At 64.3% G+C, this 112,074-nt stretch carries 110 protein-coding genes, 2 pseudogenes and 1 riboswitch (2 of these 113 only partly in view); of the genes and pseudogenes, 58 read left to right on the top strand and 54 right to left on the bottom strand.

From position 1 onward, the window contains the following. Window positions 1-147: the 5' portion of a hypothetical protein gene (locus AB7G19_RS15705; RefSeq protein WP_166342481.1), read on the bottom strand. 12 nt of this gene lie to the left of the window's left edge; only the first 147 of its 159 coding nucleotides appear in the window; its start codon is at window positions 145-147; the stop codon falls past the left edge of the window. A gap of 289 nt (window positions 148-436) precedes the next feature. Between AB7G19_RS15705 and AB7G19_RS15700 the strand changes: the two genes are divergently transcribed. The 5 genes from AB7G19_RS15700 (at window position 437) to AB7G19_RS15680 (ending at window position 5,546) form a co-directional block, all read left to right on the top strand. Next, window positions 437-1,354, top strand: coding sequence for an ABC transporter permease subunit (locus AB7G19_RS15700; RefSeq protein ID WP_028147449.1), 918 nt, complete (start codon window positions 437-439; stop codon window positions 1,352-1,354). A 10-nt stretch (window positions 1,355-1,364) separates the two neighbouring features. After that, the gene (gene livM, locus AB7G19_RS15695; RefSeq protein WP_085404375.1) at window positions 1,365-2,684 is read left to right on the top strand and encodes a high-affinity branched-chain amino acid ABC transporter permease LivM; all 1,320 of its coding nucleotides are present in this window, start codon (window positions 1,365-1,367) and stop codon (window positions 2,682-2,684) included. Continuing rightward, on the top strand, window positions 2,681-3,526 hold the full coding sequence (locus tag AB7G19_RS15690) for an ABC transporter ATP-binding protein (RefSeq protein ID WP_208072043.1): 846 nt from the start codon (window positions 2,681-2,683) through the stop codon (window positions 3,524-3,526). The genes livM and AB7G19_RS15690 overlap by 4 nt, the downstream gene beginning before the upstream one ends. Next, the gene (locus AB7G19_RS15685) at window positions 3,523-4,266 is read left to right on the top strand and encodes an ABC transporter ATP-binding protein (protein ID WP_166342483.1); all 744 of its coding nucleotides are present in this window, start codon (window positions 3,523-3,525) and stop codon (window positions 4,264-4,266) included. Before AB7G19_RS15690 ends, AB7G19_RS15685 begins: the two co-directional genes overlap by 4 nt. Window positions 4,267-4,427: 161 nt before the next feature. Next, window positions 4,428-5,546, top strand: a complete 1,119-nt coding sequence (locus AB7G19_RS15680; protein WP_028147453.1) for a branched-chain amino acid ABC transporter substrate-binding protein — start codon at window positions 4,428-4,430, stop codon at window positions 5,544-5,546. Between the two features lie 74 nt (window positions 5,547-5,620). On the opposite strand, the gene AB7G19_RS15675 is transcribed toward AB7G19_RS15680, so the two are convergent. Next, on the bottom strand, window positions 5,621-6,007 hold the full coding sequence (locus tag AB7G19_RS15675) for a response regulator (RefSeq protein WP_071912455.1): 387 nt from the start codon (window positions 6,005-6,007) through the stop codon (window positions 5,621-5,623). Window positions 6,008-6,202: 195 nt separating this feature from the next. On the opposite strand from AB7G19_RS15675, the gene AB7G19_RS15670 reads away from it, so the two are divergent. Both AB7G19_RS15670 and AB7G19_RS15665 read left to right on the top strand, forming a co-directional pair. Continuing rightward, entirely contained in the window at window positions 6,203-9,055 is a 2,853-nt protein-coding gene (locus tag AB7G19_RS15670; protein ID WP_135215444.1) for a PAS domain S-box protein, read from the top strand. A gap of 54 nt (window positions 9,056-9,109) precedes the next feature. After that, window positions 9,110-10,108 carry a P1 family peptidase gene (locus AB7G19_RS15665; RefSeq protein ID WP_354097483.1) on the top strand — a complete coding sequence of 333 codons (999 nt, stop codon included), beginning with the start codon at window positions 9,110-9,112 and terminating at the stop codon, window positions 10,106-10,108. A 212-nt stretch (window positions 10,109-10,320) separates the two neighbouring features. Here the strand turns inward: AB7G19_RS15665 and AB7G19_RS15660 are convergent, their stop codons facing one another. Then, window positions 10,321-11,106, bottom strand: a complete 786-nt coding sequence (locus AB7G19_RS15660) for an EF-hand domain-containing protein (protein WP_166342486.1) — start codon at window positions 11,104-11,106, stop codon at window positions 10,321-10,323. 252 nt (window positions 11,107-11,358) lie between these two features. Here AB7G19_RS15660 and rpe point away from each other — a divergent pair, with 252 nt between their 5' ends. The 3 genes from rpe to AB7G19_RS15645 all read left to right on the top strand — a co-directional run bounded on the left by rpe (window position 11,359) and on the right by AB7G19_RS15645 (window position 12,752). Continuing rightward, window positions 11,359-12,060 carry a ribulose-phosphate 3-epimerase gene (gene rpe, locus AB7G19_RS15655; RefSeq protein ID WP_354130323.1) on the top strand — a complete coding sequence of 234 codons (702 nt, stop codon included), beginning with the start codon at window positions 11,359-11,361 and terminating at the stop codon, window positions 12,058-12,060. 298 nt (window positions 12,061-12,358) lie between these two features. Continuing rightward, window positions 12,359-12,538, top strand: coding sequence for a hypothetical protein (locus tag AB7G19_RS15650; RefSeq protein ID WP_028147458.1), 180 nt, complete (start codon window positions 12,359-12,361; stop codon window positions 12,536-12,538). 22 nt (window positions 12,539-12,560) lie between these two features. After that, window positions 12,561-12,752: a hypothetical protein gene (locus AB7G19_RS15645; RefSeq protein ID WP_014494175.1), complete on the top strand. Its 192-nt coding sequence runs from the start codon at window positions 12,561-12,563 to the stop codon at window positions 12,750-12,752. Window positions 12,753-12,758: 6 nt separating this feature from the next. On the opposite strand, the gene AB7G19_RS15640 is transcribed toward AB7G19_RS15645, so the two are convergent. The 5 genes from AB7G19_RS15640 to AB7G19_RS15620 form a co-directional block, all read right to left on the bottom strand. Further along, the gene (locus tag AB7G19_RS15640; protein WP_354130324.1) at window positions 12,759-14,192 is read right to left on the bottom strand and encodes a serine/threonine protein kinase; all 1,434 of its coding nucleotides are present in this window, start codon (window positions 14,190-14,192) and stop codon (window positions 12,759-12,761) included. 5 nt (window positions 14,193-14,197) lie between these two features. After that, on the bottom strand, window positions 14,198-14,938 hold the full coding sequence (locus AB7G19_RS15635; protein ID WP_063982396.1) for a metallophosphoesterase family protein: 741 nt from the start codon (window positions 14,936-14,938) through the stop codon (window positions 14,198-14,200). Between the two features lie 117 nt (window positions 14,939-15,055). Further along, entirely contained in the window at window positions 15,056-15,661 is a 606-nt protein-coding gene (locus AB7G19_RS15630; RefSeq protein WP_028147461.1) for a hypothetical protein, read from the bottom strand. Continuing rightward, on the bottom strand, window positions 15,654-16,340 hold the full coding sequence (locus AB7G19_RS15625; RefSeq protein WP_028147462.1) for a hypothetical protein: 687 nt from the start codon (window positions 16,338-16,340) through the stop codon (window positions 15,654-15,656). The genes AB7G19_RS15630 and AB7G19_RS15625 overlap by 8 nt, the downstream gene beginning before the upstream one ends. Then, window positions 16,337-17,107, bottom strand: coding sequence for a MotA/TolQ/ExbB proton channel family protein (locus tag AB7G19_RS15620; RefSeq protein ID WP_166342492.1), 771 nt, complete (start codon window positions 17,105-17,107; stop codon window positions 16,337-16,339). Before AB7G19_RS15620 ends, AB7G19_RS15625 begins: the two co-directional genes overlap by 4 nt. A gap of 200 nt (window positions 17,108-17,307) precedes the next feature. Between AB7G19_RS15620 and AB7G19_RS15615 the strand changes: the two genes are divergently transcribed. The 4 genes from AB7G19_RS15615 to AB7G19_RS15600 all read left to right on the top strand — a co-directional run bounded on the left by AB7G19_RS15615 (window position 17,308) and on the right by AB7G19_RS15600 (window position 20,978). Continuing rightward, window positions 17,308-18,678 carry a sensor histidine kinase gene (locus AB7G19_RS15615; RefSeq protein ID WP_166342493.1) on the top strand — a complete coding sequence of 457 codons (1,371 nt, stop codon included), beginning with the start codon at window positions 17,308-17,310 and terminating at the stop codon, window positions 18,676-18,678. Between the two features lie 7 nt (window positions 18,679-18,685). Continuing rightward, complete coding sequence (locus AB7G19_RS15610) at window positions 18,686-19,336, top strand: response regulator (RefSeq protein ID WP_014494168.1); 651 nt, start codon at window positions 18,686-18,688, stop codon at window positions 19,334-19,336. A gap of 217 nt (window positions 19,337-19,553) precedes the next feature. Continuing rightward, window positions 19,554-20,585: an MBL fold metallo-hydrolase gene (locus AB7G19_RS15605; RefSeq protein ID WP_354125875.1), complete on the top strand. Its 1,032-nt coding sequence runs from the start codon at window positions 19,554-19,556 to the stop codon at window positions 20,583-20,585. Window positions 20,586-20,687: 102 nt separating this feature from the next. Then, window positions 20,688-20,978 (top strand): hypothetical protein, encoded by a 291-nt coding sequence (locus AB7G19_RS15600; RefSeq protein WP_166342494.1) that lies wholly within the window; start codon window positions 20,688-20,690, stop codon window positions 20,976-20,978. A gap of 36 nt (window positions 20,979-21,014) precedes the next feature. Here AB7G19_RS15600 and AB7G19_RS15595 read toward each other — a convergent pair whose 3' ends face one another. Further along, the gene (locus AB7G19_RS15595) at window positions 21,015-21,602 is read right to left on the bottom strand and encodes a TetR family transcriptional regulator (RefSeq protein WP_028158450.1); all 588 of its coding nucleotides are present in this window, start codon (window positions 21,600-21,602) and stop codon (window positions 21,015-21,017) included. 565 nt (window positions 21,603-22,167) lie between these two features. On the opposite strand from AB7G19_RS15595, the gene purB reads away from it, so the two are divergent. Both purB and AB7G19_RS15585 read left to right on the top strand, forming a co-directional pair. Next, the gene (gene purB, locus AB7G19_RS15590) at window positions 22,168-23,475 is read left to right on the top strand and encodes an adenylosuccinate lyase (protein ID WP_014494164.1); all 1,308 of its coding nucleotides are present in this window, start codon (window positions 22,168-22,170) and stop codon (window positions 23,473-23,475) included. Window positions 23,476-23,593: 118 nt separating this feature from the next. Then, window positions 23,594-24,766, top strand: coding sequence for a M20 aminoacylase family protein (locus AB7G19_RS15585; RefSeq protein WP_085404318.1), 1,173 nt, complete (start codon window positions 23,594-23,596; stop codon window positions 24,764-24,766). 66 nt (window positions 24,767-24,832) lie between these two features. Here AB7G19_RS15585 and AB7G19_RS15580 read toward each other — a convergent pair whose 3' ends face one another. Then, window positions 24,833-26,686: an ATP-binding protein gene (locus AB7G19_RS15580; RefSeq protein WP_166353247.1), complete on the bottom strand. Its 1,854-nt coding sequence runs from the start codon at window positions 26,684-26,686 to the stop codon at window positions 24,833-24,835. 201 nt (window positions 26,687-26,887) lie between these two features. Between AB7G19_RS15580 and AB7G19_RS15575 the strand changes: the two genes are divergently transcribed. Next, on the top strand, window positions 26,888-28,249 hold the full coding sequence (locus AB7G19_RS15575) for an ABC transporter substrate-binding protein (protein WP_071912426.1): 1,362 nt from the start codon (window positions 26,888-26,890) through the stop codon (window positions 28,247-28,249). A 69-nt stretch (window positions 28,250-28,318) separates the two neighbouring features. Here the strand turns inward: AB7G19_RS15575 and AB7G19_RS15570 are convergent, their stop codons facing one another. Together AB7G19_RS15570 and AB7G19_RS15565 are read right to left on the bottom strand one after the other, a co-directional pair. Next, window positions 28,319-29,644 (bottom strand): LVIVD repeat-containing protein, encoded by a 1,326-nt coding sequence (locus AB7G19_RS15570; RefSeq protein WP_166342495.1) that lies wholly within the window; start codon window positions 29,642-29,644, stop codon window positions 28,319-28,321. A gap of 71 nt (window positions 29,645-29,715) precedes the next feature. Continuing rightward, on the bottom strand, window positions 29,716-31,623 hold the full coding sequence (locus tag AB7G19_RS15565; RefSeq protein WP_354130325.1) for an acyl-CoA synthetase: 1,908 nt from the start codon (window positions 31,621-31,623) through the stop codon (window positions 29,716-29,718). Between the two features lie 247 nt (window positions 31,624-31,870). Between AB7G19_RS15565 and AB7G19_RS15560 the strand changes: the two genes are divergently transcribed. Both AB7G19_RS15560 and AB7G19_RS15555 read left to right on the top strand, forming a co-directional pair. Then, window positions 31,871-32,983, top strand: coding sequence for a SecDF P1 head subdomain-containing protein (locus AB7G19_RS15560; RefSeq protein ID WP_354130326.1), 1,113 nt, complete (start codon window positions 31,871-31,873; stop codon window positions 32,981-32,983). A 259-nt stretch (window positions 32,984-33,242) separates the two neighbouring features. Next, window positions 33,243-34,049, top strand: coding sequence for a Crp/Fnr family transcriptional regulator (locus tag AB7G19_RS15555; protein WP_071912420.1), 807 nt, complete (start codon window positions 33,243-33,245; stop codon window positions 34,047-34,049). A gap of 14 nt (window positions 34,050-34,063) precedes the next feature. Here AB7G19_RS15555 and AB7G19_RS15550 read toward each other — a convergent pair whose 3' ends face one another. Further along, complete coding sequence (locus AB7G19_RS15550; RefSeq protein WP_354130327.1) at window positions 34,064-34,705, bottom strand: glutathione S-transferase family protein; 642 nt, start codon at window positions 34,703-34,705, stop codon at window positions 34,064-34,066. Window positions 34,706-35,002: 297 nt separating this feature from the next. Continuing rightward, window positions 35,003-35,554, bottom strand: coding sequence for a cytochrome b (locus AB7G19_RS15545; protein WP_354130328.1), 552 nt, complete (start codon window positions 35,552-35,554; stop codon window positions 35,003-35,005). 169 nt (window positions 35,555-35,723) lie between these two features. On the opposite strand from AB7G19_RS15545, the gene murI reads away from it, so the two are divergent. The 8 genes from murI (at window position 35,724) to AB7G19_RS15505 (ending at window position 41,222) form a co-directional block, all read left to right on the top strand. Continuing rightward, the gene (gene murI / locus AB7G19_RS15540; RefSeq protein ID WP_354130329.1) at window positions 35,724-36,521 is read left to right on the top strand and encodes a glutamate racemase; all 798 of its coding nucleotides are present in this window, start codon (window positions 35,724-35,726) and stop codon (window positions 36,519-36,521) included. Between the two features lie 61 nt (window positions 36,522-36,582). Continuing rightward, the gene (locus AB7G19_RS15535) at window positions 36,583-37,356 is read left to right on the top strand and encodes an HpcH/HpaI aldolase family protein (protein WP_028147477.1); all 774 of its coding nucleotides are present in this window, start codon (window positions 36,583-36,585) and stop codon (window positions 37,354-37,356) included. 69 nt (window positions 37,357-37,425) lie between these two features. Further along, entirely contained in the window at window positions 37,426-37,809 is a 384-nt protein-coding gene (locus tag AB7G19_RS15530; RefSeq protein ID WP_354130330.1) for a cupin domain-containing protein, read from the top strand. Between the two features lie 106 nt (window positions 37,810-37,915). Next, window positions 37,916-38,683 carry an acyltransferase gene (locus tag AB7G19_RS15525; protein ID WP_208087607.1) on the top strand — a complete coding sequence of 256 codons (768 nt, stop codon included), beginning with the start codon at window positions 37,916-37,918 and terminating at the stop codon, window positions 38,681-38,683. A 199-nt stretch (window positions 38,684-38,882) separates the two neighbouring features. Continuing rightward, a complete protein-coding gene (gene rpsD / locus AB7G19_RS15520) occupies window positions 38,883-39,500 on the top strand; it encodes a 30S ribosomal protein S4 (protein ID WP_071912408.1) in 618 nt (205 codons plus the stop codon). Between the two features lie 109 nt (window positions 39,501-39,609). After that, window positions 39,610-39,837: a hypothetical protein gene (locus tag AB7G19_RS15515; protein ID WP_135215423.1), complete on the top strand. Its 228-nt coding sequence runs from the start codon at window positions 39,610-39,612 to the stop codon at window positions 39,835-39,837. Between the two features lie 85 nt (window positions 39,838-39,922). Beyond that, complete coding sequence (locus AB7G19_RS15510; RefSeq protein WP_244623240.1) at window positions 39,923-40,117, top strand: type II toxin-antitoxin system RelE/ParE family toxin; 195 nt, start codon at window positions 39,923-39,925, stop codon at window positions 40,115-40,117. A 37-nt stretch (window positions 40,118-40,154) separates the two neighbouring features. Next, complete coding sequence (locus AB7G19_RS15505) at window positions 40,155-41,222, top strand: threonine aldolase family protein (RefSeq protein ID WP_354130331.1); 1,068 nt, start codon at window positions 40,155-40,157, stop codon at window positions 41,220-41,222. Between the two features lie 138 nt (window positions 41,223-41,360). Here AB7G19_RS15505 and AB7G19_RS15500 read toward each other — a convergent pair whose 3' ends face one another. The 4 genes from AB7G19_RS15500 to grxD are packed head-to-tail and all read right to left on the bottom strand — an operon-like array spanning window position 41,361 to window position 44,839. Beyond that, a complete protein-coding gene (locus AB7G19_RS15500) occupies window positions 41,361-42,623 on the bottom strand; it encodes a serine hydrolase domain-containing protein (RefSeq protein WP_354130332.1) in 1,263 nt (420 codons plus the stop codon). A 1-nt stretch (window position 42,624) separates the two neighbouring features. Next, window positions 42,625-43,911 carry a serine hydrolase domain-containing protein gene (locus AB7G19_RS15495; RefSeq protein WP_354130333.1) on the bottom strand — a complete coding sequence of 429 codons (1,287 nt, stop codon included), beginning with the start codon at window positions 43,909-43,911 and terminating at the stop codon, window positions 42,625-42,627. Between the two features lie 46 nt (window positions 43,912-43,957). Further along, window positions 43,958-44,509 (bottom strand): O-acetyl-ADP-ribose deacetylase, encoded by a 552-nt coding sequence (locus tag AB7G19_RS15490; protein ID WP_208072079.1) that lies wholly within the window; start codon window positions 44,507-44,509, stop codon window positions 43,958-43,960. A 3-nt stretch (window positions 44,510-44,512) separates the two neighbouring features. After that, window positions 44,513-44,839 (bottom strand): Grx4 family monothiol glutaredoxin, encoded by a 327-nt coding sequence (gene grxD, locus AB7G19_RS15485; protein ID WP_354130334.1) that lies wholly within the window; start codon window positions 44,837-44,839, stop codon window positions 44,513-44,515. A 238-nt stretch (window positions 44,840-45,077) separates the two neighbouring features. Here grxD and egtB point away from each other — a divergent pair, with 238 nt between their 5' ends. After that, a complete protein-coding gene (gene egtB / locus AB7G19_RS15480) occupies window positions 45,078-46,376 on the top strand; it encodes an ergothioneine biosynthesis protein EgtB (protein WP_354130335.1) in 1,299 nt (432 codons plus the stop codon). Window positions 46,377-46,426: 50 nt separating this feature from the next. Next, a complete protein-coding gene (egtD, locus tag AB7G19_RS15475) occupies window positions 46,427-47,398 on the top strand; it encodes an L-histidine N(alpha)-methyltransferase (RefSeq protein WP_354218234.1) in 972 nt (323 codons plus the stop codon). 226 nt (window positions 47,399-47,624) lie between these two features. Here the strand turns inward: egtD and AB7G19_RS15470 are convergent, their stop codons facing one another. Next, window positions 47,625-48,818 carry a low temperature requirement protein A gene (locus AB7G19_RS15470; protein ID WP_354130337.1) on the bottom strand — a complete coding sequence of 398 codons (1,194 nt, stop codon included), beginning with the start codon at window positions 48,816-48,818 and terminating at the stop codon, window positions 47,625-47,627. A 26-nt stretch (window positions 48,819-48,844) separates the two neighbouring features. Continuing rightward, window positions 48,845-49,081 carry a BolA/IbaG family iron-sulfur metabolism protein gene (locus tag AB7G19_RS15465; protein ID WP_028147489.1) on the bottom strand — a complete coding sequence of 79 codons (237 nt, stop codon included), beginning with the start codon at window positions 49,079-49,081 and terminating at the stop codon, window positions 48,845-48,847. A 179-nt stretch (window positions 49,082-49,260) separates the two neighbouring features. Here AB7G19_RS15465 and AB7G19_RS15460 point away from each other — a divergent pair, with 179 nt between their 5' ends. After that, a complete protein-coding gene (locus tag AB7G19_RS15460; RefSeq protein ID WP_085404300.1) occupies window positions 49,261-49,620 on the top strand; it encodes a DUF427 domain-containing protein in 360 nt (119 codons plus the stop codon). A gap of 58 nt (window positions 49,621-49,678) precedes the next feature. Beyond that, a complete protein-coding gene (locus AB7G19_RS15455; RefSeq protein WP_354130338.1) occupies window positions 49,679-50,782 on the top strand; it encodes an alpha/beta fold hydrolase in 1,104 nt (367 codons plus the stop codon). 38 nt (window positions 50,783-50,820) lie between these two features. Here AB7G19_RS15455 and AB7G19_RS15450 read toward each other — a convergent pair whose 3' ends face one another. After that, entirely contained in the window at window positions 50,821-50,994 is a 174-nt protein-coding gene (locus tag AB7G19_RS15450) for a DUF1328 domain-containing protein (RefSeq protein ID WP_028158427.1), read from the bottom strand. A gap of 185 nt (window positions 50,995-51,179) precedes the next feature. On the opposite strand from AB7G19_RS15450, the gene AB7G19_RS15445 reads away from it, so the two are divergent. Further along, on the top strand, window positions 51,180-52,367 hold the full coding sequence (locus tag AB7G19_RS15445; RefSeq protein WP_166342512.1) for an acyltransferase family protein: 1,188 nt from the start codon (window positions 51,180-51,182) through the stop codon (window positions 52,365-52,367). Between the two features lie 121 nt (window positions 52,368-52,488). Here the strand turns inward: AB7G19_RS15445 and purL are convergent, their stop codons facing one another. Further along, on the bottom strand, window positions 52,489-54,699 hold the full coding sequence (purL, locus tag AB7G19_RS15440) for a phosphoribosylformylglycinamidine synthase subunit PurL (RefSeq protein WP_166342513.1): 2,211 nt from the start codon (window positions 54,697-54,699) through the stop codon (window positions 52,489-52,491). Between the two features lie 185 nt (window positions 54,700-54,884). On the opposite strand from purL, the gene AB7G19_RS15435 reads away from it, so the two are divergent. After that, window positions 54,885-55,364, top strand: a complete 480-nt coding sequence (locus tag AB7G19_RS15435; RefSeq protein ID WP_028147494.1) for a PaaI family thioesterase — start codon at window positions 54,885-54,887, stop codon at window positions 55,362-55,364. A 75-nt stretch (window positions 55,365-55,439) separates the two neighbouring features. Continuing rightward, entirely contained in the window at window positions 55,440-56,411 is a 972-nt protein-coding gene (locus AB7G19_RS15430) for a DMT family transporter (RefSeq protein ID WP_166091178.1), read from the top strand. A 55-nt stretch (window positions 56,412-56,466) separates the two neighbouring features. Here the strand turns inward: AB7G19_RS15430 and AB7G19_RS15425 are convergent. From AB7G19_RS15425 to purQ, 3 genes and pseudogenes are all read right to left on the bottom strand, one after another. Then, window positions 56,467-57,205 (bottom strand): annotated as a pseudogene (locus tag AB7G19_RS15425) (tetratricopeptide repeat protein). 211 nt (window positions 57,206-57,416) lie between these two features. Continuing rightward, a complete protein-coding gene (locus tag AB7G19_RS15420) occupies window positions 57,417-58,403 on the bottom strand; it encodes a tripartite tricarboxylate transporter substrate binding protein BugD (RefSeq protein WP_354130339.1) in 987 nt (328 codons plus the stop codon). Continuing rightward, complete coding sequence (gene purQ / locus AB7G19_RS15415) at window positions 58,400-59,101, bottom strand: phosphoribosylformylglycinamidine synthase subunit PurQ (protein WP_166342514.1); 702 nt, start codon at window positions 59,099-59,101, stop codon at window positions 58,400-58,402. The genes AB7G19_RS15420 and purQ overlap by 4 nt, the downstream gene beginning before the upstream one ends. A 167-nt stretch (window positions 59,102-59,268) precedes the next feature. Here purQ and AB7G19_RS15410 point away from each other — a divergent pair, with 167 nt between their 5' ends. Then, window positions 59,269-60,285, top strand: a complete 1,017-nt coding sequence (locus AB7G19_RS15410; protein ID WP_071912382.1) for a magnesium and cobalt transport protein CorA — start codon at window positions 59,269-59,271, stop codon at window positions 60,283-60,285. Between the two features lie 13 nt (window positions 60,286-60,298). On the opposite strand, the gene purS is transcribed toward AB7G19_RS15410, so the two are convergent. Both purS and purC read right to left on the bottom strand, forming a co-directional pair. Beyond that, window positions 60,299-60,538, bottom strand: coding sequence for a phosphoribosylformylglycinamidine synthase subunit PurS (gene purS, locus AB7G19_RS15405; RefSeq protein WP_014494125.1), 240 nt, complete (start codon window positions 60,536-60,538; stop codon window positions 60,299-60,301). Between the two features lie 12 nt (window positions 60,539-60,550). Beyond that, complete coding sequence (gene purC / locus AB7G19_RS15400; protein WP_172782948.1) at window positions 60,551-61,318, bottom strand: phosphoribosylaminoimidazolesuccinocarboxamide synthase; 768 nt, start codon at window positions 61,316-61,318, stop codon at window positions 60,551-60,553. A 320-nt stretch (window positions 61,319-61,638) separates the two neighbouring features. Between purC and AB7G19_RS15395 the strand changes: the two genes are divergently transcribed. Next, the gene (locus AB7G19_RS15395; protein WP_014494124.1) at window positions 61,639-61,962 is read left to right on the top strand and encodes a DUF1476 domain-containing protein; all 324 of its coding nucleotides are present in this window, start codon (window positions 61,639-61,641) and stop codon (window positions 61,960-61,962) included. Window positions 61,963-62,028: 66 nt separating this feature from the next. Here AB7G19_RS15395 and cynS read toward each other — a convergent pair whose 3' ends face one another. Both cynS and AB7G19_RS15385 read right to left on the bottom strand, forming a co-directional pair. Then, the gene (gene cynS, locus AB7G19_RS15390) at window positions 62,029-62,517 is read right to left on the bottom strand and encodes a cyanase (RefSeq protein ID WP_014494123.1); all 489 of its coding nucleotides are present in this window, start codon (window positions 62,515-62,517) and stop codon (window positions 62,029-62,031) included. Between the two features lie 89 nt (window positions 62,518-62,606). Beyond that, window positions 62,607-64,175 (bottom strand): alpha/beta fold hydrolase, encoded by a 1,569-nt coding sequence (locus AB7G19_RS15385; protein WP_441267916.1) that lies wholly within the window; start codon window positions 64,173-64,175, stop codon window positions 62,607-62,609. 148 nt (window positions 64,176-64,323) lie between these two features. Between AB7G19_RS15385 and mddA the strand changes: the two genes are divergently transcribed. The 4 genes and pseudogenes from mddA to AB7G19_RS15365 all read left to right on the top strand — a co-directional run bounded on the left by mddA (window position 64,324) and on the right by AB7G19_RS15365 (window position 68,350). Further along, a complete protein-coding gene (mddA, locus tag AB7G19_RS15380) occupies window positions 64,324-65,073 on the top strand; it encodes a methanethiol S-methyltransferase (RefSeq protein ID WP_166342516.1) in 750 nt (249 codons plus the stop codon). Further along, window positions 65,070-66,047, top strand: coding sequence for an NADPH:quinone oxidoreductase family protein (locus AB7G19_RS15375; RefSeq protein WP_354130340.1), 978 nt, complete (start codon window positions 65,070-65,072; stop codon window positions 66,045-66,047). Before mddA ends, AB7G19_RS15375 begins: the two co-directional genes overlap by 4 nt. Before the next feature lie 33 nt (window positions 66,048-66,080). After that, the gene (locus tag AB7G19_RS15370) at window positions 66,081-66,830 is read left to right on the top strand and encodes a hypothetical protein (protein WP_085404287.1); all 750 of its coding nucleotides are present in this window, start codon (window positions 66,081-66,083) and stop codon (window positions 66,828-66,830) included. 312 nt (window positions 66,831-67,142) lie between these two features. Further along, window positions 67,143-68,350, top strand: a pseudogene (locus tag AB7G19_RS15365) (diguanylate cyclase domain-containing protein). 134 nt (window positions 68,351-68,484) lie between these two features. On the opposite strand, the gene AB7G19_RS15360 reads toward AB7G19_RS15365, so the two are convergent. Further along, the gene (locus AB7G19_RS15360; protein WP_085404285.1) at window positions 68,485-69,684 is read right to left on the bottom strand and encodes a TrmJ/YjtD family RNA methyltransferase; all 1,200 of its coding nucleotides are present in this window, start codon (window positions 69,682-69,684) and stop codon (window positions 68,485-68,487) included. Window positions 69,685-70,021: 337 nt separating this feature from the next. On the opposite strand from AB7G19_RS15360, the gene AB7G19_RS15355 reads away from it, so the two are divergent. Both AB7G19_RS15355 and AB7G19_RS15350 read left to right on the top strand, forming a co-directional pair. Further along, window positions 70,022-71,233 (top strand): NADP-dependent isocitrate dehydrogenase, encoded by a 1,212-nt coding sequence (locus AB7G19_RS15355; RefSeq protein ID WP_071912356.1) that lies wholly within the window; start codon window positions 70,022-70,024, stop codon window positions 71,231-71,233. A 98-nt stretch (window positions 71,234-71,331) separates the two neighbouring features. Further along, window positions 71,332-71,838, top strand: coding sequence for a DUF3455 domain-containing protein (locus tag AB7G19_RS15350; RefSeq protein ID WP_085404283.1), 507 nt, complete (start codon window positions 71,332-71,334; stop codon window positions 71,836-71,838). A 4-nt stretch (window positions 71,839-71,842) separates the two neighbouring features. On the opposite strand, the gene AB7G19_RS15345 is transcribed toward AB7G19_RS15350, so the two are convergent. After that, window positions 71,843-73,069 (bottom strand): cyclic nucleotide-gated ion channel, encoded by a 1,227-nt coding sequence (locus AB7G19_RS15345; protein WP_085404282.1) that lies wholly within the window; start codon window positions 73,067-73,069, stop codon window positions 71,843-71,845. Between the two features lie 6 nt (window positions 73,070-73,075). Beyond that, window positions 73,076-75,754, bottom strand: coding sequence for an alanine--tRNA ligase (gene alaS / locus AB7G19_RS15340; RefSeq protein WP_085404372.1), 2,679 nt, complete (start codon window positions 75,752-75,754; stop codon window positions 73,076-73,078). Window positions 75,755-75,987: 233 nt separating this feature from the next. Further along, a riboswitch (glycine riboswitch) is annotated at window positions 75,988-76,076 on the top strand. A gap of 162 nt (window positions 76,077-76,238) precedes the next feature. Here alaS and gcvT point away from each other — a divergent pair. From gcvT to gcvP, 3 genes are all read left to right on the top strand, one after another. After that, window positions 76,239-77,387, top strand: a complete 1,149-nt coding sequence (gene gcvT, locus AB7G19_RS15335; protein ID WP_085404281.1) for a glycine cleavage system aminomethyltransferase GcvT — start codon at window positions 76,239-76,241, stop codon at window positions 77,385-77,387. A 10-nt stretch (window positions 77,388-77,397) separates the two neighbouring features. Then, complete coding sequence (gcvH, locus tag AB7G19_RS15330) at window positions 77,398-77,766, top strand: glycine cleavage system protein GcvH (RefSeq protein WP_085404280.1); 369 nt, start codon at window positions 77,398-77,400, stop codon at window positions 77,764-77,766. A 180-nt stretch (window positions 77,767-77,946) separates the two neighbouring features. Continuing rightward, window positions 77,947-80,814: an aminomethyl-transferring glycine dehydrogenase gene (gene gcvP / locus AB7G19_RS15325; protein ID WP_085404371.1), complete on the top strand. Its 2,868-nt coding sequence runs from the start codon at window positions 77,947-77,949 to the stop codon at window positions 80,812-80,814. On the opposite strand, the gene AB7G19_RS15320 is transcribed toward gcvP, so the two are convergent. From AB7G19_RS15320 to AB7G19_RS15310, 3 genes are all read right to left on the bottom strand, one after another. Next, window positions 80,793-81,962, bottom strand: a complete 1,170-nt coding sequence (locus AB7G19_RS15320) for a hypothetical protein (RefSeq protein WP_354130341.1) — start codon at window positions 81,960-81,962, stop codon at window positions 80,793-80,795. The two genes, gcvP and AB7G19_RS15320, sit on opposite strands and share 22 nt — an antisense overlap. A 94-nt stretch (window positions 81,963-82,056) precedes the next feature. Continuing rightward, a complete protein-coding gene (recA, locus tag AB7G19_RS15315) occupies window positions 82,057-83,145 on the bottom strand; it encodes a recombinase RecA (RefSeq protein ID WP_085404279.1) in 1,089 nt (362 codons plus the stop codon). A 631-nt stretch (window positions 83,146-83,776) separates the two neighbouring features. Continuing rightward, window positions 83,777-83,950: a hypothetical protein gene (locus AB7G19_RS15310; protein ID WP_166091088.1), complete on the bottom strand. Its 174-nt coding sequence runs from the start codon at window positions 83,948-83,950 to the stop codon at window positions 83,777-83,779. A 292-nt stretch (window positions 83,951-84,242) separates the two neighbouring features. Between AB7G19_RS15310 and AB7G19_RS15305 the strand changes: the two genes are divergently transcribed. The 6 genes from AB7G19_RS15305 to AB7G19_RS15280 all read left to right on the top strand — a co-directional run bounded on the left by AB7G19_RS15305 (window position 84,243) and on the right by AB7G19_RS15280 (window position 91,271). Continuing rightward, complete coding sequence (locus tag AB7G19_RS15305) at window positions 84,243-84,440, top strand: hypothetical protein (RefSeq protein WP_063982347.1); 198 nt, start codon at window positions 84,243-84,245, stop codon at window positions 84,438-84,440. Between the two features lie 1,650 nt (window positions 84,441-86,090). Continuing rightward, window positions 86,091-86,333: a DUF6894 family protein gene (locus AB7G19_RS15300; RefSeq protein ID WP_085404277.1), complete on the top strand. Its 243-nt coding sequence runs from the start codon at window positions 86,091-86,093 to the stop codon at window positions 86,331-86,333. A 1,632-nt stretch (window positions 86,334-87,965) separates the two neighbouring features. After that, window positions 87,966-88,979: a glycosyltransferase family 2 protein gene (locus AB7G19_RS15295; RefSeq protein ID WP_085404276.1), complete on the top strand. Its 1,014-nt coding sequence runs from the start codon at window positions 87,966-87,968 to the stop codon at window positions 88,977-88,979. Between the two features lie 1,187 nt (window positions 88,980-90,166). After that, window positions 90,167-90,403 (top strand): DUF6894 family protein, encoded by a 237-nt coding sequence (locus tag AB7G19_RS15290; protein WP_063986255.1) that lies wholly within the window; start codon window positions 90,167-90,169, stop codon window positions 90,401-90,403. A 246-nt stretch (window positions 90,404-90,649) separates the two neighbouring features. After that, window positions 90,650-90,841, top strand: coding sequence for a hypothetical protein (locus AB7G19_RS15285; protein WP_085404274.1), 192 nt, complete (start codon window positions 90,650-90,652; stop codon window positions 90,839-90,841). A 262-nt stretch (window positions 90,842-91,103) separates the two neighbouring features. Next, on the top strand, window positions 91,104-91,271 hold the full coding sequence (locus AB7G19_RS15280; RefSeq protein ID WP_094184405.1) for a hypothetical protein: 168 nt from the start codon (window positions 91,104-91,106) through the stop codon (window positions 91,269-91,271). A gap of 889 nt (window positions 91,272-92,160) precedes the next feature. Here the strand turns inward: AB7G19_RS15280 and AB7G19_RS15275 are convergent. Together AB7G19_RS15275 and AB7G19_RS15270 are read right to left on the bottom strand one after the other, a co-directional pair. Continuing rightward, window positions 92,161-92,400: a DUF2798 domain-containing protein gene (locus tag AB7G19_RS15275; RefSeq protein WP_441267915.1), complete on the bottom strand. Its 240-nt coding sequence runs from the start codon at window positions 92,398-92,400 to the stop codon at window positions 92,161-92,163. 93 nt (window positions 92,401-92,493) lie between these two features. Then, window positions 92,494-92,745, bottom strand: coding sequence for a hypothetical protein (locus tag AB7G19_RS15270; RefSeq protein WP_148312138.1), 252 nt, complete (start codon window positions 92,743-92,745; stop codon window positions 92,494-92,496). Between the two features lie 453 nt (window positions 92,746-93,198). Here AB7G19_RS15270 and AB7G19_RS15265 point away from each other — a divergent pair, with 453 nt between their 5' ends. Continuing rightward, complete coding sequence (locus AB7G19_RS15265) at window positions 93,199-93,387, top strand: hypothetical protein (protein ID WP_085404370.1); 189 nt, start codon at window positions 93,199-93,201, stop codon at window positions 93,385-93,387. Between the two features lie 147 nt (window positions 93,388-93,534). Continuing rightward, a complete protein-coding gene (locus tag AB7G19_RS15260) occupies window positions 93,535-93,774 on the top strand; it encodes a DUF6894 family protein (RefSeq protein ID WP_028152656.1) in 240 nt (79 codons plus the stop codon). A 3-nt stretch (window positions 93,775-93,777) separates the two neighbouring features. Here the strand turns inward: AB7G19_RS15260 and AB7G19_RS15255 are convergent, their stop codons facing one another. Together AB7G19_RS15255 and AB7G19_RS15250 are read right to left on the bottom strand one after the other, a co-directional pair. Beyond that, window positions 93,778-94,032, bottom strand: a complete 255-nt coding sequence (locus AB7G19_RS15255) for a hypothetical protein (RefSeq protein WP_085404272.1) — start codon at window positions 94,030-94,032, stop codon at window positions 93,778-93,780. A 103-nt stretch (window positions 94,033-94,135) separates the two neighbouring features. After that, a complete protein-coding gene (locus AB7G19_RS15250) occupies window positions 94,136-94,432 on the bottom strand; it encodes a hypothetical protein (RefSeq protein ID WP_081369444.1) in 297 nt (98 codons plus the stop codon). Between the two features lie 364 nt (window positions 94,433-94,796). Between AB7G19_RS15250 and AB7G19_RS15245 the strand changes: the two genes are divergently transcribed. Continuing rightward, window positions 94,797-95,261, top strand: a complete 465-nt coding sequence (locus tag AB7G19_RS15245; RefSeq protein WP_085404271.1) for a PaaI family thioesterase — start codon at window positions 94,797-94,799, stop codon at window positions 95,259-95,261. Between the two features lie 123 nt (window positions 95,262-95,384). Here AB7G19_RS15245 and AB7G19_RS15240 read toward each other — a convergent pair whose 3' ends face one another. Continuing rightward, window positions 95,385-95,678: an HdeA family protein gene (locus AB7G19_RS15240; RefSeq protein WP_014494092.1), complete on the bottom strand. Its 294-nt coding sequence runs from the start codon at window positions 95,676-95,678 to the stop codon at window positions 95,385-95,387. A 184-nt stretch (window positions 95,679-95,862) separates the two neighbouring features. Between AB7G19_RS15240 and AB7G19_RS15235 the strand changes: the two genes are divergently transcribed. Beyond that, window positions 95,863-96,105 carry a PilZ domain-containing protein gene (locus AB7G19_RS15235; RefSeq protein WP_071917354.1) on the top strand — a complete coding sequence of 81 codons (243 nt, stop codon included), beginning with the start codon at window positions 95,863-95,865 and terminating at the stop codon, window positions 96,103-96,105. Window positions 96,106-96,151: 46 nt separating this feature from the next. Here AB7G19_RS15235 and AB7G19_RS15230 read toward each other — a convergent pair whose 3' ends face one another. Continuing rightward, complete coding sequence (locus tag AB7G19_RS15230; protein ID WP_085404270.1) at window positions 96,152-98,200, bottom strand: pyrroloquinoline quinone-dependent dehydrogenase; 2,049 nt, start codon at window positions 98,198-98,200, stop codon at window positions 96,152-96,154. Continuing rightward, a complete protein-coding gene (locus AB7G19_RS15225; protein ID WP_085404269.1) occupies window positions 98,201-98,425 on the bottom strand; it encodes a hypothetical protein in 225 nt (74 codons plus the stop codon). Between the two features lie 151 nt (window positions 98,426-98,576). Here AB7G19_RS15225 and AB7G19_RS15220 point away from each other — a divergent pair, with 151 nt between their 5' ends. Together AB7G19_RS15220 and AB7G19_RS15215 are read left to right on the top strand one after the other, a co-directional pair. Next, window positions 98,577-98,981: a hypothetical protein gene (locus tag AB7G19_RS15220; protein ID WP_085404268.1), complete on the top strand. Its 405-nt coding sequence runs from the start codon at window positions 98,577-98,579 to the stop codon at window positions 98,979-98,981. A 114-nt stretch (window positions 98,982-99,095) separates the two neighbouring features. Further along, the gene (locus AB7G19_RS15215; RefSeq protein ID WP_028152664.1) at window positions 99,096-99,425 is read left to right on the top strand and encodes a hypothetical protein; all 330 of its coding nucleotides are present in this window, start codon (window positions 99,096-99,098) and stop codon (window positions 99,423-99,425) included. A 59-nt stretch (window positions 99,426-99,484) separates the two neighbouring features. Here AB7G19_RS15215 and AB7G19_RS15210 read toward each other — a convergent pair whose 3' ends face one another. Together AB7G19_RS15210 and AB7G19_RS15205 are read right to left on the bottom strand one after the other, a co-directional pair. Further along, window positions 99,485-99,952: a DUF6691 family protein gene (locus AB7G19_RS15210; RefSeq protein WP_085404267.1), complete on the bottom strand. Its 468-nt coding sequence runs from the start codon at window positions 99,950-99,952 to the stop codon at window positions 99,485-99,487. 5 nt (window positions 99,953-99,957) lie between these two features. Further along, window positions 99,958-100,386, bottom strand: coding sequence for a YeeE/YedE family protein (locus AB7G19_RS15205; protein WP_085404266.1), 429 nt, complete (start codon window positions 100,384-100,386; stop codon window positions 99,958-99,960). A 157-nt stretch (window positions 100,387-100,543) separates the two neighbouring features. On the opposite strand from AB7G19_RS15205, the gene AB7G19_RS15200 reads away from it, so the two are divergent. Then, complete coding sequence (locus AB7G19_RS15200) at window positions 100,544-101,713, top strand: GNAT family N-acetyltransferase (RefSeq protein WP_354130343.1); 1,170 nt, start codon at window positions 100,544-100,546, stop codon at window positions 101,711-101,713. 7 nt (window positions 101,714-101,720) lie between these two features. On the opposite strand, the gene AB7G19_RS15195 is transcribed toward AB7G19_RS15200, so the two are convergent. From AB7G19_RS15195 to deoC, 10 genes are all read right to left on the bottom strand, one after another. Beyond that, window positions 101,721-102,386, bottom strand: coding sequence for a DsbA family oxidoreductase (locus AB7G19_RS15195; protein ID WP_039152160.1), 666 nt, complete (start codon window positions 102,384-102,386; stop codon window positions 101,721-101,723). Window positions 102,387-102,462: 76 nt separating this feature from the next. Then, window positions 102,463-103,284 (bottom strand): helix-turn-helix domain-containing protein, encoded by an 822-nt coding sequence (locus AB7G19_RS15190; RefSeq protein WP_085404264.1) that lies wholly within the window; start codon window positions 103,282-103,284, stop codon window positions 102,463-102,465. A gap of 260 nt (window positions 103,285-103,544) precedes the next feature. Further along, window positions 103,545-104,636, bottom strand: a complete 1,092-nt coding sequence (locus AB7G19_RS15185) for an ABC transporter ATP-binding protein (protein WP_085404263.1) — start codon at window positions 104,634-104,636, stop codon at window positions 103,545-103,547. A gap of 83 nt (window positions 104,637-104,719) precedes the next feature. Next, on the bottom strand, window positions 104,720-106,159 hold the full coding sequence (locus tag AB7G19_RS15180) for an extracellular solute-binding protein (protein WP_306326732.1): 1,440 nt from the start codon (window positions 106,157-106,159) through the stop codon (window positions 104,720-104,722). Window positions 106,160-106,208: 49 nt separating this feature from the next. Beyond that, a complete protein-coding gene (locus AB7G19_RS15175; protein WP_085404262.1) occupies window positions 106,209-107,246 on the bottom strand; it encodes a carbohydrate ABC transporter permease in 1,038 nt (345 codons plus the stop codon). Further along, window positions 107,243-108,118 (bottom strand): carbohydrate ABC transporter permease, encoded by an 876-nt coding sequence (locus AB7G19_RS15170; protein WP_063982329.1) that lies wholly within the window; start codon window positions 108,116-108,118, stop codon window positions 107,243-107,245. Before AB7G19_RS15170 ends, AB7G19_RS15175 begins: the two co-directional genes overlap by 4 nt. 7 nt (window positions 108,119-108,125) lie before the next feature. Beyond that, a complete protein-coding gene (gene rbsK / locus AB7G19_RS15165) occupies window positions 108,126-109,049 on the bottom strand; it encodes a ribokinase (protein ID WP_085404261.1) in 924 nt (307 codons plus the stop codon). A gap of 5 nt (window positions 109,050-109,054) precedes the next feature. After that, a complete protein-coding gene (locus AB7G19_RS15160; RefSeq protein ID WP_014494077.1) occupies window positions 109,055-109,510 on the bottom strand; it encodes an RbsD/FucU family protein in 456 nt (151 codons plus the stop codon). Window positions 109,511-109,593: 83 nt separating this feature from the next. Continuing rightward, a complete protein-coding gene (locus AB7G19_RS15155; RefSeq protein WP_085404260.1) occupies window positions 109,594-111,984 on the bottom strand; it encodes an aldehyde dehydrogenase family protein in 2,391 nt (796 codons plus the stop codon). A 2-nt stretch (window positions 111,985-111,986) separates the two neighbouring features. Further along, window positions 111,987-112,074 carry the 3' end of a deoxyribose-phosphate aldolase gene (gene deoC, locus AB7G19_RS15150; RefSeq protein WP_245344240.1) on the bottom strand. 830 nt of this gene lie beyond the right edge of the window, so only the last 88 of its 918 coding nucleotides appear in the window; its start codon lies off the right edge, out of view — the gene reads right to left on this strand; the stop codon is at window positions 111,987-111,989.

The raw sequence follows: 112,074 nt of genomic DNA, 5'->3' as shown, positions 1-112,074 counted from the left end.
ACCGTGCTGGCCGCCCTGTTGCTGGCCGGGCTTCTCGCCCTGGCGCTGCGGATGCTGCTGCTGCTGTCCGGGTTTCTGCCCGCCACCCTGCTGCTGCCCGGGTTTCTGAGTCTGCTGGCCCGGATTCTGATCTTGCTGCTTCGACATTTGGGGGAACTCCCTAGTTGGACCTCAGAGGAGAGACAACGGCCGGGATTCAGTTTGGTTGCTTTGCGGAACCCGGTTCCTCGCACCTGCGGAACCGAAATGACATCCGTAGCGAAATGACCTCTGTACAAGCCTTTGTGTCGAGGCATGGCCAGTTGCAGCCACCAGTTCCCTCCTGTTACAAAACGAGAAGAATGCTTAGGGGCTGCCGGGGCCCGAGAAGAAACTCAATCACACTTTCTCTCGAAGAGCTCCCTTTGAGCCGCGTCAGGTTTGGTAACGGCAGCCCATGGATTATTTCGCCCAGCAGCTCATCAACGGTCTCGTTCTGGGCTCGATCTACGGCCTGATCGCCATCGGCTATACGATGGTCTACGGCATCGTCGGCATGATCAATTTCGCCCATGGCGATGTCTTCATGATCGGCGGCTTCATCGCCCTGATCACCTTCCTGATCCTGATCTCGCTCGGCCTGACCGCGATCCCGGTGATCCTGCTGGTGGTGCTGCTGGTGTCGATGGCGATCACCGCGCTCTACGGCTGGACCATCGAACGCATCGCCTACCGGCCCCTGCGTCATTCCTTCCGCCTCGCCCCGATGCTGTCGGCGATCGGCATGTCCTTCGTGCTGACCAATTACTCGCAGGTGGCGCAGGGCGCCCGCGTCAAGCCGATCCCGCCCTTCATCACCGGCGGCTATACGCTGCACGAAAGTGCGGACGGCTTTGTGATCCAGCTCTCCAACATCCAGATCATGGTGGTTCTCACCACCATCGTGCTGCTTGGGATCTTCACCTGGCTGGTGTCGCGCACCCGGCTCGGCCGCGACATGCGCGCCTGCGAGCAGGACCAGACCATGGCGGCGCTGCTCGGCGTCAACGTCGACCGCACCATCTCCATGACCTTCGTGATCGGCGCAGCGCTCGCCGCGGTCGCGGGCCTGATGTACCTGCTCTATTACGGCCTGGTGGATTTCTTCATGGGCTTCGTCGCCGGCATCAAGGCGTTCACCGCGGCTGTGCTCGGCGGCATTGGCTCGCTGCCTGGCGCCATGCTGGGCGGTCTCGCGATCGGCCTCATCGAGACGTTCTGGTCGGCCTATTTCTCGGTCGAGTACAAGGACGTCGCGGCGTTCTCGATCCTGATCGTCGTGCTGATCTTCATGCCGACCGGCCTGCTCGGCCGTCCCGAAGTCGAAAAAGTCTGACGGTCGCCGCGTGACAATTCTCTCGAGCAATACGGCCAAACCTGCAACGGACATCCCCGCTCTGCTGAAGACGGCCTTCGTCAACGCCCTGATCGCGCTGGTGCTGTTCTCGCTGATGGTCGGCGTCCGCACCGAAGCGGGTTCCGACGGCCAGCTCACCTATTGGACCCGCTTCGGCGAGGTCGCCTCCCTCGTTGCCGCCGTGTTCGGCGGCTCGATCGTGCTCGGGCTGTTGCGACAGTGGATCGGGTCCAGCGGCACCGACAAGCTGGTGCCGCCGGCTGTACGCAGCGGCATGTCGTTTCTGGGCCGCTACCTGGCGCCCGCACTTCTGATCTTCACGGTGCTTGTGCCGGTGATCTTCTATGACCAGCGCTATATCCTCGATCTCGCGATCCTCGTGCTCACCTATGTGATGCTGGGCTGGGGGCTGAATGTCGTGGTCGGGCTCGCCGGCCTGCTCGACCTCGGCTACGTCGCCTTCTATGCGGTCGGCGCCTATTCCTACGCGCTGCTCGCCACCAATTTCGGCTGGTCGTTCTGGGTCTGCCTGCCGCTTGCCGGCATCCTCGCCGCGTTCTGGGGCGTGCTGCTCGGCTTCCCCGTACTGCGCCTGCGCGGCGACTATCTCGCCATCGTGACGCTCGCCTTCGGCGAGATCATCCGCCTCGTCATCATCAACTGGCAGAGCCTCACCGGCGGCCCCAACGGCGTCTCCAGCATTCCCCGCCCCTCGTTCTTCGGCATCCCGCTGGACAACAGCGACAACGGGCTCGCCGCCAGGCTCGGCATCGAATATTCGCCGACCCAGCGCATCGTCTTCCTGTTCTACCTGATCCTGGCGCTTGCGCTGCTCACCAACTGGGTGACGATCCGGCTGCGCCGCCTGCCGATCGGCCGCGCCTGGGAGGCCTTGCGCGAGGACGAGGTCGCCTGCCGCGCGCTCGGCATCAACACCACGACCACCAAGCTCACGGCGTTCGCGACCGGCGCCATGTTCGGCGGCTTTGCCGGTGCGTTCTTCGCGACGCGCCAGGGCTTCATCAGTCCGGAATCCTTCACCTTCCAGGAATCGGCGCTGGTGCTCGCCATCGTCGTGCTCGGCGGCATGGGCTCGCAGCTCGGCGTCGCGCTCGCCGCGCTCGCCATGATCGGCGGCTTCGAGCTGTTCCGCAGCCTCGAGACCTACCGCATGCTGGTGTTCGGCATGGCCATGGTGCTGATCATGATCTGGCGGCCGCGCGGCCTGATCGGCCATCGCGCGCCGACCGTGTATCTGACCAAGGCGCAGGCGATCTCTTCCGACCTCGTGAAGGAAGGGCACGGATGAGCGCCGACAAGATTAGCGACAAGATTCTTGGCGTCGACCGGCTGACCATGCGCTTCGGTGGCATCGTCGCCGTGCAGGACCTGTCGTTTGCGGCCGAACGGAAGAAGATTACCGCGCTGATCGGACCGAACGGCGCCGGCAAGACCACCGTGTTCAACTGCATCACCGGCTTCTACAAGCCGAGCGGCGGCGCCATTCGCCTCACCCATGACGACGGCAAGGTGATTGCGCTGGAGCGGCTGAACGATTTCCGCATCGCCAAGCAGGCCAAGGTGGCGCGCACCTTCCAGAACATCCGCCTGTTTCCCGGCATGACCGCGCTGGAAAACCTGATGGTGGCACAGCACAACGCGTTGATGCGCGCCTCCGGCTTCACTTTTCTCGGCCTCATCGGCGCGCCCGGCTACCGCGACGCCGAAAAGCGCGCGATCGACCTCGCCACCGACTGGCTGAAGCGGGTCAATCTGCTCGACCGCGCCGACGATGCCGCCGGCAATTTCGCCTATGGCGACCAGCGCCGGCTCGAGATCGCGCGCGCGATGTGCACCGAGCCCGCGCTTTTATGCCTGGACGAGCCCGCCGCGGGTCTCAACGCGCGCGAGAGCGCCGCCTTGAGCGAGCTCCTGCTCTCGATCCGCAACGAGCTCGGCACCTCGATCCTGCTGATCGAGCACGACATGTCGGTCGTGATGGAGATCTCCGACCACATCGTGGTGATGGACCATGGCGTCAAGATCGCGGAAGGCTCTCCGCGCGAGATCCGCGACGATCCCAAGGTGATCGCCGCCTATCTCGGCACCGACGAGGAAGAGGCCGTGGCGGTGATGGAGAGCGGGTCGTGACGTCGGCGTCCACTCCCCTGCTCTCGATCCGGGGCCTGCGCGCCGCCTACGGCAAGATCGAGGCGCTAAAGGGCGTCGATGTCGAGATCAGCGCCGGCGAGATCGTCGCGCTGATCGGCGCCAACGGCGCCGGCAAGTCCACGCTGATGATGACGATCTTCGGCAAGCCGCGCGCCCGCGCCGGCCATATCCTGTACGAAGGCCGCGACATCACCGACGTTCCCACGCATGAGATCGCCCATTTGCGCATCGCGCAATCGCCGGAAGGCCGCCGCATCTTCCCGCGCATGAGCGTCGCGGAAAACCTCCAGATGGGGGCGGATGCCACCGGATGCACCGACGCCGAACGCGAGGCCACGCTGCAACGCGTCTTCACGCTGTTCCCGCGGCTGAAGGAGCGCTACGCCCAGCGCGGTGGAACGCTGTCCGGCGGCGAGCAGCAGATGCTGGCAATCGGCCGCGCCCTGATGAGCCGCCCCCGCCTGCTTCTGCTCGACGAGCCCTCGCTCGGGCTGGCGCCGCTGATCGCGCGCCAGATTTTCGATGCGATCCGCACCCTGAACCGCCAGGACGGCCTGACGGTCCTGATCGTCGAGCAGAACGCCAACCATGCGCTGAAGCTCGCCCATCGCGGTTACGTCATGGTCAACGGCCTGATCACGCTGGCCGGGACCGGCGCCGAGTTGTTGCAGCGCCCCGAGATTCGCGCCGCCTACCTGGAAGGCGGCCGGCACGGCTGAGGTTGCCCGACGGCGGAGCCCGTGCGGCCGAATGTGGCGAGATATCTCCGCCAATGCCCGTATTTTGCCGGTGACTTCTCCCGAGATTCATTCGAGAATGGCGCCGGTTTGGACCGGGCGTATCCGGCAACTTCCACAGGCGACCACCCGCGAGGTATCTCATGAAATCACTGAAGCTCATCGGTCTGGCATTCGGCGCGTCGATCGCGCTATCGAGCGCGGCGTTCGCGCAGGATGTCACCGTCGCAGTCGCAGGCCCGATGACCGGCGGAGAGTCCGCCTTCGGCCGCCAGATGAAGAACGGCGCCGAGATGGCCGTGGCTGACATCAACGCCGCCGGCGGCGTCAACGGCAAGAAGCTCGCGCTCAACGTCGAGGACGATGCCTGCGATCCGAAGCAGGCGCGCTCGATCGCCGAGAAGATCGCCGGCGCGAAAATCCCGTTCGTGGCCGGGCACTATTGCTCGTCGTCGTCGATCCCCGCCTCCGAAGCCTATGCCGACGGCAACGTGCTCCAGATTACCCCCGCCTCGACCAATCCGAAGTTCACCGATAGCGGACTCTGGAACGTGGCGCGCGTCTGCGGCCGTGACGACCAGCAGGGCCTGGTCGCGGCGCAGTACATCGCCAAGAACTACAAGGGCAAGAACATCGCGATCCTCAACGACAAGACCACCTACGGCAAGGGTCTCGCCGACGAGACCAAGAAGGCGCTCAACAAGGCCGGCATCACCGAGAAGATGTACGAGTCCTACAACAAGGGCGACAAGGACTTCAACGCGATCGTCTCGCGCCTGAAGCGCGACAACATCGACCTCGTCTATGTCGGCGGTTATCATCAGGAGAGCGGCCTGATCCTGCGCCAGATGCGTGACCAGGGCCTCAAGACGATCCTGATGGCCGGCGATGCGCTCGCCGACAAGGAGTACGCCTCCATCACTGGTCCGGCCGGCGAAGGCACGCTGTTCACCTTCGGCCCCGATCCGCGCAACAAGCCGACCGCGAAGAAGATCGTCGACGCCTTCAAGGCCAAGAACATCGACCCCGAGGGCTATACGCTCTACACCTACGCGGCGATGCAGGTCTGGTCGCAGGCGGCAAAGAAGGCCGGCACCACGGACGCCAAGAAGGTCATGGCGGCGATCAAGGCCGGCAAGTGGGACACCGTGATCGGCCCGATCGAGTATGACGCCAAGGGCGACATCAAGCAGCTCGACTATGTCGTCTACAAATGGGACGCCAAGGGCGGCTACGCCGAGATCAAGGGCAACGGCACCTAAGACAGGATGCCTGACCTTTTAACCGGATCAATCCAACGCCCCGGTTCGCCGGGGCGTTTTCTTTCGCCGTGCGGTCACACGGCTGCGGAGAGTTCGCCGCCCGCCGCAGCCTGGGCCTTGTGGAGCGCTTGCAGGAGATCGTTCGGCCGAAATGGCTTTTGCAGGCATACCACGTCGGCCAGACCAGGCGCCTCGCCCATGAAATCCAGCGCGGTCATGCCGGAGACCGCGACGATCGGGAACCCGGGAACTCGCTCGCGAATGGCCGCCATGACGTCAACGCCGCTGGTGTCGGCCAGGAAAATATCGACGATCGCGGCATCGAAAGCGCCCTCGCTGAAGGCTTTCAGGCCCGCTGCGCCGCTCTCGGCTTCGACGACGTCAAAGCGGTTGACCCGAAGCACGATCGCGACCATGGCGCGGACCTCCTTCTGGTCGTCGACAACGAGAACACGGCGCATGGGAACAACTCCCGGATACGTATCATTATTTGGTTCAATTCACCGCAAGTGCCCGGCAAGGCAGTATGGGTCTGTCCCGGTAAATCACCTCTTACCAGCTACCTGTTCCAAGTCCCACCCCAAGTTAAATAAGCTGTAACCTTCGGTTGAGTCGCATGCGCTTTCTGTCAGGATGCGCGCCCGGAGCGGGCTACCATGCGGGTAGCGGCTTCCCGGCCGGAAGAGATTGACGTAGGAGGTCATCATGCCGGCTTACGAGAGATCGACGTGCTAGCGCCTAACGACCGAAGCACATTCCTGTCGACCTTGCCGGCTACGCGAAGCGATCGCAGGGCTGCGTTGGCGATCGTCGGCATCTCCGCGATCCTGTTCGCACTGGCGGTACCGTTTGCGGGCTTGCCGCTCGCGCAGGTGCCGGCCTTCGTGGCGAGCTACCAGTCGGCGCTCGCGGTCAGCGACATCATCACCGCCGTTTTGCTGCTGTCGCAGTTCGCCGTGCTGCGCAGCCGCGCGCTGCTGCTGCTGTCGATCGGCTATATGTTCACGGCGGGCGCCGCGGTGACCCACGCCCTCACCTTCCCCGGGCTGTTCGCCCCGGCCGGATTGTTCGGTGCAGGCCCGCAGACCACCGTCTGGCTCTACATGATCTGGCACGCCGGTTTCCCGCTGTTCGTGCTGGCCTATGCCTGGCTCAAGGACGGCAACGGCGGCAACAGGGTTGCGGGCGCGACGGCTCCCGCGATCGCACTTTCCGTCGCCGGCGTGTTCGTCGCGTTGACCGTCTTCGCCTGGCTGGTGACTGCGCAGCACGGCCTGCTACCGGTCCTGCTCAAGGACGGCCACTACACCCCCACCATGATCGGCGTGGTGTCGTTCGTGTGGTCCCTGAGCTTCGCGGCGCTGGTCACGCTGTGGTTTCGCAAGCCGCACACGGTGATCGACGTCTGGCTCATGGTCACGATGTGCGCCTGGCTGTTCGACATCGCGCTGTCGGCGATCGTCAACGTCGCGCGTTTCGACCTCGGTTTCTATGCCGGCCGTCTCTACGGCCTCTTTGCGTCGAGTTTCGTGCTCGCGGTGCTGCTCATCGAGAACGTGCGGCTCCAGGCCAACACGGCAGGCATGGTCGGCGCGCTGCAGCGGCAGTCGAGCTCGGAGCGGAACTATTATGCCGAGCGCGAGCGGCTGTTCAGCGCCGTCGTCGAGTCCTCCAACGACGCCATCATCACGAAGTCGCTCGACGGCACCATCACGTCCTGGAACAAGGCGGCAGAGCACGTCTTCGGCTACTCCGCCAGCGAGGCGATCGGCCGCCAGGTCGATATCATCATGCCCGAGGGGCAGCGCGAGGAAGTCGCCGAAATGCTGGCCCGCACCCGCAACGGCGAGGTCATCGACCAGCACGAGACCGTGCGGCTGCACAAGAGTGGCCAGCCGATCGACGTCCTGCTGAGCCAGGTCCCGCTGCGATCGACCGACGGCAAGATCATCGGCGCCTCCAAGGTCGCTCGCGACATCACCGAGCGGAAGCGGGCGGAATCCGCCCTCAACCGCGAGATCGAGGAGCGCCAGCGCATCTTCGAGACCTCGCAGGACCTGATCCTCGTGACGGACGGTTACGGCAATTTCATCCAGATCAGCCCGAGCGTGAAGGACATCCTCGGGTACAAGCCGGAGGACATGATCGGGCACAGCGCCATCGAGTTCATTCACCCCGATGACCTCGACAACACCCGCAGCGAGATGCGCGCGGCGCGGCGTGGCGCGGTCAAGCGCAGCTTCGAGGCGCGCTACTACCACTACGACGGTCACGAGGTGACGCTGAACTGGATGGGCACCTGGTCGGAGCCTGTGAAGCGCCATTTCTTCATCGGCCGCGACCTCACCGAGAAGCAGGCCGCGGAGGCCCAGCTCAGGCAGGTCCAGAAAATGGACTCCATCGGCCAGCTGACCGGCGGCGTCGCCCACGATTTCAACAACGTGCTGACCGTCATCACCGGCACGATCGGCATCCTCGCGGATGCGGTGGCCGACCGTCCTGAGCTCGCCGCCATCACCAAGCTGATCGACGACGCCGCCGAGCGCGGCGCGCAACTGACCAAGCACCTGCTCGCCTTTGCCCGCAAGCAGCCGCTCCAGCCGCGCGAGATCGACGTCAATGCGCTGGCGCTCGAGGCCGCCAAGCTGCTGCACCCGACCCTCGGCGAGCAGATCACCATCATGCCGCAGCTCACCGAGGATGCCTGGCCGGCGCTGGTCGACCCGGGCCAGCTTTCCACCGCGATCCTCAATCTCGCGCTGAACGCGCGCGACGCCATGCCGGACGGCGGCACGCTGGTGCTGGAGACCCGCAACATCTTCCTCGACGACGGCTATGCCAGCATGAATCCCGACGTCGTCGCCGGCAGCTATGTGATGATCGCGGTCAGCGACACCGGCACCGGCATTCCACCGGACCTGATGGAGCGGGTGTTCGACCCGTTCTTCACCACCAAGGAGGTCGGCAAGGGCACCGGGCTCGGGCTCAGCATGGTGTTCGGCTTCGTCAAGCAGTCCGGCGGCCACATCAAGATCTACAGCGAGGAAGGCCACGGCACGAGCGTGAAGATCTACCTGCCGCGCTCGAGCGGCGTGCAGGAGAGCGAGTACGAGTCGCTCCAGAACGTGCCCATCGCCGGCGGCGACGAGAAGATCCTGATCGTCGAGGACGACGCGCTGGTACGGCAATATGTCGTGACCCAGATCAAGAGCCTCGGCTATGCCGCGCTCGAGGCCGCCAACGCGGCCGAAGCCCTCACCATCATCGATGCCGACAAGGGCATCGACCTGCTCTTCACCGACATCATCATGCCGGGCCACATGAACGGCCGCCAGCTCGCGGACGAGGCGGTGCGGCGGCGTCCCGACCTGAAGACGCTGTTCACCTCGGGCTACACCGAGAACGCCATCGTCCATCACGGCCGGCTCGATTCCGGCGTGCTGCTGCTGGCCAAGCCCTACCGCAAATCCGAGCTCGCCAAGATGCTCAGGACGGCGCTGGCGAGTTGAGCGCGCGGCATCGGTGCGCTATCGCTGATGCCTGAAGCGCATGGAGTGCCGGCCTTGAATAATCTGCTTACCGATATCGCCGGCGTCCGCGTCGGCCATGCCGAGGATGCGAAAGTCGCCTCCGGCACGACAGCGATCATCTTCGATGCCCCGGCGGTCGCGGCGATCGACGTGCGCGGCGGCGGGCCCGGCACGCGCGAGGATGCGCTGCTCGACCTTGCCAGCACAGTCGAGCGCGTCGATGCGATTGCGCTGTCCGGCGGCTCCGCCTTCGGCATCGAGGCCGGCGGCGGCGTCCAGGCCTGGCTTGCCGAACAGGGCCGCGGCTTCCGGATTCGCGAGGCGGTGATCCCGATCGTGCCGGGCGCCATCGTGTTCGACCTGCTCAACGGCGGTGACAAGGCCTGGGGTCGCTTCGCGCCCTATCGCGATCTCGGTTACGCGGCAGCTGTGGCCGCGGGCCACGATTTCGCGCTGGGCAGCGTCGGCGCGGGCCTCGGCTGCACCACTGCGACCTTCAAGGGCGGGCTCGGCTCGGCTTCAGCGGTCTTGCCCAACGGCATCAAGGTCGCCGCCATCGTGGTCGTCAACGCGGTCGGCAGCGCAACCGTCGGCGAGGGACCGTGGTTCTGGGCGGCGCCGTTCGAGGAGAACGGCGAGTTCGGCGGGCGCGGCCTGCCAGCCAAGTTCACGCCTGACATGCTGGCGATGCGCATCAAGGGCGGCCCCGCCGCGAGCGCGCGCGAGAACACCACGATCGGCGCCGTCGTCACCGATGCGACGCTGACCAAGGCCCAGGCCAAGCGGCTTGCGATGATCGCGCACACCGGATTTGCCCGCGCCATCTATCCGGTGCATGCCCCGACCGACGGCGACGTGCTGTTTGCGGCTGCGACCTGCGAGAAGCCGATCGAGCCGCTGGTCGGCCTCACCGAGCTCGGCACTGTCGCCGCCAACGTGGTCGCGCGCGCGATCGCGCGCGGCGTGTACAGCGCAACGGCGCTGCCGTTTGCGGGAGCATTACCGGCGTGGAAGGACCGCTTCGGCGCGTAAGGGGCACGCGCCTCTCGCCACATATCGCGCGTCATCGCCCGGCGAAGACCGGGCGATCCAGTATTCCAGAGGCAGTTGTGATTGAACCGAGAAGCCGCGGCGTACTGGATGCCCCGGTCCCGGCTCCGCCAAGGCTACGCCGGGGCCACAAGGGTGCTCGGCCGCCGAAGCTTTAGCGAAGGCGGCAAGCCGGGCATGACAGCGAGTGGGCGTCAGACGCTCATCGACATCGACGAGCCGGCGGTCGCTGAGGCGCCTTGCCCCTGCCCGCCTTGCCGCTGCATCAACTGCGCGAACAGATCGTAGGCCGAATTGCGAGAGGAGCTGGAGGCGCCCGGGACCGTCGTCGACATCTTGAAGCCGTCGGCATAGGTGACGGTGGTGGTGGTCGAGCCGTCGGCCGCGGTCGTCGTGGTCGAGGTCGATCCGCCGCTCGGCTTCGAGGCGGAATCCGATCCATCGCCGGAGCCGCTGGCACCGTGGGCATGGCCGTGATGGCCGCTCTTCAGCGCCTTCGACATCTCATCCAGGCTGACGCTGCCGTCGGAATTCGTATCCATCTTCGAGAACACGTCGTCGGCCTGCGCTAGGTTGGTGCCGCCAGCGCCGAGCGCGTTCTCGAATTCGGACTTGGTGATCTTGCCGTCGCCGTCCCCGTCGATCTGAGAGAACAGGTCCTTCAGCGCAGCGTCGCGGCTCGTCGAGGTCGAAGACGTCGAGCTCGACGAGGTCGAGCTGGCCGCGCTGCCGGTGCTGTCCGTCGACTGGCTTTGCGCGGCGAACAGCGCGTTCATGGTCTCCGGCGAGATCTGCGGAGTTTTGCCCGCGTTGACCGGCGAGGTCGCGTTGCTCGTCGTGCTGCTGCTGTCGATCGCGAACGGATTGGTCGGCGCGCTCTGCGAAGACCCCGTCTTCTGGGTCGACGAGGACGATTTCGAGTTCGTCAGCGACTGGATCGCGTCGAGCGCGCTCGATACGGCACCAAGGGCAAACAACATTGCACAACTCCAACCGATGCGGCACGCCGCAGCCAATGTTCTGGCGGTGATGCCAGCAAGCGTCGTGCCAGCGCAAAAAGCTCAATGAAATCCGCCTTCGCGACGCATGGCGCGGCTCGGGAACACCGGCAATTCATGCCGGTCGCGGCAGAAATTTCCGCCCACAGGAAGCACACCACCCCTGCATTGCCCGGCTGAGAGGCCCATGTTAGGCGAGCATCATCTTTCACGGCCGCCACGGGACACCGCGCCATGACCCAAGCCTTCACTCCCCGCCCCCTGGCCATCGCGCCCTCGATCCTGGCCTCGGACTTCTCCAGGCTCGGCGAAGAGGTGCGCGCGGTGGACGCGGCCGGCGCCGACTGGATCCATCTCGACGTGATGGACGGTCATTTCGTGCCCAACATCTCCTACGGCCCCGACGTCATCAAGGCGATGCGCCCGCACACCAAGAAGATCTTCGACGCGCATCTGATGATCTCGCCCTGCGACCCCTATCTCGAGGCCTTCGCCAAAGCCGGCTGTGACCACATCACCGTGCATGCGGAAGCAGGTCCCCATCTGCACCGCTCGCTCCAGGCGATCCGCGCGCTCGGCAAGAAGGCCGGCGTCTCGCTCAACCCGGGCACGCCGATCAGCGTGCTCGAATACGTCATCGACCTCGTCGACCTCGTGCTGGTGATGTCGGTCAATCCCGGCTTCGGCGGCCAGGCCTTCATCCCGTCTGCGATCGGCAAGATCCGCGACATCCGCGCGATGACGGCGGGACGTTCGATCGACATCGAGGTCGATGGCGGCGTCGGTCCCGATGTCGCGGGTCCCCTGGCCGCGGCGGGCGCCAACGCCTTCGTCGCCGGCACCTCCGTGTTCAAGGGCGGCACGCAGGAAGCGTACAAGACCAACATCGCCGCGATCCGTAACGCCGCCGCAGGCGCACGCGGCGAAGCGATCTGAAGCACAAGCAACATATTTGCTGAAAAGCTGCGGGTCTTACGGGCGTTGCGACGCGCAATGCCTAAATTGCACCTTGATCCGTACTCCTCCGGGCTTCCCTGATTCGTGCAAATCACCGCTAGTGATTCTTGCCTGTTTTCGCGGGAGCACATCATGACGACGACCCTGGTTTGGACTGGCGTGGCGTTGTGGCTTGGTTTCAGTGCGTTTGTTGTGTTTGGCCCATCGGCCGGACCGGCGAGGGTGCCGGCACGTTCGGCCCGCATCGTCCGTCGCGACTGGTATCGGGCCTGAGCCCATGCAGATCGCGCTCGTGAAGCGTCAAGCGAAGCGCAGGTGCCGCATCCCGCGGCGCCCGCATCCTGACCTCGACTATTTCTTCGGTCGGCTCGAACGCACCGAAGGCGAGAGGCGCGACGACACCGGGCCCGAGATGGCGGACCCGGATCACCCGCTCCGGTCACCGCGCCGGCATTGAATTCTGTTCTGGACCACGCCCGATGAAACCGCACTGCCCGAACTGCCTGAAGGAAATGACCAAGGCATCCGCGTCGCGTAACCTCTTCAATTGCGAGCCCTGCCGCGAGATCATCCAGTATTTCGGCGGCGGCGCGGATCACGGCGAGCCCGGCCCGCAATTCTGCTGGCCGATCCGCCGCAAGCGCTCCGTCCACGCCGCCCACGCGGCGTGATCTTTCCTAGCCCCACACGACGCCGGCGTCTGGTTTCGCCGCAGCCATCCGCGGCGGCCGCACCACGGTGACGGTGCAGGCCGCCTCCGAGGCCACCTTGGCCGAGACGCTGCCGAGCAGCGTGCGGCGGAACGAGCTCTGCCGCGCGCCGATGATGACGTGGTCGACCTGATTGATCTCGGCGAATTCCAACAGCGCCGCGGCGGGGTCGACGGCCTCCAGCACGTGAACCGACAGCCGGCTCTCATCCAGCTTGAGCGGCGTCGCCCAATGCCGGAGCGCGACCAGGCGGTCGATATGCTTGTTGGAGCCCTGCTCGTCGAGCGTCCGGTCGATCGCGATGCGGTTGAGCTTGAGCACGTTGACGCAGGCAAGCCGCGCCGACGGCAGCGTCGCGAGAATGCGCTCGGTCGTCACGCGCAGCGCCTCGTTCAGCTCGCCCGCGCCTTCCACCGTGTCGAGCGCGACCGCGAGGATCGGGCTGGAGGCGATTTGCGCGGCGACGTCCGATTTCGCGCGCGGCGCCATGACACCCAGGTTGAAGCGCCGCCGCCAGGCGACGCTCAAGGGGTCGCGCTTCAGCCGTTCCGAACGCGCGGTGAGCCTGACCTGGTCCGGATGAGCGAGATCGAAGGCGAGCTGGGACGCGGTCGGATAGCGCCGCACCGGCTCGATCTCGAGACAGCGCAGCACCACCTCCTGAAGCCAGGGCGGATAGTCCGCGCGCAATTCGCGCGGCGGATGCGGATCGCGCCACAGCCGGCGACGCATCGCGCGCAGCGTCTCGCCCTCGCCGAAGGGACGCTCGCCGGTGGTGAAGAAATAGAGCAGCACACCCAGCGAAAACAGATCGCTGCGCGGATCGTCGCGTACCCCCAACAGCCGCTCGGGCGCCATGTAGGGCGCGGTGCCGTAAGGCAGGCGGAATTCTTCCTGCAACAGGTCCGGCAGATGGTTGTGGTGCGACAGGCCGTAATCGATCAGGACCGCCTCGCCGCTATCGCGGAACATGATGCTGCTCGGCTTGATGTCGTGATGAATCACGTTCTGCCGGTGCAGATCGGCCAGCGCGGCGGCGATCTTCGCGACGAGCTGCCGCGCCTCCTCATATGGGAGCGGCAGGTCGGGCAGCCGCTTGTAGAGCGTGGTCCCGGGAATGCGCTCGATCACGGCGTAGGCCTGGTGCGCGAAGTCACCGGTGCCGAAACACGAGGGCACGTGCGGGCCGGCGAGCCGCGGCAAGATCATCATCTCCATCTCGAACGAGACGATTGCGGCGGGGTCCTCGCCCTCCGACACCCGCGGAATCTTCATCAGCAGCGGCACGTCAATGCCGGGATGGGTGACGGTCCACAGCGTCGCCATGCCGCCGGCATGGACGCATTCACCGATGGTGTAGCCGTCGATCTCGGCGCCTGATTTGACCAGGGGTTGCGGCATCGCCGTCAGCGTCCCTGCGACAGCCGGTCGGCGAGCCAGGGCGGCAGGCCGTTTTCGCGAATCTTGTTCGCCGCGCTCGCGATATCATAGGGCGCGCGGCAATAGGTGATCTGGCACGACACGGTGTCGAACAGCACGAAGGCTGCGGATGGATCGCCATCGCGAGGCTGGCCCACCGAGCCGAGCACGGCCAGCCATTGCCGCCCGCGCAGCAGCGGCACGGAAACGTCGGTCTTGGGCACGAGGCCCGTCATCTTCGCCGTCACCGACATCGAATAGAGCGCCGGGCGATGGATGTGGCCGCAGAAGGTGACATGGGCGGGCGTCGATATCAGGCTCTTGGCGGCATCCGCCGTCGAACGGACATAGTGCCAGCGCTGCGGGCTCGAGGCCTCCGAGTGGACGTAAAGGCGCTCCTTCTCATCCACCAGCATCGGCAGCTCGGCGAGGAACCGCCGCTGCGCGACGTCGAGCCGCCCGCGCGTCCATTCGATCGCGATCTGCGCCTCCGCATTCATGGCTTCGGTCGTGGTGTTGACCGCCTCGTCATGATTGCCGCGGACGGCGATGGCGCCCTCCCGGACCAGACCCATCACGGTATCCACGACCCATTCCGGATCGGCGCCATAGCCGACGAAATCGCCGAGCAGGACGAACCGCTCCGCGCCCTTCGCGCGGGCAACCTTCAGGCAGGCCTCGAACGCCTGCCGGTTGCCGTGGATATCCGAGAAGACAGCGAGAAGCACGCACCCTCCACCCCAAAGGCCTTATCGGAAGCCGATAAGGCCAAATTGAGGGACGTCAAGAAGATGCGCCAGTGCGGGTCCGTTTTCCAGCGTGCCCCTGTCGCGATGGTGAAGAGCCTATTGCTCGTCCTTCGGCGGCATCCGGGGCGGCGGAATCGGGGTGAACACCGCGCCTTGCGCGCCGGCGGGTGGTGCCAGGAATTCGCCGGTCGAGGAATCACCGCCGCTGGTCTCCAGAATGGTCTTGGGCGTCACATATTCCCGGACCATGTCGATCAGACTGCCATCGCCGCCGCCGAAATCGGCGGCGCGGCCGCCTTGCGGATGTCCCAGCGCGATCTCGTTCTCCGCCGCATGGGTCTTGTCGGCCAGCCTGTCATTGTAGGGCACACGAAAGGCGCGCGGGATGCCGCTCGGGCGATTGTCGTCATCCAGCTGCTCGACCCAGAGATAGATCGAGCCGGGATCGCCTTCCAGCGAATGCGGCTCGACGATGCGGGCCTTCAGCAGCTTGAAGGTCGCCGGCAGCCGTTCGGAACTGGCCCAGCCCAGCAGCCCGCGCATCTCGGTGAAGCTGACGACATAGAAGGCGCTGGTCACGACCACCGCGACGGCCTTCAACGACCAGTGCAGCCGCGCATAGACCAGCACGACAAGCAACAACGCGCCGATGACGGCGTAGGCGACCGACAGCGTGAGGATGACCGTCTGCAGGCTAGTCACGGCGCACCCTCACAGCGTTCTTGCTCACACCGGTCCTCGGGTCGAGATCGGCGCCGTTGCGCCAACTGCTGCGGAACGTCTCCAGCAGCGATTTCGGCCGCTGGTCCACATTGACGACCTTTCCCTCCGCATCGAGCCGGAACCGCACCGCGGTCTTCTCGTCGCCGGTGTGATCGAGCGTGAATTTGTTGTCGAAGACCACCTGCGCGGTCGGATTGAGCTTCTGCACCTTCACATTGGCCTGGACCGGTTCGCCGGTCGTCGCCACGAAATGTGAGACATTGACGGTGTATTCGCCGGCGAGGATGCCGCGCACCGTGACGATCTCCTCGCGGATCGGCGAGGCGATCTTCTTGCCGTTGACCATGATGAAGTCGTTGGCCCCGCCGCGGTCGTCGCGATCGAGCGTGAGGAAGCCGGCTTCGCGGTGGCGATACCAGGCGATGTTGCCGGCGGGATCCTGCACGAACAGGTCGAGATCGTCTGGATGGCTGTCCGGCCAGTCCAGCGTGATCATGAACTCGGCCTTGGAATCGATCTTGCCGTCCTTGGCATCGGGCGACACCGCGAGGAGCGCGAGGAAGAACAGGAAAGCGATCACCTGGAGCGCCTTGAACAGCATCACGCCCAGCGGATCGAACGGCTCCTCGCGTGGATAGAGACCAAAGTCATCCATCATGACGCGGTTCCAGCGCCTTTGCGCTCCAGCACCGGCGTCACATAGGTCTCGGTCAGCACCACCGCGTCCGAGAACACGCGCTGGGTCGCGGCATCCAGCATGTAATACTGGATGCGCACCAGGATCGAGCCGACGAGGCCCGCCAGCGTCGTGTACATCGCGACCGCCATGCCGTCGCTCATCAGCCCCATCGAGGAACGCATCGCGACCTTGTCGGCGGCGTCCAGCCCCGCGATCGGCGCCAGCATGATGATGAAGCCGATGATGGTGCCGAGCAGGCCGAGCTTCATCAGCGTGTCCGAGACGAAGGCACCGAACCCGTTGGAGCCGCGCAGCCGGTCGGCCAGCGTCCGCAGCAGCAGCGTCTGGTCGACCGCCCGGTAGTCCTGCGCGGACGCTTTCGTCACGAGGCTCTCGATATGGTCCCGCACCAGCCCGCGTGGCAGCGCGGCCGCGCTGCCGTCGAGCACCTTGCTGCCCCCGGGCGCCGCGAGCACCGCCCGGCAGCGCCGCGCCGCCGCGCCTTCACGGGCGATCGCCCGCGTCCGCAGGAAGCAGTGGCCGCAGGTGACGACATAGAGCAGCGCGATCACGCTGGAAATGTAAGTGCGGTCCGAGCTCAGCATCAGACGGATCAGGCCGAAGCGCCACAGCAGCACGACGGCGAAGATCGACAGCCCGGTGAAGATCATCCAGAACAGCAGCGCACTGCGCTCGGATGGGTCGGCAGCAGACCCCGCGATCGGTCCAATCGTCATCGAACTCATGCTGCACTGCTCCTGGCTTGCAGGGATTGGCCTGCAACGATTCCACCCCGATTAGATCAAAGCCGCCGCGCGCGGTCCAAAGAGCCATGCCCAATCCGGCTTGGGAAATTTGCCCGAGCTGCAATCCGGCCCAAACCCCGCAATTGGCAAGGCGCGGCGGCGTTGTTAGGCTGACCTTACCAAACGTTGAGGGTGATCGCATGCGCCTCGTGCTTCAGCTTGTCGCCCGTCTGCTTCTCATTGTCGCGCTCTGCCTTGGCGCGGCGACCGTCTGGGCCACGTTCGACGCCTATCGCAGCGTCGACCGGGCGACCGCGGCCTCGGCGCAGCGGGTCGCGCAGGCACTTCAGGCGCTGTACTGGCACGAGTTCTTGTTGCGCAGCAGCAGAACGCGCGAGCAGCTCTTGCCGGTTCCGGAGTGGCGCACCCTGGAGACGATGAAGCTGATCTCGCCCGGCGTCTGCGTCGAGTTCCAGCCGGCCATCGCATTCGAACGGCCGCTCTGCGGCCAGAGCGTGGGGCTAGGCAAGACGCCGCCGCACTGGTTCACCGCGATCGTACCCATCTTCCTCGGCAGCCACGCCGAAGTGATAAGGCCCGTCAGTCCCCGCGCGGCAGCCGCCGGAACGGTCGTCGCGACGCCGGATGCCGCAGCGGCCATCTCGCTTGCCTGGGAGTATCTCCTCAACGTGGTCGACGTCGCGCTTCTGATGGCGGCGGCGATCGCGCTCTTGGCGTCGCTCGCCATCGCGCACGCGCTGGCGCCGGCGCGCACCATCGTCGCCGCGCTCCAGCGCATGGCGCGGGGCCAGTATCGCACGAAACTGCCGCGCTTCCGCTCCATGGAGCTGGCGATGATCGGCAGCGCCGTCGGCGAGCTCGGCGGCCGGCTCGAGGAAGCCACCGAACAGCGCGCGGCGCTGACAAGGCGGCTGATCGAGATCCGTGACGACGAACGCCGCGCGCTCGCCCGCGAGCTGCACGACGAGTTCGGCCAAAATCTCTCCGCCATCCTCGCCTTCGCCAACACGATCGAGACCGCAAGCGCGAAGGAGAGCAAGGATAACGCAATCGCGCAGGACGCGCGCATGATCTCGCAGGCCACCCATCATCTGATGGCCTCGTTGCGCGATGCGCTCAAACGCCTGCGCAATCCCCTGCCCGAGGAGCTTGGGCTCGAGGCCAGCTTGGTCAATTTGGTGGACAGCTGGCGCTCGCAAAGCGCTGCCCAGCCGACCATCCGGCTCGACCTCAGGGGCGACCTCACCGACATCAGCGGCCCGGCCGCCACCACCGCCTATCGCGTGGCGCAGGAATGCCTGACCAACGCACTGCGCCACAGCTCGGCGCGCGAAATCTCCTTGCGCATCGAGCGGCGCGCCGGTGACGACGACGCGTTGCTGATCCGTGTCGAGGACGACGGCGGCGGCGACGCCGCGCGCGTGGCGCAGTCGGCCGGCTTCGGCCTCACCGGCATCCGCGAGCGGGTCGCGGCGGCCGGCGGATCGCTCTCGATCCTGCCTGCGCGAGGAGGCCTCAGCGTCGCCGCCACCATCCCGCTCGCCGCATGAGGCCGACATGAGCGATGTTGCGGCAACAGGCATCTCCGTGCTGCTGGTCGACGATCATCCGATCGTGCGGCAAGGCTACCGGCGCGTGCTGGAGAGCCAGGGCGATCTCCATGTCGTGGCGGAAGCCGACAACGCGGCCGACGCCTACGGCGCCTTCAAGGCGCACGACCCTGATGTCGTCCTGCTGGATATCTCGATGCCCGGCGCGAGCGGGCTGGAGGCGATCCGCAACATCCGCGCGCGCAGCCCGCGGGCGCGCATCCTCGTCTTCACGATGCACAACGAGGCCGTGCTGGTGAAAGCCGCCTTCAGCGCCGGAGCCAGCGGATTCGTCACCAAGAGCAGCGAACCCTCCGCGGTCGTCACCGCGATCCGCAGCGTTGCGCGCGGCGAGCGCGCCATGAGCGACGACATCGCGCACATTTTGGCCGAGGACAGCCTGTCGGCGGGCTCGGCGCTGGACCAACTGGGTGAGCGCGAGATCGAGATCCTGCGCCAATTCGCCGGCGGCGCTACGACCGAGCAGATTGCTGCGCATCTCAATCTCAGTGTCAAGACGGTGCAGAACTATCACTATTTGATTAAGACCAAGACCGGCGCGCGCACCGACGCGCAACTGGTGCGGCTGGCAGCGAGCTGCGGGCTGACGAGGATCTAGGGCTTCGCGGCTGGACGCCTATCCGGTTCCGGCCGGCCGCCCCAACGAAGGTCTCCAGTCGCTCTCGGATTGTGCTAGGCTCGATCGCAGCCACGGCATCCGCGCGAGACCGCCGGTGGGTGTCTGTTGGGCTCCGATCTTGACGCGAGCCTCCCGGCTCTTTCGAAGCCGCGCTCGTTCCCGTTGTATGTTTTGCATGACAACAGGAGACGCTTCCATGAACATCAGGGACAGTCTTCTTGCCGCACTGATCGCCTTCAACGTTGTCGCGACCGGAACCACCGAGAGCACAGCAGCCGAGGCGAAAGACCAGATCACCATTCTTTATGACGCCTTCGGCACAAATGACGCGATGACAAAGGACTGGGGTTTTTCCGCCCTTGTCGAAGTCGCGGGAAAACGCATCCTGTTCGACACGGGTAACGACCCCGAGATCTTCGCGGCAAACGTGAAGGCCAGGGGCGTCAACCTCTCGGACCTCGACTTTGTCGTTCTTTCGCACCGCCACTCCGATCATATGGCGGGCTTGTCCTACGTCCTGAGCGTCAATCCGACCGTCAAGATCTACGCGCCGAAGGAAGGATTTGGCATCTACGGCTCTTCGCTGCCTTCCGGCTTCTTCCGGAAAGACGAGGCCCTGCCACCGGAGATGCGGTACTACGGAGGCAAGCCCCCAGCGGTGATGAAGTTCGGCTCGGCATGGGCCAACGCAAACTTCGAACTGATCGATCAAACGACCGAGATTGCTCCTGGGATCACACTGATTTCGCTGATCTCCGACGCGCCCGGGACACGAGAACTCAAGGAGCTGTCTCTGGCCGTCAACACCGCAGAAGGCGTAGTCCTTCTGGTCGGTTGTTCGCACCCCGGGATCGAGCGCATTGTCGAAGCGGCGACCGGTATCAATCCCAGGATTCATCTCATCGCCGGCGGATTTCATCTGGTCGTGGCGCCTGACGAGGCAATCGCGAAAGTCGTTACCGCTCTGAAGGACAGGTTCAAGGTCGACGCCGTAGCACCGGGACATTGCACCGGTGAGCCGACTTTTGCCGCGCTCAAGAAGGCGTTCGGCGACAGCTATCTCTATGCCGGCCTCGGCACGTCGATTCCGGTTGGAACGAGTGGGAATGTCCGACGGGGAGAAGGTCCGACGCTCGACGACCTTGCGACATATCGGAAACTGGCCGGGCGTGAAGACCCGTTCGGCATCTTACGGTCGCGCGGCCTGCGGTCGGGATCCGCGCTCTAGCGCGGCGGCGCACAGTTCGCGCCTTTATCCAGCGCTTGAGGCGAGCGGAATGGAACCGACACCGTCGCGCTTTGGTTAGCAGCAGAGTGAAGGAGTTGCGCCATGAGTAAGGCCATGCACCGAACGGTCGTCGATCCTCCGCTCCTCACCGTGGGCGAGCTCATCGACGAACTCTGCCGCTTGCCGGATACGGCCGTCGTCCACTTCCGCTGCCCCGCACTCGATCAGGAGCTTACATTCTACCGCATTCGGAAGCGGTCGAAGGACGCCGTCGAAATCGCGGTGAACACATATCCGGAGAGCCCGCCGGTTGTCCCATCCTCCAACGGAAGGCAATCGACCCACTCGCCTGCCCTTCGCGAGGAGGCCCTTTTGCACAAGGCGAAAGGCTGAATCGACAGTTACACGCTTTGGCGGGACCGTGTCGGTCTAGGCCGCCTTCAACCCGCGCAGCACCAGCGCCAGGGTCGCATCGACACGAGCGGGCAGATCGGCGTCCTTCCACTCGTCGGCATGTGCCGGGTGGTGGAAGCGGACGGTGGCATCGAAGATGGCGCGGGCGGTGGCCTTGACGTCGCCCACCTCGAACACGCCCTGCTTCACGCCGTCGGTCAGGATCGACGCGATCTGGTCGATCATGGTGTCCTTGTGGCACTTGACGGCGGCGCAAGCCTCGCGCGCCAGCGTCAGATAGGTGTCGAACATCTCGGGATCGTCGAGCACGCGCGAGCGCTTGGCGGCGAACAGCGTGCGCAGCCAGCGGTCGAGTCGGGCCGGCGCCGGCCCCTGCTCCTCGGCGATCGCCAGCAACGGCGCGTCGATGCGATCCAGCCAGCGTTTGGCGACGGCCTCGCGCAGCGAGGCCTTGCTCGGGAAATGGCGATAGACGCTGCCGTGGCTCACATCGAGCGCACGGGCAACGTCAACCACGGTGGCCTTGGCAAGTCCGTAGCGCCGCAGAACGTCCTCGGTGACTTCGAGGATCCGCTCCGGCGTCAAGATCACGGCTTCATTCATGCCAGCACCATGTTCCCGTTGAGGGCTCAGTTACCCGGCGATGGAGCTGCTTCCGAAGCGCCCGTGCCGGTCGTTTCGGAAAGCTCTCGCCTTAATGAGGCAGTTTTGCAGCCTGCGCCGCGATCTGGCGCGCAACCAGTAAATTGAGCCAATGCCCAATCGTTCCGGTGAAGTTGATGATTTCGGTCGTCATTCTCTTAAGTCTCCATTCGTCCGCGGTCCCAACCTCCTTATGTCCCGCGATCCGCAACTGTTTCGGACCTCGGGCTCCCCGGGCGGGTCGCCGCGGGACGCCCAATCGGAGCGTCCGAGAACGGATATACACGTCCCGATGACAGATTTCAATATCTGTCAGTCAATGATCCGTGATTGACAGTTAACTTTTGTGGGCGGCGTCTCCTCAGCTTGGGCTGGTCCAGGGGCGGTGGATAGCTCGCCGATCCCCCTCGCCTGGGGTCCAGATCGTTTGTTTCGCCCTGCCCGCTCTGCTAAATCACGGCGTAAAAAGCATTTTGGCCGGTCGCCGCCCCCTTGGGCCGCCCGCCCACCTTCCTGGAGCAGTCTGATGATCCCCCGCTATACCCGCCCGGAAATGGCCTCGATCTGGGAGCCGCAGACCCGGTTCAAGATCTGGTTCGAGATCGAGGCGCACGCGGCGGACGCTCTCGCCGAGCTCGGAACGATCCCCAAGGAGGCCGCGAAGACGGTCTGGGCCAAGGCCAAGGACGCCACTTTCGACGTCGCCCGCATCGATGAGATCGAGCGCGAGACCAAGCACGACGTCATCGCCTTCCTGACCCACCTTGCCGAAATCGTCGGCCCCGAAGCGCGCTTCGTGCACCAGGGCATGACCTCCTCCGACGTGCTCGACACCTGCCTCAACGTCCAGCTCACCCGCGCCGCCGACCTCCTGCTCGCCGATCTCGACAAGGTGCTGGCCGCGCTGAAGAAGCGTGCCTTCGAGCACAAGATGACGCCGACTATCGGCCGCAGCCACGGCATCCACGCCGAGCCTGTGACCTTCGGCCTCAAGCTCGCTTATGCCTATGCCGAATTCTCGCGCGCCAAGGAGCGCCTGATCGCGGCGCGCAAGGAAGTCGCGACCTGCGCCATCTCCGGCGCCGTCGGCACCTTCGCCCAGATCGACCCGCGCGTCGAAGAGCACGTCGCCAAGGCGATGGGCCTCGTCCCCGAGCCGATCTCCACTCAGGTCATCCCGCGCGACCGCCATGCGATGTATTTCTCGACGCTTGGCGTGATCGCCTCCTCGGTCGAGCGCATTGCCGTGGAGATCCGCCACATGCAGCGCACCGAGGTGCTGGAGGCCGAAGAGTTCTTCTCCGAAGGGCAGAAGGGCTCGTCCGCGATGCCGCACAAGCGCAACCCGGTGCTGTCGGAAAACCTCACCGGCCTCTCCCGCATGGTCCGCGCCTATGTGACGCCGGCCCTGGAAAACGTCGTGCTCTGGCACGAGCGCGACATCTCGCACTCCTCCGCAGAGCGCATGATGGGCCCGGATGCCACCGTGACGCTCGACTTTGCGCTGGTGCGCCTCGCCGGCCTGATCGACAAGCTGCTGGTGTATCCCGCCAACATGCAGAAGAACCTCGACCGCCTCGGCGGCCTCGTGCATTCGCAGCGCGTGCTGCTGGCGCTGACCCAGAAGGGCGCAAGCCGCGAGGATGCCTACAAGCTGGTGCAGCGCAACGCGATGCCGGTCTGGCGCGGCGAAGGCGACTTCCTCCAGCTCCTGAAGAAGGACACTGAAGTGAAGAAGTATCTCACCGACGCCGAGATCGAGGAGCAGTTCGACCTCGGCTATCACCTCAAGCATGTCGACACGATCTTCAAGCGCGTGTTCGGCGAGAGCTGAGCGCGCGTCCGTAGAAACTGCCGGGTGGTTAGCCGCAGGCATCACCCACCATTCCTCGTGACACGGCGGTGGGTTACGCTACGCTAACCTACCCCACGAACAAGAAACGGATCCCCTCATGCCCATCGTCAACCGCGTTGCCGCCCTCTCCGACGAAATGGCCGCCTGGCGCCATGACTTCCATGAGAACCCGGAGCTGCTCTACGAGGTCCATCGCACCGCCGGCATCGTCGCCGATCGCTTGCGCGAATTCGGCTGCGACGAGGTGGTGACGGGCATCGGCCGGACCGGTGTCGTCGGCGTGATCCGCGGCCGCAAGTCGGCCTCCGGCAAGACCATCGGGCTGCGTGCCGACATGGACGCGCTGCCGATCATGGAGACGTCGGGCGTCGCCTACGCCTCCAAGGTTCCCGGCAAGATGCACGCCTGCGGCCATGACGGCCACACCGCCATGCTGCTCGGTGCCGCCAAATATCTCGCCGAGACGCGCAATTTCGACGGCACCGCGATCATGATCTTCCAGCCTGCGGAGGAAGGCGGCGGCGGCGGCAAGGCGATGGTCGAGGACGGCTTGATGACGCGCTGGAACATCCAGGAGGTCTACGGCATGCACAACATGCCGGGCCTGCCCGAGGGCCATTTCGCGACCACGCCCGGCGCGATGCTGGCCTCCTCCGACAACATCCAGATCACCGTCCACGGCAAGGGCGGCCACGCCGGCGCCGGTCCGCACAAATCCGTCGACAGCGTGCTGATCGGCTCGCAGATCGTCAACGCGCTGCAGTCGATCGTCGCGCGCAACGTCGATCCGCTGAAGTCCGCCGTCATTTCGATCACGCAATTCCACTCCGGCACGGCCTTCAACATCATCCCTGAAGTCGCCGAGCTCGGCGGCACCGTCCGCACGCTCGATCCTGAAGTGCGCGATCTCGTCGAGCGCCGCATCGGCGAGGTCGCCGAAAGCGTCGCCCGCGCCTATGGCGGCTCGGCCGAGACCAAGTACACGCGGATGTATCCGGTGACGATGAACCATGCGCGCGAGGCCGGCCTTGCCGCCGACGTCGCCCGCGACATCGTCGGTGCCGAGCGCGTCAACGACAAGTTCATCCCGATGATGGGCGCCGAGGACTTCTCGTTCATGCTGGAAGCGCGTCCCGGCGCGATGATCCTGGTCGGCATGGGCGACGGCAACGAGTGCCACCACCCGGCCTATGTCTTCAACGACAACATCCTCGGCCACGGCGCCTCCTACTGGGCGCGCCTGGTGGAGACGCGGATGCCGGCGGGCTAGCGTCGCTTCGCGGCAGCCGTGGCCCGGGCGACATTGCCGCCAAAGGGCCACGCAACGCGGAGCCCGTCATCGAGCCGCAGAGCGTTGCCCCGTTGGCTCTTCCGTCTCCAGCGGGCTGGATGCGGTCTCGTCTGAGGCGAGAGGCAGGGTGAACTGAAAGAAGGCGCCCCGCGGCTCGTTTGCGCCGGCCCACATCCGCCCGCCATGCGCCTCGATGATCGAGCGGCAGATGGCGAGACCCATCCCCATGCCTGTGGGCTTGGTGGTGTAGAAGGCTTCGAACAGGCGATCCACGTTCTTCGGATCCAGCCCCGGACCGGAATCCCGCAAGGTGACGTGGACGCCGTCGGATGCATCCCGACCGGTGCTGATCAGCAACTCCCGTCCCCCCTCGCCGACCGCGGCCATCGCCTCGATCGCGTTGACGATCAGGTTGAGCACCACTTGCTGAACTTGAACCCGGTCGGCCTGAATCGGCGGCAAGCCCTCCGCAAATTGCATTCGCACCGAGACGCCGTTCTTGAACGCTTCGCTGCGTGTCAGCGCGATGACCTCAAGCACCGCCGGGTTGATCTCCAGGGTCTCTTTTTGCGGGGGCGCGTTCCTGATGAGCGCCCGGATCCGGCCGATGATGTCGCCGGCTCGCATACCATCACCGGTGATCCAGTCGAGGGTCTGTCGAACCCGCTCCAGGTTTGGCGGTCGCGCCTCCAGCCAATTCAGCCCGGCCTCGGCGTTCGCCACGATCGCGGCGATCGGCTGATTGACTTCATGGGCGATCGAAGCGGTTAGCTGTCCCATCGTGGTGACGCGATTGGCGTGCGCGAGCTCCATCAGCGCTTCACGGTAGCGCCGCTCGTGTTCGCGGCCTTCGGCTTCCGCCCGCTTGAGAGCCGTCAGATCGAGGACGAAGCCGACGCCATGATCCGTACCTTCTCCGAACATGGTCCCACCGATCAGCACCGGAACGCGGCTTCCGTCCTTCCGCACATACTCCTTCTCGAATGGCTGGGCCGTCCCGACCCGCTTCAGTTCCGTCACGGTCTGCAAGTCGCGGTCGCGCCATTCCGGCGGCGTGAGGTCGGTCCGATGCAGGCGCCCTGCGGCGAGATCTTCCCGGTCGTATCCCACGATGCGCAGGAAGGCATCGTTGGCCTCGAGAATGCGCCCCTCGACTTCCCAGATGATGATGCCGATGATGTTGGCATCGAACAGGCGCCTGATCTTGATATCCCGTGCTGCAAGATCACTCTGGAGCTGGATGTTCTCCTCGGTCGCCTCCCGCCGCCGTTTCGCTTCGAGCCGCGCGAGCGCCAGCGCCGCTGCGGCCAGCGCGACGACGAGGACAACGGCGCCGGCGATCAGCCAGGTCCAGCGTTGCTCGAATGCTTCTGCGCGCGCCTCCCGGCCGGCGAGCCGAAAGCGCTCGTGATCCACCATCTGGTCGATTTGCGAGCGGATCTCGTCCATGCTGCGGATCATTGCCAGCGCGGCCAGCCCGGACGTGCCGGCCGTCTTCAGCAGCTCGTCGATCTCGCGCAGCGTGGCTGTAACGGTCAGCGCCAGATGTCCGGCCCGAAGGCCCTGCAACGGATCATCCGCCACCAACATCTGCAGCGCCTGAGCCTCGCGCCGTACGCTTTCGTCAGAGACGCCGTAGGCCTTGAGATAGGCGGGGTCGAGGGTCATGAGATACCCGCGCCTTTCAGTCTCCAGTTCCGCGACGATCGCCCGCAGCCGATCAAGCGTTTCGAGGACCTGGCGGCTATGCTCGATGAAGTGATGAGCTGCTTGCCGCTCCTGCCAATATTGCAGGCCGAGGAAGCTGGTCGCGGCAAACAGGGTCACAAGCACTGCGACCGCAAGGATCAGCGGACGAGCAAACCATCGCAGAGGCAGGGCCCGAACAGGAACGGACATTGGCCGTGGGTCTTCGATGCTCGTGTGACCGCGCGTGTTCTGGTGCCGACGCCAGAGCATGATGGGACAATAGCACGGATAAGGAGGTCGGGAACCCGACATTCATCGGATACGCCAGAGGTCGGGCCGTGATGTCGCAGGACTGCGGCACCGTGCGTGTGCTATGGATGAATGCCCTTGGTTGATTCAAGGAGCATCATCATGGCACAGGGTGAAAACTCATTGAGCCATCCGGCGAGCCGCCGCAGTTTCATCAAGGGACTGGGGGCGGCTGGCGCGGGCCTGACCGCGCTGCCGCGATGGGGCTTTGCCGAGGATTCCGCTGCGGCTAACGCCAACGCCGCGATCGACTGGAAGCAATTTGCGGGACAGACGATCGCACTTTCGGGTGCGATCCATCCGTGGTCGAACGCGATCGCGCCGCTGTTGCCGGAGTTCACCATCCTCACCGGCATCAACGTCACCATCGATTTCCAGCTGGAAACCACCTACCTCGGCGCGCTGCCGATCAGGCTCGCTCGCGGCAGTAGCACGCCCGACGTCTTCATGTTCACGACCTATGGCCAGGGCATCACGAACGGATGGGTGGAGCCACTGAACGGCTATTATTCCATGAAGTCGCTGACCGACCCCGCCTGGTATGACGAGAGCGACCTGCTCAAGACGGCCCGCGCCTTCCCGCTGTGGTCGGACGGCGAACGGTACGCGGTCCCGATTACCTCAGAGGCGACGACCCTGTTCATCAACAGCGATGCGCTGGCAGCCAAGGACCAGCCGGTACCCCAGACTTTCGACGAGCTGCTTGTCACCGCCAAGGCGGTCAAGAGCAACGGGATGTCGGGGATCGCGATGCGGGCCCAGGCGAGCGGCAATTCCTCCCCGCCAGCCATGGGCTTCCTGTTCTCCTACGGTGGAGCCATGGTCGAGCACAACAGGGTCGTTTTCGCGAGCCCTGAGGGGATCGCGGCCGTCGAGATGTACGGACAGTTGCTCGGTCAGGCCGGGCCTGCCGGCGTCGGCAGCTACGAATGGTACCACGTGCTGGACGACTTCCTGCAGGGGCGGACGGCCATGGCGATCGACAGCAGCAACTTCGCGACCGACATTTCCAATCCAGCGAAAAGCCGTGTCGCGAAGCAGGCCGGGTTTGCAACCTTTCCGCATCTCGCCGGTCGCGGCCCCGTCCCCTTCATGTCGCACTGGCAGGCGTGCATCAATTCCAAATCGCGAAACAAGCGCGCGGCTTTCCTGTTCCTGCTCTGGGCGACGAGCAAGGCGACCTCGCTGCAGACTGCTGCAGCAGGGCTGGCGACGACACGCGTGTCGGCCTGGTCGAGCGAGGGCTTCAGGAAGGCGTTCGGTTCGCAGGCCGCCGAGGCGGCGCTGATCAATTTGCAGAATGCCGACGTCGACCGCGCCAAGGCGATTCTTTTCCATCCGCAATCAAGACTGATCCTGGACGCCTTCATGATCGGCGTGAATGAAGTGGTCAACGGTGCGAAATCGGCCAAGGATGCGATGACGGGCGCGGCCGAAAGGGCCAATGCAGCGATCCGCGGGTAGCGGCGAGGCATCACCCGATCGGAAGAGGTGGCCACGGCGGACAAGTCGCCGACTCCCGCTGCGCGGCGATTACCCCTGATATTGCAGCACGTGCATTCCGGCATTCCAGTCCGACACGAACATCAGCCCGTCGGGCCGGACATAGGAATCGCAGGTCTTGGCTGCGAGCGCGACGTTCGGCCGGGGATCGATCAGCTTCTTCGGTACCGGCGGCACCCAATACGCGATCTCCTTCGGCGCAAACTGATCCGTGACGTCAAACACCCTGACGCCGGCATTGTTGTAGGTCGCGAAAATCGTCTCCTCGCTCTGGAAGGAGCCGGGGCGGTTCTCATGCAGATTATGCGGACCGAAGGTGCCCTTCGCACAGAAGTCGCGATCGCGTGGCGTCGGCAGCGTCGCGATCGGCACCGGATTTTGCGGCGCGCGCACGTCAAGCACGAATGTATGAAACAGGCCCTTGGCGCATTGATCCGCATTGGCTTCATCCGCGACGATGGCGAGCTGACGCTTGGGCAGCGGCAGCGGCGTATGCGTGCCGCCGGCGAAGGGCGGCGACCAGTTGATGTGCGAGAGCAGCTTCGGATTGGCGGGATCGCCGATGTCGTGGATGGTGAAGCCGCCGTCGCGCCAGGCGGCATAGCCGCGATCGCCCGCCGTGATCATGTGATGCAGCGCAAAGCGCTTGCCCTTGGGCGTCGCCAGCTCGCCGGCCGCGCGGTTCATGCCCGGCAGCCACCATTTCGCGACGATCTCCGGCTTGGTGATGGCCTTGAGATCGACCACGCAAAGGATGTGGTCGGTGAAGCCGTCGAAATGCGCCGACACATAGGCATAGCGGCCGCCGGGCCACCACAGCCGGTTGATGCCGAAGCCCGGCATTTCGAGGAACGCGACCTCGCGCATCTCGCCCGGTTTCGAGATGTCGTGGATCGACAGGCCGGAGCGGAATTTCTTGGCCTTGGTGATGCTGTCGGCGAGCGAATTCTCGAAATAGCCGCGCATGCTGTCGTAGGACTGCATCGCGACGATGTTGGCGCCGTTCGCAAGCAGCAGCAGGTCTTCCGCCACCTGCAGATGGTGGGTGCGGGTGTATTGCCCGGCAGTGAAGAAATTGACCGGTTTCAGTGCGCGCGGATCGGATGCGTCCAGGATCGTCACGCCGTCGCTGAACATGTGTCCGACATAGACGTGCTGCCGGTTGAACATCACCTGCACGGTGTCGGGCCGGCCGCCGACATCGCTGTACGAGATATGCTTGATGCCCTTGCCGATGCCCTCCGGCGGAATGTCCGGCTCTGACGCCCATGCCGGCCGTGACAATCCGGACAGCGCAGCGGATCCGAACACGGCCGACAATTGTTGAAGGTAATGGCGGCGAGAGAGTTCAGGCATCGGCTTCCCCCCATTTTTTGAGAGGATGATGCGCGCTCGCGGCGAGGCGCGCAAGCCTCGCGTGCCCTTACCTACGCCTGCACCACCTCGTGCCGCATCACGAACGGATCGAGCAGCGTGTGCACCTCACCAGCGACGAGTTCGCGCTGGTCTGCCGGCAGGCCCGCGAGCGTCACAGTGGCGATCGAGCCGTGACTGCCGTGGGCGCCGACCTTCACCCTGCAATCGATGCCGCGCTCAGTGAGCGGCGACAGCACCTTGGCGAACACGCGCTGCGCGGCGTCCCAGCGCAGCTGCGGCTTGAACACCTTGCCGACGCCCGTCACCGGCATCGGGTCGATCGGAATGACCTGTACCGGAACGGCGGCGCGCTCCGGCGTCCGCTCGCGCACCCAGGACTCGAGCTCGCCCGGCTGAATGGTCGCGCCCGGCTTCAGTTGCACGTAACCGACCGGCAGCTCACCCGCATAGGCGTCGGGCTGGCCAACCACGGCGGCGAAGCCGACGGCGGGATGGCGAAACATGATCTCTTCGATCGGCGCCGGATCGATATTGTGGCCGCCGCGGATCACGAGATCCTTGGCGCGGCCGGTGATCCAGAGGTAGCCGTCGGCATCGAGACGTCCGAGGTCGCCGGAGTTGACCCAGACATCGTCGACGAACGCGCCCTTGTTGTGCTCGTCGTTGAGATAGCCGCCGAACACGCCGGGCCCGGCCATGATGACGACGCCAATCTCGTCGGCTGCGCAGTCGCGGATCAGGCGGCCGTCAGCATCGAGCTGCACGATGCGCACGCGCGCGTAAGGCATGGGAAGGCCGACCGAGCCGAGCCGGATCGGCCGGCTGGGATAAGCAAGCGTGTGCACGCTCGAGGTCTCGGTCATGCCGTAGACCTCGACCACCGGCAGCTTCAGCTTCTCCTGGATCGCCGAGCCGACGGCGACGGGAATCGCCGAGCCGCCGCCGGCGGCATATTTCAGGCTGGAGATGTCCGCATTGCCTGGCGGCACCGCAAGCGTGGCCGCCAGCACCGTCGGCACGCTCGACAGCGCCTCCGGCTTGAAGCGCTCCACCAGCCCCCAGATGTTCTTCACCGAATTCGGGTTGCGCCAGCCGCTCGGCGACAGCACGACCAATGAGCCGCCGGCGGACAGCGTCAGCAACACCTGCGTCAGCGATCCCCCGACGTGGAATAGCGGCATGCCGAACAGCATGTTGGCGCCGGGCTTCGACTTCAGCAGCAGATTGAGCGCCCAGGCCTGATAGACCTGATTGGCGTGGGTGTGCCGCACAAGCTTCGGCGTGCCGGTGGTGCCGCCGGTGTGGAAATAGGCGGCGATGTCGCCACCCAGAATCTTGCGCCCGCTGATAAGCCGGTCGGACGGCTGCTGCTTGATCAGGTCGTTGAAGGCGAAGATGCCCTTGTCCGGATCGCCTCCCCCGAACACCTGCACGACCGCCTTGAGGTGTTTGAGCTGCGGACGGATCTGCTCGACCTTTTGCCAGATGTCGGTGCCCGGCATCGGCCCGAGCGCAACCAGAACCTTGGTATTCGCGGCCTCAAGGATCTCCGCGATCTGGTGCGGCTCGAGCAGCGGATTGGCGGGATTGGCGATGCCCGCGGCCTCGGCGCCGAACAGCGTCACGAAGGCGTCGGGCACCAGCGGCAGCATGAAGCTGACGACATCGCCCTTCTCGACGCCGAGCGCGTGAAACATGTTGGCGGCCTGCGTGACGCGCGCGACGAAATCGCGATAGGTGACCATCACAGGCGTATCGGCCGGATCGGCGTTTTGCAGGAACTGGATCGCCGCACCGTCGGGGTTGCGCGCCGCACCGAGCCTGATGGCGTCATAGGTGCTCTCGGCCGCGACGCGATCGGCGTAAGGGACCTGCTCGAAGGCCCGGACCTCTGCGTCCGTCGCGAAGTCCGGATAGTCGTTGCCGATGAACCGATCGAGCGCGTGGATGCCCGCCATGGAATTCCGTCCTCCCTCAGATGCATTTCCCCGCCCCCTGTCTTTTGACATTTTGGTCGGCGAGGCCTCGGCCGATAGCCGGTCGAGCGCCGACAGAATGATGGATGATTGAGCGTTCGTCCATGGCCGAACGGCTACGGCCGTAGCACGCGTCTTCGAGGCCATTGAACCTCCCCGCCCGATCCGGGGACCAAGAACATGCATCGGACTCCCCTGCCAGCGTCCTGCCGCAAGACTTGAGGAAATCATGACCACGCCCCCGCGGCACCGCATCACACGGCTGATTGTCGCGCTCGCCGTGACCTCGGCGATCATGACTTCAGCGATCATGACTTCGGCGATCGTCCTGCCGCGCGCGGCGCGCGCCGAGGACGGCCAGTTCGACAAGATGCGTGCCAGGATCGCCGCCTTCGTCGCCGACAAGATGGAGAAGCTGGGCGGCTCGCGCGTCGTCTACAGGGTCGATACCGACGGCTTGCGCGAGAGCGTCGTCACGGATTTGCGCGACGATGTCTACAAGACCCTGCGCGAGGGCAAGATCGCCTTCTCCGGTCTTGCGATCCGCGACGCCGGCGTGGAGGTGAAGATCGCGGATGCCAAGGGCCGCGAGCAGCTCGCACGCAAGCTCGCGTCGGCCGCGGAGGGATTGCCATCGCACGCGCTCACGGTGACCGATGGCGGCGACGGACTGGTCAGGCTCGCGCCGACCGATGCCGCATCCGCGGCCCGGCTGCGCGATCTCGTTGAAGATTCCATCGCCATGATCGAGCAGCGCCTCAAGGATGCCGGCATCAACCTCGCCAGTGTCCTGCCGGATGGTACGGATCGCATCCGCATTTTCATCCCGGGCATGATGGAGCCCGCCCGCGTGACCGCGGTCTTCGCCAGGAAGGTCAAGGTCAGCTTCCGCCTGATCGACGTCTCGATGCCGGCGGAGCAGGCGCAATCCGGCACGCCGCCCACGGGCACCGAAGTCCTGCCCGGCTTCAAGGACGAGCGCCATTACCTGGTCGCCAAGGACAGCGCGCTCGACGGCGACGACATCAGCTATGCCGGCCCGGGATTTGCCAGCGGCACGAAAGACCCGATCGCCTCGTTCCGCTTCAACGGCCGCGGCACGCGGCGCTTTGCCCACGTCACCGAGGAGAACATCGGAAGGCCCTTCGCCATCGTGCTCGACGGCAAGGTGATCTCCGCCCCCGTGATCCGCGAGCCCATCACCGGCGGCTCCGGCCAGATCTCCGGCAATTTCACCCTGGAGGAAGCCAATAGCGTCGCGATGCTGCTGCGCGCCGGTTCGCTGCCGGGGCACCTCGACCTCGTCGAGCAGCAGGTCGTGCAGCCCGCCGCCAAGCCGTAAGGCTGGTCGCCCTGCGCCCCGCCCCGTCGGGGCGCCACGGTCCACGACGCCGAAGCCCGCGCCCCGGGGGCCCCGAATCACGGGCGCGCGACGGCCATGCGCACAACCAACGGGCAATTGCCGAAACGCCCGATCAGGCTAAAATTTGCCTCTTGCGGCATGGCGGCCGAAGGCTTCATTTCAAGCGGTCGTCATTCGATTTCGGCTATACGTGTCGAGCATACCGACCAGGACTGAAGGCCTTACGCGGGGTTAGTACATGCCGTCCGGCAGCGCAGACATTTCCTCGATCCTCGACCGCATTCTCGATGCGGCGACGGACAACCTCAGGATCGCAAAGATCCTGGTCCAGATGGGCCTCGATCCCAACAACGTCACCTACGACGCGATCTTCAACCGGTTGCTGGAGATCTTTGTCCAAAACATTACGCTGGCCAATCTGTTCGCCGCGGTCGGCGCCGGCTTCTTCGTCGCCACCCTCCTGATGCGGACGATGGTGCCGCTGCGCGTCGCCAACATGGTCGGCTGTGCGTTCTTCGCCGTTTTCGGCGCGCTCTCGGCCAACGTCTCGACCTTCCTCCTCTATCTGCTGCTGCTTCCGATCAACGCCCTGCGCCTGCGGCAGATGCTCAAGCTCGTCAAGAAGGCGCGTCATGCGGCCGAAGGCGACATGTCGATCGAGTGGCTCAAGCCGTTCATGACCGAGCGCAGATATCGCAGTGGCGATACGCTCTTCAAACTGGGCGATCCCGCCAAGGAGATGCTCCTCACGGTCACCGGCAAGTTCCTGGTCAAGGAGATCAATGTCGAGATCGGGCCCGGAGCTCTCATGGGAGAGCTCGGCTTCCTCACGCCGGACAACCGGCGCACCGGAACGATCGAATGCGTCGAGGACGGACAGGTGCTGACGATCACCTATGACCGCTTGCTCGAGATCTATTTTCAGGACCCGCAGTTCGGCTATTACTTCCTGGTGCTGACCAGCCAGCGCCTGCTGCAAAACATCGACCGCTTGCAGAAGCAGCTGGCGAGCGAGCGGTCAACGACCACGAACCGGATCGCGTGAACCGGCGCCGCGGCTCAGCTCAGCAGCAGCGCCATTCCCGGATCGCCCTTCTCCATCGCGCGCCGGTAGGCCGGGCGGGCACCGACGTGGCCGAGATATTTGATCACATTCGGGCAGCGCGACAGGTCATAGGGCTGGAAGTGGCGCATCGTGGTGAGCGAGAAGCCCATCATGATGTCGGCGGTGGTGAAGGTGTCGCCCGCCAGATATTCGGCGTCGCGAACACGCGCATCGACCAGGTCGAAGGCGCGGTCGGTACGCCCTCTGCTCGCGACCAGCATCGGATTGTCCTCGGCGAGCTTGAGCCGGTTCAGGATCATCAGCCGGCCCATGCCGGCCTGCAGCGTACCGTTGGCGAAGTGAAACCAGTACAGGAACTGCGCGAAATCAGGATGATCAGGGCGGAGCGCAAGGCGTCCATCGCCGTATTTGGCCATGATGTAATCGACGATGGCGCCGGACTCGGCGAGCACGAGGTCGCCGTCGGTGATCACGGGCGCACTCCCGATCGGATGCAGCGCCTTGTAGTCGGGCGGCGCCAGCATGGTGACGGAATCGCGCGCGTAGCGCTTCAGTTCGTAGGGAATTCCCAGTTCCTCGCAGAGCCAGACGATGCGCTCGGATTGCGACTTGCCGAGATGGTGAACGGTGAGCATGGCGTCTCCTGCGACCGTGAGTTGGACCTGCCGTGACGCCGCATCTTAACCCGTCGTTGCGAGCGCAGCGAAGCAATCCAGACTGCCACGCGAAAGACTCTGGATTGCTTCGCTGCGCTCGCAATGACGAGGTGGAGAGAGCATGCCCTGACACTTTGCTCTCGTGCCCCGGACGCAGCGCAGCACGAAGTGATGCGCTGCAGAGCCGGGGCCCATGTTGCGGTCGGTACCGTGGCCTCCTGGGTCCCGGCTCTGCGCAGCAGCGTTGCACGCTGCAGCGCGTCCGGGACACGAGACCTACCCCGCCTCGTCCGTCACCATCCGCGCCACGACGCGGTCGCGGCGGATGAAGTGGTGCCAGAGGGCAGCGATCACGTGAATCGCGATCAGCGCCAGCAGCACATAGGCAAAGAGGATGTGGCGGTCCTCATAGGCGCCCGCCGCCGCACGGTCGGGAGAGGTGAATTGCGGCACGTGAAACAGGCCGAAGAAATCGGAATAATCCGGCGTACGCGCGCCGGAATGCGCCCAGCCCAGCATCGCGACCAGGATGACCACGAGATAGAGCGCGCCGTGGCTGACATGGGCCGCGATCTTCTGCCAGCGCGAGGTTTCAGGCGGCATCGCGGGCGTCGGGTTGACGGCGCGCCAGACCAGGCGCAGCACGGTCAGCAGCAGGATCACATAGCCGATATCGGCGTGGATCGAGCGGTAAAAGAAGCGGTCGGGACGCGCCGGGATGTGGTTCATCCACCAGCCGAAGCCGATCATGGCGAGGATGGCCAGCGCCAAAATCCAGTGCAGCCACCGGGAAACGCTGCCCCAGCCGTTACTGGTATTTCTGATCATATCGGCTCTCCGGAGTTTTGCGGATATGTCCCCGTCCGCAGCGCAGCTGCTGATAGCGGGAACTTGCGGCAACCGTGAAATTGAATCGTTCCAAATTGGTCCCAAGCGGCCCCGCCGCAAAACCGCCCCAAAAACCGAATGGTAACCATGGTGCCCTTAAGGTAGCGACGTGACCTATTCCCCGACGATCCTGGTGTTCGATTCCGGCCTTGGCGGACTCACGGTGCTCCGCGAGGTCGTGGCCGCGCGCACGGACGCGCATTTTGTCTATGTCGCCGACGATGCCTTCTTCCCCTATGGCCACCACAGCGAGGACGAGATCATCGCCCGTGTCGTGCCGCTGATGGGCGAACTGATTGGCACGCACGATCCTGACCTCGTCGTCATCGCCTGCAACACGGCGTCCACCCTGGTCCTATCTCACTTGCGCGCCGCTTATTCCCTGCCCTTCGTCGGCACCGTGCCGGCGATCAAGCCCGCCTGCGCGCAGTCGAAGAGCCGCCGCGTCTCGGTGCTCGGCACCAAGGGCACGGTGAAGCGCGAATACACCAAGGCGCTGATCCGCGATTTCGCGCTGGGTTGCGAGGTGACATTGGTCGGCTCGCCCGAGCTCGCCTCGCTGGCAGAAGCCGCGCTCAGCGGCCATCCGATCAGCGACGGCGACATCCTCGCCGAACTCGCCCCCTGCTTCGTCGGTGATCCCGCGGACGCGACATCGCGCACCGACACCGTGGTGCTCGCCTGCACGCACTATCCGCTGCTGCTCGACCGGATGAAGACGCTCGCGCCCTGGCCGGTCGAATGGATTGACCCCGCGCCCGCCATCGCCCGCCGCGTCTCCGACCTGCTCGGCGCGCAAATCGGCGGCATCGCGCAGTCCGGCGCCGAGATGATCTTCACCTCGAACCGCGTGCATGGGCTTTCGGCCACGCTGACGCCGTTCTTCGGCGGACGCGCACTGGTCTGACCTTGCGCCTCGACGGCGCGCTGCTAGGTTTCGCCGTCGCCATCTTCGCAGGTTCATCCCCATGCCGGTCCCCGCAACGCCGCTCAATCGCCTCCGCCAATTGTGGAGCGAAGGGCGCCCCGCCTTCGGCGCAATCGCGACAATCCCGAGCGTGCAGACCGTACAGATCATGGCGCGCTCGCTCGACTGGATCATCGTCGATCTCGAGCATGGCCCGATTGGCTTGACCGAAGCGCATGCGATGATTGCGGCCACGACAGGCACGCCATGCACGCCCCTGGTGCGGATCGCGGCTAACGAGCCGTGGCTTGCGAAAGCGCCGATGGACATCGGCGCCTTCGGCATCAATTTCCCGATGATCACCAATCGCGCCGAAGCCGAGAAGGCGGTGCGCAGCGTGCGCTATCCGCCGCGCGGCGATCGTCTCTGGGGTCCGTTCCACGCGCCGTTCCGCTGGGGCCAGTCGATGCCGGACTACATGGCCGGTGCCGACGACGAGATGATCTGCATGATCACCATCGAGCATGTCGAGGCCGTCAATCGCATCGACGAGATCATGGCGACGCCGGGCATCGACGTCGCGGTGATCGGCCCCGGCGATCTCGCGACGTCCATCAACAAGCGCGGGCAGATGGACGATCCGGAATTGCTGGAGCTGGTCGCCCGCGCCGAGGCCGGCATCCTCAAAAGCGGCGTGCCGATCGGCGGCGTCGCCCGCACCGCAGACCAGGCCAACGCCCTGGTCGACCGCGGTTATCGCGCGATCGCGCTGGGTTTCGACTGGTCGCTGTTCCAGCGCGGCATCATGGCGGCGTTCGAGGGAATCAAGCGCTGAACGAGCCGATCGCGGCCTTGCCGGGAACTGCGACGCTGCTAGGGTCGGCGGTTCCAGGGAGGAAGAACCATGCTCAAAAAGACTTTGCTCGCTCTCGCCTTCACCAGCCTCGCCGTTGCGGCCTTCGCCCAGCAGACCGGCATCAAGCGGACCCCACTGCAGAAGGTCGAATTTCCCGACGGCTACAACACCGTCACCGCCATCGCAGAGGTCCCGGCGGGCGGCGCGGCCGGACGCCATACCCATCCTGGGGTCGAAACCGGCTACGTGCTCGAAGGCGAGCTGAATCTCCTCATCGACGGCCAGCCGGAGAAAACCCTGAAAGCCGGGGATTCCTACCAGATCCCGGCAGGCGTCGTGCACGACGCCAAGGCTCATGGCGACAAGACCATGAAAGTGCTTGGAGTTTATATCGTCGACAAGACCAAGCCGCTGGCCTCGCCGGCGCCCTGATGCGGCAAACCGACCGGCCCCAGGCGGGTTGGTTCGTGCTAGAGCACGCGGCGAGCGGGCCACCCGCTCACTGCACATATTTTAGTCCGCAGGAACCGAAAGACCCATGCGCGGGACGCCCAAGACCATTTCGCTGCCGCGCCGCCTGATTTGCGACCTCATGCGGGCGTCGATGGACGTGCCATTCGTCTCGCTCTCCCGCCCCCTCAATATCCGCCCCCTGCTGGAGGCGCGTGCCGGAGCGATGGCGCCCTCCGGCTGGGCCGCAATGTTCGTCAAGGCCTTTGCCCTGGTCGCCAGGGACGAGCCGGTCCTGCGCACCGTCTACGCCAAATGGCCCTGGCCGATGCTCTACGAGCTGCCCAATAGCGTGGCGTCGGTGGCGATCGCCCGGGTCCAAGACGGCGAGGAATGCGTGATGCCGCAGCGAATCGCGGCTCCCGAAGCCATGGCGCTGGCCGCGGTGGACGCCGAAATCCGGCGTGCCAAGACGGCCCCGGTCGAAGAGGTTCCCATGTTCCGCAAGGTCATGCGGGCCACCCGCCTGCCGCTGCCGCTGCGGCGGCTGTGCTGGGCGGTCGGGCTGAATTTCGGCCGGCAGCGCGGCAACTGGTTCGGCAGTTTTGCCGTGAGCTCGGTGGCTGCCTATGGCGGCGGCGAGCTCCATCCCATCACGCCGGGCCCGTTCATCGTCAGCTATGGGGTGGTCGAGGGCGACCAGACCATCCATGTCGTGATCCGCTGGGACCACCGGGTCACCGACGCCGCCCCCATTGCCCGGGTCCTGACCCGGCTGGAACAGGTCCTTAACACTGAAATCGCTGCCGAATTGCGCGCGGCCGGGCCGAAGCCGATCCGGGCGGTCCGGACATGATTTCGGGGCTATTCGCATTGACAGAACGGCCCAAACTCACCTAAAAGCCGCCTGCTCGCGGGCCGATTTCGGCCCGCGAAGCGTTTCGCGACCCGTGGTCCTCTCCCTTAAGCTTTGGGGATCGGACCTGTCAGTGCCGGGCCCAGCCCGTCACACAGGAGGGCGCGTTTCCTCAAACCATGTACCTGAAGAGGACGCGATGACTAAGCGCAGTGAGGCGAAGTACAAACTCGATCGCCGTATGGGCCAGAACATCTGGGGCCGCCCGAAGAGCCCCGTCAACCGCCGCGAGTACGGCCCCGGCCAGCACGGCCAGCGCCGCAAGGGCAAGCTCTCCGACTTCGGCGTGCAGCTGCGCGCCAAGCAGAAGCTGAAGGGCTACTACGCCAACATTTCCGAGCGTCAGTTCCACGGCATCTATGTCGAGGCGAGCCGCCTCAAGGGTGACACCGGCGAGAACCTGATCGGTCTCCTGGAGCGTCGTCTCGACGCGGTCGTGTACCGCGCCAAGTTCGTCTCCACGATCTTCGCCGCGCGCCAGTTCATCAACCACGGCCACGTCAAGGTGAACGGCCGCAAGGTGAACATCTCGAGCTACCAGCTCAAGATCGGCGACGTGATCGAGGTCAAGGAAGCCTCCAAGCAGCTCGCCCACGTGCTCGAAGCCAGCCAGCTCCCCGAGCGCGACACCCCCGACTATCTCGAAGTCGACCACGGCAAGATGACCGCCAAGTATGTGCGCATCCCCGGCCTCTCCGACGTGCCGTTCCCGGTGCAGATGGAGCCGCATCTGGTCGTCGAATTCTATTCGCGCTGATAGTTCGGCAGAACGACATTCAAAGGCCCCGGTTCACCGGGGCCTTTTTGTTTGAGCCGGCGATTCCCACAGGCCATCTGTGCTATGATTGCACATCGCGGAGTTGAGCATGACTCGTCTTCTGGAAGAGGCCTTCAGCAAAGTTTCCGGGCTGCCCGATTCAGAGCAGGACGAACTGGCGCGGACCCTGCTTGAGCTTGCCGGGGTCGATCAGCCACCAATCGAGCTGACGGCGGCGGAAGAGGCAGATCTCGCCGAGGCCGAAGCCGAAATCGCCCGCGGCGAGCTGGCCAGCGCCGACGAAGTCCGCGCGATGTGGGCTAAGCACGGGCTGTAAAGGTCCGCTATACGAAGCGGGCGCTCGCCCAAATCGACCAAATTCTGACCTACATCAGGCGCACTCGCCCCAAGGCGCGGGCCACGTGCGCGGCCGCATTGTCGCTCTCATAGCATTGCTAGAGACCTACCCCCACGCAGGGCGAACGACTACGCGTGCATACGTCCGTCGCTTGCCGGTCAACCCTTATCCCTATCTGATCGATTATCGTGTGACCGAGACAGAAATCGTTATTATGCGGTTTCGTCACGCCGCCCGGCGTCCACCCAGAGCTCGCTGACCGCGAGCGAGTGCCATTCCCCTCAGGGAGCAAGTTGATGCTCTATACCCCTCCCCCGATCGATCCCAAGGCGCCGCCGGTGCGCATCAATCTGCTTTCGGACACGCAGACCAAGCCGACGGCTGCGATGCGCGAGGCGATGGCGCGAGCGGAGGTCGGCGACGAGCAGCTCGGCGACGATCCGACCGTGAACGCACTGTGCGAGCGCGTCGCCGCGCTGCTCGGCAAGGAAGCCGCGGTCTACATGCCCTCAGGCACGATGTGCAACGTCACCGCGACGCTGGTGCATTGCCGTCCCGGCGACGAGATCCTCGCCCACGAGAGCGCGCACATCATCGCCCGCGAGGGCGGCGCGCATGCCGCGATCGGCGGCTTCCAGGTGACCCAGCTCAAGGGACCCGACGGCCAGTTCACGCCGGAGACCTTTCGCAAGGCACTGCATCCGCGGACGCGCTACCAGCCGCCGCAGACCGTCGTCAGCGTCGAGCAGACCGCCAATATCGGCGGCGGCACGATCTGGAAGAAGGCAGCGCTCGACGAGATCGTCGCGATCGCCAAGCAGCACGGCCTCGTCACCCACATGGACGGTGCGCGCCTGCTCAACGCCACCGTCGCAAGCGGCATCTCCCCGCGCGACATGACGGCGGGGTGGGATTCGGCGTGGATCGATTTCTCCAAAGGCCTGGGCGCGCCGATCGGCGGCGTGCTGGCGGGCTCGCGCGCCTTCATCGACGCGGTCTGGCAGTGGAAACAGCGCCTCGGCGGCTCAATGCGGCAAGCCGGCGTCTGCGCGGCCGCCTGCATCTACGCGCTCGACCATCACGTCGACCGTCTCGCCGACGACCACGCCAACGCGCGCGCGCTCGCCCGCGGCCTGTCGCAGATCGCAGGCGTCGAGGTGCAGGAGCCCGAGACCAATCTCGTGTTCTTCAAGCCTGATGGCGCCGGAATTGCCGGCGACAAGATGGTCGCCGCACTGCGCCAGCGCGGCGTGACGCTCGCGATGATGGACGGCCGCATCCGCGCCTGCACCCATCTCGACGTCAATGCGGCCCAGGTCGAGGAAACGATCGGGTACGTGCGCGAGATCGTGCGCGGGGCGTAAGTCCGTAGCCCGGATGGAGCGCAGCGAAATCCGGGGTCCTCGCCTCGCGGAAAGATGTTCCCGGATTGCGCGGAGCCTGTCATCGGGCGGCGCTTCGCGCCGACCCGTTGGCTCCATCCGGGCTACGAAGGCGGCTAGCTACCGCCCCATCGCCTGATAGATCAGCGTCTTCAACGCGAGCTGAATCCGGCCGCGCTGCGACGGGGTCTGCACCATGAAGATCCCGAACAGATCGTCTTCGGGATCGATGAAGAAGAAGGTGCCGCCGACGCCGTCCCAGCGATATTCGCCAAGCGGCCACGATGTCCCTGATGGCACCGAGGTGCGCACCGCGAAACCGAGGCCGAAGCCGGAGCTTCCGCCCGGATAGTAATTCTGATCGCGCGCGATCTTCGTCGCGGGGCCGATATGATCCGACGCCATCAGCGCGATGGTCTCCGGCTTGAGATAGCGCCGGCCTTCATAGCTGCCGCCGTTGAGCAGCATCTGCGAGAAGCGCGCGTAGTCACCGACCGTACCGACAAGGCCGCCGCCGCCCGACTCCCACCTCAGCGGTTTCCGGGGATCGCGGACCTGCGTCATCGGACTGATCGCGCGATCCTGCGGCATCGGCTCGGCGATGCGCGGCCACTTGGCAGGATCGGCGACATAGTATGCGGTGTCCGTCATCCCGAGCGGATCGAGCAGCCGCTCCTTCTCGAACGCGAACAGCGATTTCCCCGATATGACCTCGACGATGCGGCCGAGCACGTCCGTGGAGTGGCCATAGTCCCAGTTCGTGCCGGGCTGTTCGGCGAGCGGAAGCGTGGTGATCTTCGCGACGAGTTCGGCGTTGGTCAAAGCTTTGTTGTCGAAGAGACCGGCGTCGGCATAGAGCTTGTTCACCAAGCCCCCGCCATAATAGCCGTAGGGCAGCCCGGCAGTGTGGCGCATCAAATCCTCGATCGTCACGGGGCGACTGAGCGGCTCCAGCGCCAGCGCAGCCTTGCCGTCCTCGGCCTTCGTCTCGACACCGACCTTCATCGCGCCAAAGGCCGGAATGTACTTTGCGACGGGATCATCGAGCGAGAGCTTGCCCTGCTCGACCAGCATCATCGCCATGACTGTCGTGACCGGCTTCGACATCGAATAGAGCCGGAAGATCGTGTCCGCGCTCATCGAGATCTCGGTGGCGACATCGCGGACGCCGAAATTCTCGTAATAGACCGGCTTGCCGTGCTGCTGGAGCAGCAGGATCGCGCCCGGAAAGGTGCCGGCTGCGACCTCGCTCCTGATGTAGTCGGAAACCTTTGCCAGACCTTCTGGCGAGAAAGTGTGGGCGCGCCCCTCGGAGCCCGCCTGCGCACCACCTGCACCGAACAAAAGAACGAGCGCCGCGATCAGCGCGCGGCGCCCGAACATGTCACTTCTCCATTGCTTCATAAACCAACTGCTTCAATGTCCGCTGCACGCGCTGGCGCTCGGTCGGGGTCTGCTCCAGCAGCACGAAGAACATGTCCTGCTTGGGGTCGATGACGAAATAGCAACCGGAGGCGCCGTCCCACTTCAATTCCCCGAGATCGCCGGGCGGCGGCGGCTTGGCGTTGCCGGGATCGGTGCGGACCGCAAGGCCGAGGCCGAAGCCGAACCCGTCGCCGGGGAAATAGAAATAGTCGCGACTGACCCCCGAGGTCGGGCCGACCTGGTCGGTCACCATCAGCTTGAACGTCTCGGGCTTGAGGATGGTCTTGCCGTCGAGGCTGCCGCCATTGAGCAGCATCTGCGCAAAGCGCTCATAGTCCGCCATGGTCGTAACCATGCCGCCGCTGGCGAATTGAATCTTTTTGACAACCGTCGGATCATTGATCCGGCCGACACGAAAATCGGCGTCATTCGGCACCGGCTGCGCCAGAAGCTTCTGCTTCTCGGGCCCGGTGACGAAGAAGCCGGTGTCGACCATGCCGAGCGGATCGAGCAGCTTCTCCCGCTCGATCTCGAGCAGCGGCTTGCCGGTTGCGACCTCCATGACTCGCGCCAGAATGTCGGTGGAATGGCCGTATTGCCACAGCGCGCCCGGCTGGTTGTGCAACGGCAGTTTTGCGATGCGCTCGGCGAACTCGGCGAGATCGAAATCGCCGTCATAGATCTTGGCGTCGCGATAGGCCTTGCGGACCAGGCTGTCGCCGTAGAAGCCATAGGTGACGCCAGACGTGTGCGTCATCAGATCCTTCACCGTCATCGGCCGGCTCAGCGGCGCGAGTTCGAGCGACTTGGTGCCGTCGTCGGCCTTCTTCTCGACGCCGACCTTCACATTGGCGAAGGACGGAATGTATTTCGAGACGGGATCGTCGAGCTTGATCTTGCCGTCCTCGATCAACTGCACCGCAACGACGGAGGTGATCGCCTTGCTCATCGAGAACAGGCGGAAGATGGTCTGGTCCGTGATCGGCGCCTTGCTCACCACGTCCTGCACGCCGAAGGCTTCGCGGAAGACCGGCTTGCCGTGCTGCTTGATCAGCACTGTCGCGCCGGCGATCTTGCCGGTCGCGACCTCGTTGTTGAAGAACTCGCTGACCTTGGCGAGCTTGTCCTGATTGAAATGCGCGCCGGCCGGAATCTCGTAGGTGCCTTCGGCGCGCGCGAGCGACATCGCACCCAGCGACACCAGTGCGCCGCAAATCAACGCACGCAGTCCGAAATGTGAATTCATATCCCCTCCCCGGAAGGTGGCCGAGCGGAGTGTACTGACCACGTCATCAGGCACAAGGGCTGCTGTACCGCGCCAGAACGTCCGTGTGGAGCGCGGCGCTTGTCTCCGAGAAACAACAGAATATGACGTGGGTGACCAGCGGCGTAGCCGGCAGGGCTTCAATGGTCGTGTGGACCGCAATCTTCGCGGCCTGGTCGGCCGGAAAGCGATATACCCCGGTCGAGATCGCGGAGAAGGCTAGAGAGTTCAGTCTATTGGCCTGGGAGAGCTCAAGCGCACGGCGATAACAGGAACGCAGCGAATCCGCCTCGCCGCGGCTGCCGCCGTGCCAGACGGGGCCGACTGCGTGGATCACATGTCGCGCGCGCAGACGGTAGCCCTTCGTGATCTTGGCATCGCCGGTCGGACATCCCCCGAGCGTCCGGCACTCGGCCAGAAGCTCGGGACCGGCAGCGTCGTGGATTGCGCCATCAACGCCGCCTCCGCCAAGGAGAGACGAATTTGCGGCGTTGACGATGGCGTCAACGCCGAGTGTCGTGATGTCAGCGACGATAACCTCGAGCTCGGCGCCGCCAATGCGGCGCGTCAGCTGGGTCACGTGTCAGGCCGCGACGGCGACGCCCTTCTCGGAGAGCAGCTGCTGCAGTTCGCCGGCCTGGAACATCTCACGGATGATGTCGCAGCCGCCGACGAACTCGCCCTTCACATAGAGCTGCGGAATGGTCGGCCAGTTCGAATATTCCTTGATGCCGTTACGCAGTTCGGCGGATTCGAGGACGTTGAGGCCCTTATAACCAACGCCGATGTGGTCGAGGATCTGGACGACCTGGCCGGAGAAACCGCACTGCGGAAACTGCGGCGTTCCCTTCATGAACAGAACCACGTCGTTCGACTTGACTTCGTTGGCGATGAATTCCGCGATGCTCATATCCGTGTCCTTCTGGGGCGGAGCCCTCAACAATCACTCCGGGCCGGCTCAGCCGATTTAACCCGATACCTGCCTATATATGTAGCCCAAACCGTTGTGCATCCAAAGTAAAATGGCGGCGAACAGCCCTTGGGGCCGGTCCAGGCCACGCCGGCCCCATTACATGATGCCACGAATATCATCGCCGGGGAGGACTTTCATACCGTAACGGAGCCCCTATCTAGGACGAACCCAGGTTTTGGAACCGGGCAACGCCAACAACGTTCTCTTGTCCTGTCTGGAGAAAAACGTGACGAAATCAGCCTCCGCTACGGCCACCCCGCCGCTTTCGTCACCGTCGGCCGACCCGCGCGGCCTCGCCCAGGGGCTGGAAGAGGCATTTCTCGCCGTCCGCAACGAGACCGAGCGCCGGGCCGAGCCGCTGTCGCCCGAAGACCAACAGATTCAATCCATGCCGGATGCGAGCCCCACGAAATGGCATCGGGCCCATACCACCTGGTTCTGGGAGCAATTTCTGCTCGGCGAGCACGCCCCTGGCTACCGGCCCTTCCACCCTGATTTCGCTTTCCTGTTCAATTCCTATTACGTCAGCGCCGGCCCGCGTCATTCCCGCAATCACCGCGGCGACATCACCCGTCCCAGCGCCGATCAGGTCGGCGCTTATCGAACATATGTCGATGCGGCTGTCGTCAAATTCTTCCGCGAGGTCGGCCCGGACAAGCTTCGCGAGATCGCGCCGCTCGTCGAGGTCGGGCTCAATCACGAGCAGCAGCATCAGGAATTGATGTTCACCGACATCCTGCATGCTTTCGCGCAGAACCCGATCCCGCCGGCCTATGATCCGGACTGGCGCTTCCCGGCTTCGACACGCGCGGGTGAGGATTGGCTGACGCTGAACGAGGGTATCCACACCGTCGGTCATGTCGACGACAGTTTTCATTTCGACAATGAGAAGCCGGCGCATCGCGCCCTCGTCGGTCCGGTCAGGGTCGCACGCAATCTCGTCACCAACGCCGAGTGGCTCGCCTTCATGCGCGACGGTGGCTACCGGACCGCAACGCTGTGGCTGATGGACGGCTTTGCCACCGCCAACAACGAAGGCTGGGACGCCCCCGGCCATTGGCGCGAGATCGACGGCCAGTGGCACATGATGACGCTCGCCAGCCTCAAGCCGGTCGATCCGGACGCGCCGGTCTGCCACGTCAGCTATTACGAGGCCGATGCGTTTGCGCGCTGGGCTGGGAAGCATCTGCCGACCGAGATGGAATGGGAGGTTGCTGCGCGTGCCGGCCAGCTCAACGACGCCTTCGGCATTGTCTGGCAGTGGACGCGGTCTTCATATTCGCCCTACCCCGGCTACCGCGCCATCGAAGGCGCGCTCGGGGAGTACAACGGCAAGTTCATGATCAACCAACTGGTGCTGCGCGGCTCCTCGCTTGCAACTCCCGAGGGCCACAGCCGTATTACCTATCGCAATTTCTTCTATCCGCACCATCGCTGGCAGTTCACCGGACTGCGGCTCGCCGATTACGTCTAGTTTTCATCCGACGATAAATGCGCGCCGGACAGCGCGTTCAGGAGAGTATCATGAATGTGCACGCCAGCGCTTTGGCCGAAGCCCATCTCCCCGACGAGCAGACCACCGCTTTCGCCCGCGAGGCCATCGAGGACCTCTCGCAGCAGCCGAAAAAGCTGTCGCCGAAATATTTCTACGACGCGACCGGCTCGGAGCTGTTCGAGGCAATCACGCGCCTGCCGGAATATTACCCGACGCGCACCGAGCTTGCGATCCTGAAGGAGCGCGGCAGCGAGATCGCGAAGATCATTCCGCAGCATGCGGCACTGGTCGAGTTCGGCGCTGGAGCAACCACGAAAGTCCGCCTGCTGCTCGATCACTGCAAGTTCGCAGCCTATGTACCCGTCGACATCTCCGGCGACTTCCTGAAGGCGCAGGCGAACGGCCTGAAGCGGGACTTCCCGACGCTCGCCATCTATCCGGTGGCGGCCGACTTCACCACGCCGTTCGAGTTGCCCAAGGCCGTCGCATCGATGCCCAAGGTCGGCTTCTTCCCCGGCTCGACCATCGGAAATTTCGAGCCGCATGAGGCGCAGGCCTTCCTGAAGAGCGCCCGCAAGATCCTGGGCAAGGGCGCGCAGATGATCATCGGCGCCGACCTCGAGAAAGAAGAGCGCGTCCTCCACGACGCCTACAACGATGCCGCCGGCGTCACCGCCCGCTTCAACCTCAATGTGCTCGTGCGCATCAACCGCGAGCTCGGCGGCAATTTCGACCTGTCCGCCTTCACCCATCGCGCGATCTACAACCGCGAGCGGCACCGGATCGAGATGCATCTGATCAGCAAGAAGAGCCAGACCGTGCGCCTGCTCGGCACCAGCTTCTCGTTCCGCCCCGGCGAGAGCATCCACACCGAGAACAGCTACAAGTACAGCCTCGAGCGTTTTGCTGCGCTGGCGCAGGGCGCGGGCTGGCAGGTGCGCGAAAGCTGGACGGACGCGGCGAAGATGTTTTCGGTGCACGCGCTGGAGGCGGCGGAGTAGAGGCTCCGGCGCTTCCCGCTCGACTGGCCGTCCGGGGAGCTATGTATTTCAAAGCGTTTTCCTGCGGCGCATCCTTCGAGACGCCCGCCTTCGGCGGGCTTCTCAGGATGAGGACGGCGCGCGCGGCAGCAGTTTCAGCGGGCGCCTATGCCGATTAGCCTCATCCTGAGGAGACCGCGCAGCGGTCGTCTCGAAGGACGAGGCGCTCGCTCAGACCGCTCCAAATTCAATGCTGCTCTGCCTCCTCCGGCTTCGACCCCAGCGACATCGACTCCCACACAGCGACCACGATCATGATCACGGTCGACGCGACCGACAGCCAGAGCGGCGAGAGATCGGCGGCGAACCACCACAGCACCAGTAGCAGGATGATGCCGATGCCGTGGGAGAGCTGGAGGAAGCCGCGGATCGCGTGCTTGAACAGGATGGTGCCGACCAGGAACACCAGGGGACCACCGACCGTGCTCACGATGGTCCTGATATCGGAATGGCCGGTCGGATGCTTCAGCACCAGCTCGTCCGACACCGCGGTCAGGATGATGCCGGCGACGATCGGCATGTGCAGATAGGTATAGGCCATCCGTGCCAGCCGGCCGGATTCGGTGGATTTCGAGAGCCGCTCGGAGCCGGCCTCCGCGCCCTTGTGGAAATAGACCCACCACATCGCGATGGCCCCGGCCAGCGCCGAGACGAAGGCGAGGATGTTGTCCGCGGTCCAGTCCAGTTCGGCAAAGGTGGCGCCGTTGACGACGACGGCTTCTCCGAGTGCGATGATGATGAAGCCGGCGCAGCGCTCGGCCATGTGGCCGCCCTCGACGGCCCAGGCCTCCACCGACGAGAAGCCGAGCTTCGGGACCCAGAAGCGCACCGCGGGCGAGACGTATTCGATCGCGAGCGCCGCGATCCAGAACCACAGCCGCGCCTCGTCATGGGCGAGACCGCCGAGGATCCAGAAGATCGCGGAGCCAGAGAGCCAGACCAGAATGCGGATCGCGTTGTGCCGGACGGCCGTTCGATGGCGCGGGGTCGCGAACAGCCAGAAGGCGGTGCGTCCGACCTGCATGGTCGCGTAGGCGATCGCGAACCACAGGCCCCGCCCCTCGAACGCGGTCGGGATCGTGGTCGACAGCACGAGGCCGCCCAGCATCATCAGGAAGATCAGGATGCGGACCGGGGTCAGCTCGGGATTGAGCCAGTTGGTGACCCAGGCTGTGTAGACCCATACCCACCACACCGCGAGGAACAGCACCGTGACGTGCACCGCGCCGAGCGGGGTGAAATGGTGCAGCAGCGTATGCGAGACCTGCGTGACGGCGAAGACGAAGACGAGGTCGAAGAACAGCTCGGCATTGGTGACACGGCTGTGCTGGTTCGGAGCGATGACGCGAAACATCGCGCCGCGAGGATTGTCCGCAGCCATCGTCATCCCCCCGTCACGCGATCAGATCAGGCCCCCGGTACCCCGGTTTGCAGCGCCAGCGCATGCAGCACGCCGCCCATCTGGCCTTGCAAGGACTGATAGACGATCTGGTGCTGCTGGACGCGGGACTTGCCGCGGAAGGATTCCGAGATCACGGTCGCGGCATAGTGGTCGCCATCGCCGGCGAGGTCACGGATCGTCACCTCGGCATCGGGGATCGCTGCCTTGATCATCGCCTCGATATCGTGGGCGTCCATGGGCATTCGGGTCTTGCTCCTGTCTCGGCTTCGAATCGCTTGCCGGGGTCCCCGGACCGGCAGGGCCAAACTTAGCGTGAACGGCCTTCTACGTCACGCATTCCGGCACTATATCCCTGATCCCATCCGGATAAAGGCACGACAAAGTGCCGCGCGCGCAAGATTGATCGAAAAGGCGTGAAATCATGAAGCTTCCAGGGCCCGACCACCCCATCACCATTACCCAGAATCCCCGACGCGTCCGCGTCACGGCCGGCGACATCGTGATCGCCGAGACCAGCAAGGCACTGATCTTGAAGGAGGCCAAATATCCGGCGGTGCAATATGTGCCGCGGGAGGACGCCAACATGGCGGTGCTGGAGCGCACCGACCGCGTCACCCATTGCCCCTACAAAGGGGACGCGAGCTATTACAGCGTCAAGGCCGACGGCAAGACGCTCGACAACGCGATCTGGACCTACGAGACGCCCTTCCCCGCGATGACGGAGATTTCCGGCCATCTCGCCTTCTATCCGGACAAGGTGAAGATCGAGGAAGTGGGGTAGGCTCGTCGCGCCGGAGGCGATCGCAGGTCGCTTCCTCTCAGTCGACACAAGGCTCAAGATGCCGCGCAAAGCCGCAAGACTGATTGGGGTCTCGTTGCTGGGCGTGGCCGGTATCCTCATTGTGGTGGCCGCCGCCGGATTGGGTTTTCGCGCCTATCGCCAGCATCTTGCTGCCGAAACCCTCGCGATCCGCTCACCGAAGGGCGTGCAGGAGGGAGGGTTCGTCGACATCGGCGGAATCAAGCAATGGATTCAAATCCGCGGCGAGGATCGGGATAACCCGGTCCTCCTGTTCGTCCACGGCGGGCCCGGAGGGTCCAGCTGGCCAATGTCGTCGGGTTGGCGCCCCTGGGAAAAGCACTTCACCATCGTGCAATGGGACCAGCGAGGCACCGGCCGCACGTATGGCGCCGCCGGAGACACGCTGGCGCCAACCATGACACTGGAGCGCATGACGCAGGACGGCGTCGAGCTGGCCGAGCATCTGCGCACGCATCTGCACAAGGACAGGATCGTCCTGGTCGGGCATTCGTGGGGTTCGTTCCTGGGAATTCACATGGTGAAGCAACGCCCGGATCTGTTCTCGGCCTATGTCGGCACGGGCCAGGTGGTTGGCAGGACGACCTTCGAGAAGGCATTCGAGCTCACGATCGCGCGCCTGCAACGGCTTGCGGCATCCGCCAACAATGGCGAAGCCCTGGCGGAATTGGCGCCGATCGCTTCACAGCCGACCCTCACCTCGGAAAATCGCCTGATTGCGGACAAATGGAGCAACGCGCTGGGTCTGCCGCCCGCCGGTGGCTTCCAGTTCGCCGGTCCCATCCCGCCGCTCTTCATGCCGGATGTCTCGCTGCTCGACTTGTACAACTGGCGCAAGGGCGTCGCCTTCTCGACCAAATATCTGACCGGGCGGAACGGGCCGATGTTTCAGAGCGACATGGCCTCGATGGGATTCAGATCTTCGATCCCCATGTTCTTCATTGAGGGCGACGCGGACGGCGTGACCCCGGGCGAACCCGCCGAGCAATATTTCAAGGAGATCACGGCCCCGCATAAGGAATTTGTGTGGGTTCGCGGCGGCGATCATTTCATTCCGTTCGATCGTCCTGATGAGTTCCTGGCTGAGCTGATGGCCCGCGTCATGCCATTCGCCGGCAATTGAGGGCCGGCGCCCCGGCCCCCATTTGAGCGGCAGCCCGGCTATGCCCTGAAGATCGTGAGCCCCAGTATCAGCAGCACCAGGAAGATCACGACGAAGATATAGAACAGGAAGCGGGCGACATCGGCCGAGGCGGCCGAGAGGCCGGTGAAGCCGAGCACGCCGGCCACGATCGAGACCAGGAGAAAGATCAGCGCCCATTTCAGGATCGTCATAACCAACTCCGACTAAAATGCCGCATGTTTTGCGGCCCTCAACCTATTCGCGAACGCTAACTTCGCTGCGCGGAACTGGTTCCTGAGGGCGCTCCGCGGGCAAGGCCCGGCACAAACTGCGCTTGCTGAATCCGGTTCCCAGCGGCACAGTCCGGCGAGAGGGCAGGAGCGCAATCGGGGCGACCATGATGACGATGTCACATTCCGCGACGATCGGCGCAGAGGCGCACGCCGCGCCGAAGGCCAAGGCGCGCAATCTGTCGCTCGATCGGACCCGCACCTTCCTCACGCTGGTGGTGCTGCTGCACCACGCCGTCATTCCCTACACCTATTTCGGTCACACCGACCCGGCGTCCTGGATCGGCTTCGACGTCGTCGTGCTCTGCACCGACAGCTTCTTCATGGCGATGTTCTTCTTCCTGTCGGGACTGTTCACGTGGTCCGGCATCGCGCGCAAGGCGCCACAGGTTTTCCTGCGCGACCGCCTGTTGCGGCTCGGGCTGCCGTTCGTGATCGCGGCATTCACGGTCATTCCGATCGCCTATTACGCGATCGCGCTGCGGCACGATCCCGAGCTGACCTTCGCTTCGTTCTGGTGGAAGACGATCACCGTCGGGCCGTGGCCGAGCGGGCCGATCTGGTTCGTGTGGGTGCTGCTGGCGTTCGACCTGACCGCGAGCCTGCTCTACCGGGTCTCAGCCCACCTGGTCGATCCGGTCAACCGCGTTTCGCTGCGCGGTTTTGACCAGCCGGCCGTGTTCTGGCTGCTGCTGGCCGTCGTCACCGCCGTCGTTTACGTGCCCGCGCTGGTCCATTTCGGCGCCAACAAATGGTTCGAGTTCGGACCGTTTTCGGTGCAGGCGAGCCGCGTCCTGCTCTACTTCGCCTATTTCTTCATTGGCGTCAGCGTCGGTGCCGCCAACTTCGATCGCGGCATCCTCAGCGCCGAGGGCCAGTTGCCGAAGAACCGATGGATGTGGGTGATCGCCACGCTGGTACCCTACTGCCTGATGTGGTGCATGATCTACATCAAGCGCGCAATCCTCGGGAATCCCAACGTGCTGCCGGACTGGTATCAGGCGATCTACGGCACGTTCGTCGTGCTGTTCTCGGCCGCGATCCTGCTCGCGATCCTCGCCTTCTTCCTGCACCAGAAGTCGCCGGGGCCGAACCTGCTCGACCGCATGCAGGCGGACGCCTACGGCATGTTCCTGGTGCACTACCCGATCGCGCTGTGGATCCAGTATGTGCTGTTCGACTATTCGTGGCCTGCGATCTTCAAGGCCGGGATCGGCTTCGTGCTCACGGTGATGCTGAGCTGGGGACTGACGGCAATGTTGCGGAAGATTCCGGGCGCGTCACACGTTTTGTGAGGCCGAGGTCTCTCCACCCGTCATTGCGAGCGTAGCTAAGCAATCCAGAGTCTCTCCGCGGAGACAGTCTGGATTGCTTCGTCGCTTTGCTCCTCGCAATGACGGAGTGTGTGGCGGCGCCTTACGCCGCCTTCCCGCTCATATATTCCGGCAGCCAGCGCTCGAATGATTTCCGCAAGCTATCGATCGACACCGGCGCCTCGCCAGCGATCGCGATCGCATCGCCGCCGGTGGTGCCGATGCGCACGCAGGGCACCTCGCAGCCGCGCATCTTGGCCAGCACGCGGCCGGCGTCCGCTTCCGGCACGGTGACGAGATAGCGCGCCTGGTCCTCGCCGAACCAATAGGCCTGCGGCACGAGCGCCGCCGGCGCCGCCAGCAGTTTTGCGCCGATGCCGCTGGCCATTGCCATCTCGGCGAGCGCGATCAGGAGGCCACCGTCGGAGAGATCGTGCACTGCGGTCGCAGTGCCCGCATGGATCATGCCGCGCACGCAGTCGCCGTTGCGCTTCTCGGCCGCGAGGTCGACCGGCGGCGGCGCGCCCTCCTCGCGACCGCAGATGTCGCGCAGATAGACCGACTGGCCGAGCCAGCCGTGGGTTTCGCCGACCAGCAGGATCGCCTCGCCCTCGGCCTTGAAGGCGAGCGACGCGGACTTGGTGAAGTCGTCGAGCAGGCCGACGCCGCCGATCGAAGGTGTCGGCAGGATCGCGCGGCCGTTGGTCTCGTTGTAGAGCGAGACGTTGCCGGACACGACCGGGAAGTCCAGCGTGCGGCAGGCTTCCGAGATGCCCTTCAGGCAGCCGACGAACTGGCCCATGATCTCGGGCCGTTCAGGGTTGCCGAAATTGAGATTGTCGGTGATCGCGAGCGGCTTGCCGCCGACCGCGGTGATGTTGCGCCAGGCTTCCGCCACCGCCTGCTTGCCGCCCTCGAACGGATCGGCCTCGCAATAGCGCGGCGTGACGTCGACGGTCAGCGCCAGACCCTTCGGCCCGTCCTGCACGCGCACGACGGCGGCGTCGCCGCCGGGACGCTGCAAGGTGTTGCCGAGGATGACGTGGTCGTATTGCTCCCAGACCCAGCGCTTGCTGCACATGTCGGGCGTGCCGATCAGCTTCTCCAGCGCGGCACCGACGCCCATCGGCGCCGGCACCTCGCGCGCGTGCACCACAGGCAGCGCGGCAGAGGGACTATGCGGGCGGTCGTAGAGCGGCGCCTCGTCACCGAGCTCCTTGATCGGCAGGTCGGCCATGACGTCGCCGCCATGCTTGACGACGAAACGCTTGCTCGGCGTGGTGTAGCCGACGACCGCAAAGTCGAGGCCCCACTTCTTGAAGATCGCCTCGGCTTCCTTTTCCTTCTCGGGCTTGAGCACCATGAGCATGCGCTCCTGGCTTTCCGAGAGCATCATCTCGTAGGCGCTCATGCCGGTCTCGCGGGTCGGCACCGCGTCGAGATCGAGGTCGACGCCGAGGTCGCCCTTGGCGCCCATCTCGACCGCCGAGCAGGTCAGGCCGGCCGCGCCCATGTCCTGGATCGCGATGACGCAGCCCTTCTCCATAATCTCGAGGCAGGCCTCGAGCAGCAGTTTTTCGGCGAAGGGATCGCCGACCTGCACGGTCGGGCGCTTCTCCTCGGACTTGTCGTCGAACTCCGCCGAGGCCATCGAGGCACCGTGGATGCCATCGCGGCCCGTCTTGGAGCCCAGATAGACGATCGGCATGTTCACGCCGGAGGCGGCCGCATAGAAGATCTTGTCGGCGTCGGCGAGGCCCACGGCCATCGCGTTGACGAGGATGTTGCCGTCATAGCGGGTGTGGAAGCGCACCTGGCCGCCGACCGTCGGCACGCCGAAGGAATTGCCATAGCCGCCGACACCGGCGACGACACCGGAGACGAGATGCCGCGTCCTGGCATGCTCGGGCGCGCCGAAGCTCAGCGCATTGAGGCAGGCGATGGGACGCGCGCCCATGGTGAAGACATCGCGCAAGATGCCGCCGACGCCGGTGGTCGCACCCTGGTAGGGCTCGATGTAGCTCGGGTGGTTGTGGCTCTCCATCTTGAAGACCACGGCCTGGCCGTCGCCGATATCGATCACGCCAGCATTCTCGCCGGGGCCCTGGATCACCCAGGGCGCCTTGGTCGGCAGGCCGCGCAGATGGATGCGCGAGGATTTGTACGAGCAGTGCTCGTTCCACATCGCCGAGAAGATGCCGAGCTCGGTGAAGGTCGGCTCCCGCCCGATCAGCTTCAGGATGCGCTCGTACTCGTCGGGCTTGAGCCCGTGGGCGGCAACCAGTTCGGGGGTGATCTTGGGTTCGTTCTTCATGGATTCGGGGCTTTCGGCGGCGTTTTGCCGTTCTTAGGAAGATCGGGGGCCTACGAAAAGCCCTTTATGGCGCATTTTCCCGCTGTCCCACGTTTTGCGGGCAGGCGGTCGGCGGGAACGGGAATTGCAAGGCGCTGACGGATCGGATTTAAGGACTAAAGACCCGTAATTGAAGGCCCATTTCCTTGCACGAATTGACCAAAGTCCCCTCCACCCGCCGCCCGGACCTGCACGTCGCCACCGATGGCGAGTTCACGGGCTGGCGGACCTGGATTCGCGACAGTTTTGAGAGCCATATCGGCCCGTTCTGGCACAAAATCGAGGACGACGGCAGCGTCCGCTCGGCGTTCCGGGTCGAGAAAAAGCACCTCAACGGCTCCGGAAACGTCCATGGCGGCTGCTTCATGGCGTTCGCAGACTATTGCCTGTTCGCGATCGCCACCCACGAGCTGGATGGCCCGGCCGTGACGACGAATTTCGCCTGTGATTTCCTCGACGCGGCCCGCGAGGGCGAGCTGGTCGAATGCGTCGGCGAAGTGTCCCGCGCCGGCGGCTCGCTGATCTTCCTGCGGGGCAAGCTGACCTCGGCCGGGCGGCCGCTGTTTACCTTCTCCGGCACGATCAAGCGGGTGAAGCGGAAGCCCGCACTCCAGCCAAACGCATAGCTCGACGCCTTCCCTTTTCGCGCCCCCTCGCCCAGACTTGCTGAAAGCGCTTTTGCGCGGGGGAGCAAGAACAAGGTGCCGCAGAGCACATCCGGATCGGGCCACACAGCGCCCTCCGCGTCAGCGCCATTGCCATCCATGACCGCCGTCGGCGCCCGTAACTGGCGCGACTATGCGCTGCTGTTCGCGCTCGCCTGCTGCTGGAGCTCGACCTATCCGCTGGCGAAGCTCGCGCTTCCCACGATCCCGCCCATCACCTTCATCTCGGCGCGCTCGCTGATCGCGTTCGCCTTCCTGTTCGCGATCTTGTGGATGCGCGGCCTCAAGCTCCCGACGGATGCGAAGGCCTGGAAGCTGTTCGCAGTCCAGCAGCTGATCAACTCGACCTTTCCGTTCCTGGTCATCACCTGGTCGCAGCAATATGTCCCGGCGTCGAACACGGTGGTGCTGGCCTCGACAACGCCGATCTTCGCCTTCCTGATCACCTCGCTGATCACGCGGCACGAGCCGGCCACGCTACTGAAGCTCGCGGGCGCAATTCTCGGCCTCGCCGGCACGATCGCCATCGTCGGGCTGGACGCGCTGCGCGGCTTCGGCAGCGAGATCGTGGCGGAGATCGCGATCCTGCTCGCCACCATCTCCTTTGCCTGCGCGACCATCTTTGGCTTGCGGCTCTCCGAATACGATCCGATGGTGGTCGCAACCGGCTCGCTGCTATTCGGTGGCCTCGTGCTGCTGCCGCCCGCGCTGATCATCGACCAGCCCTGGACGCTGCATCCGACGCCGACGGCAATCGTCGCCACCATCGTCATGGGCATCGTCTCCAGCGCGCTGGGGCTGATGCTGTTCTACGTCTGCCTCGGCCGGCTCGGCACGCTGACCACGAACGCACAAGGCTATCTGCGCATTCCGATCGGCGTCGGATTGTCCGTGCTGCTGCTCGGCGAGAGCGTGCCGTCGAACCTCGCGCTGGGACTTCTGCTGGTCATGGCCGGCGTCGCCGCGATGACGGTGCCGGCGGAACGGCTGAAGCTGCGCAAGGCATGATCCGGAAAGTGCGCAGCAGTTTTCCGATAAGATCATGCTCAAACAATAAGACCGCTCAGGTCGAAATCTGCTTCTCGGCGATCGAGAGCCAATCGGCCTGGGCGTCGCGCAGATATTTGGGCGCGCGCCGCATCTGGATCAGGAGCTCGTTGAAGACCACGCGCGCCTCGGCGCTGCGGCCGACCATCTGGAGCAGCATGCCGTAGCGCACCCGCGCCTCGGCGCCGGGGAAATAGCCGGCGACGGCGTGATATTCCTCCAGCGCCTCGTCGAGCCGGCCGACCTCGGCGAGCGCGCGGGCGTAGAGCAGATGCGCGTCGGCGGAATCGAAGTCCGGCCATTGCTTCTGAAGATCGTCCAGCGTCGCCAGCGCATCGGCCGGACGCTTGGCGGAAAACTCGGCCTGCGCCTTGCCGAAGGCATAAGCGGGGGTCGTGGCCCATCGGCAAGCTCAGGATGTGACCGTAATGCTGCTCGGCCTCGCTGAAGCGGCCGACCTTTGCGCATTCCTCGGCCAGCGCCGCACGGTTGGCGATGGTGTCGGTGGCCGCCAGCCGGTCGCACAGCTCGCGATAACGCTTCTCCGGATCGAGCCGATTGGCAACGCGCTGACGCGCCTGTCGCGCACCGGGGCTGGAAAACCATTCAGGGACGAGTTCGACCGCGATGTAGGCGAGCGCGCCGATCAGCGGCACCATCAGGATGATGAAGGCCCAGGGCTGCAACCGCCCGGTTCGCGACGCGTGATAAATCAGTGTGATATCGAGCAGCAGAACGACCAAAGCGACGGGCATGTGACATCCGGGAGCACAACGACAGCGCACGCTTCCTGATACCGCAACTCGCGCGGCGAAACAACTTTGAGTTGCTTTCACCCGCGCGGAAATCAGCGACCCGGACACGCGCGCCTTGATGGCGACGAGGAGTCAGTCGTCTCAAACGCGATTGAGGTTCATGAGACAGCAAGCCCAAAACCGCTATGACTTGCTATGATTTGGGCGGCTGCTACTTGGCGTCGTCCGCGAGCATCTTCCGGTACTTCTCGACGTCGCGCGTCACGAGCTTCTGGAGCACCTCGGGCGTATGCTCGTCGGGATCGGGCGCGACGGTCGACAAATCCGCAAAACGCTTCTTCACCGCGTCGGTTTCCACCGCGGTGCGCGCAGCCGCGTTCAGCTTGGCGATGATGGCCGGCGGCGTGCCCTTCGGCGCGAACAGGCCGTTCCAGCCCTGCGCCTCGAAGTCCGGCAGGCCTGCCTCGGCAGACGTCGGCAGATCGGGCAGCGTGGCCAGCCGCACGGTCGAGCCAACCACCAGGCCCCTCACTAGCTTGTCGCCGATCGACTGCGAGACGGAGGCCGCGGCGTCGCAGACGCCGTCGATCTGGCTGCCGATCGCATCCGTGAGTGCGGGCGCCGCACCGCGATAGCCGACCAGTGTTGCGTCGACCCCGGCGGCCGTCACAAAGCTCTTGCAAATGAGGTAATTCGACGAGCCGACACCGGCGTGGCCGAGATTGATCTTGCCCGGGTTGGCCTTGGCGTAGGCGATGAACTCTTTCAGGTCCTTCGCCGGGAAATCCTTGCGCAGCGCGATGACGCCGAACGTCTTCGCCACCATGGCGATCGGCACGAAGGATTCAGGCGTGAACGGCAGTTTTGGATAGATCGTGTAGGTCGCGGCGTTGGTGCCGGCGTTGCCGATCGCGATGGTGTAGCCGTCAGGCTCGGCGCGGGAGGCGCGCGCCAGCGCGGTCGAGCCGCCGGCGCCGGCGACGTTCTCGATCACGATGGTCTGGCCGAGCGCGATGCCCATCTGCTCGGCGACCGTGCGCGCGATCACGTCCGACGTGCCGCCAGCCGCGAACGGCACGATCATCGTGAGCGGGCGCTTGGGGAAATCCTGCGCGAACGCAACGGTCGCGAGTGAAAATGTCGCGAGCGACAGCGCCGCGATCGCGGCGAGAGCCCGCTTCGCCACAAACGAGATCACGCGGCCTTTTCCAGATGGGCAGTGAGACCGGCGAACAGGCCGCGGCCGTCGGTGCAGCCCATGATGTCTTCGACGTGGTTCTCCGGGTGCGGCATCATGCCGAGCACGTTGCCCCTGTCATTGACGATTCCGGCGATGGATTCCGCCGCGCCGTTGATGTTGTGGGCCTCGTCGACCACGCCGTCGGCGGAGCAGTAGCGATAGAGCACCCGCCCCTCGCCTTCGAGCCGCTTGATGGTCTCTTCATCCGCCTCGTAATTGCCCTCACCATGGGCGACGGGCACGCGGATCACCTGGCCGGCATTGTAGCCGCGGGTGAACGGCGTGTCGGAGCGCTCGACGCGCAGATGCACGTCGTGACAGATGAACTTCAGCCGCGCGTTGCGCATCAGGACGCCGGGCAGCAGGCCGGACTCGCAGAGGATCTGAAAACCATTGCAGACGCCGAGCACGAGACCGCCCTTGGCCGCATAGTCGCGCACCGCGTCCATCACCGGCGACCGCGCCGCAATCGCGCCGCAGCGCAGATAGTCGCCGTAGGAGAAGCCGCCGGGCACGACGACGAGGTCGGTGCCCGCGGGCAGCGACGTCTCGGCGTGCCAGACCATCGCGGGCTCGCTGCCGGAGATCAGCCTCAATGCGCGCGCCATGTCGCGCTCGCGGTTGATTCCGGGAAAGACGAGGATGGCGGCTTTCATGGTTCGGGTTCCGACGGTGATGGGAATCGGGCTGGCCAAAGGGCCAATTCGTCAGGAGACATAGCCATTTGACGGGGATTTTACCAGTGCTAGCCTCGCCGGGCGGCCTTGTACACAGGCCATAGCCACGGCACTTTTGCCTGACGATCTTGCCCGGGATTGAAGCCATGAACGTCCCGTCGCTGCCCGCCTCCCTCTCCGAACCGGTGTCCACTCAGGGCGTCATCGCAGCCGGCGCCTATGTCGACGGCCGGCGTGTCGCCAATATCGCCATCAGCGAGGCTTCGAGCTGGCGGGCCAAGCCCGGCCACGTGGTGTGGATCGGGCTGCACGAGCCTGACATGGCGCTGCTCGGCGCCGTGCAGAAGCAGTTCGACCTGCACGACCTTGCCATCGAGGACGCCAACAACGCCCATCAGCGGCCGAAGATCGAGCAATATGGCGAGGCCCTGTTCATCGTGGCGCGGACGGCGCAATTGTTCGAGGGCCGGATCGCCTTCGGCGAGACGCACATCTTCGTCGGCGAAGGCTATCTGGTCTCGGTGCGCCATGGCGCCTCGACATCCTACACGCCGGTGCGCGAACGCTGCGAAAGCTGCCCGCGGGCCCTTGCGCGCGGCGAGGACTACATCCTCTACGCCATCCTCGATTTCATCGTCGACAACTACTCGCCCGTGCTGGAGAGCATCCACGAGGAGGTCGAAGGCATCGAGGACGACGTGCTCTCCAAGCCGATCAGCAAGGCGCAGATCGAGCGGCTCTACATGCTGCGCCGCGACCTGTTGCGGCTCAGGACCGCGATCGGCCCGTTGGTGGAAGTCTGCCGCCGCCTCGAGCATGACGAGCTTGCGATGGTGCGTGCGACGATGCAGCCGCTGTTCCGCGACGTCACCGACCACGTCAGGAACATCCAGGAGCGCATCGATTCCATGCGCGAGGTGCTGGCCTTCGCCTTCGAGGCGAGCCTGCTGGTCGGACAGGCGCAGGAGACCGCGGTCTCCAAGAAGCTCGCCTCGTGGCTGGCGATCCTCGCCGTGCCCACCGCAGTCGCAGGCATCTACGGGATGAACTTCAAGTACATCCCCGAGCTGCAATGGGAGTACAGCTATTTCGTCGTCATGGGGATGATGGCGCTCGCCTGCCTCGCATTGTACTGGCGCTTCCACCGCGTCGGATGGCTGTGAAGCGCCGCGCGGGTTAGACGATCTCGACGCGATAGTTCTCGATCACGGTGTTCGCCAAGAGCTTGTCGGCCGCCTCCTTCAGCGCCGCTTCGGCCTTGGCCTTGTCGGCGCCGGCAAGCTCGATGTCGAACACCTTGCCCTGGCGGACGCTGGCGACGCCGTCGACGCCGAGCGACTTCAGCGCGCCTTCGATGGCCTTGCCCTGCGGATCGAGGATGCCCGTCTTCAGGGTAACGGTAACACGTGCCTTCACGTCAAATCCCTCTTAGCTCTTCACCAGCACCGGGCCAGTGCCCTGCGGACGCTCATTCTCCATGAGGATGCCGAGGCGTTTTGCGACTTCGGTGTAGGCCTCGAGCAGGCCGCCGAGATCCCTGCGGAAGCGATCCTTGTCGAGCTTCTCGTTCGACTTGATGTCCCACAGACGGCAGCTGTCCGGCGAGATCTCGTCGGCGACGATGATCCGCATCATCTCGTTCTCGAACAGCCGGCCGCACTCCATCTTGAAGTCGACGAGGCGGATGCCGATGCCGAGGAAGAGGCCGGTGAGGAAGTCGTTGACACGGATGGCGAGCGCCATGATGTCGTCGATCTCCTGCGGGGTGGCCCAGCCGAACGCGGTGATGTGCTCTTCCGACACCATGGGGTCGTTGAGCTGGTCGTTCTTGTAGTAGAATTCGATGATCGAACGGGGCAGCTGCGTGCCCTCCTCGATGCCGAGGCGCTGCGACAGCGAGCCGGCGGCAACGTTCCGCACCACCACTTCCAGCGGCACGATCTCGACCTCGCGAATCAACTGCTCGCGCATGTTGAGGCGGCGGATGAAATGGGTCGGCACCCCGATGTCGTTGAGGTGCTGAAACAGGTACTCCGAGATCCGGTTGTTGAGGACACCCTTGCCCTCGATCACCTGATGCTTTTTCGCATTGAACGCGGTGGCGTCATCCTTGAAGTGCTGGATCAGGGTACCGGGCTCCGGGCCTTCGTAAAGAACCTTTGCCTTGCCTTCATAAATACGACGCCGACGGCTCATGGGGATGTACCGTGTTTTGTTGAAATCCATGTATTTGGTGTGCTCCGGTTACCAGGTTACGACCCACAGCGGAGCTGCCGTGAACGGCTGGGAACCCGTCTATAACCCCTTGGAAACAGAACGGGAACCAAACCTTCAGGCAACCTATCCGATTGGCTGTCCCAGCACAATCGATCCGGCCGCCCGGCATCAACTTATACCGTCTTGCCTGCGGCTTAACGGCTCGTTGTTTTGCCGATTCGTGCCCCCTATCTAGGCATGCGCCGGGGCCGTCGCAACGATGGCCACCGGATCCAGTCAGCAGGGAATTGGAAAAAGGCATGAGCAGTTTGGACAAGCGCGAGGAAGGCTTCGAGAAGAAGTTCGCCCTCGACGAGGAGCAGAAATTCAAGGCGGAAGCCCGCCGCAACCGGCTGCTCGGCCTTTGGGCCGCCGAGAAGCTCGGAATCACCGGCGAGGCCGCCACCGCCTACGCCAAGGAAGTGGTCGCGGCCGATTTCGAGGAGGCCGGCGATGCCGACGTCCTGCGCAAGGTCATGGCCGATTTCGCCGCCAAGAATGTCGCCATCACCGAACAGGCGATTCGGGCCAAGATGAGCGAATTGATCGCCGTGGCCGCGGCCGAGGTGAAGGCGGGCAAATAGGTGAATAGGGAGCGGCGAGTAGCGAATGAACCCCATTCGCTACTCGCGATTCGCCATTCGCGTCCCTCACCCCTCCTTGAAGCCGTATTCCGGCACATTGCCGCTGGCGCCGTAATATTTGTACGGCAGAAACTTGCCGCTCATGGTGATCTTGACGCGGTCGCCCTTCGGGTTGGCAACGCGCTCCATTGCCATGTCGAAGTCGATCGCCGACATGATGCCGTCGCCGAACTCCTCCTCGATCAGCGCCTTCCACGCCGGACCGTTGACCATCACCATCTCGTAGAAGCGATAGATCAGGGGATCGGTCGGCGGCATCGGCGTGCCGGTGCCGCGCATCGGCACCTCGTTGAGCATCGCGGTCTCGGCCTTCGACAGGCCGAACAGCTCGCCGGCATTGGCGGCCTGCGGTTTCGTCAGCTTCATCTGGCCGAGAATCGCACCGACGATCAGCACCTCGGAATAGCCGCCGACCTTGTCGCAGATGTGTTTCCAGCTCCAGCCGTTCTCGCGCTTGATGTCGAGCAGCTTTTCGGTGAGGTCTTCGCGTTTCATGTCAGGGTCTCCCTTGGCCAGGCATCGTGTCACGTCGTTTGTGCCGCTTTGGGAGGCACGAAACGTGCCAATAAATGAGGCTTGAGACGTCACCGCCTCGACCTCCCCTCACGCGGTAAAGCCTCCGTGAACCGCTTGATCGCCTCGAGCACCGGCTGCTGATCGCCGGCAAAGAACCAATGATCATTGCCGTCGAGCTCGACGAATTCTGCACCGGTGATCCGGCTCGCGATGTCGCGCCCGGCCGCGATCCGCACGGCCTTGTCGTCCCGACGATGCAGCACCAGCGTCGGCACCGCAATCCGCGCCAGAAGGTGTCGCACATCGGCGTCGCGAAAGGCCTCGAGCACGGCGGAGATGCCGCCGGGACTGGACGCCGCGCGCAACAGCCCCGCCCACCAGGCGCGCGCCTGCGGATCATTGGCAAGGCTCGGCGCGAAGGCTTCGATCCCGACCGGGCCGCCCCATTGCGCAATCAGGTGCTTGCTCCAGGCGTCATACTGGCTGGCGCGCAGCGCGTGCGGATAGTCCTCCGACCAGCAGCCCTTGGCCGGTGCGCCGAACAGAATGAGCCCGGCCACATGGCGGGATTCCTCGACCGCAAATTTGATGCAGGCCGGCCCGCATTCGGATGCACCAAACAGCACGACGCGGCGCGAGTCCGCCGCCCGCAGCACGGTGCCGATATCTTCCGCCGTGACGTCGATGCCGGGGGCCGATCCGACCCGGTCGGACAGGCCGATGCCGCGGCGATCGAAAACGATGAGACGCCCAAGCCTCATCAATGAGGCCAAGAACGTCCGGCTCGCCGGATGCTCCCAGGCGCGTTCCACATGCGACACGAAACCGGGCATGACCAGGATGTCGAGCGGACCACTGCCATAGGTCTGATACGCCAGATGCACGCCGGCGCCCTTCACATAGCGTGTCGCTGGAAGAGCATCGCGCAGCGGCGCGGCCGCGCGGCTCATGAGCGCTTCGGTCTCGGCTTCCGGCGCGACGCCAAGCTCGTCGCGCAGCCGCTGCGCCAGTGCAGCGTGACGCCGTTCCGCCGCGCTTCGGTCTCCCGCGAGCAGCAGGCTGCGGATCAGATGCCGGCCATACACCTCGCTGAGCGGATCGAGCTCGACCAGACGGCCCGCATACACTGTCGCGGCGAGATGATCGCCCGCGGCATTCCTGTCCTGCACCAGACGCTCGAGCGCCTGCACGAGCCGCCCCCGCAGCGCCTCGCGGCGAAAGAACGTCCAATCGTCGAACTCAGGACAGTCGTCCGGAGAAAAGCCCGCCAGGAAGTCGCCGCGATAAATCCGGCAGGCCTTTTCAAAGTCGCCGCGATCGCAGGCGCGCTCGAAATGATGCGAGTCGATCTTCAGCTCGACCTCCGGAGACCAACGCAAGCTTGTGCGGTCGGTCTCGAAAACCGCCTGGCCGAGCGTGAGCTCGACGCGGTGAAGCAGACGCCGCAATCGCGCGAGGCCGGTCTCGCGGGAAGTCTCCGGCCACAGCAGCGTGGCAATGACGTCGCGCGCGACGGGGCCTTTGGCTTCCGCGAGATAGACCAGCAGCGCAAGCCCCTTGCGCAAGGCCAGCTTGACCGGGCGGTCGTTGGCATGGACCTCGGGGAACCCGAACGTGACAAGCGAAAAGGCCGTCATGGAGATCCTCCCTCCCCGGTCGGCGCCCCCGGGGGACGCGCAGGGGACGGTCCAGCGATAGCAGTCAAGCCAGATCGAGCCCGCTCGCCAGCGAGCGGTTCAGGCTCCTGAATGCGGCACCGCCGCCATCGGCACAATAGGAAAAACCATGTTCGCGCGCCTCGCAATCCTGCTCTACGCCATCGTGAGCTACGCCGTCTTCACGGCTTCATTCCTCTACGCGCTCGGTTTCGTCGGCAATTATGTCGTGCCCAAGTCAATCGACACGTCGATCGACGTCGGCGCGCCTGCGAATTTGGGTGAGGCCATCGTCGTCAACCTGCTGCTGATGAGCCTGTTTGCCATCCAGCACAGCGTCATGGCGCGCCCGGCATTCAAGCGATGGTGGGCGGGAAGCCTTCCCATCGCCTGCCAGCGCAGCACCTATGTGCTGCTCTCCAGCCTGATCCTCCTGCTGCTGTTCTGGCAGTGGCGTCCGATCCCGACGCCGATTTGGCAGGCCAGCGGCATTACGGCGTGGCTCCTGACCGGCGTACATTGGCTCGGCTGGCTGATCGCGTTCGCATCGACCTACATGATCGATCATTCCGATCTGTTCGGCCTGCGCCAGGCTCTCGTCGCGTTGCGCGGAGCCGAGATATCAGGTCAATCCTTCCGGACGCCGCTGCTCTACAAGATCGTGCGGCATCCGCTCATGCTCGGCTTTCTGCTCGCGTTCTGGGCGACGCCCGAGATGACCGCCGGCCATCTGCTGTTCGCGATTGCGAACACGGCCTACATCCTGGTCGCCCTGCAGTTCGAGGAGCGGGATTTGATCGCCGAGTTCGGCGCGACCTACCAGGACTATCGCCGGCGCGTTCCGATGCTGTTGCCGCGCATTTTCGGAGCGCCCCGATGAAAGCGGTTCTGTGCAATTCGTTCACTGGCCCTGCGGATCTGCGCCTCGGTGAGATCGCTACGCCGCGGCCTGCCGGCGACGAGATTCTCATCGACGTCCATGCGGCGTCCGTGAGCTTCATGGACCAGTTGCTGGTCTCGGGCCTCTATCAGATGCGGCCGCCGACGCCCTTCGTGCCCGGCACGGAAGCCTCCGGCGTCGTCGCCGCGGTCGGCGACAAGGTCACGATGTTCGCACCCGGCGATCGCGTGGCCTGCAGTGCCTGGACCGGCGGCTACGCCGAACGGATGATTGCGAAGGAATCGAAGAGCGTGCGGCTGCCTGATGGCGTCGCGTTCGAAGCCGGGGCGACGGTGCTGCACAATTACGGCACGGCCTATTATGCGCTGTTCGAGCGGGCACGGGCGCAACGCGGGGAAACGCTGTTCGTCACCGGCGCAGCCGGCGGGGTTGGCCTTGCCGCCGTCGACCTCGGCCGTCATCTCGGCCTGCGCGTCGTCGCCGGTGTCGGCTCCGACGACAAGGCCGCCCTGGTGCGGCGTTACGGGGCCAGCGATGTCGTCAACTATCGCAGCGAAGATCTGCGCGACCGGATCAAGTCGATCACATCGGGAGAAGGCATCGATGTCGGCCTCGACAACGTCGGCGGCGCAATCTTCGAACAGATGGCCCGGCTGATGAAATGGGACGGACGGCTGATGCCGATCGGCTTCACCAGCGGCGAGATTCCACAGATCCCGATGAACCTGCCTCTCCTGAAAAATTACGCCATCATCGGCGTCTTTGTCGGCGCCTGGGCGGAGAAATTCTCCGCGGAGGCCGCGCGCATGAATGACACGCTGATGCAATTGCTGGCCGACGGAAAGATCCGCCCGCACATCGATCGCGTCCTCCCTTTGGAGGAGGCCGGCGACGCCATGCGCGCCGTCGCCAATCGCGCGGTTCTGGGACGCATTGTCCTCAAGATCAGGTAGACTGCGCCCGACGAGGAAGAGAGGACAGAACCGATGACCGAGATCATCATCGACAAGCGCTTTTGCGGTCCTCCGAACTCCGGGAATGGCGGCTATGTCTGCGGCCGGCTGGCCCGCCACATTTCCGGCGGCGCCGAGGTGACGCTGCGCGCGCCGCCTCCTCTAGACAAATCGCTCGATGCGGCCGCGACCGCCGACGGCACATGGGAGCTTCGTGACGGCGCCAAGGTCGTCGCGACCGCGCGGGTGGCCAGCGTCGAGCTTGCGCGCCTTGAGACAGCCCGTTTGCAGGAAGCACGCGCAGCCGAATTGCTGGCGCTGTTCAAGCCGCACGAGCATCCGCTGCCGAACTGTTTCGTCTGCGGTCCCGCAAGAGCGAAAGGCGACGGCCTGCGCATCTTCGCCGGCCCGCTCGGACGTCACAACGCCGTTCTCGCGGCGAGTTGGACGCCGGACTCGAATCTGGCCGCCGAGGACGGCCTGGTTGCGTCAGAATTTCTCTGGTCGGCGCTCGATTGTCCCACCGGCTTTGCCTGCAATTGCGATCAGCAGAGCGCGACCTTCGACAAGACGCCACTGCTGCTGGGCCGGATGTCGGCACGGATCGAAGCCCGGCCGCGCCCCGGAGACCGCTGCGTCATCACGGCTTGGCCAACCGGCCGCGACGGCCGCAAGCGCATGGCCGAGGCCGCGCTCCACGATGAAGCCGGGGGACTGCTGGCCGTGGCGAGGACGACATGGATTGCGGTGGAGCGCGAGGTGCAGCTCGGGCGTACTTCGTAGGGTGGGCAAAGGCGCACAGCGCCGTGCCCACCACTTCTGTCTCAGCTCCGTTGAGCGACATGGTGGGCATGCTTCCGCCTGCGCTCTTCGAGCTACGGCGGACAAGTCGCTTTGCCCTACCTACCTCTAATCACGCAACACATCCGTCGCCGCACCTTCGGCCTGCACCAATCCGCATTCTCCTGCACGCCCGCGGCCGCGCTTGCGACGGTTTACCTTGCGTCAAGCACGCCCGGCAATCGATGGCTGTCTTAAAAGGCTTGTTAGGAGTGGTCATCGTTGTTGGCGCCCGGAATACGGGGACGCTCTGCAATGCAATCGGACGAGGGACTCTACAGTGCGCCACGCTGGCGCCTGACACGCTGGCTCGCCGAGCCGGGGCTAGGTGTTCCCGACGACATCCGCGCCGCGCTCATTGTCCAGCTCTATGGATCGCTGCCGGTTTTTGCTGCCGGCGCCGTCAACACCATTGCCGTCGCCGCCGTGATCGCTGGCCGCAAGCAGACTGCACCATTCATTGTCTGGCTGGTCATGGAGATCGCGATCTGCCTGGCCCGCCTCGCCGTGCTCGTCAGCGCGCATCGCAGGGCGCGTGCCCACTGCCCGACGCCGACCGACCTTCATCTCCTGCTCGCGGTCGCCTGGAGCGCCAGCGTTGGATTTGGCGTCGTTGCCAGCCTGGCCAGCGGGGACTGGGTCGTCGCCATGCTGGCCTCGCTCTCGGCGGCGGCGATGGTTGGCGGCATCTGCTTCCGCAATTTCGGCGCGCCGCGGCTGGCCGGGACCATGATCCTGCTGAGCCTCGGTCCCATCATCCCCGGCGCTGCGTTCGCCGGCGAGCCGCTGTTCTACATCGTCTACCTCCAGGTGCCGATGTATCTGGCCGCGATGACGGCCGCCGCCTTCCGCCTCAATCGGATGCTGATCACCACCATGCGCGCCGAACGCGAGAACAGCCATCGCGCACATCATGATGCACTCACGGGGCTGCTCAATCGCGCGGGCTTCGTCGAGGCACTCAGCGCCAGACTTGGAGCCCACGCCGAACGACGGTTCGCTGTGATGTTCTTCGATCTCGACGACTTCAAACCGGTCAACGACACGTTCGGACATGCGGCGGCGACGAGGTGCTGAAAGCGGTGGCCGGGCGCGTGCGCCGGGCGCTGCCGGACGGCGCGGTGGTCGCCCGGATGGGTGGCGACGAGTTCGTCGTGCTCGTCGACGGCGTCACGGCCGAAATGGCCCAGGAGGCGGGATACCGCCTCATCAGCGAGGTTGCCGTCTCCTATGAGCTCGGCGGCGAGGTGCGCGCCGGTGTCGGCGCCAGCGTCGGCATTGCGATGTCGCCGGATCATGGCGCCGAAGTCGAGGAATTGCTCGCGGTCGCCGATGCAGCACTTTACGAGGCGAAGTCAGGCGGTAAATCGCGTTGCTGCCTCGCCTCGGTCGAGACCAACCTCGCGGCGTTACGTCGGCTGCAGCAGAGCGGCCCAAAAGCCCCGGTCGCAAGCGCCGCCTGACGCAGTACGACTAACGCACCCCACAAGCGCGATCTCGTAGGGTGGGCAAAGCGAAGCGGGCCTACCATCGCGCTCGAAGGCAAAATGGTGGGCACGGCGCTACGCGCCTTTGCCCACCCTACGAGAGCTCCGGCCTACGCGCTCTGCTCGATCATCCCCTGCAACCGCACCAGCTCCGCCTCGAGATCGCGCTCGACGTCCGCTGCCCGGATCTCCAGCACGCGATAGTCGCGCGCCTCCAGCCACGTCCGCCGACCCGCACGATCAGCCGCGATGGTCTCGCCCTCGCCCGGGTTGACCAGCTCGATCGCGATCCGGTGCGGGAACGAGACGAAATCGGGAATGTGCCGGCCGACCGGGGTCTGGCGCTTGAACCCTCCTGCGAAGCGGCGGTCGCGGGTCAGGGCCTGCCAGAGCAGGCGCTCGGCATCGGTCGGGTTGCGGCGGAGCAGGCGGGCGAGGCCGCGCACGGTCGATCCGCTGTCGGGTACGCCGCCGCCCTGGCCGTGCTCGGCCAGCAACGCGCGCAGGCGCGTGGCCTGCTCGCCGTCGAGCACGCCGCCCTTGGCCGGGCCCTTGCGCCCTTCCGCGATCGCCATCACCACACCATGCAGGGTGTGCATGTCCTGCTTGGTCGGCTCCATCCGGCTGAAGATGTTGCGCAGGTTGACCAGCATGGTGTCGCGCTTCTCGGCCGGGCGCAGGAATTCGACCCGGTCGAGCTCGCGGATGAGGTTGTCGAAGAAGGCCTGCATCTGGTGCTGCGAGGCGCGCTCGGACCGCTCGGGCATGCTGTGCGGCAGCTCGCCTGACGTTGCCCGCTTGAACCATTCATAGCCAACCAGCAGCACGGCCTGGGCGAGGTTGAGCGAGGCAAAGCCCGGATTGACCGGGAAGGTGATGATGCGATTCGAGAGCCCAACCTCCTCGTTGGTCAGCCCCCAGCGCTCGCGGCCGAACAGGATGCCGGCCTTGCCCCCGGTCGCGACGTGACCCGAGATCTCGGCCGCGGCTGCCTCGGGCCCCACCACCGGCTTGGCCTGGTCATGGGGACGCGCGGTGGTGGCGAACAGCAGATCGAGGTCGGCGACCGCCTCGCCGACCGTGTCGAACAATTCGACCTTTTCCAGAATATAGTCGGCGCCGGCCGCGGCGCGCTGCGCGGCGATATTGGGCCAGCCGTCGCGAGGATTGACGATGCGCAATCGGCTGAGCGCAAAATTGCCCATGGCGCGCGCGGCCATGCCGATGTTTTCGCCAAGCTGCGGCTCGACCAGGATCACGATGGGACCGTCGAGGGAAAGGCCCGCCTTGCTCTTGTCAGTCCCCGACATCTCGCTTCGCTTTCACACTGGTTCTCAAGGCCTTGGCAAGGCGCTCTTCAGGAATTGATTCAAAGCCGGCCCAAGGGGCCGGCTGCCCGTTCGCCTGTCGTTTGCCTGTCCTGACGAAATTCTCAAGGGAAATAACGGGTTGGATTCGACTTTTGAATCTCTTCTGAAGCCTGAGGCTCGCCCCCGCGGCAGGGCCCGCCCCGCCCCCCATCTGGGCAAGCTGGATGAGCTAAAAGTGCATAATCCCTTGGCTTTCGCCCGCTGCAGTCCGGTGCTAAGAGGCGGCGGATATTCCCGTGGCGCGCCAAAGCGCCGTTCCTAAGAGGCTTCCCCGATCATGGCAAAAATCAAGGTGTCCAACCCCGTCGTCGAACTCGATGGCGACGAGATGACCCGGATCATCTGGCAGTACATCAAGGACAAGCTGATCAACCCGTACCTTGATGTCGAGCTGCTGTATTTCGACCTGGGCATGGAGTACCGCGACGAGACCAACGATCAGGTCACCATCGACGCCGCCGAAGCCATCAAGAAGGTCGGCGTCGGCGTCAAGTGCGCCACTATCACCCCGGACGAGGCCCGGGTGAAGGAGTTCAACCTCAAGCAGATGTGGAAGTCGCCGAACGGCACCATCCGCAACATCCTCGGCGGCGTGATCTTCCGCGAGCCGATCATCTGCAAGAATGTGCCGCGCCTGGTTCCCGGCTGGACCAAGCCGATCATCATCGGCCGCCACGCCTATGGCGACCAGTATCGCGCCACCGACATCAAGTTCCCCGGCAAGGGCACGCTGACGATGAAGTTCGTCGGCGAGGACGGCACCGTCATCGAGAAGGAAGTGTTCAAGACCCCGGGGTCCGGCGTCGCGATGCAGATGTACAATCTCGACGACTCCATCATCGACTTCGCACGCGCCTCGCTGAACTACGGCCTGCTGCGCAACTACCCGGTCTACCTCTCGACCAAGAACACCATCCTCAAGGTCTATGACGGCCGCTTCAAGGATATCTTCCAGGACATCTACGACCGCGAGTTCAAAAAGGAATTCGAGGCCAAGGGCCTGACCTACGAGCACCGCCTGATCGACGACATGGTGGCTTCGGCCCTGAAGTGGTCCGGCGGCTATGTCTGGGCCTGTAAGAACTACGACGGCGACGTGCAGTCCGATACGGTCGCGCAGGGCTACGGCTCGCTCGGCCTGATGACCTCGGTGCTGCTCACCCCCGACGGCAAGACCGTGGAAGCCGAAGCCGCTCACGGCACGGTGACCCGCCATTACCGCGAGCACCAGAAGGGCAAGGAGACCTCGACCAACTCGATCGCGTCGATTTTCGCCTGGACCCGCGGCCTGTCGCATCGCGCCAAGCTCGACAACAATGCCGAGCTTGCCAAGTTCGCGAGCACGTTGGAGAAGGTCTGCGTCGACACCGTCGAGGAAGGCTACATGACCAAGGACCTCGCGCTCCTGGTCGGCGCCGACCAGCGCTGGCTCTCGACCACCGGCTTCCTCGACAAGGTCGCAGAGAACCTCACGAAAGCGTTGGCGTAAGCCCGCGCATTATTTTTGCCTGATCGGGGTTAGACATCATTATGGGCCGCGCTTGGGCGCGGCCCATTCATTTTGACACCGTTGCGCGGAGGCCACCCATGTCCATCGTCAAGTTCGCTGTCCCCTGCCTGATGCTGCTGGCCGCCCTGGCCGGGCCGGCCGCCGCCGCGGAGCCGCTCCCCGACGCCATCGCCGCCCCCGGCGAGACCGTCGTGCTCAGCGTCCATGCCGAAGGCGCGCAGGTCTATGACTGCAAGGCAGCCGCCGACGGCAAGCTTGCCTGGGCCTTCCGCGAGCCGGTGGCGACGCTGCTCGCCGAGGGCAAGACCGTCGGCCGCCACTATGCCGGCCCGAACTGGGAACTCGCCGACGGCAGCGCCGTGGCCGGCAAGGCCATCGGCAACGCGCCGGGCGCAACCGCCGCCGATATCCCCTGGCTCAAGCTGGAGGTCGCCTCCCGCCGCGGCAGCGGCGTGCTGACGCCCGTCACCACCGTCCAGCGCATCAACACCCACGGCGGCAAGCTCGAGGGTTCTTGCGACAAGGCCGGCGAATTCAAAAGCGCGCCCTACTCGGCCGACTACATTTTCCTGAAGAAGGGCTGACCGCTTAGGAGGCGGTGTCGTCGCGCTCCGCCTGCGCCAATTCTGCCGCCGCAAGATCGCCGGTCTCCTCGAGCCGTGCCTTCGCGGTCTGGTGGACGTGGGCGGCGAGCGTCGGCATGCGCTCGATCAGCGCGTGAAAATCCTGGGCGTCGAGCACGAGCAGCCGCGTCTTGCGCGTCGCCGTCACCGTACCGCTGCGTTTGGTCTTGTGCAGCAGCGCGATCTCGCCAAAGAACGTGCCGTCGGCGAGCCGCACCTGCTGGCTCGGCAGCGTGATCTCGACCTCGCCGGCAGTGATGAAATACATCGACGAGGCGGTATCGCCACGGCGCACCAATATCTCGCCCTGCTCGATGGTGCGGGCGCGGAGCAGCCGCATGATGTCGGCGATCTCCGCGGCCGAAAGATGCGAGAACAACGGCACCCGCGCCAGCATGCCCCAGGTCACCACGAAGTCGCGCCGCCTCACCTCCTCGGCAAAGGCGGTCGAGATGATCGCGACCGGCAGCGCGATCATGGCAAAACCTGAGATGATCGCAAACACCGAGACGAATTTGCCGAGCGGCGTCACCGGCACGACGTCGCCATAGCCGACGGTGCCGAGCGTCACGATTGCCCACCACATCGCGTCCGGAATGGTGCCGAGCTTGCTGGGCTGCACATCACGCTCGATGGCGTAGAGCAGCGAGGCGAAGGTCAGTACCACGCCGATCAGGATGACGATGCAGCCGATCAGCGCACGCCGCTCGGCATGGATGGCCGCGAGCAGCGAGCGCATCGCCGGCGAATAACGGATCAGCTTGAAGAACGGCAGCACGCCGAGCCCAGCCAGCGTCGCGTGCCGGCCGGTGGCCAGCACGATCGCGGCCGGCAGGAACGCCATGAGGTCGATGATACCGAGCGCGGAGAAGGCATAAGAGAGCCGGTCGGACAGCGCGGAGCCGTTGCGCTGGGTGTGCCCCGCCACGGTCCACAGCCGCGCCAGATATTCGAGCGCGAACACGATGACGGCGAGGACGGCGACCGCGCTGAACAGCGTGTCGAACCGCGCGTCGAGCTCCGGCACCGAGGCGAGGATCATCGCGACCACGTCGAGCACGATGACGCTGATGATCACCTGGATGAAGCGCGACCCGATCGAGTAGGCGAGCGGATCGTGCTCCAGCAATTCGTACAGGCGATCCCTTAGGTTGGGATCGGCCGAGCCACGTCCTCGCGGAACGAGGCGCATGGCCGTTTACGCGCCTGCCATCGCTTTTTCGATCGCCGCGAGCGCCTCGGGCGCCTTGGCGCCATCGGGACCGCCAGCCTGCGCCATGTCGGGCCGGCCGCCGCCGCCCTTGCCGCCGAGCGCCTCGGAGGCGACGCGCACCAGGTTCACGGCATTGAAGCGCGCGGTGAGATCGGCGGTGACGCCGACCACGATCCCGGCCTTGCCGTCCTCGGTGACGCCGACGATGGCGACCACGCCGGAGCCGATCTGCTTCTTGCCGTCGTCCGCAAGGCTCTTGAGATCCTTCATCTCGATGCCCTCGACCGCGCGCGCCATCAGCTTGACGTCGCCGACCTCGCGCACGCCTGCGGCTGCGCCGTTCCCGACGGATGTACCGCCGCCCATCGCGAGCTTCTTGCGGGCGTCGGAGAGCTCGCGCTCGAGCTTCTTGCGCTCCTCCATCAGGGCTGTGATGCGCGCCGGGACGTCGTCGATCGAGGTGCGCAGCTCGTTGGCCGCGGTCTTCGCCAGCGCCATGGTCTCGTTGGCGTGCCTGCGCGCGTAGTTGCCGGTCAGCGCCTCGATGCGGCGCACGCCGGAGGCGACCGCGCTCTCGCCGGTCAGCGTGATCAGGCCGATGTCGCCGGTGCGCTTCACATGGGTGCCGCCGCAGAGCTCGACGGACCAGCCGAGCGCGTTGGTGCCGCGCTCCCGCGCGGTCCGGCCCATCGAGACGACGCGGACCTCGTCGCCATACTTTTCGCCGAACAGCGCGCGCGCGCCGGCCTCGCGCGCTTCATCGACTCCCATCACGCGTGTCGTGACTTCGTCGTTCTCCAGCACCACGTCGTTGGCGATGTCCTCGACGCGGGCAAGCTCTTCCGCCGTGATCGGCTTCGGATGCACGAAGTCGAAACGCAAACGATCCGGCGCGACCATCGAGCCGCGCTGGGCGATGTGGTCGCCGAGCACCTGGCGCAGCGCCTCGTGGATGAGATGCGTTGCCGAATGGTGCGCGCGGATCGAGGAACGCCTGCCGTGATCGACCTCGAGCTGCAGCGCGGTGCCGAGCTTCAGCTCGCCGCTCTCCACGGTGCCGACGTGAACGAAGAGATCGCCGAGCTTCTTCTGCGTGTCGGTGACGCGGAACTTGATGCCGCCCTCGCCGCTGAGCACGCCGGTGTCGCCGACCTGACCGCCTGATTCCGCGTAGAACGGCGTCTGGTTGAGCACGATCGCGCCGGTCTCGCCGGCCTTGAGGCTCGCGGTTTCCTGGCCGTCCTTCACCAGCGCGGAGACCACGCCTTCGGCACTCTCGGTCTCATAGCCGAGGAATTCGGTGGCCCCGAGCTTCTCGCGCAGCGGGAACCAGATCGCTTCGGAAGCCGCCTCGCCCGAACCCTTCCAGGACTCGCGCGCCTTGGCCTTCTGGCGCTCCATCGCGTCGGTGAAGGAGGCCTGGTCGACGCCGATGCCGCGCGATTTCAGTGCGTCCTGGGTCAGGTCGAGCGGGAAACCGTAGGTGTCGTACAGCGTGAAGGCGACGTCGCCGTCAAACATGTCGCCCTTCTTCAGGGACGCGCTCTTCTCGTCGAGGATGGCAAGGCCGCGCACCAGCGTCTTGCGGAAGCGGGTCTCTTCCAGCCGCAGCGTTTCCTCGATCAGATTCTCCGCGCGCATCAGGTCGGGATAGGCCTGGCCCATCTCGCGGACCAGCGCCCAGACCAGGCGATGCATCAGCGGCTCTTTGGCACCCAGCAGCTGCGCATGGCGCATCGCGCGGCGCATGATCCGGCGCAGCACATAGCCGCGGCCCTCGTTGGAGGGCAGCACGCCATCCGCGACCAGGAAGGCCGAGGAACGCAAATGGTCGGCAATGACGCGGAACGAGGCCACGGTCTGCTCGTTCGGCCCGGCGCCGAGCGCCGACGACGTCGCATCGATCAGATGGCGGAACAGATCGGTCTCGAACACGCTGTCGACGCCCTGCATGATGCTGGCCATGCGCTCCAGCCCCATGCCGGTGTCGATCGAGGGACGCGGCAGATCCACGCGCTCCTCCTTCGTCACCTGCTCGTATTGCATGAACACGAGATTCCAGAATTCGAGGAAGCGATCGCCATCCTCTTCCGGCGAGCCCGGAGGTCCGCCCCAGATGTGGTCGCCGCGGTCGATGAAGATCTCCGAGCACGGGCCGCACGGCCCGGTGTCGCCCATCGCCCAGAAATTGTCCGAGGTCGGGATGCGGATGATGCGGTCGTCGGAGAAGCCCGCGATCTTCTTCCACAGCCCGGCCGCCTCGTCGTCGGTGTGGTAGACGGTGACGAGCAGCTTGTCCTTCTTGAGCCCGAACTCCCGCGTGATCAGGGTCCAGGCCAGCTCGATCGCGCGCTCCTTGAAATAGTCGCCGAACGAGAAATTGCCGAGCATCTCGAAGAAGGTGAGATGGCGCGCGGTGTAGCCGACATTGTCGAGGTCGTTGTGCTTGCCGCCGGCGCGCACGCATTTCTGCGACGTGGTGGCGCGCTGATAGGGCCGCTTCTCGACGCCGGTGAAGACGTTCTTGAACTGCACCATGCCGGCATTGGTGAACATCAGCGTGGGATCGTTGCGCGGCACCAATGGCGAGGACGACACGATCTCGTGGCCGTTCTCGGCAAAGAAGTTCAGAAAGGTCGACCTGATCTCGTTGACGCCGCTCATGTTCATCCAATCGGGTGTGCTTGGACCCGCGATACGCCATCCAAACCGGGCATTTGGGCTGATATCTGCGGGTCAAAGCGCTTTTAGACAAGGCCAGCTGCGCTGTCCAGAAACTGTGCAAGGAGATCAGTGAGTTGCCGCAGGCGCGCAATCCCGTTTGCAATCCCGTTGAAAGCCGCCAGGTGCGCGTTGACAGGCTTGGCCGGCCTGTGGTCTGTACCCATCTGTATCGTACGGCCACGTCGGGAGAGACCGGCTTTGGTGCCGGCGCCGAAGGAGCAACCGCCCCGGAAACTCTCAGGCAAAAGGACCGCGTGGCTTTGACGACATCTGGAAAGAGGCGCCGACGGGCAAATACCTTTTCATAAGGGTTGGCCCGGACTGCGTCCGCCGACGGGATAATACTCTCAGGCACAGCGACAGATGGGGCTTCGACTGGTGTCCATCGGGGAATCGTCCCCGGGGAACCGCCGAGGGCCCCGTAATGCTTGCGCGCCACGACCAAGATTCCCTCAAACGTACGCCCCTTCACGGGCTTCATGTCTCCCTCGGCGGCAAGATGGTGCCGTTCGCGGGCTATGACATGCCCGTTCAGTACCCCGCGGGCGTCCTGAAAGAGCACCTCCATACCCGTTCCTCCGCCGGCCTGTTCGACGTCTCCCATATGGGCCAGCTCGCGCTCCGGCCGAAGTCGGGCAAGGTCGAGGACGCCGCCCGCGCGCTGGAACGGCTGGTGCCGCAGGATATCGTGGCGATCGCCCCGGGACGGCAGCGCTATGCCCAGTTCACCAATCCGGACGGCGGCATTCTCGACGATCTGATGGTCGCCAATTTCGGCGATCACCTGTTCCTGGTCGTCAACGCCGCCTGCAAGGAAGCGGACGAGGCGCATCTGCGCGCGCATCTCTCGGACGACTGCATCATCGATTCGCTTCAAGACCGCGCCCTGATCGCGCTGCAGGGCCCGAAGGCGGAAGCGGTGCTGGCGAAATTGTGTGCAGAGGCGCCCGCCATGAAGTTCATGGATGCCGGCCCGCACAAGGTCGCCGGCCTCGACTGCTTCGTCTCGCGCTCCGGCTACACCGGCGAGGACGGGTTCGAGATTTCGGTCCCCGCGGCCGATGCCGAGCGCCTCGCCAAAACGCTGCTGGACAATCCCGATGTGATGCCGATCGGCTTAGGGGCCCGCGACAGCCTGCGGCTGGAAGCCGGGCTCTGCCTCTACGGCCACGACATCGACACCGCCACCACGCCGGTCGAGGCCGCGCTGGAATGGTCGGTGCAGAAGAGTCGCCGCAGCGGCGGCGCGCGCACCGGCGGCTTTCCCGGCACTGATGCGATCCTCGCTCATTTCGATAACGGCGCAAGCCGCCGCCGCGTCGGCCTGCGTACGGAAGGCCGCGCGCCGGTGCGCGAGGGCGCGCTGCTGTTTGCGGATGACGCCGGCGGCGAGCCGATCGGAAAGGTCACCTCGGGCGGCTTCGGCCCGAGCCTGAATGCGCCGGTCGCGATGGGCTACGTGCCCACGGCATCGAGCGCGCTCGATACAAAACTGTTCGCCGAGGTGCGCGGCCAGCGGCTGCCGCTCACGGTCGCCGCCATGCCTTTCGTGAAAAACACCTACAAACGCTGAGGACAAGACAATGACCACGACGCTGTACACCTCCGACCACGAATGGCTGGCCATCGACGGCGACGTCGCCACCGTCGGCATCACCGACTACGCGCAGTCCCAGCTCGGCGACGTCGTGTTCGTCGAGCTGCCCAAAGCCGGCCGTGCGCTGAAGAAGGCCGAAGCCGCCGCCGTCGTGGAGTCGGTGAAGGCCGCCTCCGACGTCTACGCGCCTGTTACGGGCGAAGTGCTCGAGACCAACGACGCGCTCGCCGCCGAGCCGGCGCTGGTGAACTCGGACGCGCAAGGCAAGGCGTGGTTCTTCAAGATCAGAATTGCCGACAAGAGCGAGCTCGGCGGCCTCATGGATGAGGCCGCCTACAAGGCACATACGGCGTGAGATGAAGCGAACTCTGACCTCATATTCGGTGTCATCACCCGCCTTGTGCGCACTGCGCACTGGGGCGGGTGATCCAGTACGCCGCGGCTTCTCGGCTCAAGCCGTGACGCCTGCGTTTACTGGATGCCCCGCCTTCGCGGGGCATGACGGCGACAGCGAAATCTAAAGCGAGGACCCATGATGACCGCGCACCGCAAATCCAATGGCGACACCGCCGCCACCTTCGTTCGCCGCCACATCGGCCCGTCGGCGCGCGACGTCACCGCAATGCTGGAGGCCGTCGGCGCCAAGAGCGTGGACGCCCTGATGGCGGAGACGCTGCCGGCCTCGATCCGGCAGACCGCCCCGCTCGACCTCGGCAAGCCCTTGAGCGAGACCGAGGCGATCGCGCACATGGCCGAGCTCGCGCGAGAGAACCAGGTCTTCACCTCGCTGATCGGCCAGGGCTATTCCGGCACGGTTTTGCCCGCGGTGATCCAGCGCAACATTTTGGAGAACCCGGCCTGGTACACGGCCTACACGCCCTACCAGCCCGAGATCAGCCAGGGCCGGCTGGAGGCGCTGCTCAACTTCCAGACCATGATCTGCGACCTCACCGGGCTCGACGTCGCCAACGCCTCGCTGCTCGACGAGGCGACCGCCGCGGCCGAAGCCATGGCGCTCGCCGAGCGCCACTCGCGGGTCGAAGCAAAAGCCTTCTTCGTCGACAAGGACGTGCATCCGCAGACGCTGGCGGTGATGCGCACCCGCGCCGAGCCGCTGGGCTGGACCCTGATCGTCGGTGATCCCCTCGCCGATCTCGACAAGGCCGACGTGGTCGGCGCGCTGCTGCAATATCCGGGCTCCTCGGGCGCCGTGCGCGACCTCAGGCCCGCGATCGCGACGTTGAAGGCCAAGGGCGCGCTCGCGATCGTTGCCGCCGATCTCTTGGCACTGACGCTGCTCGCCTCGCCCGGCGAGTTGGGCGCCGACATCGCGATCGGCTCGGCGCAGCGCTTCGGTGTGCCGATGGGTTATGGCGGGCCGCACGCGGCCTATATGGCGGTGCGCGATGCACTGAAGCGCTCGCTGCCCGGCCGCATCGTCGGCCTCTCCGTGGACTCGCGCGGGATGCCGGCCTATCGCCTCGCGCTGCAGACCCGCGAGCAGCACATCCGCCGCGAGAAGGCGACCTCCAACATCTGCACCGCGCAGGTGCTGCTCGCCGTGATCGCCTCGATGTACGCGGTCTATCACGGCCCCGAGGGTCTCTCGCAGATCGCGCGCAACGTGCATCGCCGCGCCGCCGTGCTCGCAGCGGGCTTGCGCAAGCTCGGCTTTGCGCCGCAGTCGGATAGCTTCTTCGACACGCTCAGCGTGGACGCCGGTGCCAAGCGCGCCGAGATCGTCGCGCGCGCGGCTGCCGAGAAGATCAACCTGAGCGTCGGTGAGACGGCGTTGCGCATCGCGCTCGACGAGACCACAACGCCGGCAACCGTCGAAGCGGTCTGGCGCGCATTCGGCGGCACGCTCACCTATGCCGAGATCGACGCCACCACGCGCGAGGCGCTGCCGGAGTCGCTCAAGCGCACCACCGCCTTCCTCACCCATCCCGTGTTCCACGCGCATCGCTCGGAAACCGAGATGCTGCGCTACATGCGCAAGCTCAGCGATCGCGACCTCGCGCTCGACCGCGCCATGATCCCGCTCGGCTCCTGCACGATGAAGCTGAACGCGACGACCGAGATGATGCCGCTGACCTGGCCGGAGTTCGGCAGCCTGCACCCGTTCGCCCCGCGCGAGCAGGCCAAGGGTTACCACGCACTGTTCGCGCGGCTGGAAAAATGGCTGTGCGATATCACCGGCTATGACGCGATCTCGCTGCAGCCGAATTCGGGCGCGCAAGGAGAGTATGCCGGGCTGCTCGCGATCCGCGGCTATCATGCCGCGCGCGGCGAGACGCACCGAAAAATCTGCCTGATCCCCTCCTCCGCCCACGGCACCAACCCGGCTTCGGCCGCGATGGTCGGCATGGACGTGGTGGTGGTCGCCTGCGAAAAGAACGGCGACGTCGACGTCAACGATCTCCGCGCCAAGGCCGAGAAGCATTCGGCCGATCTCGCCGCGGTCATGATCACCTATCCCTCGACACATGGCGTGTTCGAGGAGCACATCCGCGAGATCTGCGACATCGTGCACGGCCATGGCGGCCAGGTCTATCTGGACGGCGCCAACCTCAACGCGCAGGTCGGCCTGTCGCGGCCCGGCGATTACGGCGCCGACGTCAGCCATCTCAACCTGCACAAGACTTTCTGCATCCCGCATGGCGGCGGCGGCCCCGGTATGGGCCCGATCGGCGTGAAGGCGCATCTCGCGCCGTTCCTGCCCGGTCATCCGGCGACGCAAGCCGAAGCACCGGTCGGCCCGGTCTCGGCCGCGCCGTTCGGCTCGGCGTCGATCCTGACCATCTCCTACATCTACATTCTGATGATGGGCGGTGACGGCCTGAAGCGCGCCACCGAGATCGCGATCCTCAACGCCAACTACATTGCCGCGCGCCTCGATGCGCACTTCCCGGTGCTCTACAAGAACGCGAAGGGCCGCGTCGCACATGAGTGCATCGTCGACCCGCGCGCGCTGAAGACGACGTCGGGCGTCACCGTGGACGACATCGCAAAACGCCTGATCGATTACGGCTTCCATGCCCCGACCATGAGTTTTCCGGTGCCGGGGACGCTGATGATCGAGCCGACCGAGTCGGAATCGAAGGCGGAGCTGGACCGGTTCTGCGACGCCATGATCGCGATCCGGAAGGAGATCGCCGAGGTCGAGGCCGGCCGCTTCAAGATCGAGGCTTCGCCTTTGCGTCACGCCCCGCACACCGTGCACGACATCGCGGACGACGATTGGAATCGCGCCTACACCCGCGCCGAGGGCTGCTTTCCCGACGGCGTCTCGCGCACCGACAAATACTGGTGCCCGGTCGGTCGCGTCGACAACGTCTATGGCGACCGCAACCTGGTGTGCTCGTGCCCGCCGGTGAGCGATTACGCGGAAGCGGCGGAGTAAGGGATCGTAGCTTCGTAGGGTGGGCAAAGCGACTTGTCCGCCGTAGCTCGAAGAGCGAAGGCGGAAGCGTGCCCACCACCTTTATGCGCGTTGGAATATGGTGGGCACGGCGCTTGCGCGCCTTTGCCCACCCTACGTCCCCGAACGCGTATCAAGGGTGCAACGAGCGAACGGTTCTGTCGGTCCCAACGCCACAGCCGTTCGTTGGTCAGAAGCGTTCCGCCCCACCAGCGTCTGATCGGGGTTTGACGGCGGAAATCCTCCCGGCCTTCAAGGACCGCTTCCCCAAATTCGGTGAGCGATAGCCGGCTTCGGCGAAAGGCGGCGTTGCGGCCTCGCGCATCGTGCGGGGCCAGCGTCGCGAGTTTCGGATCGAGACCCGTGATCACCGGCATTGGGCCGGACCCAAGCCCTTCGAGCAGCGGGCCCAATTCCCATTGATCGAACACGCGCGTTTGCAGCGGACCGTCCGGTTGAAACAGCTCCTTGGTACGGTTGTGCCCCCGCGCAATCAGGTCGAGAAGCCGCGCTTCCGTCGTACCTAGTCCGGTGATTGGTGATGGCAGTTCTGCCAGCAATTGTTCCATCGCAGGCTTCAGGAAGGGCAGCCTGGGGAAATCCCTGCCGAGCAATCCGAAACAGAGCTCCGGCGTTGGCGCCCGGTAGGCTTCCCAGGCCATGTTGGCGATCTCGAAGTCGCAGTCCGCGACCTCCAATTCCCGCACCATACGATCGCGAAGCTCTGTGCCGTCCGCTCCGCGCAGATCGAAATTGACACGTCGCAATCTCAGACGATCGGTGATCGATGGATGGGACCGCAAATAATCGAGGATCCAGATCAGTTGCAACTGACTATTGGGCTCAGGGTCGAACCACAGCTCGATGAGATCGACGCCATAGGTCTCGCAAAACCAAATCAGGCCTGTCTCTTTGTGCGCGAGACCGGTCTGAGGCAACCGGCCAACAAGATCGGACCAACGCACCTCCGGATCGCCTCTGACATAGCCTCCCGTCAGGTATTGCTCGAGGTGATGCGAGGTAGGCAGTGGCCCCGAAACGAAGCGAAAGATGAACGGCACGACCATGTCGGCGCGATCCGCATGGGCAAGACCGACGCCGGACGAACTGGTCAGGATCACGCGTTTCATCGCGAACGCCCCACAAAACGAAACGGGCACTGACGACGTCGGCAACTCAACGTCCTCAGCGCCCGCTCCTCGCGAAAGTTCTTCGCGTTAGGCCTTACTCGTCCGCCGGCTCCTCGCCGTCGGCGTCACGCTCCGGTGCACCGGCGAGAATCTGCTCGGCGATCAGGCCGGAGTTCTGGCGGATCGAGGTCTCGATCTTGGCGGTGATGTCGGGGTTGGCTTTCAAAAACGCTTTCGAGTTCTCGCGGCCCTGGCCGAGGCGCTGGCTGTCATAGGAGAACCAGGCGCCGGACTTTTCGACGATGCCGGCCTTGACGCCGAGATCGAGGATCTCGCCCATCTTGGAGACGCCCTCGCCGTACATGATGTCGAATTCGACCTGCTTGAAGGGCGGCGCCAGCTTGTTCTTCACCACCTTGACGCGCGTCGTGTTGCCAACCACTTCGTCCCGCTCCTTGATCGCGCCGATGCGGCGGATGTCGAGACGGACGGAGGCATAGAATTTCAGCGCGTTGCCGCCGGTCGTGGTTTCCGGCGAGCCGTACATCACACCGATCTTCATGCGGATCTGGTTGATGAAGATCACCATGGTGTTGGATTTGTTGATGGAGGCCGTCAGCTTGCGCAGCGCCTGGCTCATCAGACGGGCCTGGAGACCCGGCAGCGCGTCGCCCATCTCGCCCTCGAGCTCGGCCTTCGGCACCAGAGCCGCGACCGAATCGACCACCAGCACGTCTACCGCACCCGAGCGCACCAGCGTGTCGCAGATTTCCAGCGCCTGCTCGCCCGTGTCCGGCTGCGAAATCAGGAGCTCGTCGATGTTGACGCCCAGCTTGCGCGCATAGACCGGGTCGAGCGCGTGCTCGGCGTCGATGAAGGCGCAGATTCCGCCCTTCTTCTGCGCTTCCGCCACCGTGTGCAGCGCCAGCGTGGTCTTGCCCGAGGATTCCGGCCCGTAGATTTCCACGACGCGCCCCTTCGGCAGACCACCGATCCCGAGCGCAATGTCGAGCCCGAGGGAACCCGAGGACACCGCCTCGACATCCATCGACCGGTCGTTCTTGCCGAGCTTCATCACCGAGCCCTTGCCGAACTGGCGCTCGATCTGGGAGAGCGCGGCGGCCAGAGCTTTACTCTTGTCCATGGAAGATCCTTCGACGATACGCAGGGCAGTGTTGGACATTGGGTCGTGCTCCTTATGGCGAGGATTCGCTAGAGGGACAAACGATTGGCGGGGCGGGCCGGCGATAAAAGTAATGTACCCTATTTGTTCCAAGTTCGCAATATGTTCTTTCGCGGATTTTGGTACTGGCCTGTTTCCGGCGACATTGCCCTGGTTTGAAATGACACGTGGCCTGTTTTGTTCTGGGCCAACCATAAGGTGTATTCACGGGCGGAACACGCCGTCATATATTACCGAAATTTCCCGGGTCTGGCACAATCTGCATAGACGCTCGTTCCGATTGAGCGCAGGGTTCCCTCTCAATCGGGGGGTGACACCATGACCGAGCGACTTATTCAGACAGGTATTGTCACCGTAGGCACCGTGAACGCTGGCCTAATCGTCTGGCTGATCCTGATGATTTGAGGCCGCCTCAGTTGGCGGCCTCTTTTCCATCCAGCTTCTCATCGATGTAGGCCCGCGCTCCCTTTGAGGCCGCTCTAGTGGGAGCCATTCCTGCGAAGCGATCTCCTTGCCCGATCCTGGGATAAACAATCCATTCCCATTTTTCTTCGGTGAGTGGCCGGCCATAAAGCCGCCGTCCGGTGCGGTCCTATAGTGGCCCTACTTCGCATCTGCGAGTGGCCGGCATCTAACCGGCGGGTTTTTCTTTGTCCTCGTGCGGCTGCTCGCCACGGTTTTCGGCAGTCTGCTCCGGATCCCCGGGCTTCTTCCCGGCCATGTTCCCAGGATTGAAATGGTACTTGCCGTCCGGATTCTCGCCGGGCTGCTTCTCATTTGGATTTTTATTGTTGTCGTCGGCCATAAGGCTGTTCCTTTAGAGGGAGGAACAACATGCAACAGGGCGGGCAATCCCTTAGTTCCTACCAGTGGCCTACTTTGCAATCCCGAGTGGCCTATTTCGGCAGTACCCGGATGCTGGCCTGGTTTCCGAGCGCGGTGGCCTAGTTTGATTTTCGCGGTGGCCCGATTTGGATTTGAAGAACGGACCGCAAACGAATGTGTTCCGCTAAGCGAACATGAGGTGTAGAGTTCCGTAGAACTTCTGTGCCCCTTGAAAGTTTTAAGCAGAGCGAACTTTGTGACAGGAGGAAGTCATGAAGCGCTTCCGATTCAAACCGGATAGAGTGCTTGGAGAGCGGCTCATCAAGGAAGCCAGACTAGCGCGAGAAAAGGCAGAACAATTGCAGGCGGCCCCAGAGCAAGAGGCTCTTTTGAAGAAGGCCCACGAATCCGATGTCGCCGCCCGCATTGAGGAATGGTTGAAATCATCCGGCTTGCAGCCGCCGAAGTAAGCCCGTCGCGTTGACTCCGCTGGTTCTCGAAACAGCGGGCCAGCGGGCCATGCAAGATCATCTGGTTCAACTTGAGAAGCTGCGGAAGGACGCGGCGGAGTGCGCTCTCATCCGCGACCGACGCCGCTAAGCGCGAACTATTCGACCGCCTCGCAAGTCATCTCACAGTCCTGGCCGACCAAGTTGAAATGGCGATGCTCGAACGGAAGACCGGTTAAGGCCGCCTCAGTTGGCGGCTTCTTTGCCAGCTTCCCGGCGAAGCTTTCGCAAAAGGATTTCGATGTAGCCTTCCAAGTCAGCCACGCTGTCAGCCGACAATCCCTCCGGGAAAAACGCGCAAGCTCGCCATTCATAGAACCACGGAAAAGAAGTGCCCTAATCCGCCTCTGCGCGTGTGAAACGATCTCGTCTCCTGCCCGTATCTATTGGCCTGGGGGATTTCAATGCCCAGTTCGACGCAGCGCCGCCACGCATCCATTTGAGCTTGGTCGCGTTGTGCCGTTGAACCTTCTCGTCATCCATTCGGACTGATCAATATCCGGGATTTTGCTAATCCCTCTCGGGGCTGGAACGCCGCCGCCTGCGCTTCATTTCAAGCGGGCGGCGTTTTCATTTCATTTGTGGCCTGATCTCCACTGAGCGGCGCCGACAGTTTCACACGACTGTCATGGCACGTTCCTAGCATTGTCATGCGACGGGGGTCCGGCGCGCGGCTCTCCGTCCAACCTCGGCCTAGACCACCAGATGGGCGGAGAGCTCGCCGACCTCCTGAACCATGGCGGCACGCCCGGGTTGGTTCGGCATGTATCGCATCCGGTATTTTTGCACCTTCCTCGCCGTGACCGGAATCGGCTTCGTATTTCCGGTCACGCAAACCCGCTTTGTAGGCGGATGAAGCAAGGCCGCCTCAGTAGGCGGCCTGACGGGAACGACTCGAACCAAGGGATTGAGATTCCGGTCTGTGGCGCGACACTCTCGCGCCATCCACCCGGAACGGTCCATCGTACAATGCGCGCGTTGGCGATGGGCCGGGTCTCGTGAGGCCGCCTCGGTTGGCGGCCTCTTTCGTTTCGTGAAGTCTTCCTTCCGCCAAGGAAGCCCCTCCGTACCGACTGGTTGATCCCGATAGATCATCTTGAAGATGCTGGCCGCCGGATCCATGCCGCGCCCGTTCTTTCTGCTTTGGCGACACGCCCAGCTCAATAACATGGCGCTTAGTTGCGGCGGAGCGTGCTGTCCGCATTTGAGCCGTTGTGTCCCAAGTTGAATTCGTCAGTGTCCTAATTCGTAAAAGTTCCGAATGGCGGGACAAATTGAGGACTCGCTAATCCCCTGATCCGAGCGCACACTTTCACCATCACCGCCCGGATCGTGGCTACCATCGGTGACGAGAACGCTCCATCACAGCGCTCCCGCCCCCTCGAACAGGGAGCAGCGCCTTGCAAAGACGGCAACGCATCAGACAATCCGTATCTCTTCAGGACAGGCTGCGGGTCTTCGCTGACGATATCCGTACCCGGGCGGCAGAGCTTTCGCCAGGCGTTCTGAAGGATGATATGCTGAGGAAAGCCCGTCAGGCTGACACTGCATGTCACCTCGAAGAGTGGGTCAATTCCTCGGGTTTGCAGGCACCGAAGTAAGCTGAGCATCATGGCTCAGTATTTTTTCGACCTCAGGTCGGATGGCATCTTCTCGCAGGACAAAGATGGCGTCGAACTGCTGGACGCCGAGGCGGCACACGATATGGCGCTCGGCGCACTTGTCGATGCCGCCCGCGATGCGGTCATGGAAGGTTCAACGGGCCAGCATTTCGCGGTGGAAGTTCGTAACAGAACTGGCCGTGTTCTCGAAGTCACGGCCATTTTCAATTCCAGGATTTTCAGCAAGCAATGATAACGCCGCCTCAGTGGCGGCCTCTTTCACTTGAAGACGTCGTCTTCGCAATCAGCCGAAAGCTCGCGTCAAAGGCCGGTAATCTGGCTAGACAGGCGAATAGTCCTTCGGCAATCCCGTAACAAGTACTGCCCCCACGACGTTCTTTCTTCGAGACAATACTGATTCTCAGAAGTTCGCGGTAGGTGGTGGCCCGATCCCCGCTGCGGCGTCCCGCAACGTGACATAAAACCTTGGCACAGGTTGTGCACACTCATCATCACCGGGGTTTTGCATCCACCTCTCCGGGGCTGGAAAGCCGCCGCCCGCGCGACATTTAAGCGGGCGGCGTTTTTATTGATGTCGCAATCTGACAGCCCCGCTGTCCTAATTAGGACAGCACCCGGATTTGGTGCTGGCTTGTTTCCGAGCGCGGTGGCCTGGTTTGAAATTCACCGTGGCTTGATTTGAAAAGTTCACTTTGGAACTGAAGGTGGCCCGTCTGCATATTAAGTTCGCTGGAACTCAAACCCTGCGGTTAGGACCCGTAAAGACGAGGTTGTGTCATGAAGCAGCGCCGTCGTTTCACGCAGACCGTGTCACTGGAAGAACGACTTGCCGGAGAAGCGAAACGCCTCCGCGAACAAGCTAAAGCCCTCCCTCACGGTCCTCAACGAGAGGACCTCCTCCGCAAAGCCAGACAGGCTGAGACCGGCTCGCACATGAGCGAGTGGCTGAGATCGCCGGGGCTTCAACCGCCCAAGCCAGCCTAGAAGCAGACGCGCCTGAGGTATCTCGTTGCCGGCACAGATCCGGTTTCTGTCCCGGCGTGGTCATTCGCGTTGGCGGCATCAACGCTTGAGGATGAAGGTTTTCCCAATTCCTGCGGCTGGCCCGATGAACCTTGGCACGGGACGTGCAGACAAAACGATATCGGGATTTTACAATTTCCCTCCCGGGGCTGGAAAGCCGCCGTCCGCGCTTCATTTAAGCGGACGGCGTTCTTGCTTCTGAAGCCCAACAAGCAGCCTGTCCTGACTTGATGTTCCGAGTGTCCCAATTGGGACAGCACCCGGGTTTGGGCGTGGTCTGTTTCCGACCTCACTGTCCGATTTTGAAACGAGCCTTTGAAACGAGCCGTGGCCGGATTTGAAGTCGTTCAATTGTCGCGAGGTGAGACAGCACGTCGCGGCAGGACGCAGTCACCCTCCACCTGTCACCGAGCGGCCCTTGGCAATCTACCGGTGATTGAAAACGCCATCACGCTCGCGCCTCGCTTCCCTCTCGGAAAGAAGCAACTCGGCAGAGCTTCGCGAAATCCTCCAAGAGCTCCGCAAGAAACTGAACCAACGCCGGCTCGATTGGCCGCCCCCGTCTTGATCCGTCACCGCGTTGGCGCGGCTGCTGCGGCGACAGAAAGCGAGGGGAACCAGAACACTCTTTCACCAAGGCGGACAAGCGGCCGCTTCGAAACGTCGCGGCCTGCGGGAACAAAGTTCATGCGAATGGACGATGACCGCATCGAGATCGTCTCCCTAGCATTCACGCGCCTCGTTCACTCGCTTCGATTCAAGATGCTCTGCGAACAGGCTCAAACCGAAGAAGGGTCTGCCACTTCCAGCCACGACCGCTTCGATCAACGAGGTACGATGAATGGATCAATTGTACGCCGAGCGGTTCGATAGCTCCCAGAGTTCGGAACACCGCCCATTCATTTCGGTGGCAATACCCACCTTCCGCCGACCGGAGATGGTGCGCCGTGCGATTCAAAGCGTGCTGCAGCAGGAGCACGCCGACTGGGAAATGGTGATCAGCGACGACGAAGGTCCGGAAGGCGCGACTTGGAGCATCCTGTCCGAGCACGCGCGGAGCGACCCGCGCATTCGCGTTATCGAGAACCACCGCGGCCGCGGCCAGGTTGAGAATACCAACAACGCGATGCTCGCATGTCGCGGCGACTGGATCAAAGTGCTGCACGACGACGACTGGCTCACGCCAGGATCGCTTGCGACTTTTGCGGAATTGGCGAGGACGTACCCCGCCGCTGCGTTCATGACCTCCACATCTCATCTCGTTCAGGACAGCGGCATAAGGTACCGGCGAGGACGCCAGGTTTATCTGTATTCGGGCCAGCAGTGCCTGGCGGATCTCTATCTGGCGGGCAAGACCCGATTGCTTGGGATTGTCCCGTCGACCCTGCTGATCAACGGCAAGGTCATCCGGGCCGGTTGCCTGATGCGAAACTACAAGTCGATCAGTTGGGGCGTGGACCAACTGTTCTTTCTCGATCTCGCCTGCCAGGGCGACATGGTGGCGATCGACGACGGTCTTGTGTTCTACGACACGACCAACCACGCGAGCATCACGGCATTGGGATCGTTCCCTCAGATTGACCAGGAGACCATCGAACTCAAGCACCTCGCCTGGAGCCTTCTGGAGGATAAGCGCGGACTTCCCGATCCTGAAACGATGGTGCGTGCATTGCGGGTTGCCCGGCTGCGCACACGGATCCGTCAGCAGCCCCTGAGCGCAACGATCCGCGATGCGCTTCAAATCTTGCGCCCCTCGGTTTTGAAGGCGGCCAATTTGGCGATCCGAGCCTGGGCGCGCGCACCGGGTGCGATTGCAACCTTACCGGGGATCGCTCATTGCACGGATTTCTTGTGAGCTCATTCGGCAGTCCCGGTGTCAGAGTTGCCACAGCTGCGTTTGAGACACCGAGATAGGTGACCGAAAATCAGTCCCTCCCAAAGCCGCTCCCGTCTCCCGATCCGGAGCGCACCGAGGAAGCCGGACGGGAGTATGCCGCGGCCCATCGGTCGCGGGAATTTTTGGCAATACGGCGGACTTGACTGCCGTGCACCCGCGAAGACATCGGGCGCAGCTGTTTCGATGATCGCCAGGCCCTTGCGCTCTCGGTCGGAGATCATCCAACCGATGCCACCCATCCGAATGAAAAAATCTGCCCTGCGAGGGTGCCGGTCAGGCAATACGCACGTCTCCGTGGTCTGCCAATCGAAGACGATAAGGAAACCGTGCCGGCCTCGAGATGCATTTGCGCATGCGAATGCGGGGCAGGAAAATTTGGCAATTATGTGCTGAAACGAACAGAGGCGCGGTGAGGGTCGACTAAACTCGGATTCGCTTGGTCTTTGCCAAGGGCCAAGCATCCCCAAGCGGCCCCGGCCTTCACCCCTATCAAGCCCCACCGGCCGGGGCCGTCTTCAGGGACGAGCCTGTTTCCTGGCGTGGTGGCCTTAGATTTCGGGAGTGACGCGATTTGTGGCGCAGAACACAACCTGACGACGAATAGCTGTGGTAGGATGCGAGGCATTGCAACGCCAAGGGTCGTCAGCGCCCCGCGTGGGAACCGTATTAGGGTTGAGCTGTTGACCTGTTTCATAGATGGGCTCAATTATGATCGACGCTGCTAAATGCGAGGAACTCGCAAATCATTACAAGGTCCTCTCTCAATCGTCCGGGGTTTCGGCGGACAGGGCCTTCCTGTTGAAGAACATCGCCCGGAGCCTCACTGGCGTGGCTAGCCAATTGGACAGGCTTGCCGCCCTGACGAGAGACGAAGCAAGGGTCACGCCGCCACAGATGTAGGCGGACGCAAGGCGGATCGAGACCGTCCGTAAAGACAGCTATGATTGACCTGGTTCAACGGCGCTCGGCGTCCAGGTCTACGATTGCCCAACCTGCAAGCGGCGGTCCTGGCATTCTCGCCGGCCAACGGGACGCCAACCACGCCCGGGGATTGGGACAGTACCCGGATTCCAGCCGCCGAAATAATTAGGAACGGTCCTCCCAAGGCGGGGTTGGCGGCGATACTCTCTCTGAGAGGCGGCGCCATGGTCCGGTACTTTTTCGATATCCGAGACGACACCGGCCTCTATGCCGACGATGAGGGACTGGAGTTTCGAACCCAGCGCGAAGCAGAGATCGAGGCGACGCAGACATTGAGCGGCCTTGCGCGCGACTTGGCGGGACACGAGGATCGAACAGACGTTGCGATCGAAGTCCGCACCGACGCCGGGCGGGTGTTCCAAGCCGCCCTCATCTTCGAGCCGCCGACAACGAAGCAATAGGCCGCCACGGCTCGCCACATTGGGCGTGCACGTCGCGACGGACCGAGGCCGCCTGATCGGTCCATTCCGCGGAGCGCTCGCCCCGCCTCATCTGCGATCTACCTCACTTTGCCCCATCTCGGTCCGCCGCAAGGACGGCGGCTCGTCGTCATGCCTCTGATCGAACTTGAATGTAGCGCTACAATATGTAACGCTCACATCGGTAGCGCTACTTTGCGTACCGTTCGAACAACCTCGGGAGGCACGATGAAGGCAATCCTCAAGATCGCTCTGGCGCTGTCTGTCCTCGCCGGTTCGGTGCCGGCGCAAGCCCAGATATCGAATGCCGCGACGGCATCGGGCGCCCCGAAGGTCGGCGCAAAGGTGACGAGGAAGTCTCAGTTGCACGACGGCTGCCACAGCCGGCATGCCCAGATGATTGGCAAGCCCTGTCGTTAGAAGCCCTGCCGCTAGAAGCCCTGCCGCTAGCGGGCAAGCGATTCAAAGATCAAGTGATTCAAAGATGATGAGAGGCCGCCTCGGTTGGCGGCCTTTTTGATTTTTGCCGATCCTCCGCATTCGTCACCCTTCGACTGAAGATGACGCGCATCAAAGACGCAGCCGCCGTGCGCCGTCATAATTCCGCAATCCTGCGGCATCGAACCTTTCTGCGATGCCCGGCTTTCTTCGAGATCGGATCGCAACGACGGGGACCAGGAACATGACGGAAGACGCGCACCCCAATGCTGTCAGGCGCAATCACCTCCTGGCGGCGGCGCACGAGGAAATGGTGAAATTCGAGCGGAAGGAAAACGAGTTTCGCAAGAAGGACCGCGAAGAGCGCGCCGCCGAACTCCGCCTTCCCCTGGGTGAGATCAAGGTCCACTGAGCCTGCCGACGGGCTTCCGATCTGACCAAGGCTGCGCCGCGATGGGCGGCTAGCCGTCGTACCGGCCGTCGGGAATGCGCGTCGCAGAATTGGGCCGGCAGAGCCAGCCCCTGTTCATGTCGAGGATCCGGCATTGCGCTCGGGGTGCGCCCCGGAGCCATTGCGTGGCATTTAAGGTATCTAAATACCACAACTAAGCCATTGATCGCACAACGAAATCGCCCGACCCCCTACTGTGCATGGGGTTGTTTTCCATGTTTTGAAAGGGCGCGGCGGCGTCCTGGGTGCCCACCCAGGATCGAAGCGCCTGCTTTAGCCCGGTCCGGCCTTGGCTGCCGTCCGCCGGTACGCCTTACAGCAGCGCCAGCAGCACGAGGCCGATCACCAGCACGACGAAGCCAGCCGCCGTCGCGGCGGCGAATGACCGCTCTACGTTATCCATGATGCCACCCCGCTGCCGGCGCACCACGTTTCCCCCATGGCGTCGCCGACGATACGAAATCTCGCCGAGGGGTGTGGCTCCAGTGGTGCGATCGGGTGGCCAAATTGGGACGCGTGCGGGGCCAGTCTGCGGCCTCCCGACGCGGATTTCGGTGCCGGCCGTCAGGCACCCGTAAGCCTGGTCTCCTAGTCTGGCTCTGCCCGGTGGACCAACACCGGGCCTCCATACACAGTCGAGGACCCCGCTCTGCCCCGAGCGGGGTTTTCTGTTTGCGGGCGCGGAGGCGCGGCAGGTTGAAAGCCGATCTGCCGGCCCTGTCAGGCTGTCGTAAGCTCAACCGGCTAGGGTCGTCGGGCTACGGTGTTGCAGCCCAGCACCTCAGCCTCCAATAACCTTTCACCCGCTTGGCTCTCCCCAAGCGGTTTTTTTTCATGCTTGCCGGCCGCCTCACCGAGCCCTCTCCTCTTGCGTCAGCCGCAGCGAGAAGGCGCGGATCGCAGGCGCCGTGAGCAGCACGATCGGCAGCATCGCGGCCCACGCGATCAGCCACGACACCATCCAGTGCGCGAGGAAGACCGTCGCGCCAGAAGCGGGAAAGCTGGCGATGCCCGCCGCGATCAGCGAGGTCAGGCCGGACTGGATGACACCGAAGACGAAATGAGAGTAGCGGCGGGGAATGCCGAGCATGACGCGCCCATGTTGTTTGCCGTCATGAGGCCAAGCAAGGCATATGCCGCAGCACGCATGGAGTGGACTTCGACGCACACCGCCGGCGTCGGATCAGTGCCGCGAATCGGACAGCGGCGCGCGCCGCCTCGCTTCAGTGCAATCGGGCCGCGACGATAGTCCTTCGAAACGCCAGAACGTGACGACGCTGGTCTCGCCGCACTCTTCGCAGACGAGCTTCTCGTCACCGAGCATGAAACGCGCGCGCTTGAAGCTCGATGAGGACGCGGGATGCCGGCAATGGGGACAGGTCAGCGAGAAATTCCGTGCACCCCAGCGCAGCACAAGATGTCTCAGCCAGCTCACACCTTCCCCTTCGTGACATCGCGTTCGAACCGTCGTTCACAAGCAGAGCATAGATATATGACACGCAAAAGTGGAAAAGTATCGACCACACCTGTTCGCTTTGAATGGCGGCGGTAGCAACGCGCGCCGCTTTGGGTTCCACACGATACGGAAAGGAATCCGGACCGCGCCTCGCTCGCAGCGATGTGTCAAATGCGCGGATCCCGCGTTCCGGGGTTCTCCGACCATGAACAAAGTTCCTCGGCGTGGCACGGCAAGGCCGCGTGAATTGCCATGCCTTGCCCGGATTCCGTGCACGGTTTTCGGAACCTAATTTCGTTTGTTTCGGACCGCGCGCGGTTCCAAAGATTACCGTGAATTATCCAAGGCTTACCGCCAAATTTCGCTTGTCGCAGGAATAGGGCGACGCCCAACATGTTCACGGTGAATGGAGGGTGAATCGTGGAGATGACCATGAATCACAGGGGCGTTGAGTTCACTGTTGCCGAGACGGCGCTTCCCGGGGTCTGGCAGTGGCAGTTCCGCATCGGTGACGAGACCAGGACGGGCAAGACCGAGACGAAGATCGATCTGTTGGCGATCCGGCGCGTCCAGTTGCGCATCGATCGGGAGCTGAAGGCGATCGGGCGCAAGACCGCATGAATAGACCACCCGGGCCGGTTTCAGCAGCATACGCGCCCCGCGAGGTCTCGTCCGTAGCGGCCCGGAATTGATCTGTCCCTGGTTTGGGACTGCACTGCGCGCGCCCATGGCCCGGGAGGCGGGACCATCATGTGACCGGTGCCAGCCATGCCGCTCTACTTCTTTCGAATTCGGAACGGCCGCTATTCCGGCTGCGCGGACCAGGCGACGGAATTTGCCGATCGCGATGCGGCCTGGAAGATGATGACCAGCATCTGCGCCGACATGGCCGCCGGCCTCGCGCGCAAGCTCAACGAAAATTCCGAATGGCACATGGAGCTGCTGGACGAGGCCAAGGAGCCCGTGTTCCGGATCCGCATCATCGCCGAATCCTTCGAGGAGACTTGACGTCTAGTCGGCGCTGGGCAGCCGCCGCATGGTGAATTCGATGTCGCCGCCCGGCAGTTCGCGCCAGGTCTCGACCGCGCTCATATAGCCGGCCTTGGGGTAGCGGGCGAAGAAAGCCTCCGCCCTCGCCCGCGCCGCCGGGCGCGGCAGAGTGAAAGTCTCACGCAAGAAGCCGTCGCCGCCGCGCTCGCCCGGCTTGCCGCCCATCTTGCGCCGGCGCGCCATCCGCTCGGCGAGATCCCGCGGACGATCGGCCATGCCGTTCCTCCTCAACGCAATACGCTCTCGGAGATGTAGGAAGCAGGCCGGCCAAAGAGGAGTCCCGGCCGGAGGCATCAGCCGCCTCCGATCGGGGACAAGGTCAATTGGCGGTCGTGCCGGACTTCTTCTTGGGCGCGCTGGTTGCGGCCGATGCCTTCGGCGCAGCCGCCTGCTTCGGCGGGTCGGAACGCATGTTGCCCCAGGGATCGTTGGACGCCTTGGAATCCGGAATCTTCTTCAGCGTTTCCTTGTAGGCCTTGTCACGCTCGGCTTCCGCGGCCTTTTCCTCGGGGGTCTTGCCTGGACCCTCCTGCAGCAAATTGAGATTGGGCATTTGCGCGTAGGCCGGTCCCGCCAGCACGGCCAGCAGCACCGCCGCCATACGGAAAAGCTTCATCATTGACTCCTTGATCATCCATGAAGGGCGGGTCAACCGCGCCTTGTCGTTCTTGTCAACGGCCCGCCAGGGCCGAATGGCGCGCTAGAGCCGGTCCGATCTGCACGATTTCGGCGCCTGCAGCCAGTCGTCCCAAATCGGGCCGCATCTGGTGCACCCGTCCAGCACGAGACCCAGCGCTATCAACCCAAACACGAGGACACACCGACGCAACATCGCCCACCCGCTCCCAAGCCCGGTATCATATCGGGCCAAGTCAGGCATTTTCAAGCCGACAGAGCCGACCGAAGACCGGGTGACTTTGCCGCGCCGATGCGCGCAGAATGGCCGAAACATCCGGCAACACAGGGGGGGACCGACAGCAATGCCATCGCAGCCAGAAGCCCAGTTCGGCATCGCTGAGGCCAGACGCATACTCGGCGAGGTCTTTGCGCCCTGGGTCCAGGATCTCAACCTCGCCGTCGAGCGCCTCGAGCACCTGCCGCCGCCGGACGAGCCGGACTGGCAGCCGGGCGCGCTCCTGCGCATGCCATTCTCGGAGCGGCTGTGCCGCAACGGCGGCGTGGTGTGCGGCCAGGCGCTGATGGCGCTTGCCGATACCGCGATGGTGATCGCGAACCTCGCCGCCAATCGCGGCTATCGTCCGATGACGACGGTCGACCAGACCACGCATTTCATGCGCGCAGTCTCCTCCTCGGATGTGCTCGCCGACGCGCGCGTGGTGCGGCTCGGACGCACCATGAGTTTTGGCCGCGTCACGCTGCTCTCGGCCACCGACAACAAACAGGTGGCGATGGTGTCGAGCGCGTTCGCGATGCTGCCGGGCTGAGCATCATCCAAAAAGAAGAGAGCCGCGTGAGCGCGCAAGGCGCTCCGCGGCTCTCCAATCAATTTCGCATCGAAGCGAGGGACTGAAGCGCGGTTGCGTCCGCGCTTCGGTCGGCTTCGGGAATTACTTGCCGAGAATTTCGTCAGCCGCGGTGACGACGCTAACGGTCGGATTCTTTCCGCAATAAGCACCGAACTTCTTGGCGTTCTCGATGAACACCTCGGTGTCGATGATCGCGTTGTCCTCGTCGCCCTTGTACCAGCCGTCCATCCAGGTCAGCACGACCGCGATGTTGTCTTCGCCGCTCTCGAGGAACTGCTTGCAGGTCATGGTCGAGAGGTCCCACTTGACGGCGTGGGCGGGCATCGATGACAGCGAGAGCGCTGCGGCGAACAGAAGCGAAAGCGTGGTCTTCATCAATATCTCCATCGGCGCGTAACGCCATAAAGGAAGGGCTTGTGAGGGAAGTCGGCGGGAAGTGACTCACCGCTCCAACGTCGTAAACGAAGTCTGAAGCGCTGTGCAAGTAGCGTCAGTATTGAGTTTATTTCAACGTAATTTCTATGCACTACTTCACAATCATCGTTATGGATTAATGCCGATGATCGAGAAACGTGCAGCGCAGCGTTACCGTGTTTTCAAGGGTGGAACGATCACCTTTGAAAGCAGCGGCATCGCGTGCACGGTGCGAAACATGTCGGAAGGCGGCGCGGCGATCGAGCTCGATTCCCCCGTCATATTGCCGAAATCATTCACGCTCTCGATCGCGCGCGACAATTTCGTACGGAATTGCCGCACCGTATGGCGCAATGACAGGCGCATCGGCCTCGCTTTCGTACGATAGCGTGCGCGATGTGAACAACCGTTCGCATCGCATACACAACGCAGCATCATGCTTGCTTTATACGACGTCGACGACGCCAGCGCAGGCTCGCGATGGTCAGCAGGATGATCGCGAACACAATTGCTGACGACGACACCCAAAATCGTCCGCCCGGACGATCGATGGTGCGCGACCATAGCGACGGCCCTTCACCCGGCCGCGCCAGGCGAAACGCAACGACGCTGTCGCCGATCGAGGTGCCGACCTCGGAGTGGCCGCCGGCGCCGATCGCGACATATTGCTCGCCCTTCCAGAGATAGGTCATGGGGTTGGCGACGCCGGGCACCGGCAGCCGGCCTTGCCACAACTCCCGGCCGCTTCGCGCATCGAAGGCGCGCAGATAAGCATCCATCGCGCCGGTGAAGACGAGACCACCTGCGGTGACTGCGAGCCCGTTGACGAGCGGCGCGCCCCACGGCAGCGGCACGCCGAGCGGCGCAAGGTCTTCCGTGGTGCCGACCGTTGAACGCCAGAGGATCTTGCCGGCCTTCAGATCGACCGCGACCATCTCGCCCCAAGGCGGCTTGTTGCAAAGAAGCCCGAGCGGCGACATCACCACCGCACGCGACATCGCAAACGGCGCGCCCTTCTGCTGGCCGAAATCATGACCGGGCGGCGGATCGAATCCAGCGGCCTCCGCACGCGGGATCAGCTTGATGAGATGAACGGCGCGGGCGGTGTTGGCGTAGAGGATCTGGTTGACCGGGTCGAAGGCTGCGCTACCCCAGTTGACGCCGCCGCCGGTGAAGGGAAACTCCGCCGTGCCTTGCGTCGAGGGTGGGGTGAACAACCCCTCGTTACGTGCCTCCGCGAACTGCCTTTCGCAAGCGGAGCGACCCAGGCCAGGGAGGAGCGAGAGCGCATCCTCAGTCGAGATTCTTTGCGATGTCAGCGGCGGCACATGCGTCGGGAATGGCTGCGTCGGCGACAGTCGTTCACCTTCCGCGCCGCCTTGCGGCACCACGCGCTCTTCCACCGGCCACACCGGCTTGCCGGTATCGCGGTCGAGCACGAAGACAAATCCCTGCTTGGTCGGCTGAATCACGACATCGCGCTGGCCGTCTCCGGTGTCGATACGCGTCAGCGTCGGCTGCGACGCCAGGTCGTAATCCCAGACGTCGTGATGCACGGTCTGGAATGCCCACACGAGCTCGCCGGTCTCGATGCGCAGCGCGACCACCGAATTGGCGTGCTCGTTGTTGCCCGGCCGCTTGCCGCCCCAAAAGTCCGGCGACGGCGAGGATGTCGGCAGGAAAACCAGCCCGCGGGCCGCGTCGACCGACATCGGCGCCCAGACATTGGCGTGACCAGCTTCGACACGGTCGCGCTTGAGCGGCTCGAAGGTCCAGCGCGGCTGGCCGCTGCGCGCATCGAACGCGCGCACCACGCCGCTCGGCGCGTCGACGCGGCGGTTGTCGCCGATCGCGGAGCCAATCACGACGACACCGCGGCCGACCGCCGGCGGCGAGGTGATCTGGAATTCGCCGGGCCAATCCAGCTTCATGCCGATATCGGGCCTGACCTCACCGCCAGTGCCGAAACCGGCGCAGCGAATGCCTGTCTTTGCATCGAGCGCGATCAGGCGGACATCGTTCGTGCCCATGAAGATGCGCGATCGGCAGGCGGCATTCGCGGGCGCCTCATCGTCGATCCAGTAGGTCACGCCACGGCAGACGTAGCGGTTGGCGGGCCGCTGATTGGTCGCGATCTTCGGATCGAAGCGCCATTTCTGCGCGCCCGTGCCGGGATCGAGCGCGATCACCTCATTGAAGGGCGAGCAGAAGATCAGGCTGTCCTCGACGAACAACGGTGTCGCCTGGAATTTGGTTCGCCGCATCACCTCGGGCGGCCGCGCCGCGAGATCGCCGGTATGGAATTCGAAGGCCCGAACCAGATTGTCGACATTGTCGGGCGTGACCTCCCGCAAAGGCGAGAAGCGTGAGCCGCCGGGATCGCCACCCCAGCTCTCCCAGGCGATGCCTGGCCACGAGGAAAACAAGAGGAGCACGATGGCGGCGGCCGACTGACATAGACGGCTCGCCAACGCCCCCCTCATTTATTTGGGCTTCTTGGCAGGTTCAGCCGGACGGGCTCCGCCCCACGGGTCGTACTTCTCCTTGGGCTCCGGAATGCGCTCGAGCGCGGCCTTGTAGGCCTTTTCGTCGACCTTGGGCTTGTTGTCCGACTTCGCTTCGTTCGGCTGGCCTCTGCTGCGGCCCTGCGCCTGCGCCGACGCAGCCGTTAGTGCGAGCACGGCGGCCGCGATGACCAAAATCCGCATTGATGCAATCCCCCTCGTCTGGGGCACAAACTAGCCTGCAATCCCGTAATAGCAAATGCCGGAGGGCCGGAATTTCAGCAAATCTTGATCGGCCGGGACTTTGCCGGATCGCATTCCTGCCTATCTGTTGGCCCGCAGGGGACCTTCACGGATGTTGCGGATTGTTGCTCATGCGGCGCTGCTGGCCAGCGCCCTCGCACTTGGTTCTTGCGGCTTCGCCGACAGCCGCGCGCCGGTGCCCGAGTTCATGCGCCTGAAGGAAGCCGAGCAGCCGCCACCCGAAGCGCCCCCCGACGTCAAGCGCGTGGTCCGCGAGCAGATCAACGTGGTCTTCCTCAACACGTCCTATCCGCGCGAGGTGCACGTCGCCCCGCCCCATCGGGAGGTGCGGGGACAGGGCTGGACCGCCTGCGTCAGCGCGCAGCTCACCTCCGCCACCGGCTCCACACTCGGCACCCAGATTTACATCGTGACGATCTCAGGCGGAAAAGTGGTCGATCGCCGCCGCGCGGAAGCCGACGACATCTGCGGGACGGAAACCTACGAGCCGATCTAGGAACAAATCACGCCGACACGCGCTCCGGTTCCGGGAAAAACCTGTAATTCGACCCGGAACGATCACCGCCTCCCCTTCTTGTTACCCCCGAGGGCAGTTTCGGAGGAGGACACGATGAGGACATTCACGATCGCACTACTGGCTGGCGTCGGCGCCCTCGCTGCGGCGAGCGGCGCGAAGGCCGCGGACATCTACACGACCAGCGAATACGCCAACCCTGAGCTCGTTCAGGAAGTCCGGCTTGTCTGCGATGACGCCGGCAATTGCTATCGCACCCGTGGCGGCTCGCGCGTGATCGTGCGCGACTCCTACAACGCCATGCCGCGCGATCGCTATTACGAGCGCCGCACCTATCGCGACTGGGACGATGGTCCGCGCGGCGGCGTCGGCATTCGGGCGCCCGGCGTCAGCGTGGGCGTCGGTGTCGGCGGCGACCGCTGGTAGTCACTGAAGCTCTAACAGGGCAGGACCGGACGAGATCCACTCGCCCGGTCCTGCCCATGTCAGGTTTCGAGCGGATCGGCCGGCGCGACGAGGCGCGTTGATGACGGGAGCTGCGCGACGAAGCGGGCGAGCACCATGCCGGCAAGCATTGCGGCGACGAAGATGAAAGCGGACGCCGAGCCGAATCCGAGCGCGGTGAGCGCAGGGCCCGGACAAAAGCCTGCGAGCCCCCATCCGATGCCAAAGATGGCGGGACCGGCGATAACTCTCGAATCGATATCCTTTCGCGTCGGAAGGTAAAAGCGGTCTGCGAAAAACGGTCGCGCGAGTTTCAAGACACGGCTGAAGCCGATGAAGGTTACCGCGACAGCACCCGCCATCACGAAGGCGAGGCTCGCATCCCACGTTCCGGCGGGAATGCCGGCGACGTCCAAGAAGTTCAGCACCTTTGCCGGATTCGACATGCCGGAGACGATGAGCCCGATACCGAAGAGGAGGCCGATCGCGAATTGGATGAGGATTGCCATCGTCGTCAGCCCCAGTGCCGCATCACGAAGACAGTGGCAATGCCCGCCGACATGAAGGTGATGGTCGCGACCAGCGATCGCAGCGACAGCCGCGACAGGCCACAGACGCCATGGCCGGACGTGCAGCCGCTGCCCCAGACCGCACCGAAGCCCGTGAGCAATCCGGCGACGATCAGCACCGGCGTTCCCGCCGCGATCGTTTGCGCCGGCAGGCTTCCGCTGACAATGCGCACCAGGATGGGTGCGGCGACGAGGCCGGCGACGAAAGCGAGCCGGCCGGCGAACTCGCGGTCCTCGTAAGGCGGAAACAGCCGCGCCGCGATGCCGCTGACACCGGCGATCCGTCCCGTCGCCCACATCAGGAGCACGGCGGACAGTCCGATCAACGCGCCACCAAGGAGCGACGCCATCGGCGTGAAAGGTGTGGCGATCATTGTGATCCTCCAGGTCGAGAGCTTCCATCATGGCACGCCGCGGCGGCCCGAATGCTCAATGAGACGTTAATATTACCATTCGAATTGAAGCGGCGTCCCAACGGAATTTTCCAATCTTTGCGCTAAGCATGACCTTCTGAACGGGGAACGACGGGACGTGGTCGATATCGCGCATCAGGCAGCGATCAATCCGGCATCGGCAAGGGCTGCCGCGGCAACGCGCGCGCTCGTCCCCCTCACGTCCATCGATCCCGGCCAATGGCGCGCGCTCGCCCAGCGCGTGATCGAGCCGAACGGCTACTACCTGCCGGGCTGGGAGCTCGCCGTGAGCGAGGCCGCACGCGGCCGCACCGACGCCTCGGCGCTACCCGCATTCGACGGCTCGTCGGTGCGGCTGATCGGGCTGATGCCGGTGGTCTCGCTCTGGCGCGCCTGGAAGATCCCCCTGCCCGCGCTGGTGAGCGCGCATCCCTATGGCACCCTGTGCAGCCCCCTGATCGACCGCGACGCGCCGATCGAAGCGGCCACGCGCCTGTTGCAGCAGGCGCGCGAGGCCGGAGCACATGCGCTCGTGCTCAACGACGTTGCACTCGACGGCGCGGCGATGAGTTCGCTCAAGGACGTTCTCAATCGCGACGGCCTGAAGCCGCGTATCCTCTCCTCCTACATCCGCGCCAGCCTCGACGCGACGCAGGATGGTGAAACGCTGTTGCATGAAGCGCTCGGCGCCAAGAAGCTCAAGGAGCTGCGTCGCCAGCGCCATCGCCTCGAAGAGCACGGGCCCGTCGCCTTCGCGGTCGCGCGCAAGCCCAACGAGATCGGGCCGGCGCTCGAAACATTCCTGCAACTCGAGGCCAGTGGCTGGAAAGGCAAGCGCGGCACCGCGCTGATCCAGCATGCGGGCGATGCGACCTTCATTGGCCGCGCGGTTCTTGCGCTGGCAGAGACCGCGCAGTGCGAGGTCATCACGCTGCGCGCTGGCACGACGCCGGTGGCGGCCGGCATCGTGCTACGCCACCAGGACCGCGCCTTCTTCTTCAAGCTCGGTATCGACGAACGCTTTGCAAGATATTCGCCGGGCGTGCAGCTCACGCTCGACCTCACGCGGCATCTCTGCGCCGATCCGGCCATCGCCAGCGCGGACTCCACGGCGAGCGCCGACCACCCCATGATCAACCCGATCTGGCGCGGGCGCTTTGCCATCGGCGACGTGCTGATTCCGCTGCGGCGTCACGATCCTGTCGTCGCGATCATTCACGCGGCGCTGGTTGGCCTCAACGTCGCGCACGACGGCGCGCGACGCGTGGTGCGTCTGCTCCGCAAATAAGCGAAAGCTACTCTGCCGCCTGCGCGTTGATCTCCGCCGAGACCTCGCGAATGGCGCGGGCGAGCAGGTTCGGATCCTGCGCGCCGGAGACGGCGTATTTCTGCGCGAACACGTAGGTCGGCACGCCGGAGATGCCCTTCTCGGCGGCCTCCTGCGCGTCGGCCGACACGCGTGCGACGTCCTCGTCGGTGGCGAGGCGCTTGCGCACGTCGTCGGCATCGAGGCCGACATCGGCGGCCGCCTGCACCAGCACGTTCACGTCAGTGAGGTCGCCGCCGTCGCGGAAATACAGCTCCATCAGCCGCTGCTTCATCTCGGGCGCCTTGCCGATCGCCTCGGCCCAGAGGATGAGGCGGTGACAGTCGGTGGTGTTGGGCTGGCGCGCGACCAGCTCGGGCTTGTAGACAAGGCCCTCCTCGCTTGCAGCCGCGACGACGCGGCCGGCAATGCCCTTATAGGCTTCGACCGAGCCGAACTTGGTGGTGAGATAGTCCTCGCGGCTGATGCCCTCGCGCGGCACCCACGGATTGAGGAAAAAAGGACGGAAATTGAGTTTGACGGGAACGTCGGGCACGAGCGCCAGCGCGCTCTCGATCCGGTGCTTGCCGATATAGCACCAGGGGCACACCACGTCGGAGACGACATCGATCTGGAGCGGTTTCAACGTGCTCATAGCGCCTCCTTCGGGCGATGCGGGTTTGACCCAAGATAAGCCGAAGATAAGCAGAACCCGCCCCGAGGCAAGGGCGCTAGGTCATAGCTGCTGCCATCTGCTTCAGCCGCTCGGCGGTGCGCTCGTCCGCCGGGAAGAATGTCTCCAGCGCCAGCTCCGACAGCGTGATGTCCACAGGTGTGCCGAACACCATGGTGGTGGAGAAGAAACTTAGTATCTCTCCGCCATGGCGCAGCTTGAAGGGAATCGCGACATTGTCGCTCGACAGCGGCCCCGAGCGCGCCGGGATGGGATAGCTCTTGAGGTCGTTGTAGAGCTTGATCAGCTCAGGATCGGCCGTTGCCTCGCATTGCCGGTGCAGCCGCTCCAGCAGATGCCCGCACCATTCCGCGAGATTGACCGTGCGCGGCGCCAGCGCTTCAGGGTGAAACGCGAGCCGCAGCACGTTGAAGGGCTGACCGAGCAGCCGCTGCGGGATGCCTTCGAGCAGCGGCGCCACCATGCGGTTGGCGGAAACCAGATTCCAGTGCCGGTCATAGGCCAGCGCCGGATTGGGCTCATGCGCCCTGAGAACGAGGTCGATCGCCTGGCGAGCTGATTTCAAGGCGGGATCCTCCAGCGGGCGCTGCGGAAACGCCGGCGCATAGCCGGCCGCGACCAGCAGCACGTTGCGTTCGCGCAAGGGTACCTCGAGACGTTCGGCGAGCCTGAGCACCATGTCGCGCGAGGGCGCAGCGCGGCCGGTCTCGACGAAGCTCAAATGCCGCGCGGAAATCTCGGCCTCGCCCGCCAGATCGAGCTGGCTCATGCGGCGGCGTTGCCGCCATTCGCGCAAATGGTCGCCGATATGGACGGGCTGGCTGCGTTCGGCCTGTGCCGTAGATGCATGTGCGTTCATGCTCGAAAACCTAGCATGCGGATCTCAGCCCTTCCATTACCCGCGAGGTAATGAATATTGGCATGTAACCAGCTGAAATCGCTTAATCTCTTTTCGCAGACTCTGCTCGACACCAATACCGGACGAGCAAAGTTTGCGAAGAAGGGTGCAACGTCGCCCGCATCACCTGCGAGCTCGCCGCATCGCAAGTGACCGCGATGAGGCATGCGTACGCTGGAAGTACAGATTTGGGATTACCTGCACCGCCAGAGGACCGCCGACTATGAAACGGCCTTCCCGGAAACCTTGTCGAAAAGGTGCGTTCGCTCCAGATCGATCGCGACATCTATTGGGCAATCCGGCGCCGCAGAAACACCGACTTGCATCTGCGCCGTGAATGGAAATGCGCCCACGGTTCCAATCACGAGAGTATGCGGCCCGAGCGGCTCCACGTCTTTCACCATCATGCGGACGGAGGAGCCCGGTGGCGCATCTTGCCGCAGCACGTGGTCGGGCCGCACGCCGAGCACAACCGGCTTGCCGATGCTCCCTGCATAGGCCGCCTCTCGGGATTTCGGCAATCTCAACGCCGTACCCGAGGGTTCGGTGAAGATCAGTGCACCGTCGCGAGCGGCAATCTCCCCGTGGATGAAATTCATGCTGGGCGCGCCCATGAAGCCCGCGACGAAGAGATTGCTTGGTTTCTCATAGATCGTGATCGGATCAGCCGCCTGCTCGATGCGGCCGCGATTCATCACCACGACCCGATCGGCCATGGTCATAGCTTCGACCTGATCGTGTGTGACATAAACGATCGTCTTGGCGAGACGGCGATGCAATGCCTTGATCTCGGTCCGCATCTCGATGCGGAGTTTGGCGTCGAGGTTTGACAATGGCTCGTCGAACAGAAACACGTCCGGGCTGCGCACGATGGCACGGCCGATCGCCACGCGCTGACGCTGCCCACCGGAGAGCTGCTTGGGCCGACGGTCCACGTATTGCTCGAGGTCGAGAACCCGCGCCACGTCCTCGACGGCTTTCGCGATATTGGCGCGCGACTCGCCCCGCGCCTTCATGCCGTAGCCGATATTCTCACCAACAGTCATATGCGGATAGAGCGCATAATTCTGGAACACCATCGCGCAATTACGCAAGCCTGGGCGCAGCTGCGTCACATCGCGATTACCGATACGAATGGTTCCACTGGTGACCGTCTCCAGTCCCGCTATCATGCGCAACGTCGTGGTCTTGCCGCAGCCGGACGGTCCGACAAGCACGACAAACTCCTCGTCGGCCACACTCAGATTAAGCCCCTCGATGATCTTGTAGGGCCCATATGCCTTGCTGACGTTCTCGATCTCGACGTGCGCCATGGATTCCTTTTTCCGTCCCTATATCGACGGCCAACAAAGCCCGGATGATGCTCACGCATCATCCGGGGCAGTCTCCGCGGAAGCTAGTTCTTCGGTGAGAGGCCCATCGCCGCGCGATAGGCGGCGAGTTGCTTCGCGCGGCCGAACTCATCGGTCAGGCGATTCCATTCCTTCGCGACCGCGTCCAGCGCGGCCTGCGGCGTGGTCTGGCCGGCCAGCGCCTTGCCAAGCTCAATCTCCACAACCTCGGTGTAGGAGAAATAGCCGGGCAAACGCATGTCGAGCGCAACGTTCTTGCCGTTAATGGAGTCGGCCTGGGCGCCGAGATATTCCTTGGCTTCCGTCGGCGAGAAGATCTTGCTCCACAACTCCAGATTCGTGGTGTGCGACTTGCGGTATGGGTTGACACCCGTGCCACCGGTAATCGCGGCCTTGCCGGAGACTTCAGGGCTTGTCAGCGTCTTGACGAAATCCCATGCCGCCTGCTGGTTCTTGCCCACCTTTGGCACGGCAATCTGCCAGCCTCCGAACGCCATGAAGGGTGCCGGCAGCACTGCCGGAAACTTGTCCCACTTCTTGGTTTTGGCGTTCCATATCTCGTCAGAGCCGGGCAGCACCGCAGAGCCCACCTTGCCGGAAATCTTCGATTGCTTGGGGTCGGCCGCGATCACGCCGGTGTCGCCCCAACCGATCGACTCGGCCACCTGGCCGCCGGCCACGGCGGCATTGACCTCGCCGAACGAAAAGTTCAGCGCATTGGGCGGGCCAAGCTTGGAAGCGCGAATATATTCCTCCAATCCCTTCACCCAGCCCGGATTGTTGATCTGGGCATCCATCGTTTCGGGGTCGAAGAACATCGCGCCCGGATAGTTCGGGTTGTTGGTATAGGCCGCCGCGTGGCTGAAGAAGAACCAGAACTGCTGGCCACCGCGACGGAAGGCCTCCGCCGTGCCCCAGAGTCCCTTGTCGGGGCGCTGAAAGAACTCCGCGATGTCGAGATATTGCTTCCAGGTCTTTGGCGGCGCCAGGTCGTAGCCGTACTTGGCCTTGAAGGCGTCCTTCTCCTTGGGATCGCTGAACAGGTCGGTGCGATAGGTGTAGGTGTGAACGTCGCCGTCCATCGATTGCGAATAGATCTTGCCTTCCCACACCATCAGGCGCTCGCGGTAGGCCGGCTCGACATCGTCCCAATCCTTGCCGGACTGCATCTCTTTCGGCATCTCGCTGAGATAGGTGACGAAGTCGGGCAGCCAGGCCGGCGCAAAGCTGACCAGATCGAACGTCGCGTCAGATCCGGTAAGCGATGTAACGATCTTCGGGTAGAGCTCCGACCAGGGGAACTCGACCACATTGACTTTGCCGCAGGTCTTCTTGGTCCATTCGTCCGCACCGAGCTTGAGCGCGGAGGCGATATACGGTCCGGTCTGCGACGCCACAGTCAGGGTGACGCCGGAGTAATCCGGGCTACAAGCAGCGTTCGCCTGGCTCGCGGTGCAAGCCATCGCGAGCGAGGTGGTCAGCATCAGAAACGTCCGTCGCAACATCGTCCAGTCCTCCCTACATAGGTTTTTGTTATTTGATTGCTCCGAGCAGCAGGCCCGACCGCATCATGCGGCTGAGCAGACCTGCCATGATCATCATCGGAATGATGGCGACGAGCGCCGCGGCCGAGATCGCCCACCATTCGTCGCCGCGCTGGCTGTTCTGTCCTGCCACCAGGATCGGCAGCGTCTGCCATCTGGAATTGGTCAGGAACAGCGCGAACAGGAACTCGTTCCAGACGAAGGCGAGCGTGATCATGAAAGTCGCCAGCAGTCCGTTCATCGACATCGGCACCACGATGCCGAGGAAGATGCGCCAACTTGGCACGTTGTCGACCATCGCAGCTTCTTCGACCTCGATCGGAATGGCCTCGAAAAAGTCGCGCATCAGCCAGACCACGATCGGCAGCGAGAACGCGACGTAGCACAGCGTCAGGCCGACAAAGCTGTCGATGAGCTGGAAGCCGAGCCGGCCGATTTCGCTGTAGAGGAGATACAGCGCGAAAGCCGTGACGATCGGCGGAAACATGCGCTGGCTGACGAACCAGAACAGGATGTCTTCATTGCCGAGGATCGGCCCCGGCAGCGGCAGGCGGTTGGCCAGGATTGCAGCGGCAAGCGCGATCGGGAACGCCAGCAGCAGCGCCTGCGCGCGGGTGAATCCGAGCGAATTGTTGAACAGCAGATAGCCGCCGAGCGCGAGCAGGAAGAAGATCAGGCCGGCGCCGAAGCGCACCCTGAATTCGAACCGCACCAGCGCATAGGCCGCCATTGCGCCGACGGCAGTCGCGATCGCTGCCGCCGACAAGCCAACGATTGTCGAGTTCAAAAAGGTCCGGAAGAACTCGCCACGGATACCCTGATAGAGATCAATGAAGGGCTGCAGGGTCGGCGTGAAATCGACGAACGGAATATAGGTCGGGCCGCCGACCACGCCCGGCGGGGTCTTGAACGCCGTCACGACCACCCAATAGAGCGGAAACGCCGTGATCAGGCACCATGCGAAGACACCGGCCGCGACCAGGCGGCGGCTCCAGCGCGACAGTCCGGTAAGGCCCTGCCCGCTCATCGGCGCTTCTCCAGATGCGGCCGCAGCAGCGCCAGATAAGTGACGCCAATGATCGTGATGGCGATCAGGAACAGGAAGCTGAGCGCCGACGTGTAGCCGAGATTGAACTTCTTGAAACCCTCCTGATAGGCGAACAACGTCAGGGTCTCGGTGTCCACACCCGGTCCGCCGCCCGTCATCACGAATACGGTGTCCATGATCTTGTAGCTCTCGATCAGGCGGATGAAGACGACCGCGGCGGAGATCGGCAGCATCATCGGAAAGGTGATGCCCCAGAACTGTTGCCAGGCGCTGGCGTTCTCGAGCTCGGCCGCCTCGTAAACATCTTCGGGGAGCGTTTGCAGGCCAGCCAGCATCATCAGGATGACGAACGGGGTCCACTGCCAGATCTCGACAGCGATGATGCAGGCGAGCGCCCAATGACCGTTGGTGAGGAACGGCAGGTTCGCCATGCCGAACATGGACAGGAACTGGTTGAGCGGCCCCATGGTCGGATTGAAGATCATGCGAGCAACAAGCGCGACGGCAACCGGGGCCAGAAGCATGGGCAGCAGCAAGGCAACGCGAAATAGCCGTTCGCCCGGAACGCGCGCGTTCAGCGCGAGCGCAACGCCAAACCCGATCACGTATTGCAACCCGACGGCAATGAACGCGATCAGCGTCGTCGTGAAGATCGCATTCCAGAAGCGCGGCTCTTGCAGGAGCGTAGCATAATTGCCGAACCACACGACCCGCGGCGGGATCGGCGGAACCAGGCGATAGCTGAGGAAGCTCGTGGTCAACGAATAGATCAGCGGAAAGATCGAGATCGCCAGCACGACGAGCACCGCCGGCCAGATGAAGACATGCTTGATCGGATCGTTCCGCATCATGAGCAGATCATCCCTTCAACAGGGCTTCAATCTCAGCGCGCCGCGGCATGGCAGGCGCAGTCCCCGCGCGCGTCACGGAAATCCCCGCCGTGGCGGAACCGAAGCGCGCCGCTTCCAGGGGATCGGCGCCGCCCGCAAGCGCTGCAGCGAAGCCGCCGACGAATGCGTCGCCCGCGCCCGCGGTTTCGACCACCTTGCCGGCGGCGAACGGGGGCACGTGTAGCGAGCGATCTCGCCCGTGAAACAGCGCCCCGCGTTCGCCGAGCGTGATCAGCGCGGTGCCCGCTCCCTTGGCCACCAACGCTTCGCCGGCGCGGCGGGCGCCGGCAAGATCGCTCACCGCGATCCCCGTCAGCGCTTCCGCCTCGGTCTCATTGGGAACGACGTAGTCGCACAAGGCAAACAGGCCATCGTCGAATTTGACCGCAGGTGCCGGGTTGAACACGGTGATGCTCCCCGCAGCGCGCGCGATCTCGAGCCCGCGTTGCGCGGCCGCGACCGGTTGCTCGAGCTGGGTCACGAAGACGCGGCTGGTGCGGATCGCATCCGCCGCCGCGTCGACGTCGCTGGGGCTGAGACCGTCGGCCGCTCCGCTCACCACGATGATGGCGTTGTCGCCGCGTGTCTCGTGGACATAGATGAAGGCCGCGCCGGTCGGCGCCTCCGAAGTCCTGGCGACGCGCGGTCGAATGCCCTCGGTTTCCCACGTCTTGATGGCAAGATCACCGAAGGCGTCGCGGCCGATCCGGGAGATGAAGGTCACGTCTGCGCCTGCGCGCGCAGCGGCCACGGCCTGGTTCGACCCCTTGCCGCCTGGTCCCATGGCAAATCCCGAGCCGGCGATCGTTTCACCGATCGCGGGCATGTTGCCGGCCCGGAAGGCCAGATCGACGACGAAGATGCCGAGCACTGCGACGCCAGTCTTGCTCATGGTCGTTACTCTCCGTCCGGCGCGATGACGCCCTTGGAAAACAGGAAGCAGCCGTAGAAGCGCCGCTCTCCCGTGGCGATCACGCAGTAGGCCGTCTTGGCCTTTTCATAGAAGGCATGGCGCTCGACCCCGACCAGCGGCCAGGAGCGTCCCTCGGCGCGGTCGATCGCGGCCTGCACCTCGCGCTGCACCGGCGGCACCTCCTGGGGCTGGCCAACAATCTCCATGCGGATCGCGGCATCGTCGACGAACGTATCGAGCGGCAGCACCGAGAGGATGGCTTCGATCGCCTTTGCCGTACTGACGTTGTCGATGCGAAGCAGCTCGCCGAACACGGTCTGGCGCGCGATGGAGTCGGCAGGAAAATTGGTGTCGCACACCACGAGGCGGTCCCCGTGCCCCATTGCGCGCAAGGCGTAAAGCACGTCGGCATTGAGCAGTGGATTGATGCCCTTGAGCATGTTGCGTCCCTCCCTTGTCTTCAAAAAATCGCCCGAACTCTGATGGTCCGGATGCCAACCCGTATCACCGCAAGGTGACGTCTTTAGTCGCCATAGGGAATCCAGATGTTCTTCACCTGCACCGCGTGGCGGAGCAGGATCGGACCTTCGCTCGCCACCCGGTCGTACCAATCGAGCGCCAGCCCGTGGTCGACCAGCGTGCGCTTGAGGTTGCCGATCGACAGCCGCTCCGCAGCAGTCGAGGCCTCCTGCGAACCGAACACCCAGAGCGCATCGACGTCGTCATGCTCGGCAAGGACCTTCGCGAGCGCATCGCGCTCGCCGGTGACGATATTGACGACGCCTGCCGGCACATCCGACGTCTCCAGCACCTGATAAAAATCGGTCGCTGCAAGCGGATGCCGCTCACTTGGGACGGCGACGACGCGGTTGCCCATCGCAATCAACGGTGCCACCAGGCTGATGAAGCCCAGCAACGGGGCCTCGTCCGGACAGGCCACCCCGACCACGCCGATCGGCTCGTGCATGGCAAGCGCCACGCCGCGCAACGGCGGTGCATGGATCGTCCCCTCGTATTTGTCGGCCCAGGCCCCATAGCTGAACAGCCGTTCGATACTCGCCTCGACCTCCGCGCGCGCCTTGGCGGGCGAAACGCCGGTCATATCACCGACGCGCCGGGCGAACTCGTCGCCACGCGCGGACAGATTCTCGGCAAGGTAGTAGAGGATTTGGGCGCGATTATGCGTCGTCGCCCGCGCCCACCCCTCGGCCGAGCGCGCGGCGGCCACCGCGTTACGGATATCCTTGCGATTGCCCTCGCCGGCTTCGCCGAGGTGCTTCCCCTTCGGCGACAGCACCGCGCGCGAATAATTTCCGTCGGGACGAACCTGCTTGCCGCCGACGAACAGCTTGGCGGTTCGGTCGATCGACGGCGTGCCAAATCCGGCGCCGTCGTTAGAAGCCGCCGGGGATGGCGGCGGCACCTTCGCCCGCGCCTTCCGCCCGCTCCAGGCTTTCGGCTTGAGATATTCGTAGAGACCTTCCCGGCCGCCCTCGCGACCGAAGCCGGACTCGCGATAGCCGCCGAAGCCGACGCAGGCATCGAACAAATTGGTCGCATTGACCCAGACCACGCCGGCCTGAAGCTTCGGCGCGATATCGAGCGCCAGCCCGATGGTCTCGCTCCACACGCTGGCGGCAAGGCCATAGCGCGTGTTGTTGGCGAGCATCACCGCCTCGTCCGGCGTGCGGAACGTCATCGCGACCAGCACCGGGCCAAAGATCTCCTCGATCGCCACGGTCGATGACGGATGTACGTTCCAAAGCAAGGTCGGGGGATAGAAGCATCCCTCAGCGGGGATCGGCCCCGGCGCCTGATACTTCTCGGCGCCCTCCTTGACGCCGGTTTCGACCAGCGCCTTGATCCGCTCGAGCTGCACCGGTGCGACCACCGCGCCCATGTCGATCGCCTTGTCGAGCGGCGGACCCACGCGCAGCGTCTCCATGCGGCGGATGAGGCGCTTGCGGAATGTCTCTGCGATCCCTTCCTGCAGCAGAAGCCGCGATCCGGCACAACAGACCTGGCCCTGGTTGAACCAGATCGCATCGACCACGCCTTCCACGGCGCCATCGATGTCGGCGTCGTCGAACACGATGAACGGCGACTTGCCGCCGAGCTCGAGCGTCAGCGACTTCCCGCTGCCTGCGGTCGACTGACGGATCAACCGCCCGACCTCGGTCGACCCCGTGAAGGCGATCTTGTCGACACCGGGATTTTCGACCAGCAACGCGCCGGTGGCGCCATCACCCGTCACCACATTCAACACGCCGGGCGGCAGGCCGGCTTCCGCCGCGAGCTCGGCGAACAGCAGCGCGGTGAGTGACGTGAACTCTGCCGGTTTCAGCACCACGGTGTTGCCGGTCGCCAGCGCGGGCGCGATCTTCCAGGCCAGCATCAGCAGCGGAAAGTTCCAGGGGATGATCTGGCCGATCACACCGACCGGGACATGGTCGGCGAATTCGCGGTCCTGCAATTGTGCCCAGCCGGCGTGATACAGGAAGTGGCGCGCGGCGAGCGGCACGTCGAGATCGCGGGTTTCCCTGATCGGTTTGCCATTGTCAATCGCTTCCAATACCGAGAACAGACGAGCATGACGTTGCAGCATGCGCGCCAGCGCATAGAGATGACGGGCACGACCGTGACCACCGAGCTTTGCCCATGACGACTGCGCCGATCGCGCGGCGCCGACTGCAGCCTCGACATCCGCTGCGATGCCTTGCGCGATCTTGGCCAGCGTCTTTCCGGTGGCTGGCTCGATCGTCGTCAGATGCTTGCCCGAAGCCGGCGCGACGAATTTACCGGCAATAAAATGCCCAAACGTCGCGTCGTGCCGCTTCAGCCAGGCGCGCGCCTCGCCGTCCGCCTCGGGAGCGGGACCATAATCCATGGTCTCAAAGTAATGTGCGATACTCATGCTCAGCCCACGGGATGACGGTTGAAGGCCGAGTAGCGGCCGGTGACGTGATGCTCGAGCTGGCGCTCGATGTCGGCGAGCAGGCTCGAG

It is taken from the genome of Bradyrhizobium sp. 215_C5_N1_1 (assembly GCF_052075935.1).
In the GTDB taxonomy this organism is placed as follows: Bacteria; Pseudomonadota; Alphaproteobacteria; order Rhizobiales; family Xanthobacteraceae; genus Bradyrhizobium; species Bradyrhizobium barranii.
Note: the sequence above shows the minus strand (reverse complement) of the source record. Positions and strands in the feature narration are given on the sequence as shown.

Bases quoted from the DNA above. Each gene is read 5' to 3' on its own strand.
- AB7G19_RS15700 (WP_028147449.1), top strand. From the start codon at position 437: ATGGATTATTTCGCCCAGCAGCTCATCAACGGTCTCGTTCTGGGCTCG.
- AB7G19_RS15690 (WP_208072043.1), top strand. From the start codon at position 2,681: ATGAGCGCCGACAAGATTAGCGACAAGATTCTTGGCGTCGACCGGCTG.
- AB7G19_RS15680 (WP_028147453.1), top strand. From the start codon at position 4,428: ATGAAATCACTGAAGCTCATCGGTCTGGCATTCGGCGCGTCGATCGCG.
- AB7G19_RS15675 (WP_071912455.1), bottom strand. From the start codon at position 6,007: ATGCGCCGTGTTCTCGTTGTCGACGACCAGAAGGAGGTCCGCGCCATG.
- AB7G19_RS15670 (WP_135215444.1), top strand. From the start codon at position 6,203: ATGCGGGTAGCGGCTTCCCGGCCGGAAGAGATTGACGTAGGAGGTCAT.
- AB7G19_RS15660 (WP_166342486.1), bottom strand. From the start codon at position 11,106: ATGTTGTTTGCCCTTGGTGCCGTATCGAGCGCGCTCGACGCGATCCAG.
- rpe (WP_354130323.1), top strand. From the start codon at position 11,359: ATGACCCAAGCCTTCACTCCCCGCCCCCTGGCCATCGCGCCCTCGATC.
- AB7G19_RS15650 (WP_028147458.1), top strand. From the start codon at position 12,359: ATGCAGATCGCGCTCGTGAAGCGTCAAGCGAAGCGCAGGTGCCGCATC.
- AB7G19_RS15645 (WP_014494175.1), top strand. From the start codon at position 12,561: ATGAAACCGCACTGCCCGAACTGCCTGAAGGAAATGACCAAGGCATCC.
- AB7G19_RS15640 (WP_354130324.1), bottom strand. From the start codon at position 14,192: ATGCCGCAACCCCTGGTCAAATCAGGCGCCGAGATCGACGGCTACACC.
- AB7G19_RS15625 (WP_028147462.1), bottom strand. From the start codon at position 16,340: ATGATGGATGACTTTGGTCTCTATCCACGCGAGGAGCCGTTCGATCCG.
- AB7G19_RS15620 (WP_166342492.1), bottom strand. From the start codon at position 17,107: ATGAGTTCGATGACGATTGGACCGATCGCGGGGTCTGCTGCCGACCCA.
- AB7G19_RS15615 (WP_166342493.1), top strand. From the start codon at position 17,308: ATGCGCCTCGTGCTTCAGCTTGTCGCCCGTCTGCTTCTCATTGTCGCG.
- AB7G19_RS15610 (WP_014494168.1), top strand. From the start codon at position 18,686: ATGAGCGATGTTGCGGCAACAGGCATCTCCGTGCTGCTGGTCGACGAT.
- AB7G19_RS15605 (WP_354125875.1), top strand. From the start codon at position 19,554: ATGAACATCAGGGACAGTCTTCTTGCCGCACTGATCGCCTTCAACGTT.
- AB7G19_RS15600 (WP_166342494.1), top strand. From the start codon at position 20,688: ATGAGTAAGGCCATGCACCGAACGGTCGTCGATCCTCCGCTCCTCACC.
- AB7G19_RS15595 (WP_028158450.1), bottom strand. From the start codon at position 21,602: ATGAATGAAGCCGTGATCTTGACGCCGGAGCGGATCCTCGAAGTCACC.
- purB (WP_014494164.1), top strand. From the start codon at position 22,168: ATGATCCCCCGCTATACCCGCCCGGAAATGGCCTCGATCTGGGAGCCG.
- AB7G19_RS15585 (WP_085404318.1), top strand. From the start codon at position 23,594: ATGCCCATCGTCAACCGCGTTGCCGCCCTCTCCGACGAAATGGCCGCC.
- AB7G19_RS15580 (WP_166353247.1), bottom strand. From the start codon at position 26,686: ATGTCCGTTCCTGTTCGGGCCCTGCCTCTGCGATGGTTTGCTCGTCCG.
- AB7G19_RS15575 (WP_071912426.1), top strand. From the start codon at position 26,888: ATGGCACAGGGTGAAAACTCATTGAGCCATCCGGCGAGCCGCCGCAGT.
- AB7G19_RS15570 (WP_166342495.1), bottom strand. From the start codon at position 29,644: ATGCCTGAACTCTCTCGCCGCCATTACCTTCAACAATTGTCGGCCGTG.
- AB7G19_RS15565 (WP_354130325.1), bottom strand. From the start codon at position 31,623: ATGGCGGGCATCCACGCGCTCGATCGGTTCATCGGCAACGACTATCCG.
- AB7G19_RS15560 (WP_354130326.1), top strand. From the start codon at position 31,871: ATGACCACGCCCCCGCGGCACCGCATCACACGGCTGATTGTCGCGCTC.
- AB7G19_RS15555 (WP_071912420.1), top strand. From the start codon at position 33,243: ATGCCGTCCGGCAGCGCAGACATTTCCTCGATCCTCGACCGCATTCTC.
- AB7G19_RS15550 (WP_354130327.1), bottom strand. From the start codon at position 34,705: ATGCTCACCGTTCACCATCTCGGCAAGTCGCAATCCGAGCGCATCGTC.
- AB7G19_RS15545 (WP_354130328.1), bottom strand. From the start codon at position 35,554: ATGATCAGAAATACCAGTAACGGCTGGGGCAGCGTTTCCCGGTGGCTG.
- AB7G19_RS15535 (WP_028147477.1), top strand. From the start codon at position 36,583: ATGCCGGTCCCCGCAACGCCGCTCAATCGCCTCCGCCAATTGTGGAGC.
- AB7G19_RS15530 (WP_354130330.1), top strand. From the start codon at position 37,426: ATGCTCAAAAAGACTTTGCTCGCTCTCGCCTTCACCAGCCTCGCCGTT.
- AB7G19_RS15525 (WP_208087607.1), top strand. From the start codon at position 37,916: ATGCGCGGGACGCCCAAGACCATTTCGCTGCCGCGCCGCCTGATTTGC.
- rpsD (WP_071912408.1), top strand. From the start codon at position 38,883: ATGACTAAGCGCAGTGAGGCGAAGTACAAACTCGATCGCCGTATGGGC.
- AB7G19_RS15515 (WP_135215423.1), top strand. From the start codon at position 39,610: ATGACTCGTCTTCTGGAAGAGGCCTTCAGCAAAGTTTCCGGGCTGCCC.
- AB7G19_RS15505 (WP_354130331.1), top strand. From the start codon at position 40,155: ATGCTCTATACCCCTCCCCCGATCGATCCCAAGGCGCCGCCGGTGCGC.
- AB7G19_RS15500 (WP_354130332.1), bottom strand. From the start codon at position 42,623: ATGTTCGGGCGCCGCGCGCTGATCGCGGCGCTCGTTCTTTTGTTCGGT.
- AB7G19_RS15495 (WP_354130333.1), bottom strand. From the start codon at position 43,911: ATGAATTCACATTTCGGACTGCGTGCGTTGATTTGCGGCGCACTGGTG.
- grxD (WP_354130334.1), bottom strand. From the start codon at position 44,839: ATGAGCATCGCGGAATTCATCGCCAACGAAGTCAAGTCGAACGACGTG.
- egtD (WP_354218234.1), top strand. From the start codon at position 46,427: ATGAATGTGCACGCCAGCGCTTTGGCCGAAGCCCATCTCCCCGACGAG.
- AB7G19_RS15470 (WP_354130337.1), bottom strand. From the start codon at position 48,818: ATGGCTGCGGACAATCCTCGCGGCGCGATGTTTCGCGTCATCGCTCCG.
- AB7G19_RS15465 (WP_028147489.1), bottom strand. From the start codon at position 49,081: ATGCCCATGGACGCCCACGATATCGAGGCGATGATCAAGGCAGCGATC.
- AB7G19_RS15460 (WP_085404300.1), top strand. From the start codon at position 49,261: ATGAAGCTTCCAGGGCCCGACCACCCCATCACCATTACCCAGAATCCC.
- AB7G19_RS15455 (WP_354130338.1), top strand. From the start codon at position 49,679: ATGCCGCGCAAAGCCGCAAGACTGATTGGGGTCTCGTTGCTGGGCGTG.
- AB7G19_RS15450 (WP_028158427.1), bottom strand. From the start codon at position 50,994: ATGACGATCCTGAAATGGGCGCTGATCTTTCTCCTGGTCTCGATCGTG.
- AB7G19_RS15445 (WP_166342512.1), top strand. From the start codon at position 51,180: ATGATGACGATGTCACATTCCGCGACGATCGGCGCAGAGGCGCACGCC.
- purL (WP_166342513.1), bottom strand. From the start codon at position 54,699: ATGAAGAACGAACCCAAGATCACCCCCGAACTGGTTGCCGCCCACGGG.
- purQ (WP_166342514.1), bottom strand. From the start codon at position 59,101: ATGAAAGCCGCCATCCTCGTCTTTCCCGGAATCAACCGCGAGCGCGAC.
- AB7G19_RS15410 (WP_071912382.1), top strand. From the start codon at position 59,269: ATGAACGTCCCGTCGCTGCCCGCCTCCCTCTCCGAACCGGTGTCCACT.
- purC (WP_172782948.1), bottom strand. From the start codon at position 61,318: ATGAGCCGTCGGCGTCGTATTTATGAAGGCAAGGCAAAGGTTCTTTAC.
- AB7G19_RS15395 (WP_014494124.1), top strand. From the start codon at position 61,639: ATGAGCAGTTTGGACAAGCGCGAGGAAGGCTTCGAGAAGAAGTTCGCC.
- cynS (WP_014494123.1), bottom strand. From the start codon at position 62,517: ATGAAACGCGAAGACCTCACCGAAAAGCTGCTCGACATCAAGCGCGAG.
- AB7G19_RS15385 (WP_441267916.1), bottom strand. From the start codon at position 64,175: ATGACGGCCTTTTCGCTTGTCACGTTCGGGTTCCCCGAGGTCCATGCC.
- mddA (WP_166342516.1), top strand. From the start codon at position 64,324: ATGTTCGCGCGCCTCGCAATCCTGCTCTACGCCATCGTGAGCTACGCC.
- AB7G19_RS15375 (WP_354130340.1), top strand. From the start codon at position 65,070: ATGAAAGCGGTTCTGTGCAATTCGTTCACTGGCCCTGCGGATCTGCGC.
- AB7G19_RS15370 (WP_085404287.1), top strand. From the start codon at position 66,081: ATGACCGAGATCATCATCGACAAGCGCTTTTGCGGTCCTCCGAACTCC.
- AB7G19_RS15360 (WP_085404285.1), bottom strand. From the start codon at position 69,684: ATGTCGGGGACTGACAAGAGCAAGGCGGGCCTTTCCCTCGACGGTCCC.
- AB7G19_RS15355 (WP_071912356.1), top strand. From the start codon at position 70,022: ATGGCAAAAATCAAGGTGTCCAACCCCGTCGTCGAACTCGATGGCGAC.
- AB7G19_RS15350 (WP_085404283.1), top strand. From the start codon at position 71,332: ATGTCCATCGTCAAGTTCGCTGTCCCCTGCCTGATGCTGCTGGCCGCC.
- AB7G19_RS15345 (WP_085404282.1), bottom strand. From the start codon at position 73,069: ATGCGCCTCGTTCCGCGAGGACGTGGCTCGGCCGATCCCAACCTAAGG.
- alaS (WP_085404372.1), bottom strand. From the start codon at position 75,754: ATGAGCGGCGTCAACGAGATCAGGTCGACCTTTCTGAACTTCTTTGCC.
- gcvT (WP_085404281.1), top strand. From the start codon at position 76,239: ATGCTTGCGCGCCACGACCAAGATTCCCTCAAACGTACGCCCCTTCAC.
- gcvH (WP_085404280.1), top strand. From the start codon at position 77,398: ATGACCACGACGCTGTACACCTCCGACCACGAATGGCTGGCCATCGAC.
- gcvP (WP_085404371.1), top strand. From the start codon at position 77,947: ATGACCGCGCACCGCAAATCCAATGGCGACACCGCCGCCACCTTCGTT.
- AB7G19_RS15320 (WP_354130341.1), bottom strand. From the start codon at position 81,962: ATGAAACGCGTGATCCTGACCAGTTCGTCCGGCGTCGGTCTTGCCCAT.
- recA (WP_085404279.1), bottom strand. From the start codon at position 83,145: ATGTCCAACACTGCCCTGCGTATCGTCGAAGGATCTTCCATGGACAAG.
- AB7G19_RS15310 (WP_166091088.1), bottom strand. From the start codon at position 83,950: ATGGCCGACGACAACAATAAAAATCCAAATGAGAAGCAGCCCGGCGAG.
- AB7G19_RS15305 (WP_063982347.1), top strand. From the start codon at position 84,243: ATGAAGCGCTTCCGATTCAAACCGGATAGAGTGCTTGGAGAGCGGCTC.
- AB7G19_RS15300 (WP_085404277.1), top strand. From the start codon at position 86,091: ATGGCTCAGTATTTTTTCGACCTCAGGTCGGATGGCATCTTCTCGCAG.
- AB7G19_RS15295 (WP_085404276.1), top strand. From the start codon at position 87,966: ATGGATCAATTGTACGCCGAGCGGTTCGATAGCTCCCAGAGTTCGGAA.
- AB7G19_RS15290 (WP_063986255.1), top strand. From the start codon at position 90,167: ATGGTCCGGTACTTTTTCGATATCCGAGACGACACCGGCCTCTATGCC.
- AB7G19_RS15285 (WP_085404274.1), top strand. From the start codon at position 90,650: ATGAAGGCAATCCTCAAGATCGCTCTGGCGCTGTCTGTCCTCGCCGGT.
- AB7G19_RS15280 (WP_094184405.1), top strand. From the start codon at position 91,104: ATGACGGAAGACGCGCACCCCAATGCTGTCAGGCGCAATCACCTCCTG.
- AB7G19_RS15275 (WP_441267915.1), bottom strand. From the start codon at position 92,400: ATGCTCGGCATTCCCCGCCGCTACTCTCATTTCGTCTTCGGTGTCATC.
- AB7G19_RS15265 (WP_085404370.1), top strand. From the start codon at position 93,199: ATGAATCACAGGGGCGTTGAGTTCACTGTTGCCGAGACGGCGCTTCCC.
- AB7G19_RS15260 (WP_028152656.1), top strand. From the start codon at position 93,535: ATGCCGCTCTACTTCTTTCGAATTCGGAACGGCCGCTATTCCGGCTGC.
- AB7G19_RS15255 (WP_085404272.1), bottom strand. From the start codon at position 94,032: ATGGCCGATCGTCCGCGGGATCTCGCCGAGCGGATGGCGCGCCGGCGC.
- AB7G19_RS15250 (WP_081369444.1), bottom strand. From the start codon at position 94,432: ATGAAGCTTTTCCGTATGGCGGCGGTGCTGCTGGCCGTGCTGGCGGGA.
- AB7G19_RS15245 (WP_085404271.1), top strand. From the start codon at position 94,797: ATGCCATCGCAGCCAGAAGCCCAGTTCGGCATCGCTGAGGCCAGACGC.
- AB7G19_RS15240 (WP_014494092.1), bottom strand. From the start codon at position 95,678: ATGAAGACCACGCTTTCGCTTCTGTTCGCCGCAGCGCTCTCGCTGTCA.
- AB7G19_RS15235 (WP_071917354.1), top strand. From the start codon at position 95,863: ATGATCGAGAAACGTGCAGCGCAGCGTTACCGTGTTTTCAAGGGTGGA.
- AB7G19_RS15230 (WP_085404270.1), bottom strand. From the start codon at position 98,200: ATGAGGGGGGCGTTGGCGAGCCGTCTATGTCAGTCGGCCGCCGCCATC.
- AB7G19_RS15225 (WP_085404269.1), bottom strand. From the start codon at position 98,425: ATGCGGATTTTGGTCATCGCGGCCGCCGTGCTCGCACTAACGGCTGCG.
- AB7G19_RS15220 (WP_085404268.1), top strand. From the start codon at position 98,577: ATGTTGCGGATTGTTGCTCATGCGGCGCTGCTGGCCAGCGCCCTCGCA.
- AB7G19_RS15215 (WP_028152664.1), top strand. From the start codon at position 99,096: ATGAGGACATTCACGATCGCACTACTGGCTGGCGTCGGCGCCCTCGCT.
- AB7G19_RS15210 (WP_085404267.1), bottom strand. From the start codon at position 99,952: ATGGCAATCCTCATCCAATTCGCGATCGGCCTCCTCTTCGGTATCGGG.
- AB7G19_RS15205 (WP_085404266.1), bottom strand. From the start codon at position 100,386: ATGATCGCCACACCTTTCACGCCGATGGCGTCGCTCCTTGGTGGCGCG.
- AB7G19_RS15195 (WP_039152160.1), bottom strand. From the start codon at position 102,386: ATGAGCACGTTGAAACCGCTCCAGATCGATGTCGTCTCCGACGTGGTG.
- AB7G19_RS15190 (WP_085404264.1), bottom strand. From the start codon at position 103,284: ATGAACGCACATGCATCTACGGCACAGGCCGAACGCAGCCAGCCCGTC.
- AB7G19_RS15185 (WP_085404263.1), bottom strand. From the start codon at position 104,636: ATGGCGCACGTCGAGATCGAGAACGTCAGCAAGGCATATGGGCCCTAC.
- AB7G19_RS15180 (WP_306326732.1), bottom strand. From the start codon at position 106,159: ATGCTGACCACCTCGCTCGCGATGGCTTGCACCGCGAGCCAGGCGAAC.
- AB7G19_RS15175 (WP_085404262.1), bottom strand. From the start codon at position 107,246: ATGAGCGGGCAGGGCCTTACCGGACTGTCGCGCTGGAGCCGCCGCCTG.
- AB7G19_RS15170 (WP_063982329.1), bottom strand. From the start codon at position 108,118: ATGATGCGGAACGATCCGATCAAGCATGTCTTCATCTGGCCGGCGGTG.
- rbsK (WP_085404261.1), bottom strand. From the start codon at position 109,049: ATGAGCAAGACTGGCGTCGCAGTGCTCGGCATCTTCGTCGTCGATCTG.
- AB7G19_RS15160 (WP_014494077.1), bottom strand. From the start codon at position 109,510: ATGCTCAAGGGCATCAATCCACTGCTCAATGCCGACGTGCTTTACGCC.
- AB7G19_RS15155 (WP_085404260.1), bottom strand. From the start codon at position 111,984: ATGAGTATCGCACATTACTTTGAGACCATGGATTATGGTCCCGCTCCC.